Origin of the sequence: Streptomyces broussonetiae (assembly GCF_009796285.1) — a bacterium.
Classification (GTDB): Bacteria; Actinomycetota; Actinomycetes; order Streptomycetales; family Streptomycetaceae; genus Streptomyces; species Streptomyces broussonetiae.
This window is the reverse complement of record NZ_CP047020.1, coordinates 1,989,940-2,103,409: the sequence shown is the minus strand read 5'-3', so window position 1 is coordinate 2,103,409 and position 113,470 is coordinate 1,989,940. Positions and strand designations below refer to the sequence as shown.

Sequence of the window (113,470 nt, the reverse complement as noted above, 5' to 3'; positions counted from 1 at the left end):
TGCTCCGACCTCTCCGTACACCACCCCGCCCCGGCGCTCCCGGCTGCGCAGGTATCTGCCGCTGGGGGTCGCCGCGTGGCTGGTGCTGGAGATCTGGCTGCTGACCCTGGTCGCGGGCGCGGCCGGCGGCCTCACGGTGTTCCTGCTGCTCGTCGCGGGTTTCGTCGCGGGTTCCGTGGTCATCAAGCGGGCGGGCCGCCGCGCGTTCCAGAGCCTCAATGAGGCCCTGCAGCGGGGCGGTTCCCCGGAGCGGGGTGGTGGCAACGGCCTGATGATGCTGGGCGGCCTGCTGCTGATGATCCCCGGCCTGGTCTCCGACGTGGCAGGTCTGCTCCTGCTGCTCCCGCCGGTCCAGAAGTCCGTGAGCCGGTACGCCGAGAACGCCCTGGACAAGCGCCTGCGCGCGGCGGGCCCGGGCAGTCTGGGCGACGCCTTCCAGCAGGCCCGCATCCGCCGCCCCGACGGCAAGGTGGTGCAGGGCGAGGTCATCCGCGAGGACGCCCGGCCGGAGCCGGGGGAGCAGTGGCCGCCGCTGACGCGCTGAGCGCGTCCCGTACGACATGAAAACCGCGGGCGCCGTACGTGAGATTCACGTACGGCGCCCGCGGTGTACTCGTATGCAGCGCTATGCGGACTTGCGGCTGTCCCGAGGGTGAATCGCGATGTTCATCGCCCCCGAGCGCAGAACCGCCAGGCGCTCCTCGAGGACCTCTTCGAGTTCCTCACGGGTGCGCCGCTCCATCAGCATGTCCCAGTGGGTACGCGCGGGCTTGGCCTTCTTCTCCTCAGGGCCGTCGCCGTCGACGAGGAGTGCCTGGGCCCCGCAGACCTTGCACTCCCACTCCGGCGGGATCTCCGCCTCGACCGAGAAGGGCATCTCGAAACGGTGCCCCTTCTCACATGCGTACTCCACGGCCTGGCGCGGGGCCAGGTCGATACCGCGGTCCGTCTCGTAGCTGGTCACCACGAGGCGCGTACCGCGAAGAGCTCGCTCACTCATGAATCGTGCCTCCCGGGCTTGTCGCCCACAGGACAGGTGTCGCTGTCGTCGTCATCCGGTCAACGTCCGGTCGGCGGTAAAGATTCCCGTTCCGGGTCCCGTTCCGGGTCATGCGTCGCCGTCGTAGCCGCCCCTTGTTGTACCCACCAGCGCCCGGTTTGTCACATCTGCTAGCAGATGTCACCCAGCGTTTCGGCATCTTTGACGCGCAGTAACGGTACGCCTGGCAGGCCAAACGCGTACACTACCGCCCTTTCGCCTTGAGCGCTAAATCCGCGTTAGATCGACTTGGGGACGGGGTTGCCCGCCTCGGCGATCGCCCGGCGCACCGGAACCCGGGCGAGCAGGACAAAGCCGATGACGAAGAAGGCCACCAGCGAGATGATCGCGGAGCGATAGCTCCCGGTCAGCTGGTAGGTCACACCGAACAGCAGCGGCCCGAGCCAGCTCATCCCGCGGTCGCTCAGCTCGTACGCCGAGAAGTACTCGGCCTCCTTGCCCGGCGGCACCAGATGGGAGAACAGCGACCGGGACAGCGCCTGGCTGCCGCCGAGGACCAGGCCGATCCCGCCGGCCAGCACGAAGAAGAACACGGGTGCCTTCGCGGGCAGGAAGTAACCGGCGGCCAGCGTGACCGTCCAGGCCACCAGCGAGCCCAGGATCGTCCGCTGCGCGCCGTACGTCCGTGCCAGCCGGCCCATCGCCAGTGCCCCGGCCACGGCCAGCACCTGCACCAGCAGGACCGCCACGATGAGTGTCGACTGCCCGAGCCCCAGCTCCTGGGAGCCGTAGACCGAGGCCTGGGAGATCACCGTCTGGATGCCGTCGTTGTAGATCAGGTACGCCAGCAGGAACGCCAGCGTCAGCGGATGCCGGCGCATGTCCCGGACCGTCGCGGCGAGCTGGCGCAGCCCGGGTGCCGTCGCGCGCTCCACGCGCGTGTGCCGGTCGCGCAGCCTGCGCAGGGGTACGAGCGTGAAGGCGCCCCACCACAGGCCCGCCGCGGCCAGACAGATCCGCACGGCCTCTGTCTGGGACAGGCCGAAGGATCCGTGCGCCGAGTACAGCACCAGGTTGCCGACGAGGACCGAGGAGCCCGCCGCGTAGCCGAAGGCCCACCCCCGTGAGGAGATCGCGTCGCGCTCCTCGGGCGGGGCGATCTGCGGCAGGTAGGAGTTGTAGAGCATCATCCCGACGGACTGCGCCGCGTTGGCCACGATCAGGAGCACCCCGCCGAGCAGGTACCGGTCGCCGTCGAGGAAGAACATGCCCGTGGTCGCCGCGGCCCCGGTGTACGCGGCCACCGCGAGCAGCGGCTTCTTGCGCCCCGTACGGTCGGCCGCGCTGCCCACGAGCGGCATCAGCACGACGGCCAGGATCACCGAGAGCGACACCGAGTAGGCGAAGAAGGAGCCCGCCCTGACCGGGACGCCCAGCGGATGCACATAGCCGCCCGGGTCCGCGGCGCGCTCGGCGACCGAGGTGAGGTACGGCCCCAGGAAGACCGTCAGGACGCTGGTCGAGTAGACCGAGCAGGCCCAGTCGTAGACGTACCAGCCGTGCTGCTCGCGCCTGAGGTCGGCGCTCTCGCCCGCCGCCGGTGTGCGCACGGTGTCGGTTTCCACCCGTGCCCTCGCTTTCCCCGTTCAACTGCGAAGGCTCGGGCCGCCGCGGGGCCGGTCAGACCCAGACGCCGCGGTCCTCCATGACCTTGCGCAACGTGTCGATGTGATCGGTCATGATGCCATCGACACCTAGGTCCAGGAGCCGGTGCATGCGCTCCGGCTCGTTGATCGTCCACACGTGCACCTGCAGCCCGAGCGCGTGGGCGGCGCGCACGAAACGCTCGTCGACCACCGGCACGCCCGACTGGGCCTCGGGCACCTGGGCCGCGACGGCGGAGCGGCGTACGGCGGCCGGCAGGCCCCAGGAGCGCAGCCGGAGGCTGAGCACCCCCCGTGTGCCGAACGAGGTGGCCAGGCGCGGACCGGCCAGCCGCTGGGCACGCAGCACGCGCGCCTCGGAGAAGGAGCCCACGCAGACCCGGTCCCAGGCGTCCGTGCGCTCGATCAGGTCCAGCAGGGGCCGCAGGGCGGGCTCCGCCTTGACGTCGACGTTCCAGCGGACCTCGGGGAAGGTCTCCAGCAACTCCTCGAACAGCGGCACCGGTTCACGGCCGCCCACCCGTGCGTGCCGGACGTCCTCCCACGGCAGGTCCGCGATCCGGCCCGCGCCGTCGGTGACCCGGTCCAGGGTCGAGTCGTGGAAGGCGACGAGCCGGCTGTCCGCCGTGGCGTGCACATCGGTCTCGATGTACCGGTAGCCCATCTCGACGGCGCGCCGGAACTGCGCCACGGTGTTCTCGATGCCGTCGGCCGCCCCGCCCCGGTGGGCGAAGGCTATGGGGCCCGGGTGGTCGAGGTAGGGGTGGCGCTTGGGCGGTGTCGTGAGGCTCACGGACGCAGTATCACCCCCTGCGGTGTCGCTTCGGCAACGACCGTGCTTCGGGTCGATGCCACAGGGACGTCGAACATCCGCAGGAAGAACTGGGCCAGCGGGCCGATCGACACCGCGTACAGCACGGTGCCCACCCCGATGGTGCCGCCCAGCAGGAACCCGGTGACCACCACGGCCACCTCGATCGACGTCCGGATCAGCCGGATCGAGCGGCCGGTGAGCCGGTGCAGCCCGGTCATCAGGCCGTCGCGGGGCCCGGCGCCGAAGCGCGCGGAGATGTACAGACCGGTGGCCGCACCGTTCAGCACGATCCCCGCGAGCATCATCGGCACGCCGACGGAGAACGAGTGTGCGTCCGGGACCGGTCCGAGCGTGGCGTCCATGGTGAAACCGATGACGAGCACGTTGGAGACCGTGCCGAGACCCGGGCGCTGGCGCAGCGGGATCCACAGCAGCAGCACCGCTGCTCCCACGATGGTCAGCACGACGCCCATGCTCAGCCCGGTCAGCTCCGAGAGCCCCTGGTGCAGCACGTTCCAGGGCTCGAGGCCGAGGCCCGCCCGCACGAGCAGCGCGGAACTCGCGCCGTAGAGCGCCAGCCCGGCGTACAGCTGGAACAACCGTCGTCCGAGACGGTCCGGAGTGGACATGAGATACCCCCCTGGGTGGTGGCGGTGGCCTGACACATGTCACTCTGTGGCTTGGGATGAAGAGCCATCCATGGCCAATTCGGGGAAGGTGGACTGATCTACATGGCACAGTGGACCTCTGCGATGGGTGCCGCACAGCTCGCGCGGCTGCTCACCTCCCAGCAGGAGCGCCCGGCCGGGCCCGGCACCCGCCGGCCTCCGGCCTACCGTGCCCTGGCCGACGGCATCCGGCTGCTGGTGCTCGAAGGGCGCGTGCCGGTCGCCGCCCGCCTCCCCGCGGAACGCGAACTGGCCCTCGCCCTGTCCGTGAGTCGCACCACCGTCGCGGCCGCGTACGAGGCCCTGCGCGGCGAAGGTTTCCTGGAGTCCCGGCGCGGCGCCGGCAGCTGGACCTCGGTACCGGCCGGGAACCCGATTCCGGCCCGTGGCCTCGAGCCCCTGCCCCCGGAGGCGCTGGGATCGGTGATCGACCTGGGCTGCGCCTCGCTCCCGGCCCCGGAGCCCTGGCTCACCCGTGCCGTGCAGGGCGCCCTGGAGGAACTGCCGCCGTACGCCCACACACACGGCGACTACCCGGCCGGGCTGCCCGCCCTGCGCGCCATGATCGCCGAGCGCTACACCGCGCGCGGGATCCCCACCATGCCCGAGCAGATCATGGTCACGACCGGCGCGATGGGCGCCATCGACGCGATCTGCCACCTCTTCGCCGGCCGCGGTGAGCGCATCGCCGTCGAGTCCCCGTCCTACGCCAACATCCTCCAGCTGATGCGCGAGGCGGGTGCCCGGCTGGTCCCCGTGGCGATGGCCGAGGGACTCACCGGCTGGGACCTGGACCGCTGGCGCCAGGTCCTGCGGGAGGCCGCGCCGCGCATCGCCTACGTGGTCGCCGACTTCCACAACCCCACCGGCGCGCTCGCCGACGAGGACCAGCGGCGCCGGCTGGTGGACGCGGCGCGCTCGGCCGGCACGGTGCTCGTCGCCGACGAGACGATGTCCGAGCTGTGGCTGGACGACGACATCAGCGCGGCGGGCATGCCGCGCCCCGTGTGCGGGTTCGACCCGGCCGGCTCCACGGTGATCACGGTCGGCTCGGCCAGCAAGGCGTTCTGGGCCGGCATGCGCATCGGCTGGGTGCGTGCGGCGCCGGACGTGATCCGAAGCCTGGTCGCCGCGCGGGCCTATGCCGATCTCGGTACGCCGGTGCTGGAACAGCTGGCCGTCAACTGGCTCTTCAGTACGGGAGGTTGGGCGCAGGCGGTGGAGCTGCGGCGCGCCCAGGCCCGGGAGAACCGGGATGCGCTGGTGGCGGCGCTCCGCCGCGAGCTGCCCACCTGGGAGTTCGAGGTGCCGCAGGGCGGGCTGACCCTGTGGGTGCGGGCCGGCGGTCTGTCCGGATCCCGGCTCGCCGAAGCGGGCGAACGGACCGGCGTCCGTGTCCCGTCCGGGCCGCGCTTCGGTGTGGACGGCGCGTTCGAGGGCTATCTGCGACTGCCGTTCACCGTCGGGGGAGCGGTGGCGCAGGAGGCGGCGATCCGGTTGGCCGCCGCGGCTCGGCTGGTGGAGACGGGCGCTACGGGGACGGCGGAGGCGCCGCGGACGTTCGTGGCCTGACGCCTGCCGGACCGGAGCGCCGTGAGCCGGCGTCCGCGCGGCGCGTGGCGGGCCGACCATGCGGTTCCCCGCGCCCCGGCGGGACGCTGAACACGGGGTCCCTCACCCGCTCTCCACCCCCACGGCCTCCGCGGTCACCGTCGGCTCGGCCAGGCCCGTCGGCTCTGCCTGCGCGGCACCGGCCCGTGGGGGCAGCAGGTCCAGCACCGCTGCCCGGTCGGCGTCGCTCGTGGCGTCGTCGTACGGGTCGGGCGTCCGCGGTACCTGGAGCCTCAGCACCGGGCCGGAGCCCAGCCGTGCGTACCCGCGTCCCGGCGGCATGTGTCCCAGTGGTGTCGTGTGCGGCGGAGCGCCCAGCACCGCCTCCACCTGCCGGGGCGTCGCGGAGCCGAGCACGACCCGCGCGCGCGTGTGCTGCCGTACCGGGTCGCTCAGTGCCTCCGCGCCGTCGAACTGCTCGGCCACGACGACGGTCACGTTCGCCGCACGGCCGTGCCGCAGCGGAACCTGGAGGAGTTCCTGCGGATCCTTGCGGCCGTCGGAAGCGGCGAGGTGGGCGAAGACCGCCGGGCGGTCCAGCAGGATCCACAGCGCACGCCGGGTGTCCGCAGGGGGCGGGTCGCCCGCCTGCCGGGCCATGTTGATGGCGATGAGCCGCCGTTCGGTCTCCTGTGCGACCCATTCCAGGCTCGCCAGGGCGCCGGGCAGGGCGCACTCCACGGCCAGTACGCCGTCCCGGCCGGTCAGGCACGCGTACTCGCCGGTGCCGCCGCCGTCGACGATGAGGACGTCGCCGTGCCGCAGGGCCTGCAGGGCCACGGAGCGCAGCAGGGTCGACGCGCCGCTGCCGGGATGTCCCATGGCCAGCAGGTGCGGCTCGGTGGAGCGCACACCGGTACGCCAGACGACCGGCGGGACGTCGATCTGCTCCTCGCCGTAGGCGAGGGGGAGCGTGCGCTGCACCTCGCTCGGGTCGGTGAAGCCGAGCACGGTCTCGCCGGGCGTGGTGACGAAGTGCTGGGCGGCGATGTCGGTGGGCAGCGGGGCGAGGACGGTGACGGTGAGCCGGTTGCCCTCCTCGTCCCATGCGAAGCGGTACTCGCGGCCCCGTCCGGCCTTCGCGGTGAGCAGCTGCTCGATCCGCGCGCGGGCCTCGGGCTCGCCGTCGGGGAAGTAGGCGGGGTAGCGGATCAGGAGATGGCCGACGCGTCCGTCGTCGTCGAATTCGTGCGTTGCGAAGGCCTTTTCCCACTCCCCGCCGTGCGCGTACAGCGGCGCCGGGTCCTCGGGGCTGGAGAAGTACGGCACCAGGGCCTCATAGAGGGTCCGGAGCCGTTCGACCTGCGACTCGTCCGGTCCCTCGGGCGTCGGTTCGGTGCGGTCACGGCCGTGCCAGGCCGCCGCCGCCATCAGGCTCATGACGGCGAGCAGCGGGCCGTACGGCAGCAGTGCCACGGCCAGGACCAGGGAGGCCACCAGGAAGAGCAGTGGCCCGCGCTTGTCCTTGGGCGTGTCCTCCCACTTGCGCCGCCCGGCCGAGGCCAGCCGGCGCAGCCCGCGCGTGACGGTGATCAGCGGGTGGAGGACGTCCGTGGCACTGTCGGCCGCCGTCCGCGCCAGCTCCCGGCTCCGGGCGATCTGCGTCCGGGCGATCTGGGCGCTGTCTTTGCTCAGAATGCGGGGGAGAGGGCGCCGGGCCACTGCTGTCTCCTGACGGTGCGTGCGGGCGGGGCGGGCCGGGTCAGAACTTGATCCCGCCGAGGAGGCTCGCCAGGCTCTCGCCGCCGGCCTTGATGCTCGGGGCGATGCCGGTGCTGGCGAGGTAGAAGCCGAACAGGGCCGTCACCGTGGCGTGTGTGCCCTTGAGCCCGTCCTTGCGGAAGAACAGGAAGACGATGACGCCGAGAATCATGACGCCGGACATGGAGAGGATCATTTGAGACCTCCTGGTGTCGAGGGGGGACAGTCACCATGAGTTCTTCCAGGATCACAGGATGTATCCATACGATAAAAGGTGCAAACGGGTGAAATCCGACTTATTTCGCCCGGCTGGCGTAGCGGTTCGGGCCAGGCTGACAAGGGCCGATGGCGCCGGCGCACGCTGTGGGTGATCTTTACCTCGGGCACATCGGGTCATGTGCCGCGCGAGCCAGTACGCTGGCGATTCACTCGTACGGCTGTGTTCCGCTCGCTGCCGTACGCTCCGTGCAGTCCCCAAGTTTCCAGGAGAGGCGGTCCGGCCGATGAGCGAAGCCCCCGACCCAGAGGTCGTGGAGCTGGCGACCAAGATCTTCGATCTGGCCCGGAAGGGGCAGACCGAGGCGCTCGTGGCATACGTCGACGCAGGCGTTCCGGCCAACCTCACCAACGACCGCGGTGACTCCCTGGTGATGCTCGCCGCCTACCACGGCCACGCAGACTCGGTGCGTGCGCTGCTCGCCCGCGGCGCGGCGGCGGACCGGGTCAACGACCGAGGCCAGACCCCGCTCGCGGGTGCTGTCTTCAAGGGCGAGACCGAGGTCATCAAGGCGCTCCTGGAGGGTGGGGCCGATCCCGCCGCCGGAACGCCCTCGGCGGTCGACACCGCCCGGATGTTCGGCAAGACGGATCTCCTGGAACTGTTCGGCGCGCACTGATGCACATGTCCTGACCAGGTACGACACGAATAACGGGGGAGGCGGTACGGGGCCGCCGGAAATACGGTCGCGGCAGCACACACCGCGGGTCATCATGACGACGTGATTCACGGACACGATGGCTGGGCAGGTGTTGCCGCACCGCGTGGGCCGTGATGCGGTCCGCATGGGCCACCGACGAGAGGCAGAGAGAAATGGTCTACAGCAAGCAAGAGACGGCGGGCGCTCCGACGTTGTGTCACGCGGCCAGGTAGTACGTGTTCCCCGGTTGCGTCGACGCTTGATGTGAGGCTGTTTCCCATGTTCGATCCGTTCATAGCGCCGAGCGGTACGCTGCTCGGCCTGCTGCAGCGGGGCCGCGGCGATGGCACGCTGCACGCGCTCACCGCCCCGCGTGCGGAAGCGCTTGCGGCGCTGAACCAGTGCGTGCTGCGCGACCCCCGCGAGGACTGGCAGGTGGAGAACCGCTCGCTCTACTACGCGCGCCTGTACCTCGACCTGCACGGTGAGCTGGACACGATCGCGGCCCACCTCTTCGGCCCCGAGGACGTTCTCGACACCGACGAGTCCCGCACCGGCCTCGCGCTCGCCGTGCTCGGCCACCTCGCCGCCTACGGCAGGCTGGACGCGCTCGAACTGCTGCGCAGGTACGCCGCCACGGGCTCCAACTGGGCCTGGGCCCTGGACGAGCTGGCCCTGCGGGACGACGACGCGGGCCTGCGCGCCCTCGCCGCCCCCGTGCTGGCCCGTTTCGCCGCCGATGCCGAGGGCGATGCCGAGCTGGCCGCCGCCGTGCGGGACGCCTTCGAGCCCCGGCCCTGGCGACTGTGGGCGGAGGATGCGCGCGAATCGATTGCCACGCGCGTGCGTGCCGCTCAGGAGGCCGGCTGTTTCGACCGCTGGCAGCGGCAGATGCAGCCCACCGGTCCCCGGCCCGGATGGAGTGTGCGCGCCGTTTTCGAGTGGGCCCAGCAGGGCATGGACCGTGGCGCCGCCCTCCATGTGCCGGCGGCCCGCTGTCTGGTCGCCGTGGCCGGCCCCGAGGACCGCCCGGAGATCCTCCAGGCCGCCCGCGCCGGCATGGACGGCGCCCGCTGTACCGCACTGCGCTATCTCGCCGACAGCAACGATCCCGACACCCTGGACCTGATCGAGGCCGCGGTCGCCGACGGCACATCGGTCGTCGTGGAGGCGGCCGTCGACGCCTTCGAACGGATGCGCAGTGTCGCCGCCGTCGACCGGGCCCGCCGCTGGGCCCAGCGCCCCGACGCGCTCGGTGCCGCCGCCGGCCGCATGCTCGCCTGCCGCGGCGGGGCGCGCGACAAGGACCTGGTCCTCGACGCCCTGCGCGAGACCGTGCGCGGAGAGGGCCCCGACGCGGCCACCCTGTGGACCCTTGTCGACGGCGCCGGACGCCTCGGCATCGCCTGCGCGGCCCCCGTCCTGCGGCACATCTACCGCGAGACGGCCTCCTCCCACCTGCGCGGCAGCGCCGCTCGTGCCCTGGCCGCCACCGACCCCTCGTTCGCCACCGGCTTCGCCGTCGAATGCCTGTGGGACTGCGAGGAGACCACCCGCGAAGTCGCCGCCCGGCACGCCGAGACGGGCGACGCCCGGGTCGTGGAGCGCCTGCGCCGCCTGGCCGCCGATCCGGCCGAGGAGGCCGAGGTGCAGACGGCGGTGCGCAGCCGCTTCGGCCCCGACGCCGCCGCCGACTGACCCCCTGTGCACAGCCACGGCTCAGGCGGACGACCGCCCGCTGTGTGAACATCGGGTGACCCGTGGGTCAGGTGGCCATGACGGCCGTCTGACCCGCTCGGGTGTGCAGCCCAACGCTCATGGGACGTTCCCCGAGCGGAAAGATCGACGTTGACGCGGCCACGTTCAGCGCGGCGACAACACCCGTATGCGTGTCGTCATCGTGACCGAATCCTTTCCCCCCGATGTGAACGGCGTGGCTCACTGCGCGCTTCAGACCGCCCGGCACCTCGTAGATCGCGGTCACTCCCCGCTCGTCGTCGCGCCGGCCCCAGCACCCGGCAGCGCACCGGACGCGGACGCTCCGTGCCCGGTGGTCCGTGTCCCCTCGCTCCCCCTTCCCGGCTACCCCCAGGTCCGCGTCGCCCTCCCCAGCCGACGCCTCGCCGCGGCCCTTCTCGATCACCGCGCTGACCTGGTTCATCTCGCCAGCCCCTTCGTCCTCGGCGTCCGCGGCATGGCCGCCGCCGCCCGGCTCGGCATCCCCGCCGTCGCCGTCTACCAGACCGATCTCGCCGGGTACGCGCGTACGTACATGGGCGCCGGAGAGGCGGCGGCCTGGCGGCGGATCCGCTCCGTGCACGCCGCCGCCGACCGCACCCTGGCTCCCTCCAGCGCCGCCCTCACCGACCTCGAGGCCCATGGTGTGCCCCGGGTCCGGCTCTGGCCGCGCGGGGTGGACACCATACGTTTCCGGCCAGAACACCGGGACGCGGCACTGCGCCGCGAACTCGCCCCGAACGGCGAGCTGCTCGTCGGCTACGTCGGCCGGCTCGCCCCCGAGAAGCACGTCGAACTGCTCGCCGGCGTCTGCGCACTGGAGGGCGTCAAGGTCGTGGTCGTCGGTGACGGGCCGAGCCACGCCCACCTCACCGAGGCGCTGCCCGGCGCCGTCTTCCTCGGCCGCCGCACCGGCGGCGACCTCGCCCGGATATTCGCCTCGCTGGACGTGTTCGCGCACACCGGCCCCTTCGAGACGTTCTGCCAGACCGTCCAGGAGGCCATGGCCAGCGGCGTCCCGGTCGTCGCGCCCGCCGCCGGCGGTCCGCTGGACCTGGTCGCCCACGAGCGCACCGGACTGCTCGTCCCGCCGCGCGATGCCGCGGCCGTCACGCAGGCCGTACGCAGCCTGGCCGCCGACCCCGAACGCCGGGCCGCGTACGGCCTCGCCGCCCGCACGATGGTCGAGGGCCGCACCTGGGCCGCCGTCGGCGACCAGCTGATCGGTCACTACGGCGACGTCCTCGCGGCCCGCCGGACGGCGGTGGCGGCATGACCGGCTCGTCCCTGCGCATCGTCCGGCTCGCCAACTTCGTCGCCCCCGCCTCCGGCGGTCTGCGCACCGCCCTGCGGGAACTGGGCAAGGGCTTCCAGGCGGCCGGCCATGAGTCCGTGCTGATCGTGCCCGGTGAGCGGCACACCGACCAGGACACCGAGCAGGGCCGGGTCATCACCCTGCCCGGCCCGCTGCTGCCCGGCACGGGCGGATATCGCGTGCTCACCGACAAGCGGCGCGTCGCCGCGCTCCTGGAGGAGCTGGGCCCGGACCGGCTGGAGGTCTCCGACCGGACGACCCTGCGCTGGACCGGCCGCTGGGCCCGCCGCGCGCGCGTGCCCGCCGTGATGGTCTCGCACGAGACCGCCGACGGCGTGCTGCGCACCTGGGGCCTGTCCGAGAACCTCTCCCGCAAGGCCGCCGACGCGCTCAACACCCGCACCGCGCACGTCTACTCGCGGGTGGTGTGCACGACGGAATTCGCCGAGCGCGAGTTCGTACGCATCGGTGCGCGCAACGTCGTACGCGCCCCTCTGGGCGTCGACCTGATGGAGCGCCACCCCGCGCTGCGCGACCCCGGCCTGCGAGCCCGCCACGTGCGCGGTGACGAGGCGCTGCTCGTCATGTGCTCGCGGCTGTCCGTCGAGAAGCGGCCCGGCACCGCCCTGGACGCCCTGGAGGCGCTGGTGCGGCGCGGCCGGCGGGCGGTGCTCGTCGTCGCCGGGGACGGACCGCTCAAGGCCCGGCTGGAGCTGCGCGCGAGCGAGCGGGGGCTGCCGGTGACGTTCCTGGGGCACGTCGCCGACCGGGCCCTGCTCGGGGCGCTCCAGGCGTCCGCCGACGTCGCCCTCGCCCCGGGGCCCGCCGAAACGTTCGGGCTCGCCGCCCTGGAGGCCATGGCGTGCGGCACGCCCGTCGTGGCCAGTGCATCCTCCGCGCTGCCCGAGGTGATCGGGTCCGCGGGCGCGACCGCGGCCGACCGCGGCGAGGCCTTCGCCGACGCCGTGGAACACCTCCTGGACCGGGGCGAGCCCGAGCGCCGCGAGGCCGCACGCGCGCGTGCGGAGTGCTTCGGCTGGGGTACGGCGGTGGAGGCGTTCCTCGCCGCGCACGACGCCCCGGTGACTGTGCCCCGGCCCGGTACCGTCCGGGAGGGCGTGGCATGAGACGCGTGCGTTTCGTCGCCCTCGGTGACTCGCTGACCCAGGGCGTGGGCGACCCCGTCGCGACCGGATGGCGGGGCTGGGCAGCGCTGCTGGCGCCCTCGCTCGCCGAGGAGGTGGAGTTCACCAACCTCTCCGTCAGCGGGGCGCAGACCCAGGACGTGCTCGAGCGGCAGGCCCCGGCCGCCCTCGAACTGCGCCCGGACGTGGTGTCCGTGGTCATCGGCGTCAACGACACCCTGCGCCACACCTTCGACATCCGCGCGGTGGCCGCCCGCCTGGACGAGGTCTACGCCGCCCTCGCCCGGCAGGGCGCCACCGTGCTCACCGCCTGCCTGCCCGACCCCGGCGCGATATTGGGTCTGCCGACCGCCCTCGCCCGCCCGCTGGCCCGCCGGCAGCGGGCCGTCAACACCGTCGTCCACGCGCTGTCCGAGCGGTACGGAGCCGTCCATCTGCACGCGGCGGAGGGTGCCTGGATCACCGACCGGTCCCTGTGGAGCGCGGACCGGCTGCACCCCGGCGAGCGCGGGCACCGGCAGTTCGCCGTCCGCTTCCACGCCCTGCTCACCGAGGCGGGCCGGGCGACCGGCCAACCTCCTTCGCCCGATCCGGAGTTCCCCGCACCGACCCGTACGGCGAGCCTGCTGTGGCTGGCCACGGCGGGCACCGGCTGGGTGGTCCGGCGGTGCAAGGACCTGCTGCCCCAGCTGCTGCGCCTCGCCGCCGACGAACTGCGCCACCGGGCCCGGGGGACCAGCTCCCGCCTCGACCTGAGCGCATCTGCGGCGGTGTCCGCGGCCCTGGCCGCGCTGTCGGAGGGCGCCGTCGAGGGCACCGGGACGCAGCTGCGCCGAACCGTCACCGTCACGCAGCGCACCGCGGCGCCCGAGGGAGCTGCCCACCGCGAGGAGGCGGAGGTGGTGGCCAACGGTGTCGGGTAGTGGATCGTTCAACGATCCGGCAATACCCGTGTTGTCTCGTTCCGGTTGTCTGCGATTGAATTCCCGGCATGGCAGAGCAGCTGGCGGGACTGGCCGGAGACCGGGCGCTCCTGGGGCGTACGAGCACGGCGGAGCGGGTCTCGGACATCCTCCGCAGCCGTATCGCCGACGGGTACTTCCCGCCCGGCACCCGGCTGTCGGAGGACGGCATCGGCGGGGCGCTCGGGGTCTCCCGCAACACCCTGCGCGAGGCCTTCCGGCTGCTCACGCACGAACGTCTGCTGGTGCACGAGCTGAACCGGGGCGTGTTCGTCCGGGTACTGACCGTCGAGGACGTCGAGGACATCTACCGCGCACGCACCCTGGTCGAGTGCGCCGTCGTGCGCGGGCTCGGCGAGCCGCCGTACCCGCTGGACGGGCTCGCCGTGGCGGTCGCCGAGGGAGAGAAGGCCACCGCAGGCAGCGACTGGAAGGCGCTGGGCACGGCCAACATCCACTTCCACCGGGAACTGGTCGCCCTTGCCGGCAGCGAACGCACCGACGAACTGATGCGCAGCGTCTTCGCCGAACTGCGGCTCGCCTTCCACGTCGTGGACGACCCGCGCCGGCTGCACGAGCCGTACCTCGCCCGCAACCGCCAGATCCTCGAGACGCTCCAGGCCGGTGACCGGCGCGCGGCGGAAGAGCTGCTGGAGACCTACCTCGCCGACTCGCTGGAGCGGGTGGTGGAGGTCTACCGGCGCAGGGTCGGTGAGGAGAGCGCCGGGCCCGCTTGAGCCACTGTGACGCCCGTCGCTTCTGCGTCGTTTGGGTTGATGTCAGACCGAGGACCTAGTCTGTGCACCGTGACTTTGCCTGCATCGACGGACGGTGTTCCGCCCCAGTTCAGCGCGGGGCCGCGCCCGGCTCCGGGTCCGGCCGCCGACGAGGGGCTGGCGCGGCGGCTGCGCGCGCTCGCCTGCACCGCGCCGCTGCACGACCTCGACGCGCGCAAGGCCAACCTGGCCGGTGAGTACTCGGTCTACGGCATGGCCGAGGTGGCCCTGGCCGCCATCGACCTCGTCACGCTCAACATGGACTTCGACACCGGCGCCGACCACGAGCAGATCGTGGCCCGGCTCGTCCCGCGCATCGCGGCCCAGGCCCCGCACCGGCCCACCGCCGAGCACGAGCGCGTGGCCCGCTGGGTCCTGGAGAACCTGATCAACGTCGGCAGCGTGGACCGCGGCTTCCGCGCGGTCTACGGCACCTTCGCACCGGACGGCACCTACGTCCGCCGCGACTACGACTTCAAGCTGATCGAAGAGGTCCCCGGACCCGGCGGCACGGTCTATCTGCGCACCACGGACGAGGCGGTCAACGTCCTGGTCGGCGCCCTGGACACCGACGTCACCAGCGCCCAGATCGCCGCCGAGGTCAAGCTCGAGGTGCTGATCAGCAGGGGCCGCCTCGCCGACGCCCAGCTCGCCGCCGAACAGGCCCGCTACCGCACGGTGCAGTACTCCGAGACCCTGCGCCGCGCCCTGGAGGCCACGCGGCGCAACGTCCGCGCGGTCGACTGGCTGAACGCCGTGCCCGACATGATCACCGAGGCACTGGACCACGTCGCCGACCGCTACCGCCACGAGAACGCGATCCTCACCAACATCCGCAAGGCCCGCGACGAGACGGAGGAGCCCGAGCACAAGCGCCGGGCCGCCGAGCTGGTCGACATCGTCAAGGACTGCATCCGGCGCCACACCCAGCTCCAGTCGCGCCTGCTGGAGGCGGGCCCGCTGTTCCGCGCCGAGCAGGACCGGCAGGCCTTCGCCACGCCCACGACGACGTCCGGGACGGACCTGTACGGCCATCTCCTCGCCCCCGTCCTGCCACTGCCCCTGGAGCAGGCGATCCGGGTCACCGACGCCTTCTTCACCCAGGGCACCGGGCTGCGCACACCGGTCTCCGTGCGCGTGGTGGACCTGGTCGACATACTGCTGACGCCGCCCGTCGAACGGGAACACCTGGGCGCGGAGATGCCCGAGCCCGACCTGATCGCCACGCCGGACGACAGCCGGTTCAGCGAGGAGCAGCTGGCCACCGCCATGGAGCTGCTGGACCTTCCGGCCGACGCACCGCGGAGGCTGTCGGGGCTGCTGGCCGAGGCCCGGCGGACCGGGGATCCCGATCTGGCCTATCTGGTGGCCCTGTTGTCCGTCCACGCGGCCAGCCCCGCCGTCGGCACGGCCTACCGCCAGGGCGAGGAGAAGCTGCTGTTCGCCGTGGACGACGGCACCGAGCTGGACGATCCCGAGTTCGGCGGCGCGGACCTGATCGTGGGGACCGCGCTGCTGGACGCCGCGGGGATGGCCGCGGACCGGACGGAAGCAGCATGAGCAAGCAAGAACGCGACAAGGAGCCGAAGCCGTGACCGAGCACGTCGACCGGAGTGAGCCCGAGCCCGCCGCCGCGCCGGCCGGTTCCGTCGTCACCCCCGCCGACGCCGCCGACGCGGCGCGGCTCGTCGCCTTCGGGCTGCAGCCCAGACTGCAGCCCGCGCGCGACCAGGAGTACACCGAGCTGCTGCGCCGCCACCGCGAGGATCCGGCGTTCGCGCGGCTCGCCGACGCCGTGGCCGCCGGCCTGGGCCTGGTCGTGCTGGAAGTGTCCCCGCGAGCGGGGATGGCCGTGACCGCCGCCGAGGACTCGGTGTTCGCCGTCCGTATGGGCGACTACGCGCGTCGCGCCACCGCCGACTCCGGCGACCGCTTCCTGCACGGGCTCGCCCATCTCGCCGCCGCCGCGCTGGCGTTCCCGCGCCCGGAAGACCTGGCCGACGACTCCTACATCGGCCGCGTCACGGTCAACGGCGTCGACGCCTTCGTACGGCAGGCCTGCCGACGTCTGGAGGAGCGGGCCGAGGAACAGGGCGAGAACACCGACCCGGCGACCGACGCGCCCGGTCTGGAGGCCGCCTGGCGGATCTGGGCCAGACGCAGCGCCACCGGAGCCACCAAGGACGCCCGCCGGCCGGCCGCCTCCACCACCGGCATCGTCGCCAAGGCCCTGGCCTTCCTGACCGATTCGGGTTTCCTGCAGCGCACCGGCGACGACGGCGGCGGCACGTACCGCACCGCGGCCCGCTACCAGCTCCAGGTCCGCGACATGGCCGGCAGCGCGGCGATGGCGGAACTGCTCGAGCTGGGCGTCGTCCCGGTGACCGACGGCACGGCCAGCCTGCTGCCCGCCGAGGCCACCGAGGACCTGGAACTGGTGGCCGACGCCGGGCTGCCCTTCCACTCCTGACGCTCCTCGACCACCGCGTTTTTCCGAACACTTACGAAGACTTACGACGAGAGTCCGCCATGTACGAGCTGTCCCGGGTCCGCCTCTACTCCATCGGGCCCGCCGGTGCGCGCTATGCCGACACCGTGCTTGACCTGCGGGGCGTGGGTGAGCCCGTGCCCGACCCGGCGCCCACGCAGGCGGAGTTCTTCGAGGAGGAGCCATCCGGCCCGCCGCGCCGCCCCGCGCCCGCGGGCGTGCTGTTCCTGGAGAACGGCGGCGGCAAGTCCGTGCTGCTCAAGCTGATCTTCTCGGTGATGCTGCCGGGCCACCGCAACACCCTCGGCGGCGCCAGCTCCGGCGTGCTGCGCAAGTTCCTGCTCGCCGACGACTGCGGACACGTGGCCCTGGAGTGGCAGCATGTGCAGACCGGCGAGTGCGTCGTCGTCGGTAAGGCGAGCGAGTGGCGCGGACGCCAAGTGTCCAACGACCCACGCAAGTTCGCCGAGGCCTGGTACTCGTTCCGGCCCGGCCCCGGCCTGAGCCTGGACAACCTGCCGGTCGCCGAGTCCACGGCCGTACGGCCACCTGTCGAGGGCAGCTCGGGTGCCCAGGGCCGACGCCGCACCATGAAGGGTTTCCGCGACGCCCTCATGGAGGCCGGCAAGGCCTACCCGCATCTGGAGGTGCACTGGGAGGAGACCCACGACCGCTGGATCGAGCACCTCGGCGACCTCGGCCTCGACCCCGAACTCTTCCGCTACCAGCGGGAGATGAACGCCGACGAGGGCGAGGCGGCAGGCCTCTTCGCGGTCAAGAAGGACTCCGACTTCACCGACCTGCTGCTGCGCGCGGTCACCGACACCCGGGACACCGACGGCCTCGCCGACCTCGTCAGCGGTTTCGGCAACAAGCTCGGCCGGCGCGCCGAGCTGATCGCCGAACGCGACTTCACCGCCGGGTCGGTCGACCTGCTCGGGCGGATCGTCGAGGCCGCCGAGGCGCGTTCACGCGCGCGTGACGTCCACGCCGGCGCCGAGCGCCGTACCCGAAGCCTCGCCCGGCGGCTGTCCGCCCGGGCGGTGCAGGAGCGGGTACGCGCCGCCGACCTCGCCCAGCGCGTCACGGCCGCCGCCTACTCCGTCACGCACTCCGAGGGCGCCCGGGAACGCAGCGCCCTGATCGCCGCCGAACTCGCCTACCGGCACGCCTCCCTGGCGCTCGCCGCCGCCGAGAAGTCCGCCGCCGCGCAGAAACGCGAGCTGGCCGACGCCCGCACCCTGCACTCCGCCTGGCAGGCCGCCGAGGCCGTGCTGCGGCACCGCGCCGCCTCCGACCGCGTCGCGCGCGTGTCCGCCGCCATCCAGGAGGCCGAGCGGGATGCCGCGCCCGCGCTCGCCGCCCGAGCCAAGGCCGCCGTGGACCTCGTACGAGCCCTGCACGCGGCCGCCGAGGGCGCCGAGGCCCTCGCCAACGAGGAGGAGGAGCGCTCCGCCGCCCTCCAGGAGGTCGGGGACTGCGCCTACCGCGACTCCACCACCGCCGCGACCGAGGCGCAGCGCGCCCGCAGCGAGGCCGGGCATCTGCGCCAGCGCCTGACCGAGGTCGAGCAGGAGACCGCCGAGGCGGTCCGGGCGGGCTGGCTCGACGACAGCGCCCCGGACGCCGATCCGGCCCGGGCCGCGCTCGCCGCCAGCGATGCGGAGAAGACCGCCGTGGCCGCCTGGGACGCGGCCCGCGAGGCCGCCCGCAAGGTCACCGAGCACGCGCGTGAGGCGGCCACCGCCGAGTCCCGCGCGGAGCTGACCGCGGCCCGCGCGGCGGACGCCGCGACGGCGGCCGAGCGTGCCCACGAGGCCGAGCGGCGCCTCGCCGAGTCCCTGGCCGCCGAGGAGCGGCTCGCGGGACTGTTGAGCCTGCCGGGCGCGCCGAGCCGGGTACGTGTGCCGGGCCCGCGCACGGACGCGGACGACGACACGCGCACGGCACCCGTCCCGGAGACCGGAGCCGAGGGCTCACTTCTGCCCGAGGAACTCGACCGGTTCGCCGACGAGCTGCGCGAACTCCTCGACGCCGCCGTGGCCACCGCCGAACGGCACCTCTTCGACCTGCGCACCGCCGCCGCCGACGACGCCCGAATCCTGGGCGCGCTCGGCGACGGCGGGCTGCTGCCGCCCGGCCCGGACGTGCTGGCCACGGTGGAGTTCCTCGGCGAGCACGGCATCCCCGCGCTGCCGGGCTGGCGCTACCTCGCGCAGTCCGTCGACCCCGCCGACCACGCGCGCGTGCTCGCCGCCCGGCCGGAACTGGTCGACGGCGTGATCATCACCGACCCGGACACGCACGCGCGTGCCCGCGAGACCCTCGGCGACGCAGCCCTGCTGCCCCGCTCCGCCGTGGCCGTCGGCACGGCCGCCGCCCTGCTCGCCCCGCCCCCCGCCACCGACGCCGCCTCCGGTGACGTCTTCCTCGTGCCGCCCAACCCGGCCATGCACGACGAGCACGCCGCCGACGAGGAGCGGCACGCGCTGCGCGCGCGGGCCACCGGGCGCGACGAGGAGATCCGCACCCTGGCCGCCCGGCTCGGCAAGGACCGCGAGCTGGCTGCCCGGCTCGCGTCCTGGCGCACCGGCTGCCCCGCCGGACGCCTCACCGAACTCGCAGAGGCCGCTCAGGAGGCCCGCGCGTTCGCCGAGGAGGCGGAGGCGGAACTGGCCGAGGCACGCACCGCGCGCGGGGAGGCCGACGAGACCGCCGCCGAGGCCGTACAGGTGCGCGACGAGCGGCAGGAGGCCGCGCAGAAGGCCCGCCGGGCCGCCGACGCCCTGGCCGGTCTCGCCTTCCGCCTTCGAGAGCGGGCCGGCTGGCAGGTGAAGCTGCGCGAACTCGCCGACGAGGCCGCCGAGTCCGAGGCTCGCGCGCAGGCGTGCCTGGAACGCGCCCGTGCCGCCGACGAGGACCGGCGCGCCGCCCAGCGCGCTGCCGACGACGCCCGCCGCACCGCGCGCGCCCTGCGTGCCGAACGCTCCGAGATCGCCGGCGCCCCCGACGACGTACCGGTCGAGGACACGGACGCTCCCAAGGTGTCCCTGCCCGCCCTCCGGGAGGCCTACCGGGCCGCCTCCCAGGTGTACGAGAAGGTCGGCGTCGGCGCGGACCTGCGCGCCGAGCAGGCCCGCGCGGAGAGCGACGAGAGCGCCGCCCGGGCCGAACTGGACCGGCTCAGCAACAAGGTCCGCACCCGTGCCGAGCAGCTGCTCCAGTCGCCCGACGGTTCCGACGGACCCTCGCGGCAGGCCGCCGCCGCGCGGGCGGAGGAGCTGGTGCAGCTCCTGGAGACCCGGATGTCCACCGCGAGCGAGCAGCTCGGCCGGCTGCGCGGCGAGGCAGAGCGGCACGCCCCCGAGGACGGCGAGGCCCACACCGAACTGCCCGAGAAACTCGTCCCGCGCGACGCCGAGCATGCCCAGGCCCTGCTGCGCACCGCCACGACCGAACTCGCCGCCCGCGCCGAGGCGCTGGCCGAGGCCCGCGAGGCGCACGCGGAACTGCTGGACGCGCACCGGGCCGCCGAGGACGCCGTCGGCGGCTTCGACGAGATCGCCGCCATGCTCCGCGACCTGCTGCGCGAACACACCCCGGAAGAGGAGCAGGAGAAGCCGGAGCCGTATCCCGGCAGCCTGGAGGAGGCTCGGCACTCCGCCGCCGAGGCCCGCCGCTCGCTGCGCGGCTGCGCCGCCGACCTGTCCGCCGCCGAGGCGGCCGTGCGTGAGGCCGGCGACGTCCTCGTCCGGCACGCCAACTCCACGCGCTACGAGCAGGTCCGCACCCCCGCCCGGCAGCAGATCCGCGAGCTGCCGGCCGCCGCGCTCCCCGAGCACGCCCAGAGGTGGGCCGATGCCTTCGCGCCCCGATTGCGCGTCCTGACGGACGAGCTGGCGCAGCTGGAGCGCAACCGCGACTCGATCGTGGACCGGCTGCGCGGGCTGGTCGAGTCCGCCCTCGCCACACTGCGCTCCGCCCAGCGGCTCTCCCGGCTGCCCGAGGGGCTCGGTGAGTGGTCCGGCCAGGAGTTCCTGCGTATCCGCTTCGAGGAACCCGACCAGGCCACGCTCACCGAACGCCTCGGCGAGGTCATCGACGAGGCCACCCGCGCGGCCGTGAAGAAGAACTCCGACCTGCGCCGCGACGGCATGTCCCTGTTGCTGCGGGGCGTCGCGGCAGCCCTTCAGCCCAAGGGTGTGGCCGTCGAGATCCTCAAGCCCGATGCCGTGCTGCGCGCGGAGCGCGTCCCCGTCGGACAGATGGGCGACGTGTTCTCGGGCGGTCAGTTGCTCACCGCCGCCATCGCGTTGTACTGCACGATGGCCGCCCTGCGCTCGAACGACCGGGGCCGCGAGAAGCACCGGCACGCCGGCACGCTGTTCCTGGACAACCCGATCGGCCGCGCCAACGCGACGTACCTGCTGGAACTCCAGCGGGCCGTGTCGGACGCGCTGGGCGTGCAGCTGCTGTACACCACGGGCCTGTTCGACACGACCGCGCTCGCCGAGTTCCCGCTGGTGATCCGCCTGCGCAACGACGCCGACCTCAGGGCGGGCCTGAAGTACATCAGTGTGGAGGAGCACCTGCGGCCCGGTCTGCCCCAGCAACCCCAGGCCGGAGAAGCGGTGCACAGCGAGATCACGGCGACTCGCATGTTCAAGAAACCGGCGTGACCGTCGGACCCGGCGCAGCATCGGACAGTGGCCGGGGCTGCGCCGGCCCGGGTCAGGGGTGGGACAGCTGACCGGCGCCGCCCCGCCTGTGTATGCGCTCCTGTTCACGAAGGGCCGCCCGCTCCCGGCGCCGACGGGTCCGCCGCTCCCGGCGCAGGGTCCGGGCCGTGCTGCTCGGCTCGGAGATCACGCCGTACCGCTGGTTCCACACCTGGCGGGTGACCCACACGTCGACCACCGCCCAGGTGGCCACCACCGTGCTCACCACGCTGCTGATCACCATGGGGAAGGCCAGCCAGGAGTCGGCCATCGTGCACAGGAAGGCCACCATGGCCTGGATCAGTGTCACCGCGATGATCAGGACTGCCCGCACCGCCGCCGTACGCACCGGATCGGGCATCGGGTGCCGCCGGGCCGGCTCCTCGATCCACAACTGTCGGTACCCCGCCTGTCGTTCACCGGCGGCGAACCCCTCGACCCGCCCATGAGCCGGAATGTCGCGATCCGGCCGCCCGTGCCCGTGCATCGTCGTCGAACGCCTCGTCCCGCGCTCCTCGGGCGCCTCGCGCCGCTCCGCCGTCCCCGTCACCGTGTCCCTCCCCACTGCCGGCCGACCGTTCGCCCCGGTGTCCCAAGACCCCGGCTCCCCAGTGGCTGCCCGGCTTGCGCAGTTTTACGCCGCCAAGGTTCGGGATGCGGCACCTCTGGCCCATTCCGCCCCCCTTTCCCGTAGGCAAGGACGAACGAGATCGCGTAAAGATTCCCCACGGGCGTAAAAATCCAGCCAACCACCCGGCCAACTCGTCGTGATCGGGCCGGGAGTGGCCATCTGATCGCGGTGGCAATCTCCCCCAATGCCCGGAAAACTCGCCATGTCTCGGCGCCGGAGTGGAAGTTCGCCCTCCGGACAAGTCTTCGAGTTAACTGTGGGGCGGTAGTAGGCTCGCGCCGTTTGTTGACGCACATGTGCACCCCCGGCCGGCGGGGGTCGAGCTGGGGGAGGCCATGCGCTTTCGCGGGAAGTCGATCCGCCGGAAGATCGTGGCGCTGCTTCTCGTGCCGCTGGTGTCCCTGACCGCCGTCTGGGGCTTCGCCACGGTGCTCACGGGACGCGAGGTCGCCCAGCTCTTCCAGGCGAACGACGTGACGAAGGACGTCGGTTACCCCACCGAGGACACCGCCCGCGCACTCCAGCAGGAGCGCCGGCAGACCCTCGTCTACCTGGCCGACCCGCGGGCCGCCGACGCGGTCTCCGCGCTGGAGCGCACCCGCACCGTCACCGACGGGGCGGTCGCCAAGATCCGCAAGAACGCCAAGGACCACAAGGTCCGCGACGGCATGGACGCGGCCGACTACGAACGCCTCACCGCCGTCCTGGACGCCTTCGACGGCCTGGACTCCCTGCGCCGCAGCGTCGAGCAGGGAACGGTCGACCGCGCCCAGGCGCTCGACCTCTACAACCGTCTCGTCGACCCCTGTTACACGCTGCTCGACGCCCTCGACGGCGTCGACGACGTCGAGTTGGACAAGCAGGCCCGCGCGCTGGTCAACATCACCCGCGCGCGCGAGCTGCTCTCCCGCGAGGATGCGCTGCTCGGCTCCTCCCTCGTCGTCGGCCGGCTCACCCGCGAAGAGACTCGGGACATCTCCTCCCTCGTCGCGCAGCGCAATCTCCTGTACGACATCAGCCTGCCGCTGCTGCCCGCCGCCGAGCGCGACCGTTACGAGCGCTTCTGGAAGGACGCCACCACCAACCCGCTGCGTACGGCCGAACAGTCCGTCATCGGATCGGACTCCGGCATGCCCGGCGACGTCACCGCCAAGAGCTGGGACTCCGCCGCGGCGAGTGCGCTGGACGGGCTGGGCAACCTGGACGACCAGGCGGGCGACCGCTTCCAGAGCCGCACCCGCCCCGTGGCCATGAGCGTCATCCTCCAGGCGGCCGTCGCCGGCCTGCTCGGCCTGGTCGCCCTCCTGTTCTCCCTCGTCCTGTCCGTGCGGGTCGGCCGCAGCCTCATCCGCGACCTGCGCCAGTTGCGTCTGGAGGCGCACGAGGCCTCCGGTGTCCGGCTGCCGAGCGTGATGCGGCGCCTGTCCGCCGGTGAACAGGTCGACGTCGAGACCGAGGTGCCGCGCCTGGAGTACGACAAGAACGAGGTCGGTGAGGTCGGCCACGCCCTCAACACCCTCCAGCGCGCCGCCGTCGAAGCCGCCGTCAAGCAGGCCGAACTGCGCTCCGGTGTCTCCGAGGTGTTCGTCAACCTCGCCCGCCGCAGCCAGGTGCTGCTGCACAAGCAGCTCACCCTGCTCGACACGATGGAACGCCGCACCGAGGACACCGACGAACTCGCCGACCTCTTCCGCCTGGACCACCTCACCACCCGCATGCGCCGGCACGCCGAGGGCCTGGTGATCCTCTCCGGCGCCGCGCCGTCCCGGCAGTGGCGCCGCCCGGTCCAGCTGATGGACGTCGTGCGGGCCGCCGTCGCCGAGGTCGAGGACTACGAGCGCGTCGAGGTCCGCCGCCTCCCACGCGTCGCCGTCACCGGCCCGGCCGTCGCCGACCTCACGCACCTCGTGGCCGAACTCCTCGAGAACGCCACGGTCTTCTCGCCCCCGCACACCGCCGTCCAGGTCCTCGGCGAGCGCGTCGCCAACGGCTTCACGCTGGAGATCCACGACCGGGGCCTCGGCATGACGGCAGAGACACTCCTGGACGCCAACCTGCGTCTTGCCGAGACCCCCGAGTTCGAACTCTCCGACACCGACCGGCTCGGCCTCTTCGTGGTCAGCCGCCTGGCCCAGCGGCAGAACGTCCGTGTCTCCCTCCAGCCCTCGCCCTACGGCGGCACCACCGCCGTCGTGTTCCTCCCCGACGCGCTGCTGACCGACGACGTACCGGACACCAACGGAATCGGCTTCCGCCTGGACCGGGACCGTTCGGCGCGGGAGACCGGGCAGACGGCGAGCCGGAGCATGGGCCGTGCCCCGGCGGCGGCCCAGCTGCCCAGCCTGCCGACGTCCCTGATGGACGGTCCCGTCGAGCTGGAGGCCCCCGTCGATCTCGACGCCCTCGAGGACTTCCCCGGCGCACTGGCGGACGAGGACAGCGAGCGTGGCGGACTGTTCCGGCACCGTCGCTCACGCGCCCACGACGACGAGCGGACGGCCGCCCCGACCGCCGACCGCCCACCCCGTGACACGGCCGGTGACCGTGGCCCCGTACCGCTGCCGCGGCGCCAGACACCCAAACTGGTCAGCTCGCACGGCAAGCCCGTCACCGACCAGCGTTCCCGCCGTGACGAACCCGACCGGCAGCCCTCCGCCGGGCCCCGCACCTCCGATCCGGGCACACTGGCCCCGCTGCCCTCCAGACGGCGCGGCACGGCCGCCCGGCACGGCGGCGAGCGCACGGACCGGGCGGAGGAAGGCGCTCCGGCCCCCACCACCGGCGCCACCGAGCCGACCGGGGCCCCGGCACTACCCCGCCGCACCCGCCGCGAGACACCCACCACCGACGCCCCCGGCCGTACCGCCCGGTCCGGCGAACCGACCCGGCCGGGCAGCGGCGAGGCCTTGCCGCCCGGCGATGCCGGCCGGTCCGCCGCCGATGCGACTGGGCAGGCCGCGCACGCGGCTTCGCCTGCCGACGGCGTGGCTTGGCCCGCTGAGGGCGCGAACTGGCCCACGGACGATGCGGCCACGCCCACCGGGGACGTTGAAACGCCCACCGGGGACGTTGCCTCGCCCAGCGGGAACATGGCGTCGCCCACCGGCGACACGGCCCGTGCCGGTGACGTGCTCCCGTCCGCCGGTGACGCTGCCGACCCCGGGGACGCGCTCCGGGCGACCGCCGCCGACCGGTCCCGCGCCGGTGACGCCCTTCCGCCCGGCGGTGCTGCCACCGACCGAGGCGATGAGCTTGGCCCGGCCGTCGGTGCGCCTGGCTCTGGCGCCACGGCCTGGCCACCCGCCGACGCTGCCCACCCCGGTGACGTGCTCCCGTCCGCCGGGCAGGGGCTCCGTCCCGGCGATGCGCCGCTGTCGTCCGCCGGGCAGGGGATCCGCCCCGGCGATGCGCCGCTCCCGCCCGCCGAGCAGGCGTCGGTGGCGAGCGGTGCCGCCGATGTCACCCGTCCCGGCGCGTCCGTGTCGGACGGGACCGCAGACTTCACCACCGGTGAGACGGCCGCCCGGCCGTCCGTGTCACCGGGCGGTACCGGGCCGCTGCCCCGGCGGGTGCGTCAGGCCAGCCTGGCTCCCCAGCTCAGGCAGGACACCGCACGACGCGCCGAACGAGCGGGGCAGCCCGCCGACCGGGACGCGGAGGAGGTCCGCAGCCGGATGGCCTCGCTCCAGCGCGGCTGGCAGCGCGGCCGGGCGGAGAACGCCGCGGGCGACGAGTCCGGGAACGGCACAGCACCAGGAACGACAGAGGGGGACGGTCGATGACCGCACCGAGGGCCACCGGCCACACCGCGACCGACAAGGGGGAGCTGAACTGGCTCCTGGACGACCTGGTCGACCGGGTCGCCAGCATCCGCAAGGCCGTCATCCTGTCCGGCGACGGACTGCCCATGGGCGTGTCCAAGGACCTGACCAGGGAGGACGGCGAGCATCTGGCCGCCGTGGCGTCCGGCTTCCACAGCCTCGCCAAGGGCGTCGGCCGCCACTTCGACGCGGGCAGCGTCCGCCAGACGGTGGTCGAGCTGGACGACGCCTTCCTGTTCGTCACCGCCGCCGGGGACGGCAGCTGCCTCGCCGTCCTCTCGGACGCCGAGTCCGACGTCGGCCAGGTCGCCTACGAGATGACGCTTCTGGTCAAGCGGGTCGGCGTGCATCTAGGTACCTCCCCGCGCACCGATCTGCCCGCAGGCGGGTAGTGGGATGGCATGAACGGAGACGGTCAGGGAAGAAGCCACTGGTTCGACGACGAGGCCGGACCGGTCGTCCGTCCCTACGCCATGACACGCGGCCGGACCACGAGTCCGGCCCAGCACCGCCTCGACCTGATCGCGGTGGTCGTCACGGAGCCCGAAGCGGCCGACCCGGAAGCGGACCCGACGCTGTCGCCCGAACACGTGGCGATCGTCGGGCTGTGCCGGGACTCTCCGCAGTCGGTCGCCGAACTCGCCGCGGAGATCGATCTGCCGATCGGCGTGGTCCGGGTCCTCATCGGCGATCTCGTGCACGCCGAACTCGTCCATGTCACCCGACCGGTGCCCCCGGCCGAGCTGCCCGACGAGAGCATTCTGCGTGACGTGATCAACGGCCTCCGGGCGCTGTGACCGTCCCCCGAACCCATCAAGCAGGAGAAGAGACCGATGATCTTCGGGCGTTCTGAGCGCGGCAAGCCCCCGGTCGAGCCCGTCACGCTCAAGATCCTGGTGGCCGGCGGTTTCGGCGTGGGCAAGACGACCCTCGTCGGCGCGGTCAGCGAGATCAGGCCGCTGCGCACCGAGGAAGTACTCACGGAGGCCGGGCGTCCGGTCGACGACACCAGCGGTGTGGAGAGCAAGCACACCACCACCGTGGCGATGGACTTCGGCCGCATCACCCTCCGCGAGGACCTGGTGCTGTACCTCTTCGGCACGCCCGGGCAGGAACGGTTCTGGTTCATGTGGGACGAGTTGTCCGAGGGCGCACTCGGGGCCGTCGTGCTCGCCGACACCCGTCGCCTGGAGGACTGCTTCGCCGGCGTCGACTACTTCGAACGGCGCCGCATCCCCTTCCTCGTCGGCGTCAACTGCTTCGAGGACGCGGACCGTTACCCGGCCGAGACGGTCCGGCAGGCCCTCGACCTGGACGACGACGTCCCCCTCGTCCTGTGCGACGCGCGCGACCGGGAATCGGTCAAGAACGTGCTCATCGGGGTCGTCCAGCACGCCATGCAGTACGCGGCAGACCACCGCCAGCCCGCCATCGGCTGACCACCGCAAGGGCACCGCAGTACCTGCCAAAACGGCACGGCCCGTACCCCCGCCGACCGGGGTACGGGCCGTGGTCCGGTGAGAAGCACGCGCGCGTACGGGGACTTCTGGCCCCGTATGTCTACGCCCCGTCCTCCTCCAGCCAGCCGAAGCTCTTCTCCACGGCCCTGCGCCAGTTGCGGTACTCGCGCTCGCGCACCGACGCCTCCATCACGGGCGTCCACTCCGCGTCCTTCTGCCAGTGCGACTTCAGCTGGTCCAGGTCGTTCCAGACGCCCGTTGCCAGACCGGCCGCGTAGGCGGCACCCAGACAGGTCGTCTCCGACACCCGGGGACGGATCACCGGAACGCCGAGGACGTCCGCCTGGTGCTGCATGAGCAGCTTGTTCTTCGTCATGCCGCCGTCGACCTTCAAGGTGCTGATCCGCACCCCGGAGTCCTGGTACATGGCGTCCACGACCTCCCGCGTCTGCCAGCTCGTCGCCTCCAGCACCGCGCGCGCGAGATGCGCCTTCGTGACGTACCGGGTGAGGCCGGTGACGACCCCGCGCGCGTCGGCACGCCAGTACGGCGCGAACAGACCGGAGAACGCGGGCACGATGTAGGCGCCGCCGTTGTCCTCGACGCTCGCCGCCAGTGTCTCGATCTCGTCGGCGCTCCGGATGATCCCGAGCTGGTCGCGGAACCACTGCACCAGCGCGCCCGTTATCGCTATGGACCCCTCCAGGCAGTACACCGGCGCCTCCCCGCCGATCTTGTAGCCCAGGGTCGTGAGCAGCCCGCTCTTGGACGGCACCGGCCGGTTGCCGGTGTTGAGCAGCAGGAAACTGCCGGTGCCGTACGTGTTCTTGGCGCTGCCCACGTCGTAGCAGGCCTGCCCGAACACGGCGGCCTGCTGGTCGCCCAGCGCGGAGGCCACGGGCACCCCGGCGAGCTGTCCGACCGCCGTGCCGTAGACCTCGGCGGAGGACCGGATCTCCGGCAGCATCACCGCGGGGAGGTTCATCGCGGACAGGATGGACGTGTCCCACTGGAGCGTCTCGAGGTTCATGAGCAGGGTGCGCCCCGCGTTCGTGACGTCGGTGACGTGCCGTCCGCCCTCGGTGCCGCCGGTGAGGTTCCAGATCAGCCAGGAGTCGACGGTCCCGAAGGCGATCTCGCCGCGTTCGGCACGCTCCCGCAGACCGGGCACGTGGTCGAGCAGCCAGGCCGCCTTGGGCCCGGAGAAGTAGCTGGCGAGCGGCAGCCCGGTCTGCTCCCGGAAGCGGTCCTGGCCGTACGCTCCGCCGAGTTCGCCGCACAGGGCTGCGGTGCGGGTGTCCTGCCAGACGATGGCATTGTGGACGGGTTTGCCCGTGGCGCGGTCCCACAGGACCGTCGTCTCGCGCTGGTTGGTGATGCCCAGCGCGCTCAACTGGTCGGCGCGCAGCCCGGCCTTGGCGAGCGCTCCTGCCACCACGGCCTGCACCTTGGCCCAGATCTCCGTCGCGTCGTGCTCCACCCAGCCCGGTTTGGGGAAGATCTGGCGGTGCTCGCGCTGGTCGACGGCGACGATCGCGCCGCTGTGGTCGAAGACGATGCAGCGGCTGGACGTGGTGCCCTGGTCGATGGCGGCGACGTAGGTGTCGGCGGTGTCCGTCATGGCAGTCCCCTGGGTCGCTGGGTCGGGTCGCTGTGCAAAGGGGCGCGTGAGGGGTGGGAAGAAGGCGGCACGCGAGGCCGCGAGGTGGCGTACGGGCGTTCAGAAGGCCGCGTTGTAGAGGGCGCCGGCGAGCGCTCCGCCGATCAGCGGTCCGAGGACCGGTATCCAGGCGTAACTCCAGTCCGACGTGCCCTTGTTGGGGATCGGGAGGAAGGTGTGCACGATGCGCGGGCCGAGGTCGCGGGCCGGGTTGATGGCGTAACCGGTGGGGCCGCCGAGAGAGAGCCCGATGCCGACCACGAGCAGGGAGACGATCAGTGCGGTCGTGCCGGACTCGCCCAGCCCCTTGGTCAGCCCGAAGGCGAGGACGGGCAGTACCAGCGCCATGGTGGCGATGATCTCGGTGATGAGGTTGGCCACCGGGTTCCTGATCTCCGGAATGGTCGAGAAGATGCCCAGGGTCGGCACCGGACCGTCGGCCTCGGTGCTCTCCTGCGTACGGCCGTTGGCCTGGAACTGGGCGAGATACACCAGATAGGCGAGTACGGCGCCGAGCATCGCGCCCACGATCTGGCCCAGCAGATACACCCAGACCTTGCCCCACTTGCCGGTGTCGATGGCGATGCCGAGGGTGACCGCGGGATTGAGCTGGCCACCGGAGAGGGGAGCGGCGGTGTACGCGCCCGCGAGGACACCGAAACCCCAGCCGAACGCGATGACGACCCAGCCAGCGGCCCGCGCCTTGGAGTGTCTGAGGGTGACGGCGGCACAGACACCGGCACCGAACAGGATCAGGATCGCGGTGCCGATGACCTCGCCGACGAAGATGTCTCCGTTGCTCATGGCGGCTCCCTTGGCGCCGGCCCGGGCGATCAGCCCCGGCCCCGGGTGCAGGACGGTTCCCTTGGCGACTTCGGCCGAAGGCAGGGGGTCCCCGCGCCCCGCCCGGCGTCCGTGACGAGCGTGCCGTCGCAGCCGCATCGCCTGGCAGGGACGGGCCGTGGAGCAGGGCAGACCCGTGGCACAGTGCCTGATAACGCCGAGAATGTACGGCGATGTCGGCCGACACCGGGAAGTGTTCACCGGCGTTCCGGGGGCGTCAAGGTTGCCGACGGCTACGGTGACACCGGCGCACCCGCCGGGCGGATATCTCGACGGCCGTATACGACGGGCCGTTCACCGTCCGGGCTCGACCGCCGCGAACCCGGCCTGCGCCGTGGCCGTCCCCGTGCCGCCGCGCCGGACCTCGTGACCGCGGACACCGGCGCGCCCGAGCACCCAGCTCGCGCCGTGCAACGCCTTGGCCGCCTTCTTCAACGGTGCGAGCTGGGCGGCGGCCTGGCGATGGTCGCCCACGCTGCCCGGCGCGCACACGACGGTCGCGAGGGACAGCGTGACCGGCCGGCCCCCCGCCGACCAGCCCGCGTCGAGCACGGTGGCCACCAGCGGATCGAGCGCCTCCTCGTCGGCCAGCAGCAGGAAGTCGTCCCCGCCGATGTGCCCCACGCGCGCGTGCCCCTCGACCGCCTGTTGCAGAGCCTTGCCGACCGACCGGATCAGATCGTCGCCCGCAGCGAATCCCGCACCGTCGTTGACCTGTTTGAAGTGATCGATGTCCAGCCAGCTCAGCGCGAACGTCCGCCCGCCCGCGATGCACCGGTCCACCTCGCTCGTGATCGCGTCCGAACCGGGCAGCCGGGTCAGCGGATTGAGCCCGGCCGCCTCCTCGACCCGGCTCTCGGACAGCGACCGCACCAGGTCCGCGAGCCGAACGACGCCCACGCACCGGCCCCGTACGTCGACCACCGCCACATCGTCGGAGGTCCGGTCCCGGCCACCGATCGCGACCACGTCCAGCACCTCCCAGGCGGTGGCGTCGACGCCGACCGTGCGGGGCGGGTCACCCAGCTTGAAGGCCGGCCGGTCGGCGTACAGGGCGTGCCCGTACCGGGCGGACATCGACAGCAGGAAACGCGAGCGGTGCACCGACCGCACGGGCCGCCCCGCCTGGTCCACCAGCAGCACACCGGAGACGTCCGGCGACCCGGTCAGCAGCGCCCGCACCTGTCCCGCTGAAGCGGTCACCGGCAGGACGGCGGCGGGGCGCACGAACTCCCGCACCGACGGCCCGGACCGGGGCACGGCCACGACACCGGGCGAGCGGGGCGGAACGTATACGTCCACGGCGGGGATCCGGGCCGGTGGCGCGAACAGCTCGCCCTGGGCCAGCTGCGCACCGGCCGACAGGGCCGACGCGTACTGCAGCTCGGTCTCGACCCCCTCCACGGCGACCAGGGCTCCCAACTCCTCGCACAGCGTACGCATCGCCCGCACCGCGGCGGGCCGGGCCAGCAGCGAGGCGTCGAGCTTGACCAGGTCGGGAGCGAGGTCGGTGAGCAGCCGCAGCGGTACGTCGCCGTCCCCGATGCCGTCCGCGCTGATCCGGAACCCCTGCTCGCGCAGTGCCGCCACGGCCTCCAGCAGGGCCCGGTGGGGCACATGCGTGTACGGCGGTACGACGTCCAGCGTCACCTCCCACGGCAGGCGCCCCGCCGCACGCACGGCGTCGTGCAGCGGGGTGAGGCCGCCGAGGTCGGCGAGCGTGGCCGCGAACACATTCAGGTGCAACGGCAGCAGCGTCTCCTTGCGCGTCGCCGCGCGCAGCGCCAACACCGTGAGCCCGGCGTCGAGTTCGGGATCCCGACGGGCCTCGGCGAGGATGTCACCGGTCTCCGGGCGGGCAAGCGTCTCCAGGGCGGCGACCGCGCCCGTCCTCAGGTTGACCACCGGTTGGAAGGCGAAGCGCAGAGTGTCCGTCCAGGAGTGCACGGGAGCATGATGGCGCTGCCTGGGTACGCCCAGGCGCAGTTCATGAGACATTCACGCAGGATTCCGGGACGATCACACAGCGTGGACAACCTCATGGATCACTCGCTTACCACCGGCACCGGGCCGCGCCTTCCCGCGGCACAGGAGGCTCCGGTCACCGCACCGCGACCACCGACGATCCATGCCCGAACAGCCCCTGGTTGGCGGTGATCCCCACGCGCGCCCCGGCGATCTGACGTTCGCCCGCGGTGCCCCTCAACTGCCAGGTCAGTTCGCAGACCTGGGCGATCGCCTGGGCCGGCACCGCCTCCCCGAAGGAGGCGAGGCCGCCGCTGGCGTTGACGGGTATGCGGCCGCCCGGGGCCGTCGCGCCCTCCCGCAGGAGCTTCGCGCCCTCGCCCTCTCCGCACAGCCGCAGATCCTCGTACCACTGCAGCTCCAGCGCGGTGGACAGGTCGTATACCTCCGCCAGGGACAGATCCTCGGGACCGAGGCCCGCCTCCTCGAAGGCGGCCCGGGCGATGGACGCCCGGAACGTCTCGCCCGTGGGCTCCACCGCGACCGCCGAGTCGGTGGCGATGTCCGGCAGGTCCAGCACCGTGTTCGGGAAGTTCGGGGTCACCGTCGACACCGCCCGGATCCGCACCGGCCGGGCCGCACCGAGTCGGCGCGCGAAGTCCATGCTGGACAGGACCAGGGCCGCGGCACCGTCGGAGGTGGCGCAGATGTCGAGCAGCCGCAGCGGATCGGCGACCACTGCGGAGGCGGCGACCTCCTCGGCGGTGACCCGCTTGCGGTACCGGGCGTACGGGTTGAGCGCGCCCATGGCCGCGTTCTTCACCTTGACCAGCGCGAAGTCCTCCGGTGTGTCCCCGTGCACCGCCATCCGCCGGCGCGCGTACAGCCCGAAGTACGTGGGGTTCGTGGCGCCCAGCAGCCGGAAGCGCAGCCAGTCCGGGTCGTCGGGGCGGTCCCCGCCCGCGGGCCGGAAGAACCCCTTGGGCGCGGCGTCGGCCCCGACCACCAGGACGACGTCCGCGAGCCCCGCGAGTATCTGGGCCCGCGCGGCGGCGATCGCCTGCGCTCCGGACGCGCACGCCGCGTACACACTGGCCACCCTGGCCCCCTGCCAGCCCAGGGCCTTGGCGAACGTCGCGCCCGCCACATACCCGGGATACCCGCCACGCACCGTGTCCGCGCCCACGACCGAGCCGATGTCGCTCCAGCCGACACCGGCGTCCGCGAGCGCCGCGCGGGCCGCCACCGTCCCGTACTCCACGAAGGACCGCCCCCACTTGCCCCACGGGTGCATGCCCGCGCCGAGCACCGCCACGTCCTGCGTCACACCGTCACCCCCGTCGGCCGCCAGTGCCAGGTCGTCCAGGCCGTCTCCGCGTCCTCGTCGAGCACTCCCGGGACGACCTCCACCTCCATGCCCACCGTCAGATCGGCGACGGTGATCCCGGGAGCCGTCTGCCCGAGCACCACTATCCGCTCGGCCTCCAGCTCCACCGCGATCAACGCGTACGGCTCCCACGGAAGTTCCGGATTGCTCACATAGGGTGACGGCGGGCGATACCGGCTGTCCGTGTACGACCAGATACGACCGCTTCGTGACAACGGGACTTCTTCCAGAGGGCCGCCCGTGCAGTGCGGGTTGCGGCAGTGGAGGTCCTCGCGCGGGAAGTGCACCGACGCGCAGGCCGAGCACCGCGTGCCCAGCAGCCGGAAGCCGTCCCCCTCCCCGTCGAACCAGCCGGCGACCGCAGGTGTGCGTGTGTGCGGCAAGGCCCCTCCCAACGGCGAATCTGATGCAGCGTCAGAAGTGTGCCACGGGTGACCGGAAAAGGGCAGGGAGCCTGCGTGAACCGAACCGCGGGTGCCGGAAGACGCCCTTCCTCTGATCGGATACAGTCCGCGCGTGTCCGAAACTCAGCAACCACCTGCCAACTCCGCGCCGGACTCCCACTGTTCGAGCTGCGGAGTGCCCTATGGAGAGGGCGTATCCGGCTGGCCGCGGACCTGCCCGTCCTGCGGGGCCGTCGCCTACCGCAACCCGCTGCCCGTCGCGATCGCACTCCAGCCCGTGTACGACACCGAGGGCACGGCCCTGGTCGTCATCACCCGGACCATCGCCCCCGCGCGCGGAGGCACGGCCCTGCCCGGCGGCTACATCGACGACCGGGAGGACTGGAAACAGGCCGTCGTGCGCGAGCTCAAGGAGGAGACCGGGATCGACGCGGCCGCCCGTGACGTGCGGCTCATGGACGCCATGAGCTCGCCCGACGGTCACCTGCTGCTGTTCGGACTCCTCCCGGAACGCCCGCTCGCCCAACTGCCCCCCTCCGGCCCCACGGACGAGACCGAGGGCTGGCACCTGCTGCGCAGGCCCGAAGAACTCGCCTTTCCCCTGCACACCGTCGCCGTACGGGCCTGGTTCGAGGGGCGGTACGTCTGACCCGCCCGGCTCAGCCGAGCCCCCGCACCCGCACCGGGTAGGGCGGCTCACCCGAACCGTTCTCCCGTTCCCGGGTGACCACCACTCGCCGACCGTGCCGGCGGGCGACGTAGCGTTCCGTCTCCGGTTCGTCCCACCCGTCGCCCGCGTCCGGCACGACCAGGCCCCCTCCGGTCCGGCCCCGCGCGGGCGCCCACACCTCCAGCTCGAGACCTCCGTCGGCGCCCCGCACCGGAAGGACCGCACCCGCGCGCGCGAGCACCGGTATCCGCGACAGCGGCGCGTCCAGGAGCACCTGACCCGGCCCCTCGTACACCTGCTCCGTCACGGTGTCGTACCAGCGGCCCCGCGGCAGCTGCACCGCACGCCGGTCCGCACCCGGCTCCAGCACCGGCGCCACCAGCAGACCGTCCCCGAGCAGAAACGTGTCCTCACAGTCACGCAGCGCCCGGTCCTCCGGAGACCCCCACCACACGGGCCGCACATAGGGCGCTCCGGTCCGCCGGGCCAGATGCGCCAGCGTCACCAGGTACGGCAGCAGCCGCTGCCGTGCCAGCAGCGCCACGCGCGCGTGCTCCAGCACCTCGGCCCCGAACTCCCAGGGCTCCCTGCGCCCCGCCCGCAGACCCGCGTGAGTGCGGAACAGCGGCAGATACGCACCGAGCTGGAACCACCGCAGATACAGCTCCGGCGACGGACTGCCGTCGAAACCCCCCACGTCCGGACCCGAGTACGGCACCCCGCACAGCCCGAGCCCCAGCACCAGCGACAACGACGCCCGCAGCCCCGGCCAGCCGGTCGCCACGTCCCCCGACCAGGTGCCGCCGTAGCGCTGCATCCCCGCCCAGCCCGAGCGCGAGAACAGAAACGGCCGCTCCTCGGGCGCCAGCCTGCGCAGGCCCTCGTAACCCGCGCGGGCCATGCACAGTGCGTACACGTTGTGCGCCTCCCGATGATCGCCGCCACGGCCCTCCAGAGCATGCCGGGCCGACCGTGGCAGGGTCGGTTCCCCGAAGGCGTTGAACGACGTCGGCTCGTTCATGTCGTGCCAGAACCCCGCGAAACCCTGTCCCAGCCGTTCCTCGTAGAGCCCGCCCCACCACGCACGCACACGCGCGTGCGTGAAGTCCGGAAACACCGACTCCCCGGCCCACACCACACCCCGCACCGTTCGCCCGGAGGCGTCCCGCACGAACGCGTCCACCGCCTCGCCGCCGTCGTACACGGCGTTGCCCGGCGCCGCCTTCACGGCCGGATCGACGACCGACACCAGCCGGATCCCGTCCCGGCGCAGCTCCTTCGCCAGCACCGGCAGCTTGGAGAACCGTTCCTGGTCGACGGTGAACACTTGGTGGTCGTCGTAGTGGTCGATGTCCAGGTGCACCGCGTCCAGCGGCAGACCGCGCTCCTGGTAGCCCGCCACGATCCGGCGCACCTCCTGCTCGCTGCCGAAACCCCAGCGCGCGTGATGGTGGCCCAGCGCCCACGCCGGCGGCAGCGCCGGTGCCCCAGTCAGCGAGGCCCACGTGTGCAGCACGCGCGCGGGAGTACCCACCATCACCCAGCAGCGCAGCGGACCGCCGTCCATCCGCACCTCGCAGCGCCCCGCCCGGTCGTGCCCGGACCCCGCGCCCTCCTCGCCCTCCCGCAGCACCACCGTGCCGTCCCAGGTGGTGTCGTGGAACACCAGATGCGTACCGGCGTCGGCCACCACGAGCTGCACCGGCATGGTCAGATACAACGGATCGGTGCCGGGCCCGAACGCCCGGCCAGGATCGGTGTTCCACAGCCGGTACACCCCCTCCCGCAGCCGGGGCCCGGACGCCCGCCCGCCCAGACCGAAGAACCGGGCGTCCGCCGCCACCTCAGAGCGCTGCATCCACCGCGCCGTACCCCCGCCGACCGGCTCCCACCAGCGCGGCGGCAGATCATGCCGCAGCGTCACCCCGCCCGGCGTGCACACGTGCACCGCACCGTGCCGGGAGACGACGACCGTGACGCGCTCGGCGACCACCCGCCAGCCACCGTCCTTGTCCGGCTCCAGCACCGCCCGCGGATCCGGCTCCGGACAGCTCCCCGCAAGCGCGTACGACGGCTCCGGACCCGCCCCGTCCCAGCCCAGGAACACCGCCCCGTTGACCGCGACCGTGATGCGCAGCTCCGACCGGCCGAACCGGATCACACCGCCCCCGGCGCCCGGCTCCACGCCCTCCACCTGACCCGGGACCCGAGCCCGCTCGGCCCCCCGCCGCGGCAGCCCGGCGGCGTCGATCCGCCTCCTGCGCCACGCGGCACGTACGGTACGCCACCCTCGAGCCGCCCTCCCCGCACCGACCGCACTCACCGAACGCACCAGGTCACGACCGTCCATGCTGCTCACCCTGCCACTGTGCGCCCCACACATGCGTGTCGTTCAACTGCCGTTCACCCGTGCTCAGAGCACATCTTCACGACACGGACTATGTGGAGCGAGCCCTGGTGTAGAAGTCGATCACATGGCATCGTCCCTGTCAGCCGCGTCACGCGCACACCCCAGCACGTGCGCGGACAGACGCCCACGACGCGCACAGCCCGGGAGCCGCCCCATGTCGACCGCGAACCCCCAGCCGCTCTGGCAGCCCGATCCCGAACGGATCGCCCAGGCCCGCATCACCGAGTTCCAGGCATGGGCCGCCGAGCACCACGGCGCCCCGGCCGAGGGCGGCTACCCCGCCCTCCACCAGTGGTCCGTCGGCCAGCTCGACACCTTCTGGAAGGCCGTCGCCGAGTGGTTCGGCGTACGGTTCTCGACCCCCTGCACGCGCGTGCTGGGCGACCGCTCGATGCCCGGCGCCCAGTGGTTCCCGGGAGCCAGCCTCAACTACGCCGAACACGCCCTGCGCGCCGCGGCCGACCGCCCCGAAGAACCCGCCCTGATCCACGTCGACGAGACCCACGAACCGCGCCCGGTGACCTGGTCCGCACTGCGCCGCCAGGTCGGCTCCCTCGCCGCCGAACTCCGCACCCTCGGCGTCCGCCCCGGCGACCGGATCAGCGGCTACCTGCCCAACATCCCCGAGGCGGTCGTCGCCCTCCTCGCCACGGCCGCCGTCGGCGCCGTCTGGACCTCCTGCGCCCCCGACTTCGGCGCCCGCAGCGTCCTCGACCGCTTCCAGCAGGTCGAACCCGTCGTCCTGATCACCGTCGACGGCTACCGCTACGGCGGCAAGGAACACGACCGCCGCGAGACCGTCGCCGAACTGCGCCGCGAACTGCCCACCTTGCGCGCCGTCGTCCACATCCCGCTCCTCGGCACCGAGACACCCGAGGGCGCCCTGGACTGGTCGGCGCTCACCGCGGCGGACACCGAGCCGGTCTTCGAGCAGGTGTCCTTCGACCACCCCCTGTGGGTGCTCTACTCCTCCGGCACGACCGGCCTGCCCAAGGCCATCGTCCAGTCCCAGGGCGGCATCCTCGTCGAACACCTCAAGCAGCTCGGCCTGCACTGCGACCTCGGCCCCGAGGACCGTTTCTTCTGGTACACCTCGACCGGCTGGATGATGTGGAACTTCCTCGTCTCCGGCCTCCTCACGGGCACGACGATCGTCCTGTACGACGGCAGCCCCGGCTACCCCGACACCGGCGCCCAGTGGCGCATCGCCGAACGCACCCGGGCCACCCTCTACGGCACCTCCGCCGCCTACGTCATGGCCTGTCGCAAGGCCGGCGTACACCCCGCGCGCGACTACGACCTGGCCACCGTGAAGTGCGTCGCCACCACCGGCTCGCCCCTGCCGCCCGACGGCTTCCGCTGGCTGCACGACGAGTTCGCAGACAGCGGGGCGGCCCTGTGGATCGCCTCCGTCAGCGGCGGCACCGACGTCTGCTCCTGCTTCGCCGGCGCCGTCCCGACCCTCCCCGTGTACACCGGCGAACTCCAGGCCCCCGGCCTCGGCACCGACCTGCAGGCCTGGGACCCGAGCGGCAAGCCCGTCATCGACGAGGTGGGCGAACTGGTCGTCACCAACCCCATGCCCTCCATGCCGATCCGCTTCTGGAACGACCCCGACGGCAGCCGCTACCACGACAGCTACTTCGACACCTACCCCGGCGTCTGGCGCCACGGCGACTGGATCACCGTGACCTCCCGCGGCACCGTGATCATCCACGGACGCTCCGACTCCACCCTCAACCGGCAGGGCGTGCGCATGGGCTCGGCCGACATCTACGAGGTGGTCGAGCGCCTGCCCGAGATCAGGGAGTCCCTCGTCATCGGCGTCGAGCAGCCCGACGGCGGCTACTGGATGCCACTCTTCGTCCACCTCGCACCCGGCGCCGCCCTGGACGAGGCACTCCTGAACCGCATCAAGCAGGCCATCCGCGAACAGCTCTCCCCCCGCCACGTACCCGACGAGATCATCGAGGTGCCCGGCGTCCCGCACACCCTCACCGGCAAGCGCATCGAAGTCCCGGTCAAGCGCCTCCTGCAAGGCACCCCCCTGGAAAAGGCAGTCAACCCGGGATCCATCGACAACCTCGCCCTGCTCGGCTTCTACGAGGAACTCGCCCGCAAACGCGCCTGACCCGACCCCGAGACCACCGGCGCGGACGACCCACCACCCCAGACCCCCGCCCCCCGGCGGCACTCCATTGTCAGTGCCGCCGGTTACGGTGAGTGAGCATTGATCGACCGCGCACTTTGGGGGAAACATGGCGCACACCGACCACCGGACCATGCGACGCGTCCTGCGCCGCGAGATCGCCGGCACCATCGGTCTGCTCACCGACGAACACGACTTCCGCGCCATGCGGCGCTACCGCAGCTTCACCTTCGACGACCACACGGCCTACCTCCAGCAGGTCGAGACCGTCCTCAAGACCCGCGCGGCCCAGGGCAGCCACACCACAATCGCCCTGTTCGACCCCGAGGACTACGCCGCCTACTGCACGGACACCGGCCTCGACCCGGAAGCGGCGACGAGCCGTACCAGGTTCACCGCCGAACTCGCGGCCTCAGGCCCCACCATCCCCTACGACGGCCGGCCTCTCACCGCCCTCGTACCGGCCCTCGTGGACGAAGCCGTACGCCAGGCCACGTGGGAGTACGCCACCACCCTCCTGTCCCGCATCGGCCCCTGCCCCACCTGCGGCGAGGACATCGGCAGGGCCGCCTTCACCCGTGCCTCCGGCCTCCTGGCCCGCATCCTCGACACCGCGCCGCCCGGCGACCGGCACCTCGTGACCAGCGTCTCCGGACCACCGGAGACGCTCGTCTCCGTCCTGCACGCCGACCAGGACGGCCACGGCGACACCCGCCTCGACGAGGCCGAGGCCCTGGAATTCACCAGCGTCCTCGCGCTCGGTCTCGCGACCCGCAGCCCCGGTGGACTCGTCATGCGCACCAGCCGCCCGGAAACCGCGGACCGCATCTACGGCTGGCGACTGCGCGCCGGCGCCCTCGAACCCCTCACCGCCTCCGAAGTGTTCGACGCCTACTGCACCGACGCCGAATCCGGCGACCTCATCTCCCCGGAGTCCGGCGTCGACTACTGCGAGCCCCCCGCCCTCGGAGAGGAGAGCACACCCCCGGGCCACCGGCACTGACCGTCTCCGCCCGCGGGCCGAACGCTCCAGGGGCGCCCCACCCAAGGCGGGACGCCCCTGAACCCGGCACCCCGGGATGCGCCGTCGGTACGGCTACTCGCCGGACAGCACCGCCTGAGCAGCGCTGCGCGCCTCCTCGGCGCTGTCCGCGGCACGCGCGGCCGCCGCGGCCCGCTCGCACTGCGCCAGCGTGTACTTCGCCAGCGTCGCCCGGACGTAAGGAATCGACGCCGCACCCATGGACAGGGAGGTGACGCCCAGACCGGTCAGCACACAGGCCAGCAGCGGATCGGACGCGGCCTCACCACACACACCGCAGCTCTTGCCCTCGGCCTTGGCCGCATCGGCGGACAGCGCGACCAGATCGAGCAGCGCCGGCTGCCACGGGTCCTGCAGACGGGACACTGCGCCCACCTGTCGGTCGGCCGCAAAGGTGTACTGCGCGAGGTCATTGGTCCCCAGCGACAGGAACTCGACCTCCTGCAGGATCGAACGCGCCCGCAGCGCCGCCGACGGGATCTCGACCATCGCGCCGAACTTCGCCCGCAGCCCCGCCTCACGGCAGGCGTCCGCGAACGCCTTCGCGTCCGTGCGGTCCGCCACCATGGGCGCCATGACCTCGAGGTAGACGGGCAACCCCTCGGCGGCCTTCGCCAGCGCGGTCAGCTGCGTACGCAGGACGTCCGGGTGGTCCAGCAGCGTCCGCAGACCCCGCACACCCAGCGCCGGGTTCGGCTCGTCGGAAGGAGTCAGGAAGTCCAGCGGCTTGTCCGCACCCGCGTCCAGCACCCGCACGACCACACGGCCCTCGGGGAACGCCTCCAGCACCTGCCGGTAGGCCTCCAGCTGCTTCTGCTCGGAAGGAGCGTTCTTGCTGTCGTCCAGGAACAGGAACTCGGTACGGAACAGACCGACACCCTCGGCCCCGGCCTCCACCGCCGCCGGTACGTCCGCCGGCCCGCCCACGTTGGCCAGTAGCGGCACCTTGTGACCGTCGGCCGTCGCCCCCGGCCCGGTCGACGCGGCCAGCGCGGCCTTGCGCGCGGCGGCCGCAGCCTCCAGCTCCGCCTTCTTCGCCTCGCCCGGGTTCACGAAGATGTCGCCGGTGCTGCCGTCCACGGCGATCACCGTTCCCTCGGCCAGCTCACCGGCGCCCGGCAGAGCCACGACCGCCGGCACGCCCAGCGCCCGCGCCAGGATCGCGCTGTGGCTGGTCGGCCCGCCCTCCTCGGTCACGAAGCCGAGCACGAGAGAAGGATCCAGCAGCGCGGTGTCGGCCGGGGCAAGGTCCCGCGCCACGAGCACATACGGCTGGTCACTGTCCGGGACACCCGGCATCGGAACGCCCAGCAGGCGGGCGACGATACGGTTCCGCACGTCATCGAGGTCGGCCACGCGACCGGCGAGGTACTCACCGGCACCGGCCAGCAGCTCCCGATACGCCGCGAACGCGTCGTACACGGCACGCTCGGCCGTGCTGCCGACGGCGATCCGACGGTCGACGTCGGCCATCAGCTCGGGGTCCTGGGCCATCATCGCCTGGGCCTCGAGCACGGCCTGGGCCTCGCCCCCCGCCAGATTGCCGCGCGCCATCAGATCGGCGGCGACGGCGTCCACGGCCTGGCGGGCGCGCCCCTGCTCCCGCTCCGCCTCTTCCGCGGGGATCGACTTGACCGGCGGCTCCAGCACCGCCGTGCCCATGTGCCGAACCTCGCCGATGGCCACGCCATGGCTCACGCCCACGCCTTGCAGCGTTGTCTCCATCTCACCCGTCTCCGGTAGTGCGGCGGGTCCCGCCGCCGCGGTGGTTGTCGTGAACGCCGCCCTGGGACGGCACTGCCGTCAGTTCCAGGCGAAGAGGCTGTCGCCGGCCTTCACGTCACCGCTGTCGCGGAGTTCGGAGAGGGACTCGGCCGTGGCTTCGAGCGCGACGACGGGGCAGACGGGGGACTTGCCGGCCGCCTCGACGACCGAGGGGTTCCAGCGCACGACAGCCTGCCCCCGCTGCACGGTGTCGCCCTTGTTGACCAGCAGCTCGAAGCCCTCGCCGTTGAGCTGCACGGTGTCGATGCCCAGGTGGGTGAGAACGCCGTGCCCCTCCGCGTCGACCACGACGAAGGCGTGCGGGTGCAGGGAAACAATGACGCCGTCGACGGGCGACACGGCCTCGGAGGGCTCGCGCACGGGGTCGATGGCGGTACCCGGGCCGACCATGGCCCCGGAGAAAACCGGATCCGGCACATTGGCCAGTCCGATGGCGCGTCCGGCAAGAGGGGACGACACGGTGGTCATGGGAAGCCTCCCAGGAGTGGAGCTGCTTACGGGCCGTCACTACCTGTCCCGGACGGCACTGAGCAGCAGGGTATGTCATAGGAAGTTGGGGTTCCGTATGGAAGCTATCAGCTAGTGGTCTAGACCACCAACCCGGCGGATTTGCACGGCTCTCAAGGCTCCGTGTACAGTCGTACTCCTGCTTGGGGCGGAGCGACGCGAAAGTGTCCCCACTCAGCAGCACCCAAACTCGTCAGATCCTATCTCGGGGTCTCCTTCTGCATGCCTGCAGGGGGTGGTCAGGGAGACGGAAAAACCCTGATAGAGTTTGAAACACCGAAGGGAAGCCCGGAGGAAAGCCCGAGAGGGTGAGTACAAAGGAAGCGACCGTTCCTTGAGAACTCAACAGCGTGCCAAAAGTCAACGCCAGATATGTTGATACCCCGTCCGTCGGAACATTCCGATGGTCGAGGTTCCTTTGAAAAAACACAGCGAGGACGCTGTGAACCATCGGATTATTCCTCCGGTGGTTCCGCTCTCGTGGTGTTGCACCGGCTGAATTAATTTTCCGGCCGAGTAAACATTCACGGAGAGTTTGATCCTGGCTCAGGACGAACGCTGGCGGCGTGCTTAACACATGCAAGTCGAACGATGAAGCCCTTCGGGGTGGATTAGTGGCGAACGGGTGAGTAACACGTGGGCAATCTGCCCTTCACTCTGGGACAAGCCCTGGAAACGGGGTCTAATACCGGATACGAGCCTCCAAGGCATCTTGGAGGTTGGAAAGCTCCGGCGGTGAAGGATGAGCCCGCGGCCTATCAGCTTGTTGGTGAGGTAATGGCTCACCAAGGCGACGACGGGTAGCCGGCCTGAGAGGGCGACCGGCCACACTGGGACTGAGACACGGCCCAGACTCCTACGGGAGGCAGCAGTGGGGAATATTGCACAATGGGCGAAAGCCTGATGCAGCGACGCCGCGTGAGGGATGACGGCCTTCGGGTTGTAAACCTCTTTCAGCAGGGAAGAAGCGAGAGTGACGGTACCTGCAGAAGAAGCGCCGGCTAACTACGTGCCAGCAGCCGCGGTAATACGTAGGGCGCAAGCGTTGTCCGGAATTATTGGGCGTAAAGAGCTCGTAGGCGGCTTGTCACGTCGATTGTGAAAGCTCGGGGCTTAACCCCGAGTCTGCAGTCGATACGGGCTAGCTAGAGTGTGGTAGGGGAGATCGGAATTCCTGGTGTAGCGGTGAAATGCGCAGATATCAGGAGGAACACCGGTGGCGAAGGCGGATCTCTGGGCCATTACTGACGCTGAGGAGCGAAAGCGTGGGGAGCGAACAGGATTAGATACCCTGGTAGTCCACGCCGTAAACGGTGGGAACTAGGTGTTGGCGACATTCCACGTCGTCGGTGCCGCAGCTAACGCATTAAGTTCCCCGCCTGGGGAGTACGGCCGCAAGGCTAAAACTCAAAGGAATTGACGGGGGCCCGCACAAGCGGCGGAGCATGTGGCTTAATTCGACGCAACGCGAAGAACCTTACCAAGGCTTGACATACACCGGAAAGCATTAGAGATAGTGCCCCCCTTGTGGTCGGTGTACAGGTGGTGCATGGCTGTCGTCAGCTCGTGTCGTGAGATGTTGGGTTAAGTCCCGCAACGAGCGCAACCCTTGTTCTGTGTTGCCAGCATGCCCTTCGGGGTGATGGGGACTCACAGGAGACCGCCGGGGTCAACTCGGAGGAAGGTGGGGACGACGTCAAGTCATCATGCCCCTTATGTCTTGGGCTGCACACGTGCTACAATGGCCGGTACAATGAGCTGCGATACCGTGAGGTGGAGCGAATCTCAAAAAGCCGGTCTCAGTTCGGATTGGGGTCTGCAACTCGACCCCATGAAGTCGGAGTCGCTAGTAATCGCAGATCAGCATTGCTGCGGTGAATACGTTCCCGGGCCTTGTACACACCGCCCGTCACGTCACGAAAGTCGGTAACACCCGAAGCCGGTGGCCCAACCCCTTGTGGGAGGGAGCTGTCGAAGGTGGGACTGGCGATTGGGACGAAGTCGTAACAAGGTAGCCGTACCGGAAGGTGCGGCTGGATCACCTCCTTTCTAAGGAGCACTTCTTACCAACTCCGGTTGGTCAGAGGCCAGTACATCGGCGGATGTCCGATGCTGGTTGCTCATGGGTGGAACGTTGACTATTCGGTCCAGACCTCGGGTCGGGGGCTGCTAGTACTGCTCGTCAGAGCGTGGAACGCATGATCTCCGGACGGGAGTGGGCCGGGCACGCTGTTGGGTGTCTGAGGGCACGGCCGTATGGTCTGTCTCTCGGTCGCCGGCCCCAGTGAACTCACCGGTTTGTCTGGTGGGGTGATGGGTGGCTGGTCGTTGTTTGAGAACTGCACAGTGGACGCGAGCATCTGTGGCCAAGTTTTTAAGGGCGCACGGTGGATGCCTTGGCACCAGGAACCGATGAAGGACGTGGGAGGCCACGATAGTCCCCGGGGAGTCGTCAACCAGGCTTTGATCCGGGGGTTTCCGAATGGGGAAACCCGGCAGTCGTCATGGGCTGTCACCCGCTGCTGAACACATAGGCAGTGTGGAGGGAACGAGGGGAAGTGAAACATCTCAGTACCCTCAGGAAGAGAAAACAACCGTGATTCCGGGAGTAGTGGCGAGCGAAACCGGATGAGGCCAAACCGTATGCGTGTGAGACCCGGCAGGGGTTGCGTATACGGGGTTGTGGGATCTCTCTTCTGTTGTCTGCCGGCGACAGGACGAGTCAGAAACCGTTGATGTAGGCGAAGGACATGCGAAAGGTCCGGCGTAGAGGGTAAGACCCCCGTAGTCGAAACATCAGCGGCTCGTTTGAGAGACACCCAAGTAGCACGGGGCCCGAGAAATCCCGTGTGAATCTGGCGGGACCACCCGCTAAGCCTAAATATTCCCTGGTGACCGATAGCGGATAGTACCGTGAGGGAATGGTGAAAAGTACCCCGGGAGGGGAGTGAAATAGTACCTGAAACCGTGTGCCTACAAGCCGTGGGAGCACTTCGGTGTGACTGCGTGCCTTTTGAAGAATGAGCCTGCGAGTTTGCGGTGTGTTGCGAGGTTAACCCGTGTGGGGAAGCCGTAGCGAAAGCGAGTCCGAATAGGGCGTTGGAGTAGCACGCTCAAGACCCGAAGCGGAGTGATCTAGCCATGGGCAGGTTGAAGCGGAGGTAAGACTTCGTGGAGGACCGAACCCACCAGGGTTGAAAACCTGGGGGATGACCTGTGGTTAGGGGTGAAAGGCCAATCAAACTCCGTGATAGCTGGTTCTCCCCGAAATGCATTTAGGTGCAGCGTCGTGTGTTTCTTGCCGGAGGTAGAGCACTGGATAGGCGATGGGCCCTACCGGGTTACTGACCTTAGCCAAACTCCGAATGCCGGTAAGTGAGAGCGCGGCAGTGAGACTGTGGGGGATAAGCTCCATGGTCGAGAGGGAAACAGCCCAGAGCATCGACTAAGGCCCCTAAGCGTACGCTAAGTGGGAAAGGATGTGGAGTCGCACAGACAACCAGGAGGTTGGCTTAGAAGCAGCCACCCTTGAAAGAGTGCGTAATAGCTCACTGGTCTAGTGATTCCGCGCCGACAATGTAGCGGGGCTCAAGCGTACCGCCGAAGTCGTGTCATTGACATATATAGCCCCAACGGGTGTGTTGATGGGTAGGGGAGCGTCGTCTGCCGGGTGAAGCGGCACTGGAAGGTAGTCGTGGACGGTTGACGAGTGAGAATGCAGGCATGAGTAGCGATTCACACGTGAGAAACGTGTGCGCCGATTGACTAAGGGTTCCTGGGTCAAGCTGATCTGCCCAGGGTAAGTCGGGACCTAAGGCGAGGCCGACAGGCGTAGTCGATGGATAACCGGTTGATATTCCGGTACCCGCTGTGAAGCGTCAAACATCGAGCATCGTGATGCTAAGGCCGTGAAGCCGCCCTGATCTCTTCGGAGTTGAGGGGAGTGGTGGAGCCGCCGGACCAAGCGGTTAGTAGGTGAGTGATGGGGTGACGCAGGAAGGTAGTCCATCCCGGGCGGTGGTTGTCCCGGGGTAAGGGTGTAGGCCGGTGTGTAGGCAAATCCGCACACCTTGTGGCTGAGACCTGATGCCGAGCCGATTGTGGTGAAGTGGATGATCCTATGCTGTCGAGAAAAGCCTCTAGCGAGTTTTATGGCGGCCCGTACCCTAAACCGACTCAGGTGGTCAGGTAGAGAATACCGAGGCGTTCGGGTGAACTATGGTTAAGGAACTCGGCAAAATGCCCCCGTAACTTCGGGAGAAGGGGGGCCACGCCTGGTGAGAACACTTGCTGTTCGAGCTGGGGGTGGCCGCAGAGACCAGCGAGAAGCGACTGTTTACTAAAAACACAGGTCCGTGCGAAGCCGTAAGGCGATGTATACGGACTGACGCCTGCCCGGTGCTGGAACGTTAAGGGGACCGGTTAGCTTGGATTCGTCCAGGCGAAGCTGAGAACTTAAGCGCCAGTAAACGGCGGTGGTAACTATAACCATCCTAAGGTAGCGAAATTCCTTGTCGGGTAAGTTCCGACCTGCACGAATGGCGTAACGACTTCTCGACTGTCTCAACCATAGGCCCGGTGAAATTGCACTACGAGTAAAGATGCTCGTTTCGCGCAGCAGGACGGAAAGACCCCGGGACCTTTACTACAGTTTGATATTGGTGTTCGGTTCGGCTTGTGTAGGATAGCTGGGAGACTTTGAAGCAGGCACGCCAGTGTTTGTGGAGTCGTCGTTGAAATACCAGTCTGGTCGTGCTGGATGTCTAACCTGGGTCCGTGATCCGGATCAGGGACAGTGTCTGATGGGTAGTTTAACTGGGGCGGTTGCCTCCTAAAGAGTAACGGAGGCGCCCAAAGGTTCCCTCAGCCTGGTTGGCAATCAGGTGTTGAGTGTAAGTGCACAAGGGAGCTTGACTGTGAGACCGACGGGTCGAGCAGGGACGAAAGTCGGGACTAGTGATCCGGCGGTGGCTTGTGGAAGCGCCGTCGCTCAACGGATAAAAGGTACCCCGGGGATAACAGGCTGATCTTCCCCAAGAGTCCATATCGACGGGATGGTTTGGCACCTCGATGTCGGCTCGTCGCATCCTGGGGCTGGAGTCGGTCCCAAGGGTTGGGCTGTTCGCCCATTAAAGCGGTACGCGAGCTGGGTTTAGAACGTCGTGAGACAGTTCGGTCCCTATCCGCTGTGCGCGTAGGAGTCTTGAGAAGGGCTGTCCCTAGTACGAGAGGACCGGGACGGACGAACCTCTGGTGTGCCAGTTGTTCTGCCAAGGGCATGGCTGGTTGGCTACGTTCGGGAGGGATAACCGCTGAAAGCATCTAAGCGGGAAGCCTGCTTCGAGATGAGGACTCCCACCCACTTGATGGGGTAAGGCTCCCAGTAGACGACTGGGTTGATAGGCCGGATCTGGAAGCCAGGTAACTGGTGGAGGTGACCGGTACTAATAGGCCGAGGGCTTGTCCTCAGTTGCTCGCGTCCACTGTGTTGGTTCTGAAACCACGAACAGCCCCACGTTTCACAGAGCGTGGTGTGGCATGGTTCGACAGTTTCATAGTGTTTCGGTGGTCATAGCGTGAGGGAAACGCCCGGTTACATTCCGAACCCGGAAGCTAAGCCTCACAGCGCCGATGGTACTGCAGGGGGGACCCTGTGGGAGAGTAGGACGCCGCCGAACTCCTTTTAAAGCTCCGGCTCTTGGGCACTGCCCAGGGGCCGGAGCTTTTTTGCGTTGAGGTAGGGTCAGGGGGCATCGTTGGCTCATTTTATTCAGGAGGCCCCCGGGTGGAGGTCCAGGAGACCCGTGTCCAGACGGACCGGGTCCTCACCATCCCCAACATCCTCAGTATGGCGCGGCTCGTCGGCGTACCCCTCTTCCTGTGGCTGATCCTCAGGCCTGAGTTCGGGGGTCCCAAGAGCGATGGCTGGGCTCTCCTCGTGCTGGCCTTCAGCGGGGTCAGTGACTATCTCGACGGCAAGCTCGCCCGGCGCTGGAATCAGATCAGCAGCCTCGGCCGGCTTCTCGACCCCGCTGCCGACCGGCTCTATGTGCTTTCCACACTGGCCGGTCTCACCTGGCGGGACATCCTGCCGATCTGGCTGACCGCTCTGCTGCTGGCGAGGGAACTGGTTCTCCTGGTGATGGTGGGCATCCTCCGCCGGCACGGGTATCCGCCGCCGCAGGTGAACTTCCTCGGGAAGGCGGCTACCTTCAACCTGATGTACGCCTTCCCGCTGCTGCTCCTCAGTGACGGAACTGGTTGGATCGCGTCACTCGCTGCTATTTTCGGATGGGCGTTCGCCGGATGGGGTACAACGCTCTACTGGTGGGCAGGAGTGCTCTACGTGGTACAGGTCCGCCGTTTGGTGCGAGCGGACGCCACGGCCGATTGAGCTCGACGGTTGTTCTGACGTCATGCCTCGATGGCCCGCTGTCGAAAAGTGCGGGACAATCAGGACGGGTGAAGTCGGCTGGACCGTCGTCTCTTGGAGGAGGACGCTTCCGACATGAAGGCCGTCGTGATGGCCGGAGGCGAAGGCACACGCCTACGCCCCATGACCTCTAGCATGCCCAAGCCGCTCCTGCCCGTGGCCAATCGCCCGATCATGGAGCACGTGCTACGGCTGCTCAAAAGGCACGGGCTCACCGAGACCGTAGTCACCGTGCAGTTCCTGGCATCGCTCGTCAAGAACTACTTCGGCGACGGCGAAGAGCTCGGAATGGAACTCACCTATGCCAATGAGGAGAAGCCACTCGGTACCGCCGGAAGCGTCAAGAACGCCGAAGAGGCGTTGAAGGACGATGCCTTCCTCGTCATCTCCGGTGATGCCCTGACCGACTTCGACCTCACCGAGCTGATCAATTTCCACAAGGAGAAGGGCGCGCTGGTCACGGTCTGTCTGACCCGGGTGCCCAATCCGCTGGAGTTCGGCATCACCATCGTCGACGAAGAAGGCAAGGTCGAACGCTTCCTGGAGAAGCCGACCTGGGGTCAGGTCTTCTCCGACACGGTCAACACGGGCATCTATGTCATGGAGCCCGAGGTTTTCGGCTACGTCGAGCCCGATGTTCCGGTCGACTGGTCCGGGGACGTCTTTCCGCAGCTGATGAAGGAAGGCAAGCCGATCTACGGCTATGTCGCCGAAGGCTACTGGGAGGACGTCGGCACGCACGAGAGTTATGTGAAGGCCCAGGCCGACGTGCTCGAAGGCAAGGTGAACGTCGACATCGACGGTTTCGAGATCTCGCCAGGTGTCTGGGTGGCGGAAGGCGCCGAGGTGCATCCCGACGCCGTACTGCGCGGGCCGTTGTACATCGGCGACTACGCGAAGGTGGAGGCCGGCGCGGAGATCCGTGAGCACACCGTCATCGGATCGAATGTCGTCGTCAAGAGCGGCGCCTTTCTGCACAAGGCCGTCGTGCACGACAACGTATATGTCGGCCAGCACAGCAATCTGCGTGGCTGCGTCGTCGGGAAGAACACCGACATCATGCGCGCCGCCCGTATCGAGGACGGCGCGGTCATCGGCGACGAGTGCCTGATCGGTGAGGAATCGATTGTTCAGGGCAATGTCCGCGTCTATCCGTTCAAGACCATCGAGGCCGGTGCCTTCGTCAACACCTCGGTCATCTGGGAGTCCAGAGGCCAGGCCCAGTTGTTCGGCGCCCGTGGCGTGTCCGGCATCCTGAACGTCGAGATCACGCCCGAGCTGGCAGTACGGCTCGCCGGAGCCTATGCGACCACCCTGAAGAAGGGCTCCACCGTCACCACCGCCCGCGACCACTCCCGGGGCGCCCGTGCGCTCAAGCGGGCGGTCATCTCCGCGTTGCAGGCCAGCGCCATCGACGTACGCGACCTGGAGAACGTGCCACTGCCCGTGGCCCGCCAGCAGACCGCGCGCGGCAGCGCCGGAGGCATCATGATCCGGACCTCGCCGGGCGTGCCGGACTCGGTCGACATCATGTTCTTCGACGGGCAGGGCGCCGACCTCTCGCAGGGCGGGCAGCGCAAGCTGGACCGGGTGTTCGCGCGGCAGGAGTACCGGCGGGCGTTCCCCGGCGAGATCGGGGACCTGTACTTCCCGTCCAGCGTCTTCGACTCGTACACCGGATCGCTGCTGCGGAACGTCGACACCACCGGGATCGCAGAGTCGGGCCTGAAGGTCGTCGTCGACGCCTCCAACGGCAGCGCCGGGCTGGTGCTGCCCAGCCTGCTGGGCAAGCTCGGCGTGGACTCGCTGACCATCAACCCCGGTCTGGACGAGTCACGGCCCACGGAGACGGCCGAGATGCGGCGCAACGGCCTGGTCCGGCTGGGCGAGATAGTGGCTTCCTCCGGTGCTGCCTTCGGCGTGCGGTTCGACCCGGTCGGCGAGCGTCTCTCGCTCGTGGACGAGAAGGGCCGGATCATCGAGGACGACCGGGCCCTGCTCGTGATGCTCGACCTGGTGGCCGCGGAACGGCGCAGCGGGCGAGTGGCGCTGCCCGTGACCACGACCCGGATCGCCGAGCAGGTGGCCGCGTATCACGGCACCCAGGTCGAGTGGACGACCACCTCGCCGGACGACCTCACGCGCGTGGGGCGTGAGGAAGGGACCATCTTCGGTGGCGACGGCAAGGGCGGGTTCATCGTCCCCGAGTTCAGTGGCGTCTACGACGGTACAGCGGCCTTCGTACGGCTGATCGGGCTCGTGGCCAGGACGCAGCTCACGCTCAGCCAGATCGACGCACGGATCCCACGGGCGCACGTCCTGAAGCGGGACCTGGCCACACCATGGGCCGTCAAGGGCCTGGTCATGCGGCGGGTGGTCGAGGCGGCTGGAGATCGCTTTGTCGACACGACGGACGGTGTGCGGGTCGTGGAGACGGACGGGCGCTGGGTGATGGTGCTGCCCGACCCGGCCGAGGCGGTCACCCATCTGTGGGCCGAGGGGCCCGACGACGCCTCCGCGCAGGCCCTGCTGGACGAGTGGTCGGCCGTGGTGGACAGCGCTGGACGGTGACGGGCCGCACAGCGACCACCGGGTGAACCCACGCACACGTGCGTGCCGGACAAGTGTCCCCAAGGGGGCCTGTCCGGCACGTCGGTGGGGCCATTCGGAGGTATGGCCCGCGACATGCGACGATGTGCGGCATGCCGCAGCAACCCCCCGTTCGGACCAGCCCTACGCGGGCGCAGCGCCCGGACGCCTCCATGTCGTTGATCACCAACGTCATGGATCACAGCCTCGACGACGGGTACGCCGAGGCCGCCGCCCGGAAGAAGTCCCAGGGCGAGGGTGGGTTGCCCAAGACGCTGAGGGCGAAGCTGGGCCTGGCGGGCGGCCTTGTCCTCGCGGCCCTGGTCGTGACCCTGGGCGCGGCACAGGCGCGGGTGGCGGCGCCCGTGGTGGCCAAGGAGCGTCAGGAGCTGATCGACCGGGTCGACAGCGAGACGGCGAGCGCGGACAAGCTGGAAGGCACCGTCGACAAGCTGCGCGACGACGTCAGTGCGCGCCAGCGGGCGGCGCTGAAGTCGAGCGGCGGCAGCGACCAGGCGGATCTGGTGGGCATCCTGGCAGGTGCCACCGATGTGCACGGCCCGGGCGTCAAGCTCGTCGTGAACGACGCCAAAGAGGCCAGCTCCGGCGGTGACGGGACCAATCCGCGGGAGACCTCGGGCTTCTCCGACAACGGCCGGGTGCGCGACCGCGACATGCAACGCGTGGTGAACGGGCTGTGGGCCTCCGGGGCCGAGGCCGTGTCGATCAACGGCCAGCGGCTGACGGCGCTGTCCGCGATCAGGGCCGCGGGAGACGCGATACTGGTCGACAACAGGCCGCTGGTGCCGCCGTACACGGTGCTGGCGGTGGGGGACGGGCAGAAACTGAGCACCGGGTTCCAGAACGGCGCCGACGGGCTGTATCTGCACGCCCTGGAGGAGAACTTCGGCATCCGCGCCACCATTTCGACCGAGGGCGACGTACGGTTGCCCGCCGCACCGAGTGTGATCGTCCGTACCGCACAGCCGAGTACCGAGAAGACTGAGAAGGGCACATCGTGATCGCCGTACTGGGCCTCGTCGTGGGAGTCGTGGCCGGCCTGTTGGTCCGGCCCGAGGTTCCGGCGGTGGTGGAGCCTTATCTGCCGATCGCCGTCGTCGCGGCGCTGGACGCCGTCTTCGGCGGTGTGCGGGCCATGCTCGACGGGATCTTCGACGACAAGGTCTTCGTGGTGTCGTTCCTGTCGAACGTGGTCGTCGCCGCCCTGATCGTGTTCCTGGGCGACAAGCTGGGTGTGGGTGCTCAGCTGTCCACGGGTGTCGTGGTGGTCCTGGGTATCCGGATCTTCTCCAACGCCGCGGCGATCCGGCGTCACGTGTTCCGGGCGTGACACCCATGAGCGAACAGAACGAGCAGCCGGAGAACAGGCTGCGCAGGGAGCTGCCGGCCGAGGTGCCGCCCGTGGGCCCCGAGCCCGGGGAGACGTCCGGTGAGAAGCCCGGAGAACCGCTGACCGGCCGGCAGCGGTTGGTCAAGGGCCTGTGGCCGCCGCGGTTCACCCGGGCCCAACTCATCGTGGCGGTACTGCTGTTCGGCCTCGGATTCGGTCTGGCCGTGCAGGTGGCCTCCAACAGTGACACCGACAGCGCGTTGCGCGGCGCGCGGCAAGAAGATCTTGTGCGCATCCTCGATGAACTGGATTCGCGTACTCAGCGTCTTGAGGACGAGAAGCAGGGACTCGAGAAGCAGCGGTCGGAACTGCAGAGCAGCTCCGACCAGGCCGCGGAGGCCCGCAAGCAGACGGCCGAGAAGGAGAGGCAACTCGGCATTCTGGCGGGCACCGTGGCGGCGCAGGGTCCCGGCATCACGATGACGGTCGCGGACACGAAGGGGACGGTCAAGGCGGACATGCTGCTCGACGCGGTCCAGGAGTTGCGTGCGGCCGGCGCCGAGGCGATCCAGCTCAACGGGGTGCGGGTGGTCGCGAACACCTACTTCTCGGATTCAGGCAACGGTGTGAGCGTCGACGGGAACAAGATCAATGCTCCGTACCGTTTCCAGGTCATCGGCAAGCCGGAGGATCTGGAGCCGGCGCTGAACATTCCGGGAGGAGTGGTGCAGACCCTGGAGAAGGAGCAGGCCACGGTGACGGTCGAGCGCTCGGGCAAGATCGTCGTGGATGCCTTGCGACAGGCGAAGCAGCCTGACTACGCTCGGTCGTCCTCCCAGTGAACCGGCGGTGCATGGCGGACGTCCGGCGAGGGCATGAGGTTGCGGGGGGTCGACGCACCGAAGAGGTGGTGCGTGGTGGAAACTGTTTGGTGGATACGGACGTTGTGAGAATGTCCGGCTCGGCCGGTGTAGGCAATCAGGGTTCGTCCTGCCCCACGGGCGGGTCTGTTTCGGTCAAGGGGAATCGCCCGTGAAGTTGTTTGCGAAGTTGTTCGGCAAGAGCGCGCGCGAGGGCAGCGGCAACGCGACCGCTCGCCATCGCGCCCAGCCCGACGCGGAGGGTCAGCGCCCGCTGTTCCGGGACCAGGTCGGTGGTCCGGGCGGTGACATTTCCGGAGGTCAGGGCGGGGCGTCGGTTGACCCTGCCCAGTCCGGCGGCATAGGTTTCGGCCAACCGTCGACCTCAGGTGCGGGTGGAGGTTTTGCCTCCGGTCCGTACGCGTCCAACGCCCCCGCGGGGCAGCCGCGGCAGGAGGATCCGTCCATGTCGGTCCTGGTGTGTACGAGGTGCGGTAACCGCAACGCGGAAAACGCCCGCTTCTGTTCCAACTGCGGTGCGCCGTTGCGCCCCGGAGTGGCGCCGGAGCGTGCCTCCGAGACGACGTCCACGATCTCCATCTCCGGTATCGAGGCCTACGACGCCGAGGTGACCGGTCAGACGCAGATGCCGATGCTGTCGCCCGAGGCTCAGGCCGCGGTGGACGCGCTGCCGCTGGGCTCGGCCCTGCTGGTGGTGCGCCGCGGACCGAATTCGGGCAGCCGCTTCCTGCTGGACGGCGACCTGACGACGGCCGGCCGGCATCCGCAGAGCGACATCTTCCTCGACGACGTGACGGTCTCGCGTCGGCACGTGGAGTTCCGCCGCTCCCCGGACGGCTCGTTCACCGTGGCCGACGTGGGCAGCCTGAACGGCACGTACGTCAACCGGGAGCCGATCGACCAGGTCGCGCTGCAGAACGGCGACGAGGTGCAGATCGGCAAGTACCGGCTGGTGTTCTACGCGAGCCGGCAGCAGGGCATCTGACCCACCCCCGGACCGTTGTCCGGGGGGACCCCAGGGAAGGTCCATGCTTCAAACACCGAGCGGCGGTGCCGGAAGCGGTACCGCCGCCAGGGACAGTGGGCTGATGAGCATCGGCGCGGTGCTGAACGCGCTGCGCGACGAGTTCCCCGAAGTCACCATCTCCAAGATCCGCTTCCTGGAGTCGGAGGGGCTGATCGAGCCGCAGCGGACCCCTTCGGGGTACCGCAAGTTCAGCGCCGGGGACGTCGAGCGCCTGGCGCACGTGCTGAGGATGCAGCGGGACCACTATCTGCCGCTCAAGGTGATCCGTGAGCACCTGGACGCCATGGAGCGGGGAGAAGCCGTCCAGCTGCCCGTCGTCGGCCGTCAGCGCACCCATGAGGATCTTCGGGAGCCGCCGTCGGCGCCCACGGTCGCCAGGGTCGGCAGGGCCGAGCTGCTGGCGGCGGCGGACGTCGACGAGGGCGAGCTGAAGGAGTGGGAGTCGTACGGGCTCATCGCTCCCCTGGCGGACGGGGCGTATGAAGCCGAGGCGGTCACCGTGGCCGCGCTGATCGCCGAACTGGGGCGGTTCGGGATCGAGCCACGCCACCTTCGGGTGATGAAGGCAGCCGCCGACCGCGAGGCCGGACTGGTCGACCAGGTGGTGGCCCCGCTAAAGCGCCACCGCAACCCGCAGACCAGGGCGCTTGCCGAGGCCCGTACGAAGGAGCTGGCGGCGCTCACCGTGAAGCTGCACGCGGCTCTCGTGAAGACGGCTCTCGGGGTGCGGCTGCCCTGAAAGCCGGGGTCCGCGGGGGTCCGGATCGGGCACCTGTTCCCGGCCCGACTACCCAAACGTCCCGGGCACGGCCTAGGGTTGCTGTGTGAACGAGCTCGATGTCGTAGGTGTCCGGGTCGAAATGCCCTCCAACCAACCGATCGTGCTCCTGCGCGAAGTGGGGGGCGACCGTTACCTCCCCATCTGGATCGGGCCGGGGGAGGCGACGGCGATCGCCTTCGCCCAGCAGGGTATGGCCCCCGCCCGGCCGCTGACGCACGACCTGTTCAAGGACGTGCTGGAGGCCGTCGGCCAGGAGCTGACCGAAGTACGCATCACCGACCTGCGGGAAGGTGTCTTCTACGCGGAGCTGGTGTTCGCCAGCGGGGTCGAGGTCAGTGCCCGCCCCTCCGACGCCATAGCGCTGGCCCTGCGCACCGGAACGCCGATCTACGGCAGCGACACGGTGCTGGACGACGCGGGGATCGCGATTCCGGACGAGCAGGAGGACGAGGTGGAGAAGTTCCGCGAGTTCCTCGACCAGATCTCGCCCGAGGACTTCGGCACCAGCAGCCAGTGAGCGCGACCGGCCGGTGACCGCACACGGCCGGTGAGCGGGGGGCGGTCACGGGCTCGTGCGGGCGGTGGGGCCGGGCATGTGCCACCGGCCAATGAGAGCGTCCTACGGCTCCCCGCGAGCGCATTCGGCTAGCCTTTCCCCGCGGTGGGCACACGAAACCACTCCTAGGGTGATTATCACTCGGCGTGCCGAGTGTGGCGATCGTTGACGCACCCCTGGTGACTGCCTACCGTCGAGAAGGCAGGTCAAGGACGGAGGTCGGCGTGAGAACGAGCGGCGACGGTACGGCTGGGGGTGCCCCCGGACGCGGTTTCGGGGAGAGCGGTCCGTACCCTCCCCCTGGCTCTCAGCTGCGTTCGAGCGGGGGGTACCCCCCACCGAGCAGAGCGGTCGATCACGCTCCGCAGCGGCCGACGGTGGTGCCGAACGGCGGAGGGGCGGCGTCCATGACGTCCGAACAGATCGGCTACCGAGGTCCCACGGCCTGTGCGGCCGCGGGCATCACCTACCGGCAGCTCGACTACTGGGCGCGCACCGGTCTGGTCGAGCCGAGCGTGCGGCCCGCCCACGGGTCGGGCACCCAGCGGCTGTACAGCTTCCGGGACGTGGTCGTCCTGAAGATCGTGAAGCGGTTCCTGGACACCGGTGTCTCGTTGCAGAACATCCGCACGACCGTCCAGCACCTCAGAGAACGCGGTTTCCGCGACCTGGAGCGGATGACCCTCATGAGCGACGGTGCCACGGTCTACGAGTGCACCTCCCCGGACGAGGTCCACGCCCTGCTCCAGGGCGGTCAGGGTGTCTTCGGCATCGCCGTCGGCGTGGTGTGGCGGGACGTGGAAAGCGCCCTCTCCCAGCTGCACGGCGAACGCATCGACACGGGCGAGACCCTCGTCGGGCACAACCCCTCGGACGAGCTGGCCCGCCGCCGCAACCGGGCGGTCTGACCGCCGGCCGCTCTCTGGCACCACGGCATTGTCAGTGCCGTGGTGCAGCATCGGAGTTGTGAGACACGCGCCGACCATCCTCCATCTCGACATGGATGCCTTCTACGCCTCGGTGGAGCAGGCATCCAAGCCGAGCCTGCGTGGCAAGGCGGTCGTCGTGGGCGGGCTCGGGCCGCGCGGGGTGGTGGCCACCGCGTCGTACGAGGCACGGGTCTTCGGGGTGCACTCGGCGATGCCCATGGGCCAGGCTCGCCGGCTGGCTCCCAACGCCGCGTATCTGGTGCCGCGCTTCGGGCTGTACCGGGCCATCAGCGAGCAGGTGATGGCCCTGCTGCGGGAGCTGTCGCCGCTGGTGGAGCCGCTCAGCCTGGACGAGGCGTTCGTGGACCTGGAGGCCGGCGGCACGGCCTGGGACGAGGAGTCGGCGCACCAGGCCGGGATCAGGCTGCGGGCGGACATCCTGGCGGTCACCGGGCTCACCGGGTCGGTGGGGCTCGCCGCCTCCAAGATGCTCGCGAAGATCGCCTCCGAGCGCGCCAAGCCCGACGGCCTGGTGATCATCGAACCGGGGACCGAGCGGGCGCTGCTGGGGCCGTTGACGGTGCGGACCCTGCCCGGGGTCGGCCCGGCCACTGGGGACCACCTGCGCAGGGCCGGGATCACCACGGTCGAGGAGCTGGCCGAGGCAGGTGAGGACGAGCTGGTGCGGCTGCTCGGCAAGGCGCACGGGCACGCGCTCTACGCCATGGCGCTGGCCCGGGACGAGCGGCCCGTGGTGGCTGAGCGCGAGGCGAAGTCGGTGTCGGTCGAGGACACCTACGACGTGGACATCCACGACCGGCTGCGGATCGGCCTGGAGGTGCAGCGGCTCGCCGACCGGTGTGTACGGCGGCTGCGCGACGCAGGGCTGTCCGGGCGGACCATCGTGCTGAAGGTGCGCCGGTACGACTTCTCGACACTGACCCGTTCCGAGACGCTCAGGGGGCCCACGGACGACCCGGCGGTCGTGCGGGAGGCCGCCGCGCGGCTGCTGGAGTCCGTGGACACCACGGGTGGGGTACGGCTGCTCGGGGTGGGTGTCTCGGGGCTCGCCGACTACACCCAGGAGGACCTGTTCGCGCAGGCGCTGCCCTCGCGTGAGGCGGAAACGCCTCAGGAGTCCATGGCCGAGGCCGTCGTGGAGCGGCCGGATCCGGTCGAACGCCACTGGCGCGCAGGGCAGGACGTCAGACACGCGGAGCACGGGCACGGGTGGGTGCAGGGGAGCGGGCTGGGACGCGTCACCGTGCGGTTCGAGACACCGCAGTCCCCTCCCGGGCGCGTGCGGACGTTCTCCGTCGAGGATCCCGCGCTGGAGCCCGCGGATCCGTTGCCACTGGTTTCGGCCCCTTCCCGCCGGCCCGCCCGGAGCCAGGTGGGGGACCGACCGGATCAGGCCTCCTCCGACCCGGCCAGCTTGCCGAAGTCGTGGTCCGGCACCGACGGGGGCGAGGCCGTGTCGAGGCCGTAGTGGTGGTAGAGCTGGAGTTCCTGTTCGGGGGAGAGATGGCGGCCCACACCGAAGTCCGGGGCGTCCTTGATGAGGGCGCGGTCGAAGGGGACGTGGAGGGTGCCCTCGACGAGTTCGCTCGGCTCCAGCGGGACGAACGCGTCGCGCGAGAACAGGCCGGTGCGTATGGCCGCCCACTCGGGTATGCCGGTCGCGTCGTCCAGGTACACCTCGTCGACTGTGCCGATCTTGGTGCCGTTGCGGTCGAACGCCTTGCGGCCGATCAGGTTGCGCGGATCGATGTCGGTCTGCACGGTCCCTCTCCCTCCACGTGGTCGCAACTCATCCGTAAGCACTACAAAAGAGCAGATTCCCGGAGGCGGCCACTCGAGGGCTCAGGCGTTGACCTCGCTGGTAACCTGATTTCGGCTGCTGAACCCGTGCGGGAGAGTCCTCCGACGACCTCGGAGGCGCCGAAGGAGCAAATCCTCCCCGGAATCTCTCAGGCTCACGTACCGCACGGACGAGGTCACTCTGGAAAGCAGGGCGGGTGTCTACGGTGTCCGCCCTCACCGACGGTGAAAGCCGGGGCGTGTCCCGGTGAAGCTCTCAGGTTGAGATGACAGAGGGGGAGGCCGTCGGGGTACCCGCGCCGTGGGTGCCCCTCGAAGGTCGCGTCAGACCAGGAGGCCTCCGCAATGACCGCCCAACGCATTCCGCTCTCCGACCTCGAGGCGGGCATCCCGTTCGAGCAGCGCCATATCGGACCCGACCAGGAGGCGCGGGCCAAGATGCTCGCGCAGGTCGGCTACGGCTCGCTGGACGAGCTGACCGCCGCCGCGGTCCCGGACGTGATCAAGAACGCGGACGCCCTCGATCTGCCGGGCGCCCGCACCGAGGCCGAGGTGCTCGCCGAGCTGCGCTCGCTCGCCGACCGCAACCAGGTTCTCGGCTCGATGATCGGGCTGGGGTACTACGGGACGTTCACGCCGCCGGTCATCCTGCGCAACGTGATGGAGAACCCGGCCTGGTACACGGCGTACACGCCGTACCAGCCGGAGATCTCTCAAGGCCGGCTCGAGGCCCTGCTGAACTTCCAGACGACGGTTGCCGAACTGACGGGCCTGCCCACCTCGGGTGCCTCCCTGCTCGACGAGGGCACCGCCGCCGCCGAGGCGATGGCGCTGTCCCGGCGCATGGGCAGGAACAAGAAGGGCCTGTTCCTGGTCGACGCGGACGCGCTGCCGCAGACCGTCGCGGTCATCGAGACGCGCGCCGAGCCGACCGGGGCCGAGGTCGTCGTCGCCGACCTCAGCGAGGGCATCCCGGCGGACATAGCCGCACGCGAGATCAACGGCGTGCTGATCCAGTACCCGGGCGCCTCCGGTGCCGTACGCGACATCAAGCCGGTCATCGACCAGGCGCACGAGCTGGGTGCCCTGGTCACCGTCGCCGCCGACCTGCTCGCGCTGACCCTGCTGACCTCGCCGGGCGAGCTGGGCGCGGACATCGCCGTCGGCACCACCCAGCGTTTCGGCGTCCCCATGGGCTTCGGCGGCCCGCACGCCGGCTACATGGCCGTGCACGAGAAGTTCGCCCGCAGCCTGCCCGGCCGGCTCGTCGGGGTCTCCGTCGACGCCGACGGGCACAAGGCCTACCGGCTCGCGCTGCAGACCCGTGAGCAGCACATCCGCCGGGAGAAGGCCACCAGCAACATCTGTACCGCGCAGGTGCTGCTCGCCGTGATGGCCGGCATGTACGCCGTCTACCACGGGCCGGAGGGGCTCCAGGTCATCGCCCGGCGCACGCACCGCTACGCCACGATCCTCGCCGAGGGTCTGCGGGCGGGCGGCGTGGAGATCGTCCACGGGGCCTTCTTCGACACCGTCACCGCGCGCGTGCCCGGCAAGGCCGCCGAGGTCGTCGCCGCCGCGCGGGACAACGGCGTCAACCTGTACCCCGTCGACGCCGACCACGTCTCGATCGCCTGTGACGAGACCACCAACCGGGCCCAGCTGGGCGCGGTCTTCGCCGCCTTCGGCGTGACGGGCGACATGGAGGCGCTGGACGCGAGCGCTGTGGACGCCCTGCCCGAGGCCCTGCTGCGCACCGACGCCTACCTCACGCACCCGGTCTTCCACCAGCACCGCTCCGAGACCGCGATGCTGCGCTACCTGCGCAAGCTGGCCGACCGCGACTACGCGCTCGACCGCGGCATGATCCCGCTGGGCTCCTGCACCATGAAGCTCAACGCGACCACCGAGATGGAGCCCGTCACCTGGCCCGAGTTCGGCCAGCTGCACCCCTTCGTCCCGGCCGAGCAGGCGCAGGGCTACCTCACGCTCATCCGCGAGCTGGAGGAGCGTCTCGCCGAGGTCACCGGCTACGACAAGGTCTCCCTCCAGCCCAACGCCGGTTCCCAGGGCGAGCTGGCCGGTCTGCTCGCCGTACGCGGCTACCACAGGGCCAACGGCGACGACCAGCGCACCGTCTGCCTGATCCCGTCCTCCGCGCACGGCACCAACGCGGCCAGCGCCGTGATGGCCGGCATGAAGGTGGTCGTCGTCAGGACCGCCGAGGACGGCGAGATCGACGTCGAGGACCTGCGGGCGAAGATCGAGCAGTACCGCGACGAGCTGGCGGTGCTGATGATCACCTACCCGTCGACGCACGGTGTGTTCGAGGAGCACGTCGCCGACATCTGCGCCCGGGTGCACGAGGCGGGCGGCCAGGTGTACGTCGACGGCGCCAACCTCAACGCGCTGGTCGGACTCGCCAAGCCGGGCCACTTCGGCGGCGACGTCTCGCACCTGAACCTGCACAAGACCTTCTGCATCCCGCACGGCGGCGGCGGTCCCGGCGTCGGTCCGGTCGCGGTCCGTGCGCACCTCGCGCCGTACCTGCCGAACCACCCGCTGCAGCCCGCGGCGGGCCCGGAGACGGGCGTGGGCCCGATCTCGGCCGCTCCCTGGGGCTCCGCGGGCATCCTGCCCATCTCCTGGGCGTACGTCCGCCTGATGGGCGGCGAGGGCCTCAAGCGGGCCACGCAGGTGGCCGTGCTCTCGGCGAACTACATCGCCAAGCGCCTGGAGCCGCACTATCCCGTGCTCTACACGGGTCCGGGCGGCCTGGTCGCGCACGAGTGCATCATCGACCTGCGTCCGCTGACCAAGGCGACCGGCGTGAGCGTGGACGACGTGGCCAAGCGCCTGATCGACTACGGCTTCCACGCGCCGACCATGTCCTTCCCGGTGGCCGGCACGCTGATGATCGAGCCGACCGAGTCGGAGGACATCACCGAGCTGGACCGGTTCTGCGACGCGATGATCGCCATCCGCGCGGAGATCGAGAAGGTCGGCTCGGGCGAGTGGCCCGCGGAGGACAACCCGCTGCGGGGCGCCCCGCACACCGCCGCCGCGCTCGGCGGTGAGTGGACGCACGCGTACAGCCGCGAGCAGGCCGTCTTCCCGGCCGGTGTCTCGGCCGCCGACAAGTACTGGCCGCCGGTGCGCCGTATCGACCAGGCCTTCGGCGACCGCAACCTGGTGTGCTCCTGCCCGCCGCTGGACGCGTACGAGGACTGAGCGAACGGTGACGTCGAGGGCTCCGTCCGGATCTGCGGGCGGGGCCCTCGACGTCGTACGGTCTCAGGCCGTCGCCAGCGACACCTCGGTCGCCTTGATCAGGGCGACCACGTCGGACCCCACGAAGAGGCCGAGGTCGGCGACCGCGTCCTTGGTGATGGCCGCGGTCAGTTCGGCGCCGTCGACGGTGATCTTCACGGAGGCCATGACGGCGCCGGTCCTGAGGCCGGTGACCGCGCCCGGAAGCTGGTTGCGGATCGACAGGCCCTTGATCCGGCTGGTGGCGAGGGAGACCTCGGTCGACTTCACCAGGGCGCGGACGGCCGAGCCGGGGGCGAGGGCCAGGTCCTCGGCGGACTCCTTGGTGATGGCCGCCATGAGGTGCTGACCGCCGTCCAGCCGGACCTTGACCGTGGCCATGGCCTCGCCGGACCGGACCGGACCTCGGTGACCGTGCCGGGCAGCTGATTGCGGATGCTCAGAGTCATGGGCAACCACGCTAGGGTGCCCGTCCGATCATGCCGGGTATGCGTGGGTCTGCGTCGCCTTGACCGTCGCCCAGACAGCTGCGCCCGGGTGCAGGTCCAGCTCGGCGGCGGCCACCGTGGTGAGGTCGGCGGCGAGCGGGAGTTCGCCGGTCAGGACGGCACGGATCTGGTCGCCGTGCGTCTCCAGGCCCTCGACCTCGCAGCGCCACAGGTTCCGGGCGCTGGCGCCGGTCGGCCGGTCCCGGAACAGGGTGACGGCGGCGGGCGGGAAGGCCACGAAGACCGGTCCGGACAGGTCCTCCGTGGTGGTGATGGAGGGCCCGGCGTCGAGCCGTACCGTGTGCCCGTCCGCCTGCCCCCGGTAGAGGTTGAGGCCGACGAGCTGGGCGATGTAGTCGGTGCGGGGGTGGCGGGCGATGTCGGAGGGGGCGCCCTCCTGCACGACCCGGCCGTGCTCCACGACCACCAGCCGGTCCGCGAGCACCATGGCGTCCAGCGGGTCGTGCGTGACGAGGACGGCGACCGCCTCGAACTCCGCGAGATGGCGGCGGAGCTGGGCCCGGACCTCCAGGCGGGTACGGGCGTCCAGGGCGGCCAGCGGTTCGTCCAGGAGCAGCAGCCGGGGACGGGTCGCCAGGGCCCGGGCGAGGGCCACCCGCTGCGCCTGCCCGCCGGACAGCCGACGCGGCTTGGCGTGGGCGTGGTCGGCCAGGCCCATGCGGTCCAGCCACGCCGCGGCCCGCTCCCGGGCCTCGGCCCTGGACGCGCCCTGGCAGCGCGGCCCGAAGGCCACGTTGTCGAGGGCGGACAGGTGCGGGAAGAGCAGGTAGTCCTGGAAGACCACACCGACCGGGCGGGACTCCGGGGCAGTGCGCTCCAGTGAGGCGCCGTCCAGGCGCAGGTGGCCGTCGGTGAGCGGGACCAGACCGGCGAGCGCGCGCAGGGCGGTGGTCTTGCCTGCGCCGTTGGGACCGAGCAGCGCGACGACGTCTCCGGGGGCCGCCGTCAGGCTCACGTCCAGCCGGAAGGGGCCGCGGTCGACGACGAGCCGGGCGTCGAGTCCCTCGTCGCCCGCTCTCTTCACGTCGGCTTCGGGGGCGTCGATGTCGGTCATGGGTCCGTACGTTCGCACACGCTCCGGGGTGGCTGCCACGGTCAGGCTCCCGTCATCCAGCGGTCCCGCAGCCCCGCCAGCACCGCGATCGACACGGCGAGCAGGACCAGGCTGAGGGAGATCGCGGCATCGGGATCGTTCTGCAGGGCGAGGTAGACCGCGAGGGGCATGGTCTGGGTGCGGCCGGGGAAGTTGCCCGCGAAGGTGATCGTGGCGCCGAACTCGCCGAGCGCGCGGGCCCAGGCGAGGACCGAGCCCGCGGCGATACCGGGTGCGATCAGCGGCAGGGTGACCCGGCGGAACGCGGTGAAGCGGGACGCGCCGAGCGTGGCCGCCGCCTCCTCGAAGCGCGGGTCGGCCGCGCGCAGCGTGCCCTCGACGCTGATGACCAGGAACGGCATCGCGACGAACGCCTCCGCGATCACGACACCGGTGGTCGTGAACGGCAGCGTGATCCCGAACCAGGCGTCCAGCCACTTGCCGACGACCCCGTTGCGGCCGAGGGCCAGCAGCAGGGCCACACCGCCGACCACCGGCGGCAGTACCAGGGGCAGCGTCACCAGGGCCCGCAGGAACCTTCGCCCGGGGAAGTCCGTACGGGCCAGTAGCCAGGCCAGCGGCACGCCCAGGACGAGGCTCACGGCCGTCGCCGCGGTCGCGCTGACCAGCGACAACTGGAGCGCCTGCCACACCTCGGTGCTGGACAGCTGGTCCGGCAGGCTGCGCCAGGGCGCCCGGACGATCAGTGCGAGCAGCGGCAGCAGCAGGAACACCAGCGCCACCAGGGCGGGCAGCAGCAGCGGCACGGGTGGCACCCCGTGCCGGCCCCCCGTGCCGACGCGGCGACGCCGCGGCCGGTCCGTGCGGGGACCGGCCGCGGCGCCGGGCTTGTCGAGCGAGGTCACGGCTTGAGGAACCCGGCCTGGCTCAGCACCTTCTGGCCCTCGGCGGACTGCACGAGAGCGATGAACGCCTTGGCGCCCGCGGCGTTCGGCGCGTTCTTCAGCAGGACGATCGGGTAGTCGTTGATCGCCTGGGCGGACTCGGGGAACTCCACGCCCTGCACCTTGCTGCCGGCGGCGTGCACGTCGGTCTTGTAGACCACCGAGGCGTCGGCCTCCTTCAGCTCCACCTTGTTCAGCGCGGACTTGACGTCCTGCTCGTAGGAGACCGGGGTGAGCTTGAGGTGGCTCGCGTCCAGGGCCTTCTGCGCGGCGGCGCCGCACGGCACGGTCCTGTCGCACAGCACGACCTTCAGGCCGGACTTGGTGAGGTCCTTCAACGAGGAGACCTTGCCGGGGTTGCCCGGCAGGGTGGCGATCTCCAGCTGGTTGCGGACGAAGGTGGCCGGGGTGCCGACGGCGTCCTTCTTGCCCGTCACGATCGCCATGGTCTTGGGGCTGGCGGCGGCGAACACGTCCGCCGGGGCACCACCGGTGATGCTCGCGGCGAGGGTGTCGCTGCCGCCGAAGTTGAAGTTGACCTTGGTGCCCGGGTGCTGCTGCTCGAACTCCTTGCCCAGGGTCTGGAAGCTCTCCTTCAGGGAGGCCGCCGCGAACACCGTGATGTTGCCGGAGATCTTGGGGGAGGCGGAGCTGGAGGTGTCCGGCTTGTCCGACGAGTCCGACGACTTCGACGAGGAGGAGCAGGCGCTCAGGGCCAGCAGGGCGGCGGCTCCCGCGCCGGCCACCTGCAGCATCCGCCGGGTCCGGCGCACGGAACGGGTCATCACTGTTTCTACTCCTCGCGTTCTGCGGAACGAGTGTCGCGCCCTGCCACGGCCCGGGGAATCGGCCGTGCGGCGATGATACTGCCGCATCTGCCAGGTCTAAGTCTCCTGTCGCATCGCATGAGCTGTGAAGTTGTGAGTTGTGGCTCGCATGTGCGTTTGTACGGTGAGGTCGTGCGGGTACCGTCCTGCGGGAGGTGGTCGCAGATGACGCTCGCGCAACTCACCCTGACCGGCGATGTGGCCCGGCCCGCCCGGCTGACCGTCCCGGAGCTGCTTCGCTGGCCGCAGCACCGGGCGCACGTCAGTTTCGAGTGCGCGACCAGCGGCATCCAGCAGCACCGCTTCGCCGGACCGCGCCTGTACGACGTCCTCGCCGACGCCGGACCCGGCTTCGACCCGGTGCGGCGCAAGGACCGGCTGCGCTTCCTCATCGCCGTCGCCGGCGCCGACGGCCACCACGCGGTGCTGTCCTGGGCCGAGATCGACCCGGACTTCGCCGACGCCCCCGTCCTGCTGGGCGTGAGCATCGACGACACCCCGCTGGACGCGGCCGGGCCCCAGCTGGTCCTTCCGCAGGACCGCTGCGGGGCCCGGCACATCAGCGGGATCACCGCGATCCGGGTCGACGGCGGTTACCCCTGTGGCACTCAAGCTCCCGCCGCACCCGGTCACGCGGCAGCGGCACCCCGGTGAACCGCTCGCCCGTCGCGACCCGCAGGGCGTAGGCCAAGGCCGGGAGACCTGGCTGACGAACCTCCCGCTCGCCGGCTAGGCGCCGAGCGGGCCGATCCCGTCCGAGGCCTGTATGAAGTGCACCCCGGTGCGCGGCACGTCGGCCTACTGCGGGAGCCGGCAGCGTCGGAAGGCGGCCCTGTCGGGCGCGCGGTTGTGCCGTGCCGTGCCGGGGCGCAGGGGCGCGGGCGGTGTCGTGCCGACGGCCGTCGGGCGGTTGCCGGACGGTTTGCCTTCACGGTGGTGTCCGGCGCACAGGACGGCTGGGCGGACGAGGTGTGGCCGACCGGCCCCCGGCAGCGCGCCAGTGGTCGTGCCGCACGGTGGCACCGGCGCACCCGTGGCGGAGCCCGGAGGACTCGTCGGCGCGCTGGAGATCTTGCTCGCCGTCGGCGACGGCTCCTGGGTGTGTACGGCGCAGGCGCTGCATCTGAACGTCCACACCGTGCACCGCCCGGTGCTCGGCTCAGGTCAGACGCGGTCGATGTGCACGTTGGTGGATTTCACGCGCGCGGTGGCCTCCATGCCGACCTCCAGGCCCAGTTCCTCGACGGCTTCCCGCGTCAGCAGCGAGACCAGCCGGTGCGGGCCCGCCTGGATCTCCACCTGGGCGGCGACGTCCCCGAGCTTGATCCCCGTGACGATGCCGGGAAAGGCGTTGCGGACCGAGGTGTAGGAGGCGTCCTCCTCCCCGTCGGCCGTCTTGGCCAGTTCGACCGAGAACGCGGCGAGGTCCCGCCCGTCGATGAGCCGCCGCCCGGCCTCGTCGCGATGGGTGGCCATCCGGCCCGCGTCGGCCCAGCGGCGGGCGGTGTCCGGGCTCACGCCGAGCAGCCGTGCCGCCTGGCCGATCGTGTAGGACTGCATGCCGGTCACGATAGGGCCAGTTCCCGGGAACCGTGGACGGGGGGTTGGCCGTTGGGTATAACGCGATATAGCGTTTGTTCTCGAGGGTGGATCCCTGCGAGGACGTTCCGAAACTGGTTGAAACGGGGTGAGGGGATGGCGGCCGAGATGGTGGAGTCGGACATGCCGTCGGGTCAGCGTGCCTCGCACGCGGACCGGGACCGGGTGGTGGAGGTGCTGGCCGCCGCCGCGGGCGACGGGCGGCTGACCGCGCAGGAGCTGGACGAGCGGGTGGCGGCCGCGCTGTCCGCCCGTACCCACGGGCAACTGGCGGTGCTCACGGCCGACCTGCCCGACGAGCCCGGTGCGGCGCCGGTGTCGGTGGCCAAGGGCGTCGTCCGGATCGAGCAGCAGTACGCCTCGACCACCCGCGAGGGCCGCTGGGTCGTACCGCGCCGGCTGGAGATCGAGTGCGCCTGGGGGAACCTGACCCTGGACTTCTCCGACGCCGTGATCACTCACGACACACTCGACATCGACCTGGACATGTGCGGTGGCGTTCTGCGCCTGATCACCCGGCCCGGCATGACCGTCGACGCCGGCTCCCTGTCGCTGGGGCACAGCGCGACCAGGATCCGTCCGGCCCGTGGGCCCGAGGCGCCGGTCGTGCTCCGGGCCGAGATACGGGGGCAGCTCAGCATGGGGAAGCTGGACGTACGGCCGCCGAGGCGGTGGTTCGGGAGGTAGGGCGCGTGGCGCCCTGTCCCACCCGGCTCGTCCCCGGTCCTCAGCCCGTGTGCACGCGCGGTCGGCGTTCCCGGTTCGGCTCCGCCTCGCGCAGTACCTCTCGGGTGACCGGGGCGACCTCGCCCTGCCCGAAGAGGAAGAAGCGCAGGAAGTTGGCGAAGGGATTGCCCTCGGTCCACTCGAAGTAGATGTGCGGGGTGCAGCCCGTCATGTCGCGGGCGTTGAGCAGCAGTGCGGCCAGGGCGTTCGGGATGGACGCGGACTCCAGGGTGAGCACCCTGTAGCGGCCGTGCAGTACCTCGCCGCGCACGGTCAGGCCGGCCTCGAACTCGGAGGGGTCGGTGACGGTGACCTCGACGAAGACGAAGTCCTCCTGCTCGGGCATGTCGTTGTCGGCGCGGATCTGCTCGATCTTGTCGCGGTACTCGGCCTTGTCGCGGTGGCCGGGCTCGTTGGCGATGAACCGGATCTTGCGGCTGGCCATGTCCCGGATGAATCGTTCCGCCAGCGGATCGAACGTCACGCTGGTGACGCGCAGCTCGAAGGCGCGGGCCAGTCGGGAGAGCAGCGAGACCAGGATGATGCCGACGATGAAGCAGGCACCGATCTTCACACCGTCGGGCCGCTCGATGACGTTCACGACGGTCGTGTACACGAACACCGCCGCGATCACGCCGAACCCGATGCTCCACTTGCGCTGCCCGGCCTTGCGTGCCGCGATGGTGACCGCGATCGCCGCGGAGGTGATGAGCACCAGCACACCGGTGGCGTAGGCGCCGCCCTGCGCGTCGACGTTGGCATCGAAGAGCCAGGTGACCAGGAAGGCGATGAGCGTGAAGACTATGACCATCGGGCGCACCGCGCGGGCCCAGTGCGGGGCCATGCCGTAGCGGGGCAGATAGCGCGGCATCAGGTTGAGCAGACCGGCCATGGCGGAGGCGCCGGCGAACCACAGGATCGCGATGGTCGAGACGTCGTAGACCGTGCCGAAGGCGTTGCCGAGGTACTCGTGGGCGAGGTAGGCGAGCGCGCGTCCGTTGGCCGGACCGCCGGTCTTGAACGCCTTCTCCGGGATGAGCAGCGTGGTGATGAAGCTGGAGGTGATCAGGAAACCGCTCATGATCAGCGCGGCCGTGGTCAGCAGCTTCTTGGTGTCGCGGATCCGGCCGGTCGGCTTCTCCTCGGTGTCGTCCGGGTCACCCTCGACGTGCGGCATGACGGCGACGCCGGTCTCGAAGCCGGAGAGGCCCAGCGCGAGTTTGGGGAAGACGATCAGCGCCAGGCCGATCATGACGAAGATGTTGCCGTGCTGCGCGGTCAGCGCGCTCGACCAGTCGGTGATGACATGGCCCGCGGTGATCACGTGGTAGAGGCCGACGATCACGACGACGACGTTCAGCGCGAGGTAGACACCGACCAGCGCGGTCGCGACACCGATCGCCTCGAGGAAGCCCTTGAGGAACACCGCGCCCAGCAGTGCCACCAGGATCAGGGTGATCACCATCTGCTTGCCCTGCAGGAAGTCGCTCAGATGCGGGTTCTCCACCAGGTGGGTGGAGGCATCGGCGGCCGAGAGGGTGATGGTGATCAGGAAGTCGGTGGCGGCGAAGCCCAGCAGCGTGAGCACGAAGAGCTTGCCCTGCCAGAAGGACAGCAGCCGCTCCAGCATGGCGATCGAACCTTCGCCGTGCGGGCTCTCCTCGGCGACCCGGCGGTACACCGGAAGTGCGCCGGCCAGGGTGACGATGACGAGGACGATGGTCGCGATCGGCCCCAGCAGTCCGGCGGCGAGAGCGGCGATGCCCGGCTGGTAGCCGAGGGTGGAGAAGTAGTCGACACCGGTCAGGCACATCACGCGCCACCAGCGCTGGCCCTTGTGCGCAGGCTCCGGTTCGGCTTCGGAGGCCGCCTGACCGCCGTGCTTGCCCATGTCGGACAGCCCCTCCAGCATCCAGGCGCGCAATCGACTGGAAGGAGGGTGTTCGGTTGTCGCCATCGGCGTGCTCCTGTGTGCGGCTCAGCTCTTTATCCGGCCATCACGCGGACGGCCGCACCAGCGTATGCGGAGAGTGACGTCGGGGCCCATGGATCCGGGCTCGGAGGGCGTCAAGCTTGCGTTAAGAATGGCCTGCGGGTAGGCGCGTCGCATCAAGAGGCGGACCAGGTGCTGTGACCTGGAGCACTGCGGACCGGACGATGTGTCGAGCCGGACCGTACCGCAACCGAGTGTCATCGCGACACGGCGTACTGACGGCCATGTGGCGCTTCCTTGACGCGCCCACAGCGGGCGACGGCGGTCTGCGACCTCGGCGCGCGAACACCGTGCGTGACCGCGACGGCCTCGGCCCGGGCTCCCTCGGGCAGGTGTACCCGACGTCGTCGGGCCACCGCTCTCGCGGGCACCGCAGGTCGTGCCGTCGTCATGGGCGCGCGACGGGAAGCGGTTCCCGCGGGCGCTCGCCGACCGGCCCGCTGTCACAGGCGCCGGAGGTCCATGCGCAGATGCCATGTGTTCCGCCGGTGGACGGACAGCAGTTCGGACTCGAGCGGGGACGGGGGCACGGCGAGGACCGGGCAGACCGCGTGGGCCATGCAGTGCCGGCAGACCCGGCCGGAGAAGGCGCGGTGCAGTCCGCGCCGTCCCGCGCCCACGACCAGCACGTCGTTCTCGCGGTCGGCGGTGGCCACGAGCGCGGGGCCCGGGGCGCCGCGGACGACGACGGCGTGTACCGGTATGCCGGGGCTGTACCCGTCGAAGATCTCGTCGAGGAGGGCTGTCAGCCGCTGTCCGGCCAGCCGCTGCCACTGCTCGACCGGCACGCCGGCGTCGGGGGAGCGGCGCGCGGCCAGGTCACCGCCCGGCGGCTCCCAGGCCAGCACCGCCCACAGCTCGGTCCCCAGACGGCGGGCCAGTGAGGTGGCCCGCCGCAGGGCCGTGACGCTGCCCAGGGAGCCGCTCACACCGACCACCACCCGAGCCACCGCCGAGGTGTCGTAACCGGACATCGCTCCACCGTTCCTCGCGTCCTGGCGGGCGACGCCGGGGTGACGCGCGGGGACGTGCCCGCCTGCAAGGCCCTTGCTTCCTTCCATCCCACCCCCGCGCGGGCGATTCGACCAGCCGGGCGGGCTGTGTCCTCCCGGCGGCCGACCGCTGTGCCGTTCGCCTTCCCGTGTACCCGGGGTGATCGGCTTGGCGCAGCCGGGCCGATCTGCTCGTCCGCCCTGAGGATGCGGCGCCGGATTCGAAACTTTCGATCCGGGTGCTCTTCCGGAGCCGTGACCTGGTGCATGGGCGTCGGATCGGCAACGTCCTCGACCGGTCGGGCCGGTTGACGCCGCCGGACGCCGTACCGGCCCCCGGGCGGGAGCTGCGCGCTGTGCACCGGATCGGCGACGGGCGCTGCCTCCTGCTCGCCAGGGACGGGACCGCGCCGGGCCACGGCGGCCGGCCGCCCGGGCCCGCTCACCGCGCGGCCCCAGGCTCTCCGGCAAGGGGATCGGCGTGAACCTCGGCTCCTTCCCGTTCCCCGGGGTCGAGGGCGGCGCCGGGAAGATCACCGAGGTGTTCGGCGGGGGCGGCGGACACGCCCTGCGCAAGGGCGCCCCGCAGGCGGCCGTGGACTTCCTCGAGTTCTTCGCCGGCGAGACCACCGACCGGGAACTGGTGCAGAAGACCGGTGTGCTGCCGGTCGTCCCGGGGGCCGAGAGCGTCCTGACCGACACCGACCTCAAGGCCGTACAGGCCAGGGGGATCCCGTGTTCCTCCTGGCGGCTGGTCGGCAACAGCACGTTGATCGCGGTCGGTACGACCGTCATCGTCGTCGCGGCCTCCGCGCTCGCCGCGTTCTCCTTCGCGCGGTTCGCCTTCCGCGGCCGGGAGCTGCTGTTCACGCTGTTCATCACGGGGCTGATGTTCCCGAGAAGCCGCGCAGGATGATGATGGTCATCGGCAGCCCGAACGCGGCCTGCGGCAGGATCACGCCCAGCGGGTTGTCCAGCAGTCCCGTCGAACGCAGCAGCAGGAACAGCGGCAGCGCGGCCACCGCGAATGTTCACCGACAACACCTGGTGGACGATTCCCGATCGGCGTGCAGCAGTTCCAGGGGCAGTACTCCCGCGGACACGGCCCGCATCTTCGCCCACCTCGTGCTCGCGATGGTCCTCGCCCCAGCCTTCTGCTCCGGCGCCGAACGCCGGCTCGTCGGCGGGCTCACCGCCGGTGCCACCAAGGGCTGAGCGCACCACCCCGAGACCGGGGCCCGCCCGGCCGTGCGCCGGTGTGCAGGCGGCACGCCCGGAGGCGCTGCGCCGCCGCCCGGCTACGCCCTGTAGCCACCCCTCGGCACGCATCGGGGCCGGTGCGCACAGGACATGTGCGTACCGGCCCCTCGGGCCGTTCGCGCGCTCCGCTCAGGCCGCGGTCACCACATGCTCCGCACCCAGCGGGCGGTGCGGAGCGATGACCCGGCCGTCGGGCAGCAGCTCACCGGTGTCCTCGAAGAGCAGGACGCCGTTGCACAGCAGACTCCAGCCCTGCTCCGGGTGGTGCGCCACAAGACGGGCGGACTCCCGGTCGGCGGACTCGGCTGGCGGACACGGCGGCTGGTGCTGGCACATGGGAGGGATCTTTCGCTCTGTCGTGGTCATGGCCGTCCCCCGTGGTGATAAGTCGGTCGGAACCCAGTGTTGCCCTCTCGGCGTCATTCCGCAGGGATTTCGCAGCACCGCTTCTCACAGGTTCATGACGCATCACCCGGCTGGACGGTTCAGTCCAAGTGCACTGTCCCTTTGGGTGGTTCGCAGTGGCCGGATGGGGCTAGTCCATGCAGGCCAGGCCCTCTGACGTGGGTGTGCCCCGCCACCCTCGAGGGCGGCGGGGCACGCGGGTGGTTCGGTCAGGCGGGTGAGCGGAGCACCGGGGGGCCGAGCAGCGGCAGCGGGGTCGCCCGATGGGTCAGCACCGGCAGCAGCTCGGCGACCCGGAACGGTCGGTGCGTGGGTATGCCGGGCGGCGCCGGGGCCAGCGGCACGAGCAGGTCGGTGCCGGCCGGATGCCCCTCGGCGCCGTCGGCCGTGGTGTCGCCGTGCAGCCACAGCGTGAGCATGTACAGCCCGGGCACGGACAACAGCCGTGCCTGGTACGGCTGTTGCAGGGCCTCGGCCTGGTCCAGGGCGCGCTCGGTGGAGGGGACGTACGGGCCCTCGAAGAAGTGCGAGAAGGCCCAGCCGTCCGGGGTGAGCATGGTGTCGGCCGCGGCCACCGCCTTCTCGCCACAACGGATCAGAAAGCGCCAGCCGGCCAGCCGGGTCGCGGACAGGCCCTGCGGGGTGATCCGCTCCAGCACATGGACGGGCAGCGGGAGTTCGGGTGTTGCCGGGCCCTGCGCGGCGCGCAGGGAGGGAGTGCGGGCCTCGCGGACCGCGGTGGGGGAACCGAGGGCGGCGAGGACGGAGCGCAGGGCGGGCGCGGGGGCAGGGGGCAACTGCAGCGGCATGTGGGTCGCCTCTCTCATTCGACAGGCGCGGCGGCGCGGGGAGGGTGGGGCGGACGGCGCTGTCTGCTCACGGAAAGGCCGGAAGGGTGGTGGCCCGGGTCGGTGAACATGGGTGCGGCTCGGTCTGCCTCCCGTGACCGCGACGGCAGGAACATGGCAGGAACCACGACCGAGGGCGTCAACCTTCTGCCTTGTGGGCGAAGTTTATACGACGCCTGTTCGGCCGTTGTTTCGTCTATCCCATTTCGATGACTCGCGCAAGACGTCAATGCGCCGTCGATTTGCGGGACTTCTCCCGATTCCCGTACCGGTGCCGTACTGCTGACCTCGGAATACGCACCGGTAGCGGTCGGCCGAATGTCGTCGGCGTTTTTCACGAGATGTGCCGGGTACCCGGACGTACGGGTTGCCGCATGCCCAGTGAAAATGCCTCTGGGAACAATCCGACAGAGTAGCGTGCACCGGGTCCGCGCGGGGCGTTATCGATCGCTTCCGCTGGGCATCATCCCCCCTGCACCCGGGAGCCCGGCGGCCGTCACGTCGGTCCGCCCAGCCGAGGAGGGACACTTCGATGGGGGAGAAGGTCGTGGCGGGGCAGTTCGACCTGTCCGATCGCCAGCGCTATCGCGAAAAGCTCCAGAAGTGCCTGACGGGACTGGAGCGGCTGCTGGTCGAGAAGAGATTCGACCGTCCCAAGAACCTCATGGGGGTCGAGATCGAATTGAATCTCGCCGGTCGTGACGGTATGCCGAAAATGTTGAACGGACAGGTACTGGAGCGCATCGCGAGTCGTGATTTCCAAACAGAACTCGCCATGTTCAACCTGGAAGTGAACATTGCCCCACACCGCTTGGGCGGCCGGGTATTCGACCGGCTCGCCGAGGAACTGCGCACCTCGCTCGCGTACGCCGACCGCAAAGCGCGAGAGGTGGACGCCGGCATCGTCATGATCGGCATCCTGCCCACGCTCGGCCCGGACGACCTGGTCTCCGCCAACCTCTCCGAGGTCGACCGCTACACCCTGCTCAACGACCAGATCGTGGCCGCACGCGGGGAGGACTTCCGGCTCGACATCAAGGGCGTGGAGCACCTCGTACGGACCGCCAAGTCGATCGTCCCCGAGGCCGCCTGCACCTCCGTACAGCTGCATCTCCAGGTCACTCCGGCCCGCTTCGCCGACGTCTGGAACGCGGCGCAGGTGGCGTGCGCCGCGCAGATCGCCGTCGGCGCCAACTCGCCCTTCCTGTTCGGGCACGAGCTGTGGCGTGAGTCCCGGCCGCCGCTGTTCCTGCAGTCCACCGACACCCGCCCGCCCGAACTCCAGGCGCAGGGCGTACGGCCGCGCACCTGGTTCGGCGAGCGGTGGATCGGCTCCGCCCACGACCTGTTCGCCGAGAACCTGCGCTTCTTCCCGGCCCTGCTGCCGATCTGCGACGACGAGGAGCCGCTGGCGGTCCTCGACGCCGGAGGCACGCCCACACTCGCCGAACTCGTGCTGCACAACGGCACGATCTACCGCTGGAACCGGCCGGTGTACGGCATCGCGGACGGCGTACCGCACCTCAGGGTGGAGAACCGGGTGCTGCCGGCCGGGCCGACCGTCACCGACGTGATCGCCAACGCGGCCTTCTACTACGGCGTGGTCCGCGCCCTCGCGGAGGAGTCCCGGCCGGTGTGGACCCGGCTGCCGTTCGCCGCGGCCGAGGCCAACTTCGACGCCGCGTGCCGGTTCGGCATCGACGCGCGCTTCGCATGGCCCCGCCGGGGACGCCACGGCGGCACGGGCGAGGTGGACGCGGTCACCCTGGTACGCGACGAACTGCTGCCGCTCGCCTCGGCCGGCCTGGACGCGTGGGGCGTGGAGGCCGCCGACCGGGACCTCTACCTGGGTGTCATCGAGGAGCGCTGCCGACGCCGGGTGAACGGGGCGTCCTGGCAGGCGGCCACCTTCCACCGGGCCCTCGAGCAGGGGCTGGGCCGCGAGGCCGCTCTCGCCTCGACCACGCGCCGCTACGCCGAGCTGATGCACGCGGGGGAGCCGGTGCACATGTGGCCGGTGGGGCTGCCGGAGCCGGTGCCGCTGGGGTGAGGGGCGGGTAGTACAGGTCTCACATCTGCTTCTGCGATCCTTGCCAGGCGACAGGTGGGCCGGGTGGGCCCGTGAGCCGGCGGGAGGCAGGGGTGCAGGTGGAGGCTGATTCGGTGGCCGAGTCCGGGGCGCGGCAGCGCGACCCGAGGCGGATCCTGCGGGACGAGACGCTGCTCGTCCTCGGGCTCTCGCTGGGAGCGAGCGGTGTCTCCGCGCTGATCAGCTTTGTCGGCTCGGTGACCAAGCCGGGCGGCCTGAAGGACCAGGCGGCCACCATGAACGCCTCGGCCGCCCCGGGCCGCCCCTGGCTGGACCTCGCCTGGCAGCTCTTCGGTATCGCGTCCGCCCTGGTCCCCGTGGCCCTGGTCGCCCACCTCCTGCTGCGCGAGGGCGGGAGCCTGCGCACGCTGGGCTTCGACCGCACCAGGCCGTGGCCCGACCTGGCCCGGGGCGCCGGGATCGCGGCGGTGATCGGCAGCACCGGCATCGCCTTCTACCTGGCCGCCCGCGGCCTCGGCTTCAATCTCACGGTCGTCCCCGAGGCGCTGCCGGGCGTGTGGTGGAAGTACCCCGTGCTGATCCTCTCCGCCGTGCAGAACGCCGTACTCGAAGAGGTCATCGTCGTCGGCTATCTGCTGCGCAGGCTGGGCCAGTTGGGCTGGACGCCGGGGACCGCACTGGTGGCCAGCGCGGTCCTGCGCGGTTCGTACCACCTCTACCAGGGCGTCGGCGGCTTCCTCGGCAACATGGTGATGGGCGTGGTGTTCGTGTACCTGTACCGCCGCTGGGGCCGGGTCGGCCCCCTGGTCGTCGCGCACTCGCTGCTCGACATCGGCGCGTTCGTCGGCTACGCCCTCCTCGCGGGCAAGGTGGGCTGGCTGCCGACGGCCTGACCGCGCCGTCAGGCGTGCAGCTCACCCTCGATGACCGTGACCGCGCGGCCGGTGAGCAGCGTACGGTCGCCGCGCAGACCGGTGCGGACCAGGCCGGTGCGGCGCGAGGCCTGGAGCCCGGTGAGGTCGTCGCGGCCGAGCCGGGCGGACCAGTGCGGGGCGAGCGCGGTGTGGGCGGAGCCGGTGACCGGGTCCTCGTCGATACCGACGTTCGGGAAGAAGCAGCGGGAGACGAAGTCGTAGCCGCGGGCGGGGTCCTCGGCGCGGGCGGTGGCGATGATGCCCCGCGAGGAGTGGACACCCAGGGACCTGTGGTCCGGGGCGAGGCCGAGGACGGTCTTCTCGTCGGCCATTTCCACCAGCAGGTCACCTACGTTCGCGCCGGTGTCGAAGGCGGCGACGGGTTCGGCGCCCAGCGCCTCGCCGACCCCGGCCGGGACCTCGACCCGGGTCAGCGGGGCGGTGGGGAAGCCGAGGGTGATCGAGCCGTCCACGGCGGGTGTGGCGAGGAGCACCCCGCTGCGGGTGGCGAACCGCACCGGGCCCTCGTGGGCGCCGGTGGTGTGCAGGACGTGGGCCGTGGCGAGCGTGGCGTGCCCGCACATGGCGACCTCGGTGACGGGCGTGAACCAGCGCAGCGCCCAGTCCGCCTCGCCGCCCTCGGGCAGCCGGTGCGCGAACGCGGTCTCGGCGTGGTTGACCTCCATCGCGACGTTCTGGAGCCAGTCGTCGTCAGGGAAGGCGTCGTCCAGCAGCAGTACTCCGGCCGGGTTGCCGGCGAAGGGGCGGTCGGTGAAGGCGTCCACGATTCGAATACGCATGGCCCGACGTTAGCGACCGCACCGGTCACCGGCCCAAGGCCAATTCACCAACCCTGGCCCGATTCCCGTACGCCCCGGCCCGCCTCGCCCACGGCGGCGGCCCTTGCCCGCGCCCACGGGGCGAGCTGGGCGACGCCGAACGACACCTCCAGCACCAGGAACGGCCACAGCACCCCCGGCCCGCCGTGTGCCAGCGCGTACGCCTGCCACAGCGCGAACAGCACGCGGGCGACACCGTCGAGGAGACCGTGCAGCGGCAGTGGCCGTACGACCCGCAGCACGGACCAGACCACCACGACCGAGCCCATCAGGTTGGCGTACAGCGTCTGTATCGGGGTGAGCGCGGGCATGGCGCCGAGCCCGGCCGCCTCGCCTCCGGCCGACAGCAGCCGGTGCACCAGCGCATACGTCCACGGGGTCGCGAAGCCGGCCGTGACGATCAGGTCGTACCAGCCGCTTGCGCGGACGAGGCGCAGATAGGCGGGGTGGGAGGGGGCGACAGGGGGCATCCGGGGACTCCTCGGCAGGGCTCGTTCGGGCGCCGCCCACGCTAAACAGCGGAGTACGCTCCAAGGTCAAGCCGACCTAGGGCAGGGGGAGTCGTGCGCATCGGAGAACTGGCCGCGCGAACAGGAGTGTCCAAGGACACCCTGCGCTTCTACGAGAAGATCGGCCTGCTCGAGGGCGACCGGCTGCCCAACGGCTACCGCGACTTCCCGCCGGAGACGGTGACCTGGCTGCACTACGTCCGCACCGCGCAGGCGCTCGGCTTCACCCTGGCCGAGATCGGCCGGCACTTCGAGGAACTGCGGGACGCGCCGGACAGCGCCGAGGCGCTGTCCGCCCTGTTCGAGGAGAAGATCCGGGTCATCGACGCACGCATGGACGAACTGGCCGCAATCCGCTCGGACCTCGCCGCCCGCGTCGGCACCGGCTGCCCCTTGCGGGTGGCGAACAAGGCCGGCCTGACCAACGCCGGTGCGTGAGGGCGCAGGCCGCTCGGTTCGCCGGGGGGGCCACGCCCGCGGCGCGGGCAGTGCTACGGTTCCGACAGGCGAAGTGCGGCGTCGGAACGCTTCGCCAGTCACTGCGGTGGCCCTGTGGCGCGAGTACCGGAACGCATCCGGTCGAGGTTGAGCGCCCTGTGGCACCGCGTTGCACATCAGCCGGGCTGTGACCGGCTCCTGGCCGTCTCGCGGATCGCCGACGTGCCTGTGCTCACCCTCGCCGGGGCTGATCTTGCGAGAGGAAGCACATCATGACCATTTTGGTCATCGGAGCCCGAGGCGGCGTCGGCCGCCACGTCGTCGAGCAACTGCTCGCTGTCGGCGAACCGGTTCGTGCCTCGGTGCGCGACCCGCGGGCTCGAGCCGACCTGCCGGCCGCGGCCGACGTCGTGACCGCCGACCTCACCCGTCCCGACACGCTGCGCCGAGCACTCGACGGCGTGCGCAGGGTATTTCTCTACGCCCCGTCGGCCGGCGCCGAGGGCTTTGCCGCGGTGGCCGCCGAGGCGGGTCTCGAACGCGTCGTGCTGCTCTCCTCCGGCAGTGTTCTGCTGCCGGGCATGGAGCGCAACGCGATCGCTCAGGAGCATCGTGCGGTCGAGGACGTGCTGTCAGCCGCCGGCCTGCCCTGGGTGCCGGTGCGGCCCCTGGTCCTGGCAAGCAACAGCCTGCGCTGGGCGGAGTCGATCAGGTCGAGCGGCACGGTGCGGCTGGTCCACTGCGACGCCGTCACGGCGCCGGTCCACGAACGCGACGTCGCCGCCGTCGCGGTCACGGCACTGGGCGTCGGCGCCGAGGACGCGGTGGCGCCCGATCCGTCGAGCGCGGCCGTGCTGACGGGACCCGAACTGATCTCGCAGCGCCGCCAGGTGGAACAGATCGGGCAGGCGATCGGCAGGACTCTGCGTATCGAGGAACTCTCCCCGGACCAGGCCCGTGAGCACTACGGTCGCTTTTCCGACCCGGCCACCGTGGAGGCGATCCTGCAGTTCCTCGCCCTGGCCGCGACCGGCGGGTCGCCGTGTACGCCGACCGTACGGCGTGTGCTGGGCAGGCCCGGCCACACCTTCGAGCAGTGGGCCCGCGACCACGCAGCGGACTTCGGCTGAGGATCCACGGCGGTGCTCGGCCCGGTGGCCCTGCGCCGGGTGCGGTGCAGCGGTCGACTTCGCTGTCACCAACCGGCTCGCCAGGGCCGGGCCCGCGAAAAACGGGGCCGCCCGGGCCGACTGTACGTCGGTCCGGGCGGCCCGCCGGGCTTCACGGGTTCAGGGGGCACGGGTTCAGGGGTTCACCACGCTCCAGCGCTCGGCCAGGATGCCGTTGCACGGGGCGAGGCCGACGCTGCCGTGGTCGGCGTCGGGGGCCAGGAGACAGAGGTGCTTGGCCTCGTTGCGGTAGCGGATGGTGCCGTCCGCGTAAGTCTCGGCAAGCCAGCGCTGGCCGGCGGCGTCGACGCCGCGCGCGTCGTCACACGTCCGCAGCATGGCGGAAGTCCGGCGGCGCGGGCGGCCCGGAGCCGGCCTCCTGCAGCGCCACCACCGGGGCCTGCCTGGCCAGCCGCGCGATCTCCGAGCGCCACCGAGAGCCGTTGTCGGAGCCGCGCATGTTGTAGGTGGCGAACGGCGAACTGCCGTCACCGCTCGCGGCGTGCGCGGGCGCGGCGGTCAACGGAACGGTCAGCAGGGCCGCCACCGCGCTCAGGACGGCGAGCATGGCGGTGATCCACCGCCGCGACCGTAATCGCGTCCTCGCGGTCCGCAAGGTCCCGAGGGTCCGTGGACGGTTGTCTCCACTCAACGATCAAGCCTCTCCCGTCGGTCCTCCCGCCCGGCGGCGCGGGGGGACTGCCAAGGCCGCCGACTCCTCGTGGTGGCACCGTGCTGCCGTACCGGCAGCGCGGCGGGACCGGGGCCGCCCCCGATCCGCCGTCCAGCGGGTGGTGCACGGAGCGTCGAACGAGCGGTCGCCGGCCGGCGGTCACAGGAGACGGAAGATCGCGCTCACGTGGTCAGGGCCCCACCGATATCCGGCCCCTCCCCCCGCACCCCGCGTCCCGTGCCGGCTCTCGGGCCACTGGCCAGTGCGCATGGAATCGTGAAGTTCGAACATGCGCTCGTCAGTGCGACCCGGAGCCGCGACCCCGGATCGTCCCGGGGAAGGGGGCAAGGGGGGCGGTGTGGCGGCGGCCTTCCCGGGTACGAGGGCGGGTCCGCTCGGAAAGGGGATTGTCATGCGATCGGTTCCGATATATCGTTGAGGCATCGCGAACGATACGCGATGCAGACGTGACAGATCATCGATGGAATGGAGTGATGGAGATGCGCAGCCACGGATACGAGCATGGACACCGCCACGAGGGCCACGGTCGCCCCGGCATGGGCGGCTTCGAGGGCCGTCGGGCCGCCTTCGGCCCCTTCGGTCCGGGTGGCCCGGGCTTCGGCCCGGGCGGGCCCGGCTTCGGCCCCGGTCCCTGGGGTCCCCGGGGGCGTGGCGGCCCGAGGGGCCGGGCCCGGCGCGGTGACGTACGGGCCTCGATCCTGGCCCTGCTCAAGGACCGGCCCATGCACGGCTACGAGATGATCCAGGAGATCGCCGAACGCAGCGGCGGCGCGTGGAAGCCCAGCCCCGGCTCGGTCTACCCCACGCTCCAGCTGCTGGAGGACGAGGGCCTGATCACCAGTGAGAGTGAGGGCGGCAAGAAGCTGTTCAACCTCACCGAGAGTGGGCGGGCCGCCGCCGACGGGGGCCCGGACGCCCCCTGGGAGGAGGCCTCGCGCGGGGTCGACTGGGAGGCTCTCGGCGAGATCCGCCAGGCCGGCTTCGGGCTGATGGAGGCCTTCGGGCAGGTCTGGAAGACCGGCAGCAAGGAGCAGCGCGAGAAGGCTCTGGCCGTCATCAACGACGCCCGCAAGAAGCTGTACCTGATCCTCGCCGACGAGCACTGACGAGGACCGGTGGGGCCTCCCCGCCGTGCGCAAGGCGCCCCGTGGACCGTCCACGGGGCGCCTTGCGCGTGTCCGTCCGTCAGGTCACCAGCCCGGCCAGCCTGCGCAGCGACTCGCTCAGCGCGGCCGTCGCCGAGTCCTTGAGCTTGCCCGCCATGATGGAGACGGCGGCACCCGTGAACTCGCCGTCGATGCGGACCGTGGTGGCATCGCCCTCCGGGGTGAGGGTGTAGCGCGTGGCGACGTTCACGGCCATGGGTCCCTTGCCGCGAATCGCGAACGCCCGGGCGGGCTCCAGTTCCTCGATGGTCCACTCGACCTCCGCCGGAAAGCCCATCAGCTTCATGTTCTCCTGAAAGGTCCCGCCCACCGCCAGGGTCTCCGGGCCGCCCTTGGGGAAGCTGGTGTGGGTCGCGTTCCACTCCCCGTACGCCGACCAGTCGGTGAGTTTCGCCCATACCTTCTCGGCCGGTGCCTGGATCCGTGCCTCGGCGCTGACTTCGGCCATGCGACCACCCCTTCGTGTCGGGCTACGGTGTCGCGGAACGTAGCTGCAGGGGCCGTAATGTTCAATACTGATGAACAGTCAGGAATGCTTCGGCCCGCCGCACGTGCGCGGTCGCGCCGTGGTTGCGTTCAGGGCGCACGGTGGGGCGACGCGCGCCCCTCGGTTCGGGGGGCGGGATCTGCGCCCTGTCGGCCGGATCTCCTCCGTAAGGATGAGATTCCGATCGGCGATGTCCACTCTGTGTGGGACGCGAAGATGGTTCCGCTCGCGGATGACTCGTGTCGGTGGGGCTGATGGGGTAGGGGCTGTGCAACCCCGTACTACCCGCGGCACCTCCCATGGCGAGGCGGTTCCGCACATGGATGACGATGCCGCGCTCGGCGCCGAGCTGGCAGCGATGGTCGCCGGTGCCCGCCGGAGGGCTGTGCGGGACGGGGACCGGCAGATCGACACCGCCCATCTGCTGCACTCGCTCCTGGAGCACGACCCGGAGTCCCGGGCCGCCGTCGGCGATCCCCAGCGGCTCGCCCGGCTGCTCGGCTACCTCGTGCAGCGCAGCATCGGCTACGGACTGCGCTGGCAGGGCAGCGTGGAGGACTCCGGCGCGATCGCCCTCGTACCCGCCCCGGCCGGTCCTGCCGGGCCGGACACCAGGGACGCCCCCGGCTGGTCGCCCGCCGCGGCCACTGCCATGGCCGGGGCCCGCGAGTACGCCCGGCGACGGGGCGGGCCCCGTGTCGTCGGCACCGACCTGCTCGCCGCCCTCACCGCGGATCCGGGCTCCCGGGCCGTGGAGGTCCTGGAACGCGCCGGCATCCCCGCCCGCGGCCTCAACTCCCGCATCCTCGACGCGCGTACGGAGACCGGCGCCGAGGAGTACGCCGGCGGCAGCGGGGCGAGCTGCTGACGGCCCGCCCGTCCATCCGCTGAGACAGGTGCCAAAGGGCGTGACGGTCATGTCGCCGCCTGTCATCATGTGCCGGTGCATATGTCTGAGAGCAGCCAAGGCAGTCGCGGCAAGGGCGCCGGACTTGGTCTCGCGCTCGCGTCGGCGCTCGCCTTCGGCGGGTCCGGAGTGGCCGCGAAACCGCTGATCGAGGCGGGACTCGACCCGCTGCACGTGGTGTGGCTGCGGGCGACCGGCGCCGCTGTGGTCATGCTGCCGCTAGCCGTACGGCACCGGTACCTGCTGCGTCGCCGTCCGGCACTGCTCGCCGGGTTCGGGCTGCTCGGGGTCGCCGGTGTCCAGGCCTGCTATTTCGCTGCCCTCTCCCGCATCCCGGTGGGCGTGGCCCTGCTGATCGAGTACCTGGCTCCGGCCCTGGTGCTGGGCTGGGTGCGGTTCGTACAGCGGCGGCCGGTCTCCCGCGCCGCCGCGCTCGGCGTGGTCCTCGCGGCCGGCGGCCTCTCCTGTGTCGTCGAGGTCTGGTCGGGGCTCAGCTTCGACGTCCTCGGCCTGCTGCTCGCCCTGTGCGCCGCCTGCTGCCAGGTCGGCTACTTCGTCCTCGCCGACCAGGGCAGCGACGCGGGCGAAGAGGCACCGGATCCCCTCGGAGTCATCGCCTACGGCCTGATCGTCGGCTCCGCCGTCCTGACCGTGGTGGCCCGCCCCTGGAACCTGCACTGGTCGGTGCTGACCGGCTCCGCGCATCTGAACGGCGCCACCGTGCCCGCCGTAGTCCTGCTGGCCTGGATCGTGCTGATCGCCACGGTCGTCGCGTACGTCACCGGCGTGCTCTCGGTGCGGCGGCTGTCTCCGCAGGTCGCCGGTGTCGTCGCCTGCCTGGAGGCGGTCGTCGCGACCGTGCTGGCCTGGGTGCTGCTCGGCGAGCACCTGTCGGCACCGCAGATCGCCGGCGGCGCGATCGTCCTGGTCGGCGCGTTCATCGCCCAGTCCGCAACCCCCGCCAAGGGCTCCGCCGAGCCGGTGGCCTCGGGCGGTCCGGAACGGCAGTTGTCCGTACCCGGGACCTCCGCCTAAGGTGCTGGTCATGCCGTCCACGCTCGTTCTTCCGCCCCCGGCCGCCTGAGGCGGGCCTCCGGGACACCCGCCCGGCGCGACTGCGCCGGGCCGGACGGTGCTGCCCGCAGATGAAGTCCGCGCGCCCCGCTCCCGCGGGTCGCTCTCGAACTTCCGCACCCATCGGTGCGTTTCTGCGGAGATTCTCTTGTCGAACGCTGTTTCTGGCCTGCCCGTCGGGCGCGGCCTGCTCTATCTGATCGTCACCGGTGCCACCTGGGGTACCGCGGGCGCCGCCGCCTCCCTGGTCTACCGGGCCAGCGACATGGGCGCCCTCAGCCTCTCCTTCTGGCGCTGTGCGGTGGGGCTCGTCCTGCTGCTGGCCGGCCGCGGGCTGCGCCCACGCCCGCGCCGGGCCGCGACGGAACCGCTGCCGCGCCGTGCGGCACGGGCCCTCGCCACCGGCCTGGGGCTGGCCGTGTTCCAGACCGCCTACTTCGGGGCCGTGGAGTCGACCGGGCTTGCCGTGGCCACGGTCATCACCCTCGGCGCGGGCCCTGTCCTGATCGCGCTCGGCGCACGGCTGCTGCTCCGGGAGCGGCTCGGCGCCGGCGGTTTCCTGTCGGTTGCGGGGGCGCTCGCCGGGCTGGCCGTGCTGACCTTCGGCGGCTCGGCCGCCACCGTCCGTCCCGCGGGCGTGCTGCTGGCACTGCTGTCGGCCGCCGGCTACGGAGTCATGACCCTGCTGACCCGCTGGTGGGGGAGGAGCGGCGGTGCCGACGCCTCCGACACCACCGTCTGGGCCTTCGCGGTGACCAGCCTGTGCCTGCTGCCCTTCGCCCTGCACGAGGGGCTGCTGCCGCACACCGCCCACCCGGCCCGGCTGCTGTGGCTCCTGCTCTACATCGCCGCCGTGCCCACGGCTCTCGCCTACGCCCTGTATTTCGCGGGAGCGGCCGTCGTACGGTCGGCCACCGTCTCCGTGATCATGCTGTTGGAGCCGGTGACCGCGGCCGTGCTCGCCGTCGTGCTGCTCGGCGAACGGCTCACGGCGGCCACCACGGCCGGCACCCTGCTGATGCTCGTCGCGGTCGCGGGCCTGGCGGTGAGCGAGGCCCGCGGAGCCGGCCGCGAGGCACCGGTCCCGGTGTGACCGACCGACCGCGGTGGCGCGGTGCCGGACCGCCCTACGACTTCGTGAGGTAGTCCGGCAGCTCGATGCCGGGGGCCAGGTCGGCGTTGCGGACCGGGGTGTCGTAGCCCTTGCGGAGCGGAACGACCCCGGCCCAGTGCGGCAGGGACAGGTCCTCGGGCTCGTCGTTCGCGCCGCCGGTGCGGAGCTTGGCCGAGACCTCGTCCAGGTCCAGGCGGATCACCGCCGTGGCGGCCAGCTCCTTCTTGTTCGCGGGCCGGGAGTCGGCGGCGCGGCCCGGTACGACGTGGTCCACCAGCGCGTCGAGGGCCAGCCGCCGCTCCTCGGGGTCGGTGACCTCGTGCGCGACGCCGTGCACCACGACCGATCGGTAGTTGATGGAGTGGTGGAAGGCGGAGCGGGCCAGCACCAGCCCGTCCACATGGGTGACCGTCAGACACACCGGCAGGCCCGGGTCGGCCTTGCCGGTCATCCGCAGCGGACGCGAACCGGTGGACCCGTGGACGTAGAGCCGCTCGCCGACCCGGCCGTACAGCGTCGGCAGCACCACCGGGGCGCCGTCGCGCACGAAGCCGAGGTGGCAGACGTACCCCTCGTCGAGTATCGCGTGCACCAGCTCCTTGTCGTACGACGCCCGGTCGGCGGAGCGGGTGGGCACGGTGCGGTCGGTCGGGGTGTAGGCGGCGGCCTGGGATCCCTCGGTCGTCCCCTGCATGACGGTCCCTCCATGGCGAGCAATGACTTGCAATGACCAGCAACAGTGAGCCGTGTCGCGAGGGTGCATTGCACTAGTGCATAATGTCTTTTGTGCTAGGAGAGTATCCCATCGAAGGGCGCGGTGCAGCAGAGATCGCGGCCAGCGTCGAGCGCGCGGTCGGCGCGGGTGAGCTGCAGCCGGGGCAATCCCTGCCCCCCATGCGGGAGTTGGCGGTCCGGCTGGGGGTGAACCCCAACACGGTCGCGGCTGCCTATCGCACCCTGCGCGAGCGCGGGGTGATCGAGACGGCCGGCCGCCGGGGCAGCCGTGTCCGGTCCAAGCCGGCGACCACCGCGCGTGAGGAACTGCGCGTGGAGATCCCGGTGGGAGGCCGCGACCTGGCGACCGGCAACCCCGATCCGGCCCTGCTGCCCCCGCTCGCGCCGGTCCTCGCCGCGGCGGCGGAGGAGGGCGAGCGGCGGCCCGTCCGCTACGGCGACGACCCCGTCGACGCGGACCTTGTCCGCCTGGCCCGCGCCGACCTCGACGCCGACGGCGTCCCCGCGGGCCCGCTGGCCGTGACGTCCGGCTCCCTCGACGCCATCGAGCGCGTCCTCACCGCACATCTCAGGCCGGGCGACGCCGTGGCCGTCGAGGACCCCGGCTGGGGCAGCGTGCTCGACCTGGTCCCCGCGCTGGGCCTGCGCACGCTCCCGGTGGGCGTGGACGACGACGGGCCACACGTGGACGGCCTGCGCCGCGCCCTGGAGGCCGGGGCCCGGGCCCTGATCGTCACCGACCGCGCCCAGAACCCGACCGGGGCCTCGGTGAGCGCGACGCGCGCGCGTGCCCTGCGCGCGGTCCTGCGCGACCATCCCGGGACCCTGCTGATCGAGGACGACCACGGCCACGGCATCGTCGACCTCCCGCTGCATCCCCTGGCGGGGGTCACGCACCACTGGGCCGTGGTCCGCTCCGTCTCCAAGGCCTACGGCCCCGACCTGCGCGTGGCCGTCCTCACCGGCGACCCGGTCACCGTCGACCGGGTGCGCGGCCGGCAGAGTCTGGGGCCGGGCTGGGTGAGCCTGTTGCTGCAACGGACTGTGGCGGGGCTGTGGCGGGAGGGCGCGGTGGACCGGGCGGCGGTGGCGCGGTCGTACGGGGCGCGCCGGGACGCGCTGCTCGAGGCTCTGGCGGAGCGCGGGGTCGTCGGCCATGGCCGCAGCGGTATGAATGTCTGGATCCCGGTCCCCGACGAGACGGGCGCGGTGGCCCGCCTCGTCCAGTCGGGCTGGGCGGTCGCCCCGGGCGCCCGTTTCCGCCTGAACAGCCCCCCGGCGATCCGCATCACGGTCTCCCTGCTCACCGAGCAGGACGTCGGCCCCCTGGCCGAGGCGGTGGCGGCGGCAGTGCGGCCGTCACCGGCTCGCGTCTATGGCTGAGAGCCACCGTCGAGCAGTGCGGGATTGCATCGATGCACGGTGCCGCCGCGGCCGCCGCGCGGCCGTCCCCTTCACCTGCGTGAGGCCGGGTGAGGGCGACGGGGCCATGCGCTGCCCTTGCGTGCGCGTCGGGTGGGTGCCGCGGGGTCATGGGCCGTGCCTTGCCGGCGCGAGGTGAGTACCGTGCGGCCCTTCCGCTGCACCCGGGGCGGCGCCGCGTGAGCGCTACGCGGCCTTGCGTCGCGCCTGTGTCAGTGCGGCTCCGGCCAGCACGATCACTGCTCCCACCGGTGTGGTCCAGCGCAGCGACTCCCCGAGGATCGCCACGCCGGCGGCGGTGGCGATGACCGGGATGAAGTACGTGACCATCTGTGCGGTCGTCGGACCGACCTCCGCGACCAGCCCGTACTGGATCAGCACCGCGAGCCCGGTCCCCAGTGCCCCGAGCGCGGCGATCGCCAGCAGCGGCACCGGCGAGAAATGGGAAGGGAACCCGGCGAACAGCGGTGTCACAACGGCCAGTTGCAGCGACGCCAGCAGCAACTGTGCCCCGGTCATCGACAGATGGGAGTTGCCCGACCCGGCGAGCGTGCGGCGGACGTAGATCCACCCCACCGGATAGCTCAGCGAAGCCAGCAGCGCCATCGCCGTACCCGTGGCGTCCAGCCCGTGGAAGCCCTGCCACACGCCCAGCACGGTCAGCACCCCGAGGAAGCCGAGGCCGAGTCCGGCCACGCGGACCCTGGTCGGCCGGTCCTCGGACAGGGCGACCAGCGACAGGGCCATGCCCCACAGAGGAGAGGTGGCGTTGCAGATGCCGGCCAGCGTGGACGGGATCGTCAGCTCGGAGTAGGCGAAGAGCGAGAACGGCAGGGCGTTCAGGAAGAACGCGGCGACGGCCATGTGCCCCCACAGCCGGGCCCCGCGCGGCAGCCGCTCCCGTTTGACCGCCATCGCGGCGGCCAGTACCGCCGTACCGAACACCAGGCGCCCGAGGGTGACCTGGAAGGGCGCGTATCCGTCCGTGCCCACCTTGATCAACAGGAAGCTGAAGCCCCAGATCAGCGACAGTGCGCCGAAGCGGAGCCGCCAGTCGAGGCGGGCCCGGGGGCGGGCGGGGGCGGGGGCGGGGGTGGGGGACTGGGTCCGGGGAGTGGCGACCGTGCTCATGACCTCAACGATGCTGAAAACAATGTCGTAGGACAATCGAGTTTTCTCGCATGGTACCTCGTAGAATTGCTTACATGTTGAACCTGGAGCGCCTGCGCACCCTGGACGCCCTCGCCCGGCACGGCTCGGTCAGCGGCGCCGCGGACGCGCTGCATGTGACCACGTCCGCCGTCTCCCAGCAGCTGGGCAAGCTCGAGCGGGAGATCGGCCAGCAACTCCTCGCCAAGAACGGCCGGGGCGTACGGCTGACGGACGCCGGCCGGCTGTTGTCGGAGCACGCGGCGCGGATCCTCTCCCAGGTCGAACTCGCCGAGTCCGACCTGGAGGCGCACCGCGGGCAGGTCGTGGGCGAACTGCGGCTGGCGGCCTTCCCGACCGCCGCCCGCGGGCTCTTCCCGGCCGCGCTCGGCGCGCTGCGCGGCCGGCACCCGGGGCTGCGCGTGCGCTCCAGCGAGCTGGAGCCGGAGCAGGGCATCGCCGGGGTCGTCCGCGGCGACCTCGATCTCGCGGTGGTCCTGGACTGGTACAACAAGCCGATGCCGGTGCCCGACGGCCTGGTCAAGGCACCCCTGCTGGACGACCCGGCCGATGTCGCCCTGCCCGCCGGGCACCGGCTGGCCGACCGGGACGAGGTGGACCTCACCGAGTTCGCCGAGGACGAGTGGATCACCTGGGGCGAGGGCGAGTTCTGCCACGAGTGGCTCATGTTCACGCTGCGGTCCAAGGGCATCGAGCCGATCGTCGGCCACCGCGCCAGCGAGACCCACACCCAACTCGGCCTGGTCGCCTCCGGGTTGGGTGTGTGCATCGCCCCGCTGCTGGGCCGCCACCCGGTGCCCGAGGGCGTGGTCATGATCCCGCTCAGCCAGCGCGCCCGCCGTCATGTGTACGTCGTCTGGCGGGCGGACGCCGACCGCAGGCCCTCGATCCGCGCGGCCGTCGAGGCCCTGCGCACGGCGGCACGGTCGCTGGACTGAGCCCTACGCGCCGCCCAGCTTGCGGAAGTCCCAGGACACGGTCTTCTCCGGGGTGAGCCGTGCCCAGGCGTGCCGGCCGTCGTGGGGCATCTCGTCCAGGCCGAAGTTCTTCCGTGCGAACAGCGTCTCGGCCGTGTCGAGTTCGGCGCACAGCTCACCGGTGCGCGGTACCTCGCCCACGAACTCCACCCGGCCGGACAGCTCGACCCCGCACAACTGGTCGTACTCCTCGCCCGAGTCGACCACGACCGCCACCCGCGGATCGCGGCGCAGCTGCGCCCAACGCCTGCTGCGCACCACCGAGTACAGCCACAGCGAGGTGCCGTCCCAGGCGAACCACAGCGCGCTGACGTGTGGTGCGCCGTCCGCCGAGACGGTCGCCACCCGGCAGGTGCGCTGCGTGGTCAGGAACGCGTCCAGCTCACCGGGCGTCATCATGATCTTTCTGCCCCGGCGCTGCTCGGTCACGGTCATGCGGCCCCCTCTTCTCCCACGTGGTGTCGGCGAACTATCGTGTCCCGTGATCCTCTGACATCTCGTCAGAAAAGGAAATGGGTATGCCGTCGCATGCACAGCTCAGCGAACTCCTCGACCCCGCGAGCACCGTCCTGCTCACCGTGGAGTGCCAGCAGGGGGTCGTCGGCCCGGACAGCGCGCTGCCCGAACTCGCCCGCGCGGCCCGCTCCTCCGGTGCCCTGCGCAATGTCGCCCGGCTGGTCTGCGCCGCACACGGGAGCGGGGTCCAGGTGATCCACGCGATCGCCGAGCGCCGTCCGGACGGCCGGGGCGCGAGCCGCAACGCCCGCCTGTTCCGGGCCGCCGAACGGCTCCCGGTACGGCAGCTGGCCGGCAGCACCGCCGTCCGCGTCGCCCCGCCGATCGAGGTCGCCGAGGAGGACCTCGTGGTACGGCGGCTGCACGGGCTGTCCCCGATCCACGGCACCGGCGTCGACGCCCTGCTGCGCAATCTGGGCTGCCGCACGCTGATCGTCACCGGGGTCTCCGCCAACGTGGCGATACCCAACGCGGTGTTCGACGCCGTCAACCTCGGCTACACCGCCGTGGTCCCGGCCGACGCCATCGCGGGGGTGCCCGCCGACTACACCCCCGCGATGATCCGCCACACCCTCGCGCTGGTCGCCACGGTCGCGACCACCGACGAGGTGCTCGGCTGCCTCACGCGTCCGCGCGGGCGCGACTGAGGCGGCTCAGGCCAGTGCGATGTCCTCACCGGAGACGGTGATCTTCTCGGCGGCCAGCGGCTGGGTCGCGGGACCCTGCTTCACACTGCCGTCCACGACGGAGAAGTGGCTGTTGTGACACGGGCAGACGATCACGCCGCCCGACACGCTGCCCACCGCGCACCCCTGGTGGGTGCACTTGGCCGAGAACGCCTTGAACTGCCCTGCCGTCGGCTGTGTCACGACCACGCCCTGGTCCTTGAAGATCTTGCCGCCGCCCTCGGGGATGTCGGAGGTCTTGGCGAGCGCGGCGCCGCCCCCGTTCTGCGATGCTCCGTTCGACGCGGTGGCGCCGCCGGAGCCACCGGACCCGGTGGTACCCGTCGAGCCGGAGGAACCGGAGGCACCGGAGCCGGAGTTGACGGTGTCGGACGCGTTGTTGTCACCCGAACCGCAGGCGGTCAGCGCGGCGGCTAGACCCGCCGCTCCGGCCGCCGTCACGACGGTACGGCGGGCCGGTCCCGTGCCTCCTGGCTCGCGCGCAGCCGAGAGAGAGGGGGAGGGCCGGTGCGATGCGCTGCTCATGGGGGGCTTCCCTTCCGCGGAGCTTCTCGTGATCCGTCCAGGGGTACGGCGCTCGGGCACCGCCCGTTCAGACGGGCACCCAGATCCTTGCCGCCGCGGCATGAGACGGCTGTAAGCCAGAGCTGTCGGACTCCTGTCGGCCCATCCCGCAAGGCACCGGCCCCACCCCAGTAACCTGGGGCGATGCTCAAGGAAGTCACCGCGACCCGCTACATCACGCCGCTGCGTGAGGGCGGCTCGCTGCCGGGGCTCGTCGAGGCCGACGACTTCGGGACGTATGTCATGAAGTTCACCGGCGCCGGACAGGGCCGCAAGACCCTGGTCGCCGAGGTGGTGTGCGGCGAACTCGCCCGGCGCCTGGGATTCCGGATGCCCCGGCTGGCCACCCTCCGCCTCGACCCGGTCCTCGGACTCGGCGAGCCCGAGCAGCAGGTGCAGGAGCTGCTCAGGTCCAGCGGCGGCACCAACCTCGGCATGGACTTCCTCTCCGGCGCGCTCGGCTACGACCCGCTCGCCTTCCCGGTGAGCCCCGAGGAGGCCGGCCGGATCGTCTGGTTCGACGCGCTGATCAACAACGTGGACCGCTCCTGGCGCAATCCGAACCTTCTGGTGCACCGCGGCGAGCTGTGGCTCATCGACCACGGCGCGACCATGATCTGGCACCACAACTGGCCCTCCGTCGAGGCGTCCGCGGCCCGCCCCTACGACGCCTCGGACCACGCCCTCGCCCGTTTCGCCCCGGACGTCACCGCCGCCGCGGCCGACCTCGCGCCCCGGGTCACCGAGGACCTGCTGGCCGAGGTCACCGCCGAGGTCCCCGAAGCCTGGCTCGCCGACGAGCCCGGCTTCGCCACCCCGGACGAACTGCGCCGGGCCTACGCGCGGCCCCTGCTCGCGCGGGCCGCCGTCGTCGCCGAGCGCATCACCGGCATCGGCACCGGCTCGAAGGAGGGCAAGTGAGCGAGACCCACATCCACATGGCCGGACATGTCGTCGAGCGGCACATCACCCGGGCCGGCCAGGGCGGCGACCGGGACGTGTTCGAGTACGCGCTGCTGCGGGTCGTCCCCCGCGTGGAGCGCGGCGAGTGCATCAACGCGGGCGTGCTCGTCTACAGCCGCGCCCATGCCTACGTCGGTGCCCGCACCCACCTGGACGAGACCCGGCTGCTGGCCCTGGATCCGGAGGCCGACGTGGTCGGGATCCGGGCCGCGCTCGAGGCGATCGAGCGCCACTGCGCGGGTGGCGAGGAGGCCGGGCAGGCGGCCCGTGACGACGCAGGGCGCCGCTTCCGCTGGCTGATCGCGCCCCGTTCCACCGTCGTCCAGCCCGGTCCCGTGCACACCGGTCTGACCACCGATCCGGCGGCTGAGACGGAGCGCTTGCTCGACCTCCTGGTGAGGTAATGGATCACACCGGCCGGGTGTGCCGTTGACACCGGGTGCCAGGGCTTCTAGCGTCACGTGTGCTGAAGGTACTAAGCGGTCGCTCACCGCATGAGGGGCTCTCCCGGCGAGAGCCCCGCCAGGTTCTCTCAAGGGCGAGGAGAAGCAATGTCCACCACTGAACAGCGGGTCGCGGTCGTCACCGGCGCGGCGCGCGGCATCGGCGCAGCCACCGCCGTACGGCTGGCCGCCGAGGGCCGCGCGGTCGCCGTGATCGACCTCGACGAGGCCGCCTGCAAGGACACGGTCGAGAAGATCACCGCCGCGGGCGGCAAGGCGATCGCGGTCGGCGCGGACGTCTCCGACGAGGCGCAGGTCGAGGCGGCCGTCGCCCGGATCGTCGCGGAGCTGGGCGCCCCGACGATCCTGGTCAACAACGCGGGCGTGCTCCGGGACAACCTGCTGTTCAAGATGAGCGTCTCCGACTGGGACACCGTCATGAACGTGCACCTGCGCGGCTCCTTCCTGATGACCAAGGCCGTCCAGCAGCACATGGTCGAGGCGGGCTTCGGCCGCGTGGTCAACCTCTCCTCGTCCTCGGCGCTCGGCAACCGCGGCCAGGTCAACTACTCCGCCGCCAAGGCCGGCCTGCAGGGCTTCACCAAGACCCTCGCGATCGAGCTGGGCAAGTTCGGCATCACCGCCAACGCCGTCGCCCCCGGCTTCATCGCCACCGAGATGACCAAGGCCACCGCCGACCGCGTCAAGATGGACTTCGACGACTTCAAGAAGGCCGCCGCGACCGCGATCCCGGTGCAGCGCGTCGGCGAGCCCGAGGACATCGCCAACGCCATCGCCTTCTTCACCGGCGAGGCCGCCGGCTTTGTCTCCGGCCAGGTGCTGTACGTCGCCGGCGGACCGCTCGACTAGGGATTCTGGGGAACACCGACATGACTGAACTCCCGGAGCTGTCCGGCAGGGTCGCCCTCGTCACCGGCGCGAGCCGCGGCATCGGCTACGGCGTCGCCGAGGCGCTGGTCGCCCGCGGCGACCGCGTGTGCATCACCGGCCGGGGCGAGGACGCCCTCAAGGAGGCCGTCGAGAAGCTCGGCGCCGAGCGGGTCATCGGCGTCGCCGGCAAGGCCCACGACCTCGGCCACCAGACCGAGGCCGTCGAGCGCACCATGGAGGCCTTCGGCCGCCTCGACCACCTGATCAACAACGCGGGCACCAACCCGGTGTTCGGGCCCATCGCGGACCTCGACCTGAACGTCGCCCGCAAGGTCTTCGAGACCAACGTGGTCTCCGCGCTCGGCTTCGCCCAGAAGACCTGGCACGCCTGGCAGAAGGACAACGGCGGCGCGATCGTCAACATCGCCTCGGTCGCGGGCCTCGCGCCCTCGCCGTTCATCGGCGCCTACGGCGTCAGCAAGGCCGCGATGATCAACCTGACCCAGCAGCTCGCGCACGAGTTCGCGCCGAAGGTGCGGGTCAACGCCATCGCCCCGGCCGTGGTCAAGACCAAGTTCGCGCAGGCCCTGTACGAGGGCCGGGAGGAGGAGGCGGCCGCCGCCTACCCGCTCGCACGACTCGGCGTGCCCTCCGACATCGGAGGGGCCGCGGCCTTCCTCACCTCCGCGCAGTCCGACTGGATCACCGGCCAGACGCTCGTCGTGGACGGCGGCATCTTCCTCAACGCCGGCGTGAGTTGAGCCACCGTTCCGGGCGCCGATTTTCGGACACTGCGGCGCCCGGAACACCGGATGAAATCCGCACAGCGAACTGACAACGTCGTCATGGCGCCGACGATCAAGAACCCCTGTTCCAGGGGTGGTTCAGAGGAACGAACGCTGCGGTATGGTCTGCCGACCCTTGGTACGGCGGATCGAGGAGCGTGCGCGTGTTCAACCGGAACCGATTCCTGCGGTCAGTCGCGGCGATCGCGTCCCTGTCCCTGGCGGCCGGATGCGGTCTGCTGTCCGACGGCAGTGGCGGCGGCAAGCGGCCGATCGTCGTCGGGACCACCAGCGCGCCCAGCACGCTCGACCCGGCCGGCGCCTGGGACGGCTCCTGGGAGCTGTACCGGAACATCTTCCAGACGCTCCTGGCCTATCCCAACGGCGCCACCACTCCGCAGCCCGACGCCGCCGAGAGCTGCTCCTTCACCGACTCCACCAGCCGCACCTACCGCTGCGAGCTGCGCTCGGGCCTGAAGTTCGCCGACGGCGACCCGCTGACCGCGAGCGTCGTCAAGTACTCCATCGACCGCATCCGCACGATCGACGCCCCGGGCGGTCCCGCAGGGCTGCTCGGCAGCCTCGAGCGGGTGCAGGTGCTCGGCGACCGCACGGTCGTCTTCCACCTCGGCCAGCCCGACGCCACCTTCCCGTTCGTGCTCGCCACCCCCGCCATGTCGATCGTCGACCCGAACGACTACCCGGCGCGCTCCCTGCGCAAGGACGGCGAGGTCCACGGCTCCGGGCCGTACCAGCTCCGGTCCTACGAGGAGGGCAGGCAGGCCGTCCTCGTCGGCAACGGGAACTACCACGGCTTCGCCCAGCGGCAGAACGACGCGGTGACCATCCGCTACTTCCAGGACTCGGCCGGCATGGTCAAGGCGCTGCGTGCCAAGCAGATCGACGTCACCTACCGCGGCCTCGCCGCCGACGACATCCTCGCCCTCCAGCAGCACGGCGACAGCAACCTGCAACTCGTCGACGGCGCGGGCACCGACATCAGCTACCTGGTGTTCAACCCCAAGGACCCCTGGGCCAAGGAGCCCGCCGTACGCAAGGCCGTCGCCCAGATCGTCGACCGGGGTGCCATCGCCCACAAGGTCTACAAGGACACCGTCGACCCGCTGTACTCGATGGTCCCCAAGGGCCTGACCGGCCACACCACCGGCTTCTTCGACGACTTCGGCGACCCCAGCGTCCCCAGGGCCCGCAAGATCCTCTCCGACGCGGGCATCCACCAGCGCATCCCGCTCACCCTCTGGTACACCACCGACCGCTACGGCTCCGAGACGGCCCTGATGTTCCAGGAGCTCAAGCGGCAGCTGGAGGACTCCGGGCTGTTCACCATCACGCTCCAGGGCCGCCCCTGGAAGACCTTCGTGGTCGGCTACCAGAAGGGTGAGTACCCGGTGTTCGGGCGCGGCTGGTTCCCGGACTTCCCCGACGCGGACAACTTCATCGCGCCGTTCGTCGGCGAGCACAACGCCCTCGGTACGCCCTACCCGGCCAAGGAGATCACCGACCAGCTGCTGCCGCACTCGCGCGCGGAGGGCGACCGCGCCCAGACGGTCAAGGACATGGAGCAGGCCCAGCAGATCCTGGTGAACGACGCCCGGCTGATCCCGCTGTGGCAGGGCCGGCAGTACGTCGCCGCCAGCGAGGACGTCTCCGGCGGCGAGCAGGCCCTCGACCCGTCGACGATCATGATGATGTGGACGCTGCACCGCAAGACCAGCTGGTGAACCGGTCTTCGTGCGCCCGTTGTCAGTGGTCGCCTGTAGGTTCTGAAGCCTGGAAGTGACCGCACCACGTGGTTGATCGACATCGTGAGGACGTTGACGTGACCGACATCGCCATGCTGCCCGAGTCCTGGCGCGGGGTTCTGGGCGACGAGCTGCAGCAGCCCTACTTCAAGGAGCTGACCGAGTTCGTCGAGGAGGAGCGGGCGAAGGGTCCCGTCTATCCGCCGCGCGAGGAGGTCTTCGCCGCGCTGGACGCCACACCGTACGACAGGGTCAAGGTCCTCATCCTCGGCCAGGACCCGTACCACGGCGAGGGCCAGGGCCACGGCCTGTGCTTCTCGGTCCGTCCGGGGGTGAAGACCCCGCCCTCGCTGCGGAACATCTACAAGGAGATGCAGGCGGAGCTGGGCCTGCCCATCCCGGACAACGGCTATCTGATGCCGTGGGCCGAGCAGGGCGTGCTGTTGCTCAACGCGGTCCTCACCGTCCGGCCCGGCGAGCCCAATTCGCACAAGGGCAAGGGCTGGGAGAAGTTCACGGACGCGGTCATCCGCGCGGTCAACGACCGCCCCGACCCGGCAGTCTTCGTCCTGTGGGGCAACTACGCGCAGAAGAAGCTGCCGCTGATCGACGAGACCCGGCACGTGGTGGTCAAGGGCGCGCACCCCTCGCCGCTGTCCGCGAAGAAGTTCTTCGGCTCCCGCCCGTTCACGCAGATCAACGAGGCGATCGCGAGCCAGGGCCACAAGTTCATCGACTGGACCCTCCCGAACCTGGGCTGACCTGGCACGCAGGCGGCCCCGTTTGGTACGGGGCCGCCTGACCGGGTTTGTCCCTGTGGCCGGTTAGCGTCGGGAGCGGACAGTCGACGAGTACCCGGAGGACGCGGTGGCGGAGCGGCAGGAGCAGGCGGCACCGGATGACGTGCTGACGCGGATCGGGCAGGTCGTCATGCTGCACCACGGCGGCGACCGCGAGGAGGCCCGCAGCCGCCTGCTCGGCCTGTGGGCGGAGATCGGCGAGGACGGCGACCCGTTCCACCGCTGCACCCTGGCCCACTATCTCGCCGACACCCAGGACGATCCGGGGGACGAACTCGCCTGGGACCTCAGGGCGTTGTCGGCGGCCGAGGAGCTTGTCGACGGGCCCGGTGGCTTCCTTCCGTCCCTGCACCTCAATCTGGCCGCCGACTATGTGAAGCTCGGCCGTGAGGAGGCCGCGCGCAGCCATGTACGGCATGCGCGCAGGGCCGCGGTGGCCCTGCCCGACGACCGTTACGGCGACGGGGTCCGTGCCGCCATCATGCGACTGGAGCTGCGGTTGGGGGAGTAGGGCCGGGGGTGCTGAGCCATGGCCGGCCCGAGGGCCTGTCGCGTGCCCTCGGCAGGGCTGCGGTGGCGCACGCGGCCTGGTGCGGGGTACGCCGGATGATCACCTGGGCGGGGCAGGGGCCCGGCGGTCCCGGATGCGGCAGCCGTCGGCCGGTCGGCCGGCGCCGTTCCGGAACCGCCCCGGTGGGCCCGGCGTTGCCCTTCGGGCCCGGCGAGCGGCAGGTGGCGGCCGTCGCGGACCGGATCGAGCGGCGCGCGATCGGGTGGAGTGCGTAGCGGCCGGTGAGGAACGAGTGCGGCAGCCGGTGCCGGGCCCGCCGTGCCCCACCGGCCCGCCTCGTCCGCCACCGGCGGGCCCCGACCCGGGTCGTCGCCGTGCGGACGGTTCCGGCGGCCGACCGCCACCGCCACCGCTGCCACGTTCAAGGGGACGAGCAGGGCAACGGACCGCCGCCCGGCTGCGTGCCGCGACAGCGCGCCACTGGCCGGCCCCGGACGGCGTCGACACCGGATCCGTACCCGGCCGTGGCTGACGGTCCAGCCGACCGACCTCGCCGTCACCGGCCGGGTACCGGCCCGAGTTCTCGACCCGCCTGAACGGGTCCTCAGTGGCCGTAGGTCTGTTCGCAGATCTCCGACTCCGGGCTGTCTCCCCGCCAGCCGCCGTATTTCCTGCCCAGGGCGCACACGTCCGTCGCCGGCGGGACCGGGGGCGACTCGTCCGGGCTGTCGGTGTGCGGGTGCCGGGGCCGGGGCTCGGTGCGGTGATGCGCGGGCGCGGGCGCCTCCGGCCGTGGGCCGGGTGCGGTCGGCGGGGTCTCGCTGCGGTGGTGTGAGGGGGACGGCGCCGGATGCCGGAGCTGCCCGGGTCGCGAGGGCGCGCCGGCCCTCTCCAGGGCCTCCTGGGCCGGGGCCTGGACCACCCGGGGTTCCACGCTGCCGTCCGGGCGGGGGGCCGAAGGCAGCGCGGTGGCCGTGTCCTGCGGCGGCGCGGGTGCCGCCGGGCGCTGCACGGTCACACAGCCGGAGAGGGCCGAGACGGCCACGGTGACCAGGAGCGCTGCGGTGGTCGTCGTTCGATGCACCCGGGCAACTCTGCTGGACTGACAGCCGAGTTGGCACCAGGGAGCGAACATTGATGCCCCCGCACGGGTGATCTCGTGCCCCGTGCGGAGGGTTTCGGGGGAGCGGGGGTGACGGTCAGTCGCCGGCGGAGCCGTCGATCCGCTCGCGGATCAGGTCGGCGTGGCCGTTGTGCCGGGCGTACTCCTCGATCATGTGGGTGTAGATCCAGCGCAGGTTGAACGGCGTGCTCGTGAACCTGCTCTTCCCCCGGGACATGTCGTCGAGCCCCAAGCCGGCCGCGTTCTGCCGCGCGATCCCGATCTCCGCCTGCCAGGCCGCGTACGCCTCGTCCCAGGTGTCGGCCTCGGTGAGATGGAACTCGCCGTCCGGATCCTCGTCGGTGCAGTAGATCGGACCGGGGTCCTCGCCCACCAACACCTTGCGGAACCAGCTCCGTTCCACCTCCGCCATGTGCCGCACCAGCCCCATGAGGGACAGCTCCGAGGGCGGCACCGACGCGGTGCGCAGCTGCTCGTCGGTCAGGCCCTCGCACTTCCAGGCGAGTGTGCGGCGGTGATAGTCCAGCCAGCCTTCCAGCATGGCGCGCTCACCCGCGGTCTGGGCGGGCTCTCGGCGTTCCGTTGTCATGTCCGTATCTTCGTCGAAGAGCATCCGCCCCACCAGGGGTTTTACCGGCCCAGCAGCCCCGTGAGCAGTTCCCGCAGGCCCGCGCGGATGTCCTCCAGGCCCGGCACCTCGGCGCTGAACGAACCCGCCGCGCACGAGAACATCAGCCCGTCCGCCCAGGCGACCAGGGACAGCACGTGCCGGGCCGGGTCGGGCGAACCCGCGTCGGTGAGCATGGCGGCCAGCTGCTCCTTGAAGACGGCACCGGTCCGGTCGTAGAAGGCCCGCAGCTCGGGGCGGCGGGTGGCCTCCAGGGCGAGTTCGTAGCGTGCGATCAGCAGCTCGCGGCCCTGGGTCAGGCAGCGGTGCACGGCGAGGGCCAGCCCGTCGGCGAGCGCGTCGGGGCCGGCGCCCGGACCCGGCACCTCCGTCAGCTCCAGCAGTTGTGCCTCACGTTCGGCATGCCGCCGTACCGCGAGTTCGAGCAGCGCCTGCCGGGTGCGGGCCACGTTCGAGGTCGAGCCGGGCGGGAGCCCGGCCGCCTCGTCCACGGCGCGGTGTGTCAGCCCGCGCATCCCGCGCTCGGCGAGCAGTGCGAGGGCGGTGTCGGCGACGCGATCGGCACGGGAGGCGCTGGGGGTGCGTACGGACATGAGGTGACCCTACCCGTCGCACTACGGCTGTAGTAAACGCACTACGGGCGTAGTACAGTCAGGTTCACTACAGATGTAGTTCAAGTGGATCCGGGAGGGGTCGTGGTCATGGCACAGTCGGCGCGCGCGATCGTCATCGGCGGTGGAATCGGAGGCCTGGCCGCGGCGGCGGCCCTGCACGCCAAGGGCTGGAACGTAACCGTGCTGGAGCGGGCCCGCTCTCTGGAGCCCGTCGGCGCGGCCATTTCCCTCGCCCCCAACGCGCTGCGCGCCCTCGACGTGCTCGGCATCGGCGAGGAGATCCGCGACCTTGCCGCCTGGCAGGGGGACGGTGGGCTGCGCACCCCGCGCGGGCGCTGGCTGTCCCGCTCCAGCGCCGAGGCGGCTGCCGCCCGCTTCGGCGGCCCGCTGGTCCTGCTCGCCCGCGCCACCCTGGTCGACCGGCTCGCCGCCCTGCTCCCGCCCGGCGCCGTCCGCATCGCGACCGCCGGGACCCTCACCGACCCCGGTGACAGCCGGCGGCCCGCCCGGGTCAGCGTCGGCGGACAGGAGCTGGAGGCGGAGTTGGTGGTCGGTGCGGACGGCATCAACTCCCGCGTCCGTGCAGCCCTGTTCCCGCTGCACCCGGGGCCGGTCTACTCGGGGTTCACCACCTGGCGGGTGCTGATCCCGGTGCCCGGTACGGAGTTCGCCTCGCACGAGACCTGGGGCCGGGGCCGCATCTGGGGCACGCACCCGCTCAAGGACGGCCGCGTCTACGCGTATGCGGCCGCCACGACCCCGGCGGGCGAGCGGGCGCCGGACGACGAGAAGGCCGAACTCCTGCGCCGGTTCGGCGACTGGCACGAGCCCGTTCCCGCCGTCCTCGCCGCCGCCCGCCCCAAGGATGTGCTCCGGCACGACGTCCACCACATCGCCGAGCCTCTGCCCGCCTATCACGCAGGCCGCGTCGCCCTGCTCGGGGATGCCGCCCACGCCATGCCGCCGACCCTCGGCCAGGGCGGCAACCAGGCCGTCGAGGACGCCGTCGTGCTCGCCCACCACGGCGACGACCTGGCCGCCTACACCGCGGCCCGCCTGCCGCGCACGACGGTGATCACCCGTCAGGCGGTCAGGGTGGCCCGTTTGAACATGACCGGCAGCCGCGCCGCCATCGCCGTGCGCGACCTCGCGATCGCCGCCCTGTCGAAGGCCGGACCCGCGCTCTTCCTGCGCGGATTCGACGGCATCGCCGACTGGCGGCCCCCGTATGCTGCCCAGGAGACACCGACGGTCAAGCGGTAGGGGAGAGCACGTGAAGGTCGGCTGCATCGGACTCGGTGACATCGCGCAGAAGGCGTATCTGCCGGTGCTGGGCACACGACCGGGGATCGACCTCCACCTGCAGACCCGGACGCCCACCACGCTCGACCGCGTCGCCGACACCCTGCACCTGCCGGCCGACCGGCGGCACACCTCGCTCGACTCGCTGCTCGCCGCCGGCCTCGACGCGGCCTTCGTGCACGCGCCGACCGCCGTCCACCCCGAGATCGTGACCCGGCTGCTCCGGGCGGGTGTACCGACGTACGTCGACAAGCCGCTCGCCTACGAACTCGCCGACTCCGCACGGCTGGTGGACCTCGCCGAGGAGCGCGGGGTCTCCCTCTTCGTGGGCTTCAACCGGCGGTACGCCCCCGGCTACGCACAGTGCCTGGAGCACCCGCGCGAGCTGATCCTCATGCAGAAGAACCGCGTCGGGCTGCCCGAGGAACCGCGCTCGATGATCCTGGACGACTTCATCCACGTCGTCGACACCCTGCGGTTCCTGGTGCCGGGCCCGGTCGACGACGTGACCGTGCGCGCCCGCACCGAGGGCGGGCTGCTGCACCACGTGGTGCTCCAGCTCGCCGGGGACGGCTTCACCGCGCTCGGAGTGATGAACCGGCTCAGCGGCTCCACCGAGGAGGTCCTGGAGGTCTCCGGGCAGGACACCAAACGCCAGGTGCTCAACCTCGCCGAGGTGATCGACCACAAGGGTCAGCCGACCGTGCGCCGGCGCGGCGACTGGGTGCCGGTGGCCCGCCAGCGCGGCATCGAGCAGGCGGTCCTCGCCTTCCTCGACGCCGTGCGGGCCGGAAAGGTGCTCAGCGCCCGGGACGCGCTGGTGACTCATGAACTGTGCGAGCGGGTGGTGCGAGCGGTACGGGACCGCTCCGGCGCAGCCTGAGCGCCTTGGCGCCCTCGGCCGCGCACAGCATGGCCAGCACCAGCAGGGCGCCGTGCACCGGCCAGTCGCCATAGCGGACGTACGGTGTGATGCCGTGCGCGAGCGGTACGTCGTACACGCGGGCCGCACTCGCGTCCGTGCCGAGCCAGGGGCCGAGCCGCTGCCCGTCCGGGCCGTACACGGCGGAGACGCCGGTGAGGGTCGCGTGCACCATCGGGCGGCCGGTCTCGGCGGCTCGCAGCGCACCCAGCGAGGCGTGCTGCTCCGGGGCCCAGCTGCCCTGGAAGGTGGAGGTGGAGGACTGGCCGAGCAGCACGTCGGCGCCGTCCTGGGCCAGATGCCGGCTCATGTCGGGGAACGCGGTCTCGAAGCAGATCAGCGGGCCGATCCTCAGCCCGTGCCCGACGTTCATCACGACCTGCTCGGTGCCGCGGCTGCGGTCCTCGCCGGCCGCCTTGCCGACCGAGGTGGCCCAGCCGAGCAGCGAGCGGACCGGTATGTACTCGCCGAAGGGTACGAGCCGCATCTTGTCGTACCGGTCGCCCGTCAGGCCGTCCGGACCCACCAGCACGGAACTCTTGTAGATGCCGGGCCGGTCGGAGCGGCGGGCGTCCACGTTGACCAGCACGTCGGCGCCGACCGTCCGGGACAGTGCGGCGATGCGCAGGGTGAGGTCGGCCCGGTCGCCCAGGTCGAAGCCGACACTGGACTCACCCCACACGACCAGGTCGACCCGCTGCCCGGCCAGCTGCCGGGTCAGCTGCTCCTCACGGTCGAACCGCTTCTCGGCACTGGCCTTCCCGTCCACGATCCCCGGCTGTACGACGGCGATCCGCACTCGCCCGTCCACCGCCGGGCGCGGCGCCCAGGCCCAGGCGGCCGAGGTCGCGGCGGCCGTGGCGACCAGCGAGGCCACCGCCGGCATGCGCGACTCGCGCACCGATATCAGCACGGACGCCGCCACGTTCACGGCTACGATCAGGAAGCTGAGCAGCCACACCCCGCCGACCGAAGCCAGCCGCAGCGCGGGGGAGACCTGCCACTGGCTGGCGCCCAGCATGCCCCACGGCCCGCCGAGCCCCTGCCAGGACCGCGCCAGCTCCACCACCAGCCAGGCCGACGGCAGCACCAGCAGCGCGGCGGCGCCCCGGCCCGGCGTCGGCCGCCCGCCGAGGAAGCGGTGCACCAGCCAGCCCCAGGGTGCCCAGAGCGCACCCAGCAGGACGGCGATCAGGAAGATGAACACGTGCAGGCTCGGCAGCAGCCAGTGGTGCACGGCCACCAGGAAACCGAAGCCCCCGCTCCAGCCGTCGTACGCCGCCCGCCGTCCGGTCGGTGCCGAGCGGGCCAGCAGGATCCAGGGGACCAGGGCGACGTAGGCGAACCACCACAGGGAGGGCGCGGGAAAGGTCAGGATCGGCAGGGCACCGGCGAGGGCGGCGACGGCCGAGCGGCGCCAGGGGGAGGTGAGCCAGTGGTCGATCGTCCTCATGTGGACCCTCCCTATCCAGCACCGGCTTCCAGTGTGCGCTTCGGGAGCGATCTAGAACAGGGCGCGCTGGTGCCCGTGCTCCTAGGGGGTTGCCGTCACCCTGGCCGGAAGACTGCGCCATTTCTCGTCCACGGCCACCTCGTGCAGCCGCCAGCCCTCCGCGGTCCTCAGCAGCGCGAAGTCGTAGCGGCCACCGCACACCAGGTCCGGTGCCGTGGGGGTGCTCCCGGTCGCGAAGCGCATCGGGTTGAGGTAGTCGGCCTGTACCCGGGCGGTGTCCCCCGTGTCGTGGTCCAGGAGACCGAAGTGGATCCGGCGGTTGACGATCAGGTGCTGGCGCATGGTGAACAGGGCCAGGTTCTCGGCGAGCCACGCGGCGATCGCGGTCGCGTCGCCCTCGATGCCGCCGGCCGAGCGGTAGTCGGCGCGGCCGTCCGCCGTGAACAGCCGTCGGTACGCCGTCCAGTCCCCGTCGTCCACCGCCACGGCGTACGCGGTGATCACCTCGTCCACGGCCAGCCGGTCGATCACGGTCGCAAGCTCCGCACGCTGCGTCATCGGCACAGTGTTGAGCATGGCGGGTGAAGAGCCAAGAGGGCGTGCCGGGTTGTTCGGGGCGCGGTTGTCGCACACGGCCCCAGGTTCCCACGGTGGGGCCTCGTCGGCGGGCCGTCATGGCATCTCCGTTCCGTGCCACGTACGCCTCGACGCTCATCGGCTACTCCACCGCGATGCCGTAGTCCTCGAGAAGTTCCTCCAGACCGCCCGCGTAGCCCTTGCCGCCGAGCACGAAGTCCCAGTCCCCGTTGGACCTGCGGCGAAAGGAGCCGAGTACCAGGGCGGTCTCGCGGGGCCGGCCCTCGGAGACCTCAAGCCGTCCCAGCTCGGTCGTCCCGGGCCCGAGAAGGCGGATGCACGCGTCCGTGAAGCCGGAAAGATCGGCGTCCGGGTTCACCTCCGGGTCGACGGCGGCCACGAGTACGAACCGGTCGGCCTCGTCCGGCAACCCGTCGAAGGAGACGCGGATCGCGGCCTTGTCGGGCGCGGTGGCGGGGAGAGTGCGCACGGAGCCGTCCGGCGTCTGCGGGTTGTTGAAGAAGACGAAGTGGTCGTCGCTGAGGACCCGGTTGCCACGGCAGACGAGAGCGCACACGTCCAAGGCGACACGTCCGGTCCACGACACGCCCAGGACGTTGTGGTCGTCGGGCAGCCGAGCGTCCGCAACCGTCGGCGTCGGCTGTGCTGCCGGTCGACGGGCACTGCCGCCGAGGCGCCCGCGCAGCCCGTGACGGTGCAGCAGGTCGACGAGTTCGGTGCCCGGCACCAGTTCCAGCGGCTTGCCGTGGGCGAAGGTGTGCGAGCCGGGGCCGAACTTCGACGTCGTCACGAGGACGCCCTTGTTGGCGCCGGCGTCCTGCACGGTCCCGTACAGGTCACGCACCGCGGTGGGCGGCACCGTGTTCCGGTAGCGCTTCACCTGCACGACGATCTTGCCGCCGCGGATCGGCGCCGGATCCAGTGCGTCGACGTCCACCCCGCCGTCGTTGGAGCGCTGCGTGGTGACCGCCTGCATCCCCATGGCGCGGAACAGGTCGGCGACGAGATTTTCGAAGGCGATCGGATCCATCTCGTACAGGTCGGGTTCCTCGTCGCTGCCATGCGTGACGACGCGGTTGCCGACCTCCTGCGGCCGGCGGCTCGGCCGCACCGACGCGAGCTGGTCGGGGCGGGCCGAGAGCTGGCCGTGCAGCGCGTCGGCAAAGCAGCTGCCGGCGTCCACCTGCGCCAGGTGCAGGTCGCGGAAGGCCGAGCCCGGAGCCATGACGGTTGCCAGGTAGATGCGGCCCGGGCGGCCCGTCGTCGGGTCATGCCCGTCCACGAAGCCGTTCAGGGTCACGGACTCGAGCGCGCCCGGTTCGTCCGCCGCGAAGAGTTGGTGCAGCACCAGCAGCATGCACTGCGCCAGGACCGCCCGGTACAGGGCTCGCCGCTGGCCCACCGGCCGAGGGGTCTCCTTGTCCTGGTCCGCACCGGCCAGGTAGCGAACGGACTTGGCCTCGGGGACGACGCTGTAGGCGGGCAGTTCCCAATCCAGAACCAGCTGTCCGGCTGCCGCGTCGTAGGCAGCTGCCACCTGGCGTGGAAAACCCTCGGGCCATGCGCTCGAGGCGTAGAGAGCGGCGGAGAAGTACTCGACCACGGCATCGGGATCGCGGCGCCCGACTCCTTCGGTCAGTTCGACGACGCCGGCGTTGTGCCGCCGCACTTCGGCCAGCTGGGCATGGGCCCACTCCTGGTGGTCGCGCTGGTACGACGCCAGCTGCTGTTGCCGCTGTCTCTCCGCCGCCTGGGCCGCGTGCCAGTCCCGTTCGAAGCGCTCCCGGGCCTCGGCCTGTGCCTGGGCGCGGCGCGTGGCAGTCCATCCGCCGTGCGGCTGGTATTGGTCGAATTTCGGCATGGGTACGGGCTGTGCCCATGGCCCCGGAGCGAAGGGTTCGATGTCTTCGGGGCGTATGAGGGAGGAAGCCCTGAAGGCCGGAGCCCGGCAACCCGAGGCGAGAAGGCCCTGCAGCGCCGTGACCTGTGCGTCCAGTTCCTCGGTGCGACGCCGCGCCTCTGCCTGCCGGTGCTCGCGATGGTTCTGGGCGGCCTGCCGTTGATATGCACGTGCCTGCCGCGCTTGTTGTCTCTCTCGTCCGGCTTCGGCCTCTCTCTGGCGCTGCTGCTGCCTCTGCATCTCGGCCCAGACGCCGACCAGGCCATGAGAGCGACGACTCATGTGGTGCAGGCCCTCCCCAAAGGCGTTCTGGTTGTCCCCACAACCAGGTGTAGCGGACCGACTCTATCCACGATGGCCGTCTCGCACATCTGCCCGGCAGGGCCGGCCTGCTCAGTCGCCAGCGCAGGTCGCCATGGTCGAAGGGGAACCGCGGCCGTGCCGGGGCGCGGTGCCCGAACTGTCGTATGCCGTTGCGGAGTTCGCGGGGTTCTCAGGCCGCCTCGACGACCTCTCCGCGGATCGCCGCGGCCCACTCGACCACCAACAGCTCGTACTCGGCGCGCTCCTGGGTCGACAGGGTGCCGCCCGCGCGCAGCCAGAGTGCCCGGATCTGCTCGTTCACTTCGGCGGCAGACCGCACGGAACCAGAGGTCGGGAATTCGGGGGACATACGGACAGCCTAGGGGCAAGCACTGACAGTGCGCTACCGCCCGGCTACGCAGAACGTATGGGGTTGGTCACCGCGACCGTGAGCCGTGGTGGCCGTGGCTCAACTCGCCGACTCCGCCGCGTGCGGGCTCAGTACACCGGCCGTGACCAGGGCGATGATGACGATGCCGAGGGCCACGCGGTACCAGACGAACGGCATGAAGCTCTTGTGGGAGATCCACTTCATGAACCATGCGATCACCGCGTATCCCGACGCGAACGCGATCAGTGTCGCGAGCAGCGTCGGACCCCAGGCCACCTGGCTCCCGCGCAGCGAGTCCTTCACCTCGAACGCGCCCGAGGCGAGCACCGCCGGGATGGCGAGCAGGAACGAGTAGCGGGCTGCGGCCTCGCGCCTGTAACCCATGAACAGGCCGCCGCTGATGGTTGCGCCGGAGCGGGAGACGCCGGGGATCAGGGCGCACGCCTGGCACAGGCCGAAGATCAGTCCGTCCTTGACGCCCAGATTCTCAAGGGACTTGCGCTGCTTGGGCGCCCGGTGCCGGCCACCGCTCTCGTCGCGGGCCGCCAGGCGGTCGGCGATGCCGATGACCAGGCCGACGGCGATCAGCATCGTCGCCGTGACGCGCAGATCGCGGAACGGGCCCTCGATCTGGTCCTTCAGTGTCACGCCCAGCACCCCGATCGGGATCGAGCCGACGATCACCAGCCAGCCCATCTGCGCGTCGTGGTCCCGGCGCATCGCCTTGCTGAACAGTGACCGGCACCAGGCCGAGACGATCCGGCCGATGTCCTTGCGGAAGTAGAGGAGCACCGCGGTCTCCGTGCCGATCTGCGTGATCGCCGTGAAGGCCGCGCCGGGGTCCTCCCAGCCGGAGAACGCCGCGGTCAGCCGCAGGTGGGCGCTGGAGGAGACCGGCAGGAACTCGGTCAGCCCCTGGACGAGCCCGAGGACGAGGGATTCAAACCAAGACATGAAGGTAATGCGTCCAGTGCTGTCGAGTAAAGAACTGACCAAGTGACGAGGGCAGCGTAGCGGGCCCGGGTGACAGCGCAGAAGGGGGGTTGGACCTACGCCCGCCCCGTACTCGCCGTACTCGCCGTACTCGCCGTGGGCGGGACGGGGTGCGGGGTGGGGCGGGGCGTGTTGCCTGTGGGTGTTACGCCGCCGTGGGGCCCGTGATCGTCCAGCCCGGGGACTGGGGGTGGGCCGTCAGGTCCTCGTGGCGCACCTTGTCGCCGCACGCCTGGCAGGTGACGACCGGAACCAGTTCGTTCCCGCAGCTGTGCTCCACGGCCATGGGCAGGTCGACGCCCTTGCGGAGGTGGCGGTCGCCCCATTCCTTGAGTGTCATCAGGACCGGCTCCAGCTCCAGCCCGGCCGGCGTGGCCCGGTACTCGAAGCGCTGCGGGCGCTCGCTGTAGACGCGCTTGGTCAGGATCCCGGCGTCCACCAGTCGGCGCAGCCGGGTGGCCAGGATGTCGCGCGGTGCGCCGATGTTGCGCACGAGCTGGTCGAAACGGCCGTTGCCCAGGCAGACCTCCCGCAGGACGAGCAGGGAGTACTTCTCGCCGACCAGCGCGAGGGCGTCGGCGATGGAGCAGGGGCGCGGGTCCTTCGTGGCGGCCATGATGGCCAGTCTAGATGAGGGTTTGATTTTCCAACTCTGCGCGTTATCTTGAGTTTGGATTTCCTACTCACTGGTAGCTGTCCGCAGCCGAGCTGCGGACAGCCAGGCGGCCAAGGAGGCCCGCGCCATGCGCGACGCAGTGATCGTCGAAGCGGTACGCACTCCCATCGGCAAGGGCAAGCCGAACGGCTCCCTGGCCCACGTCCACCCCGTGCAGCTCCTCGCCCACACCCTGCGAACCCTGGTCGAGCGCTCCGGCGTCGACCCGGCGCTCATCGACGACGTCATCGGCGGCACCGTCGACCAGGTCGGCGAGCAGGCCATGAACACCACCCGGTACGCCGTCCTCGCGGCCGGGTTCCCCGAGTCGGTGCCCGCGACCACCGTGGACCGCCAGTGCGGCTCCTCCCAGCAGGCCGTGCACTTCGCCGCGCAGGGCGTCATCTCCGGCGCCTACGACCTCGTGGTCGCCTGCGGGGTGGAGTCGATGAGCAGGGTGCCGATGTGGTCCAACGTGCCCGCAGGGAAGGACCCGTTCGGCCCCGGCGTCGCCGAGCGCTACCCCGAGGGCCTGGTCCCGCAGGGCATCAGCGCCGAGCTGATCGCCGCCAAGTGGTCCCTCACACGCGCGCGGATGGACGAGTTCGCGGTCTCCTCGCACCACAAGGCGGCGCAGGCGTGGGCGAACGGACTCTTCGACGCCGAGGTCGCCCCGCTCGAGGGCGTCACCGGCGACGAGTGCGTACGCCCCGGCAGCACCCCGGAGATCCTCGGCGGCCTCAAGCCCGCCTACTACGACCCCGGCTTCGCCGAACGCTTCCCGCAGATCGAGTGGAGCGTCACCGCCGGCAACGCGAGCCCGATCAACGACGGCGCCTCCGCCGTGCTGATCACCTCCAGCGAGACAGCGGCCCGCCTCGGCCTGCGCCCGCTCGCGCGCCTGCACAGCTTCGCCGTCACCGGCTCCGACCCGCTGCTGATGCTCACCGGGGTCGTGCCGGCCACCGAGAACGTGCTGCGCAGGGCGGGACTGGGCATCGACGACATCGACCTCTTCGAGGTCAACGAGGCCTTCTCCAGCGTGGTGCTGGCCTGGCAGCAGGAGACCGGCGCCGACCTGGCCCGGGTCAACGTGCACGGCGGCGCGATCGCCCTCGGCCACCCGCTCGGCGCCAGCGGCACCCGGCTGACCACCACGCTGGTCCACGCGATGCGCGAACGCGGCGCCCGCTACGCCCTGCAGACCATGTGCGAGGCGGGCGGACTCGCCAACGCGATGATCCTCGAAGGAGTCTGACCCCTACCCGAGTGATCAGTGTCCGCGCAGGTGGTGGCGCCCCCGCCAGGCCACCACCGTGCCCAGCAGGGCCGGCACGGCGATGCAGGCCATGGCGATCAGGAAGGCGGGGGAGGTCGGCGCGGAGGCGCGGGCGCCGGCGACCGCGTAGGCGGCGGTGTTCGGGATCGACCCGATGGCGGTGGCCAGCACAAACGGCCACCAGCCCATGCGGGAGACGGCCGCGCAGTAGTTCGCCGCCCAGAACGGCACCCCCGGGAACAGCCGCGCCGCCAGCATCGACCTGAACCCGTGCCGGCTCAGCTGCCCGTCGGCCGCCCTCAGCCAGCGGCCCCGCAGCAGCGGACGCAGCGCGTCCTGCCCCAGAGCCCGGCCCAGTCCGAAGGCCACGCCCGCCCCGAGCACCGTGCCTGCCAGCGCCGCCGCCAGCCCCAGCTGGGAGCCGAACAGGGCGCCCGCCGCCAGGTTCAGCAACGGTCGCGGTACGAACGCCACGGTGCACAGCCCGTACGCCGTCCCGAACACCGCGGCCGCCGCGGCCCCGCCGAGCTGGGGCGGCCACCCGTGCGTCAGCAGCCGCTGCGGCTCGAAGACCAGGACTCCCGCACCGGCCCCCGCGAGCAGGACGAGCAGGAACGACAGCCGGGCATACGGGGACAGCACCGCGCGCGTGCAGCGGTCGGCGAGTCCCGGGGAGGTCATGGCGGTGCCAGAGCGGTTGGCATCGAGCATCCGGTGACAGTAACCGACGCACGGGTGTGATCGCCGTCAAGGGTGGGTGCGCACATCGAGTGCCCGGACCGTCCCATGGGCTCACGCGGTCGGCGCGTGACCGGGGTGGAGCACCACCTTGGGGCAGCCCTCGATCCGCTGGTCGAACTTCTCGTACGCCAGGCTCCGATCTACGCCGCCTTGGCGAGTGGACGGCGACGCTCTCACCCGGGGGCACCTGGGCCGGCTCGCACCCGTGGCAGCCGGTCGGGAAGATGCCGGCGAGCAGGACGAAATCGGTCTCGAACTCCTCGCCCGCAGTCAGTAGGAGGTCTTCCCGGCGAGACAGTTCTTGCAGAATCCGCAGGCGACGTTGAAGGGCTCTTCGTGGACGACGGCTGTCGTCCGGGTGTCACCTCCGCGTCGAGCGCTGGACCACGGCGGCGAGCGAGGAAGGCGCTGCCGGGAGGGCGCATACGAAGGCGCGGGCCCTTGGACCACCGTGGCCCCGTGCGCCCCTCCACCGCCGGTACCTCCAGGTACCGCCCGTACGAAACGGGGTGCAACCCCCGTATCGTTCGTCCCATGACCCTCACTGGTGCGGTCCGGCCGAAGGTGCCGCACAGCGCTCTCGCCGACACCGTGCTGGCACGGCTCACGTCCGCCTACGCGACCGCCGGCGACCCCCGGCGGGCCGTCTCCATGCGCGCCTACATGAAGGACGCGGCCCCCTTCCTCGGCATCCCCACCCCCGCCCGCCGCGCGCTGTCCCGCACCGTCCTCGCGGGCCTGCCACGCCCCGACGAGGCCGACTGCACCGCGATCGCCCTGCGCTGCTGGGCGCTGCCCGAGCGTGAGTACCACTACTTCGCCGTGGACCATCTGCGCCGGTACGCGGCCCGCTGCTCCTCCGGCTTCCTCCCGGTGACCCGGTATCTCCTGACGACCGTCCCCTGGTGGGACACCGTCGATCTGCTCGCCGCGCACGTCGTCGGCTCGCTGGTCGCCGCCGACCCCAAGCTCACCGCCGACATGGACGCCTGGATCACCGACGGCGACCTGTGGCTCGTACGGACGGCCCTGCTCCACCAGCTGACCTGGAAGGAACGCACCGACGCCGACCGGCTGTTCGGCTACTGCCTGCTCCAGTGCGGGCACCCCGACTTCTTCGTCCGCAAGGCGATCGGCTGGGCCCTGCGCGAGTACGCCAAGACCGACCCCGAGGCCGTACGGGCGTTCCTGGCGGCGGAGCGTGGCCGGTTCGCCCCGCTGACCGTGCGGGAGGCGCTCAAGAACATCGGCGACTGAACGCGCCGGCCCGGAACGTGTCCCGGCCCTGAAGCCGCCTGCACGGAAGCCGTTTGCACGGAAGCCGTTTGCACGGAACCGGCCTGCACGGAAAACCATTCGACGCCGGACACACCGTCGGCGATGATCGACGCCATGTTCCGGTACGCCTTCCTCCTCGCAGCATCCGCCGTCGCGGATGCGCCGAAGGCTGCCGTCCCGCTCCTCGTGGCCGCCGTCGACGGCGCCCGAAGCTGACCCTCTCCGGAACGTCCGGCGGACCCCGCAGGGGGAGGGTCGGCCGGTCCTCGGGGTCCCGCATTTCTCCTTACGGCTGAGAGGCTTCGAGGTACAGCCATGTCCAAAACGGCCTACGTGCGCACCAAGCCGCACCTGAACATCGGCACCATGGGTCATGTCGACCACGGCAAGACCACTCTGACCGCCGCCATCACCAAGGTCCTCGCCGAGCGCGGTACCGGCACGTTCGTTCCGTTCGACCGCATCGACCGGGCCCCGGAGGAGGCCGCGCGCGGCATCACCATCAACATCGCGCACGTCGAGTACGAGACCGACACCCGGCACTACGCCCACGTGGACATGCCGGGCCACGCCGACTACATCAAGAACATGGTCACCGGCGCCGCGCAGCTCGACGGGGCGATCCTCGTCGTCTCCGCACTCGACGGGATCATGCCGCAGACCGCCGAGCACGTGCTGCTCGCCCGGCAGGTGGGCGTCGACCACATCGTCGTCGCGCTGAACAAGGCGGACGGCGCCGAGGACGAGGAGCTGATCGACCTGGTCGAGCTGGAGGTGCGCGACCTGCTCACCACACAGGGCTACCCGGGGGACTCCGTACCGGTCGTACGGGTCTCCGGGCTCCGGGCGCTGGAGGGCGACCCGCGCTGGACCGCGTCGATCGAGGCGCTGCTCGACGCGGTGGACACCTACGTGCCCATGCCCGAACGGTACCTGGACGCGCCGTTCCTGCTCCCGGTGGAGAACGTGCTCACGATCACCGGCCGGGGCACGGTCGTCACGGGCGCGGTGGAGCGGGGGTCGCTCCGTGTGGGGGACCGGGTGTCCGTGCTCGGCGCCGACATCGAGACCGTCGTCACCGGGCTGGAGACCTTCGGCAAGCCGATGGTGGAGGCCCAGGCCGGGGACAACGTGGCGGTGCTGCTGCGCGGGGTGCCCCGGGACGCCGTCCGGCGCGGGCATGTCGTGGCGGCTCCGGGGAGTGTGGCGCCGGCCCGGCGGTTCTCGGCGCGGGTGTACCTGCTGTCGGGCCGCGAGGGCGGTCGTACGACTCCGGTCGCCACCGGGTACCGGCCGCAGTTCTACATCCGTACGGCGGACGTGGTCGGCGACGTCGACCTCGGTCCGGTGGGCGCGGCCCGGCCCGGCGAGACGGTGGAGATGACCGTCGAGCTGGGGCGGGCGGTGCCCTTGGAGCCCGGTCTCGGGTTCGCCGTCCGCGAGGGTGGCAGGACCGTCGGCGCGGGGACCGTGACCACTGTCCACAATGGATGAGTGAACGAATCGATACCCGTCACCCGCACCACCGACCACGGCACCGCCAAGCTCATGCCCGATGTCGACCGGGCACGGGCCTGGCTGCTCACGGTCGACGGGGCGCCGCAGTCGTACGTCGATCTCGACGAGCCGGAGCATCTGGAGTTCGAGTACGCGCGGCGGCTCGGACATGTGCTGGACGTCGTGGCCGAGGCCGGGCGGGCGCTGGACGTGGTGCACCTCGGCGGAGGCGCGCTGACGCTGCCCCGCTATGTGGCGGCCACCCGGCCCGGCTCACGGCAGGACGTCGTCGAGGCCGACGCGGGGTTGCTCGAGCTGGTCGTCGAGCATCTGCCGCTGCCGGCGGGCTCGGGCATCGCACTGCATCCGGCCGATGCCCGGGCCTGGCTGGAGGCCGCTCCGGACGATCACACCGATGTGCTGATCGCGGACGTCTTCGGCGGCGCCCGGGTACCGGCGCACCTGACCACGCTGGCCTACGCCCGCGAGGCCGAGCGGGTGCTGCGGCCGCACGGCGTGTACCTCGCCAACCTCGCCGACCAGGCGCCGTTTCCCTTCCTGCGCTCCCAACTGGCCACGTTCGCCGAGCTGTTCGCGGAGCTGGTGCTGATCGCCGAGCCGGGTGTGCTGCGCGGACGCCGGTTCGGCAACGCGGTCCTGGTCGCCTCGCACCGGCCTGTCGACATCGCCGCCCTGGCCCGTCGCGCCGCCGCCGACGTCTTCCCGGCACGGGTCGAACACGGGGCGGCGGTAAGGGAGTTCACCGGTGCCGCGCGGCCGGTCGCAGACACGGAGGCCGTGCCCTCACCCGAGCCCCCCGACGGGGCGTTCGGCATCGGCTGACACGGGCCGGGGGCCGGCGACCGGCCGGGCACGGCGGGTCAGGATGCGCACGTCCGGGACCAGTCCCGCGTCCCCCTGTCGTCGTCGCACGCGTCCTGCACGGCGAACGCGGAGGCGATGAGTGAACCGTTCGCACCGAGGTCGGTCACGACGGCCGCCGCTGTCAGCCGCGAGTAGTTAGGGCCCGCCCAGTGGGTGACTATCGCTCGCCCCCACTGGCAATCGATTTCTGCCAGAACGCCATATGGACCAACTCGCCGTGCATTGCGCCTCCTTGACTGCGCTGATTCATTCCCTCAAGGGTAATTCGGTCATGTCC

Annotated in this window: 100 protein-coding genes, 3 rRNA genes, 4 pseudogenes and 1 riboswitch (1 of these 108 cut by a window edge); of the genes and pseudogenes, 61 read left to right on the top strand and 46 right to left on the bottom strand. The window is 71.1% G+C overall.

The features are described from left to right. Positions 1–544, top strand: the 3' portion of a protein-coding gene (gene fxsA / locus GQF42_RS09660; RefSeq protein WP_158919229.1) for an FxsA family membrane protein. It extends 11 nt beyond the left edge of the window; 544 of the gene's 555 nt are visible here — the last part of the coding sequence; the start codon falls outside the window, past its left edge; its stop codon occupies positions 542–544. An 81-nt stretch (positions 545–625) separates the two neighbouring features. Here fxsA and GQF42_RS09655 read toward each other — a convergent pair whose 3' ends face one another. The 4 genes from GQF42_RS09655 to yczE all read right to left on the bottom strand — a co-directional run bounded on the left by GQF42_RS09655 (position 626) and on the right by yczE (position 4,107). Then, entirely contained in the window at positions 626–1,000 is a 375-nt protein-coding gene (locus GQF42_RS09655) for an RNA polymerase-binding protein RbpA (protein WP_010046329.1), read from the bottom strand. 278 nt (positions 1,001–1,278) lie between these two features. After that, positions 1,279–2,625: an MFS transporter gene (locus GQF42_RS09650; RefSeq protein ID WP_158919228.1), complete on the bottom strand. Its 1,347-nt coding sequence runs from the start codon at positions 2,623–2,625 to the stop codon at positions 1,279–1,281. A 55-nt stretch (positions 2,626–2,680) separates the two neighbouring features. Next, the gene (locus tag GQF42_RS09645; protein WP_158919227.1) at positions 2,681–3,457 is read right to left on the bottom strand and encodes a glycerophosphodiester phosphodiesterase; all 777 of its coding nucleotides are present in this window, start codon (positions 3,455–3,457) and stop codon (positions 2,681–2,683) included. Continuing rightward, complete coding sequence (gene yczE, locus GQF42_RS09640; protein WP_158919226.1) at positions 3,454–4,107, bottom strand: membrane protein YczE; 654 nt, start codon at positions 4,105–4,107, stop codon at positions 3,454–3,456. The genes GQF42_RS09645 and yczE overlap by 4 nt, the downstream gene beginning before the upstream one ends. A gap of 102 nt (positions 4,108–4,209) precedes the next feature. Here yczE and GQF42_RS09635 point away from each other — a divergent pair, with 102 nt between their 5' ends. Next, the gene (locus GQF42_RS09635; protein ID WP_158919225.1) at positions 4,210–5,718 is read left to right on the top strand and encodes an SCO1417 family PLP biosynthesis transcription factor; all 1,509 of its coding nucleotides are present in this window, start codon (positions 4,210–4,212) and stop codon (positions 5,716–5,718) included. A 102-nt stretch (positions 5,719–5,820) separates the two neighbouring features. Here GQF42_RS09635 and GQF42_RS09630 read toward each other — a convergent pair whose 3' ends face one another. Together GQF42_RS09630 and GQF42_RS09625 are read right to left on the bottom strand one after the other, a co-directional pair. Then, positions 5,821–7,419 carry a hypothetical protein gene (locus GQF42_RS09630; protein ID WP_158919224.1) on the bottom strand — a complete coding sequence of 533 codons (1,599 nt, stop codon included), beginning with the start codon at positions 7,417–7,419 and terminating at the stop codon, positions 5,821–5,823. Positions 7,420–7,459: 40 nt separating this feature from the next. Further along, a complete protein-coding gene (locus GQF42_RS09625) occupies positions 7,460–7,654 on the bottom strand; it encodes a hypothetical protein (RefSeq protein WP_053661702.1) in 195 nt (64 codons plus the stop codon). Between the two features lie 307 nt (positions 7,655–7,961). Here GQF42_RS09625 and GQF42_RS09615 point away from each other — a divergent pair, with 307 nt between their 5' ends. Beyond that, the gene (locus GQF42_RS09615) at positions 7,962–8,354 is read left to right on the top strand and encodes an ankyrin repeat domain-containing protein (RefSeq protein WP_158919222.1); all 393 of its coding nucleotides are present in this window, start codon (positions 7,962–7,964) and stop codon (positions 8,352–8,354) included. 300 nt (positions 8,355–8,654) lie between these two features. Beyond that, the gene (locus tag GQF42_RS09610) at positions 8,655–10,073 is read left to right on the top strand and encodes a HEAT repeat domain-containing protein (protein WP_158919221.1); all 1,419 of its coding nucleotides are present in this window, start codon (positions 8,655–8,657) and stop codon (positions 10,071–10,073) included. Between the two features lie 67 nt (positions 10,074–10,140). Here the strand turns inward: GQF42_RS09610 and GQF42_RS44880 are convergent, their stop codons facing one another. After that, complete coding sequence (locus GQF42_RS44880) at positions 10,141–10,359, bottom strand: hypothetical protein (RefSeq protein WP_199273172.1); 219 nt, start codon at positions 10,357–10,359, stop codon at positions 10,141–10,143. Between GQF42_RS44880 and GQF42_RS09605 the strand changes: the two genes are divergently transcribed. From GQF42_RS09605 to GQF42_RS09575, 7 genes are all read left to right on the top strand, one after another. Continuing rightward, positions 10,261–11,388 carry a glycosyltransferase family 4 protein gene (locus GQF42_RS09605; protein ID WP_158919220.1) on the top strand — a complete coding sequence of 376 codons (1,128 nt, stop codon included), beginning with the start codon at positions 10,261–10,263 and terminating at the stop codon, positions 11,386–11,388. The genes GQF42_RS44880 and GQF42_RS09605 overlap by 99 nt on opposite strands. Further along, positions 11,385–12,554 (top strand): glycosyltransferase, encoded by a 1,170-nt coding sequence (locus GQF42_RS09600; protein WP_158919219.1) that lies wholly within the window; start codon positions 11,385–11,387, stop codon positions 12,552–12,554. Before GQF42_RS09605 ends, GQF42_RS09600 begins: the two co-directional genes overlap by 4 nt. After that, on the top strand, positions 12,551–13,495 hold the full coding sequence (locus GQF42_RS09595; protein ID WP_158919218.1) for an SGNH/GDSL hydrolase family protein: 945 nt from the start codon (positions 12,551–12,553) through the stop codon (positions 13,493–13,495). The genes GQF42_RS09600 and GQF42_RS09595 overlap by 4 nt, the downstream gene beginning before the upstream one ends. Positions 13,496–13,563: 68 nt before the next feature. Then, on the top strand, positions 13,564–14,271 hold the full coding sequence (locus GQF42_RS09590; RefSeq protein WP_158919217.1) for a GntR family transcriptional regulator: 708 nt from the start codon (positions 13,564–13,566) through the stop codon (positions 14,269–14,271). Between the two features lie 69 nt (positions 14,272–14,340). Further along, positions 14,341–15,870: a hypothetical protein gene (locus GQF42_RS09585; RefSeq protein ID WP_158919216.1), complete on the top strand. Its 1,530-nt coding sequence runs from the start codon at positions 14,341–14,343 to the stop codon at positions 15,868–15,870. 31 nt (positions 15,871–15,901) lie between these two features. Next, the gene (locus GQF42_RS09580; protein ID WP_158919215.1) at positions 15,902–16,780 is read left to right on the top strand and encodes a hypothetical protein; all 879 of its coding nucleotides are present in this window, start codon (positions 15,902–15,904) and stop codon (positions 16,778–16,780) included. Between the two features lie 59 nt (positions 16,781–16,839). Next, the gene (locus tag GQF42_RS09575; RefSeq protein WP_158919214.1) at positions 16,840–21,477 is read left to right on the top strand and encodes a hypothetical protein; all 4,638 of its coding nucleotides are present in this window, start codon (positions 16,840–16,842) and stop codon (positions 21,475–21,477) included. Between the two features lie 52 nt (positions 21,478–21,529). On the opposite strand, the gene GQF42_RS09570 is transcribed toward GQF42_RS09575, so the two are convergent. After that, positions 21,530–22,081 (bottom strand): hypothetical protein, encoded by a 552-nt coding sequence (locus GQF42_RS09570; RefSeq protein WP_158919213.1) that lies wholly within the window; start codon positions 22,079–22,081, stop codon positions 21,530–21,532. A gap of 401 nt (positions 22,082–22,482) precedes the next feature. Between GQF42_RS09570 and GQF42_RS09565 the strand changes: the two genes are divergently transcribed. Genes GQF42_RS09565 through GQF42_RS09545 form a run of 4 tightly spaced genes read left to right on the top strand, consistent with a single transcriptional unit; the run spans position 22,483 to position 27,407 of the window. Further along, a complete protein-coding gene (locus tag GQF42_RS09565) occupies positions 22,483–25,929 on the top strand; it encodes a sensor histidine kinase (RefSeq protein WP_233273310.1) in 3,447 nt (1,148 codons plus the stop codon). Continuing rightward, positions 25,926–26,360 (top strand): roadblock/LC7 domain-containing protein, encoded by a 435-nt coding sequence (locus tag GQF42_RS09555; RefSeq protein ID WP_158919212.1) that lies wholly within the window; start codon positions 25,926–25,928, stop codon positions 26,358–26,360. The genes GQF42_RS09565 and GQF42_RS09555 overlap by 4 nt, the downstream gene beginning before the upstream one ends. Before the next feature lie 9 nt (positions 26,361–26,369). Beyond that, positions 26,370–26,765, top strand: coding sequence for a DUF742 domain-containing protein (locus GQF42_RS09550; protein WP_158919211.1), 396 nt, complete (start codon positions 26,370–26,372; stop codon positions 26,763–26,765). A gap of 36 nt (positions 26,766–26,801) precedes the next feature. Beyond that, positions 26,802–27,407, top strand: coding sequence for a GTP-binding protein (locus GQF42_RS09545; RefSeq protein ID WP_158919210.1), 606 nt, complete (start codon positions 26,802–26,804; stop codon positions 27,405–27,407). 121 nt (positions 27,408–27,528) lie between these two features. Here GQF42_RS09545 and glpK read toward each other — a convergent pair whose 3' ends face one another. From glpK to GQF42_RS09520, 5 genes are all read right to left on the bottom strand, one after another. Then, positions 27,529–29,049 carry a glycerol kinase GlpK gene (gene glpK, locus GQF42_RS09540; RefSeq protein ID WP_158919209.1) on the bottom strand — a complete coding sequence of 507 codons (1,521 nt, stop codon included), beginning with the start codon at positions 29,047–29,049 and terminating at the stop codon, positions 27,529–27,531. A gap of 99 nt (positions 29,050–29,148) precedes the next feature. Next, complete coding sequence (locus GQF42_RS09535; protein WP_158919208.1) at positions 29,149–29,892, bottom strand: MIP/aquaporin family protein; 744 nt, start codon at positions 29,890–29,892, stop codon at positions 29,149–29,151. Between the two features lie 333 nt (positions 29,893–30,225). Next, a complete protein-coding gene (locus tag GQF42_RS09530; RefSeq protein ID WP_158919207.1) occupies positions 30,226–31,878 on the bottom strand; it encodes a GGDEF domain-containing protein in 1,653 nt (550 codons plus the stop codon). Between the two features lie 154 nt (positions 31,879–32,032). Then, complete coding sequence (locus tag GQF42_RS09525; protein ID WP_158919206.1) at positions 32,033–33,223, bottom strand: lipid-transfer protein; 1,191 nt, start codon at positions 33,221–33,223, stop codon at positions 32,033–32,035. Continuing rightward, positions 33,220–33,666 carry a Zn-ribbon domain-containing OB-fold protein gene (locus tag GQF42_RS09520; RefSeq protein ID WP_158919205.1) on the bottom strand — a complete coding sequence of 149 codons (447 nt, stop codon included), beginning with the start codon at positions 33,664–33,666 and terminating at the stop codon, positions 33,220–33,222. Before GQF42_RS09520 ends, GQF42_RS09525 begins: the two co-directional genes overlap by 4 nt. A 133-nt stretch (positions 33,667–33,799) precedes the next feature. On the opposite strand from GQF42_RS09520, the gene GQF42_RS09515 reads away from it, so the two are divergent. After that, positions 33,800–34,336 carry an NUDIX domain-containing protein gene (locus GQF42_RS09515; RefSeq protein WP_158919204.1) on the top strand — a complete coding sequence of 179 codons (537 nt, stop codon included), beginning with the start codon at positions 33,800–33,802 and terminating at the stop codon, positions 34,334–34,336. Positions 34,337–34,346: 10 nt separating this feature from the next. Here GQF42_RS09515 and GQF42_RS09510 read toward each other — a convergent pair whose 3' ends face one another. Next, positions 34,347–36,707 carry a glycoside hydrolase family 31 protein gene (locus tag GQF42_RS09510; RefSeq protein WP_199273041.1) on the bottom strand — a complete coding sequence of 787 codons (2,361 nt, stop codon included), beginning with the start codon at positions 36,705–36,707 and terminating at the stop codon, positions 34,347–34,349. A 214-nt stretch (positions 36,708–36,921) separates the two neighbouring features. On the opposite strand from GQF42_RS09510, the gene GQF42_RS09505 reads away from it, so the two are divergent. Both GQF42_RS09505 and GQF42_RS09500 read left to right on the top strand, forming a co-directional pair. After that, positions 36,922–38,898: an acetoacetate--CoA ligase gene (locus GQF42_RS09505; protein ID WP_158919203.1), complete on the top strand. Its 1,977-nt coding sequence runs from the start codon at positions 36,922–36,924 to the stop codon at positions 38,896–38,898. Positions 38,899–39,025: 127 nt separating this feature from the next. Then, positions 39,026–39,919 carry a hypothetical protein gene (locus tag GQF42_RS09500; protein ID WP_158919202.1) on the top strand — a complete coding sequence of 298 codons (894 nt, stop codon included), beginning with the start codon at positions 39,026–39,028 and terminating at the stop codon, positions 39,917–39,919. Between the two features lie 93 nt (positions 39,920–40,012). Here GQF42_RS09500 and ptsP read toward each other — a convergent pair whose 3' ends face one another. Next, positions 40,013–41,683: a phosphoenolpyruvate--protein phosphotransferase gene (ptsP, locus tag GQF42_RS09495; RefSeq protein WP_158919201.1), complete on the bottom strand. Its 1,671-nt coding sequence runs from the start codon at positions 41,681–41,683 to the stop codon at positions 40,013–40,015. 78 nt (positions 41,684–41,761) lie between these two features. Then, positions 41,762–42,211, bottom strand: a complete 450-nt coding sequence (locus GQF42_RS09490; protein ID WP_158919200.1) for a PTS sugar transporter subunit IIA — start codon at positions 42,209–42,211, stop codon at positions 41,762–41,764. A 562-nt stretch (positions 42,212–42,773) separates the two neighbouring features. On the opposite strand from GQF42_RS09490, the gene GQF42_RS09485 reads away from it, so the two are divergent. The 13 genes from GQF42_RS09485 to GQF42_RS09425 all read left to right on the top strand — a co-directional run bounded on the left by GQF42_RS09485 (position 42,774) and on the right by GQF42_RS09425 (position 58,286). Continuing rightward, positions 42,774–44,299 (top strand): 16S ribosomal RNA (locus tag GQF42_RS09485). 315 nt (positions 44,300–44,614) lie between these two features. Continuing rightward, positions 44,615–47,718, top strand: a 23S ribosomal RNA gene (locus GQF42_RS09480). A 93-nt stretch (positions 47,719–47,811) separates the two neighbouring features. After that, positions 47,812–47,928, top strand: a 5S ribosomal RNA gene (gene rrf / locus GQF42_RS09475). The 16S, 23S and 5S rRNA genes sit together here, the layout of an rRNA operon. A gap of 107 nt (positions 47,929–48,035) precedes the next feature. Then, a complete protein-coding gene (locus GQF42_RS09470; RefSeq protein ID WP_158919199.1) occupies positions 48,036–48,644 on the top strand; it encodes a CDP-alcohol phosphatidyltransferase family protein in 609 nt (202 codons plus the stop codon). 114 nt (positions 48,645–48,758) lie between these two features. After that, entirely contained in the window at positions 48,759–51,254 is a 2,496-nt protein-coding gene (locus GQF42_RS09465; RefSeq protein ID WP_158919198.1) for a mannose-1-phosphate guanyltransferase, read from the top strand. Positions 51,255–51,385: 131 nt separating this feature from the next. Next, a complete protein-coding gene (locus tag GQF42_RS09460; protein WP_233273309.1) occupies positions 51,386–52,294 on the top strand; it encodes a DUF881 domain-containing protein in 909 nt (302 codons plus the stop codon). Then, positions 52,291–52,623, top strand: a complete 333-nt coding sequence (locus tag GQF42_RS09455) for a small basic family protein (RefSeq protein WP_031174261.1) — start codon at positions 52,291–52,293, stop codon at positions 52,621–52,623. Before GQF42_RS09460 ends, GQF42_RS09455 begins: the two co-directional genes overlap by 4 nt. A gap of 5 nt (positions 52,624–52,628) precedes the next feature. Then, positions 52,629–53,465: a DUF881 domain-containing protein gene (locus GQF42_RS09450; protein WP_158919196.1), complete on the top strand. Its 837-nt coding sequence runs from the start codon at positions 52,629–52,631 to the stop codon at positions 53,463–53,465. 190 nt (positions 53,466–53,655) lie between these two features. After that, positions 53,656–54,489 carry an FHA domain-containing protein gene (locus tag GQF42_RS09445; protein WP_199272625.1) on the top strand — a complete coding sequence of 278 codons (834 nt, stop codon included), beginning with the start codon at positions 53,656–53,658 and terminating at the stop codon, positions 54,487–54,489. 43 nt (positions 54,490–54,532) lie between these two features. After that, on the top strand, positions 54,533–55,270 hold the full coding sequence (ftsR, locus tag GQF42_RS09440; protein WP_158919195.1) for a transcriptional regulator FtsR: 738 nt from the start codon (positions 54,533–54,535) through the stop codon (positions 55,268–55,270). Between the two features lie 85 nt (positions 55,271–55,355). Next, complete coding sequence (locus tag GQF42_RS09435) at positions 55,356–55,829, top strand: bifunctional nuclease family protein (RefSeq protein WP_026253112.1); 474 nt, start codon at positions 55,356–55,358, stop codon at positions 55,827–55,829. A gap of 263 nt (positions 55,830–56,092) precedes the next feature. Further along, positions 56,093–56,776, top strand: a complete 684-nt coding sequence (locus tag GQF42_RS09430) for a MerR family transcriptional regulator (protein WP_158919194.1) — start codon at positions 56,093–56,095, stop codon at positions 56,774–56,776. Between the two features lie 58 nt (positions 56,777–56,834). Next, entirely contained in the window at positions 56,835–58,286 is a 1,452-nt protein-coding gene (locus GQF42_RS09425; RefSeq protein WP_158919193.1) for a DNA polymerase IV, read from the top strand. Here the strand turns inward: GQF42_RS09425 and GQF42_RS09420 are convergent. Further along, positions 58,208–58,579 (bottom strand): PRC-barrel domain-containing protein, encoded by a 372-nt coding sequence (locus GQF42_RS09420; RefSeq protein WP_199272624.1) that lies wholly within the window; start codon positions 58,577–58,579, stop codon positions 58,208–58,210. The two genes, GQF42_RS09425 and GQF42_RS09420, sit on opposite strands and share 79 nt — an antisense overlap. 119 nt (positions 58,580–58,698) lie before the next feature. Then, a riboswitch (glycine riboswitch) is annotated at positions 58,699–58,793 on the top strand. Positions 58,794–58,963: 170 nt separating this feature from the next. Here GQF42_RS09420 and gcvP point away from each other — a divergent pair. Beyond that, the gene (gene gcvP, locus GQF42_RS09415; protein ID WP_158919192.1) at positions 58,964–61,849 is read left to right on the top strand and encodes an aminomethyl-transferring glycine dehydrogenase; all 2,886 of its coding nucleotides are present in this window, start codon (positions 58,964–58,966) and stop codon (positions 61,847–61,849) included. Between the two features lie 63 nt (positions 61,850–61,912). On the opposite strand, the pseudogene GQF42_RS09410 reads toward gcvP, so the two are convergent. The 4 genes and pseudogenes from GQF42_RS09410 to modA all read right to left on the bottom strand — a co-directional run bounded on the left by GQF42_RS09410 (position 61,913) and on the right by modA (position 65,180). Continuing rightward, positions 61,913–62,337 (bottom strand): annotated as a pseudogene (locus GQF42_RS09410) (TOBE domain-containing protein). A 28-nt stretch (positions 62,338–62,365) separates the two neighbouring features. After that, positions 62,366–63,451 carry an ABC transporter ATP-binding protein gene (locus GQF42_RS09405; protein WP_158919191.1) on the bottom strand — a complete coding sequence of 362 codons (1,086 nt, stop codon included), beginning with the start codon at positions 63,449–63,451 and terminating at the stop codon, positions 62,366–62,368. 41 nt (positions 63,452–63,492) lie between these two features. Beyond that, the gene (modB, locus tag GQF42_RS09400; protein WP_158919190.1) at positions 63,493–64,356 is read right to left on the bottom strand and encodes a molybdate ABC transporter permease subunit; all 864 of its coding nucleotides are present in this window, start codon (positions 64,354–64,356) and stop codon (positions 63,493–63,495) included. After that, positions 64,353–65,180 (bottom strand): molybdate ABC transporter substrate-binding protein, encoded by an 828-nt coding sequence (gene modA, locus GQF42_RS09395; RefSeq protein ID WP_158919189.1) that lies wholly within the window; start codon positions 65,178–65,180, stop codon positions 64,353–64,355. Before modA ends, modB begins: the two co-directional genes overlap by 4 nt. 207 nt (positions 65,181–65,387) lie before the next feature. On the opposite strand from modA, the gene GQF42_RS09390 reads away from it, so the two are divergent. Then, a complete protein-coding gene (locus tag GQF42_RS09390; RefSeq protein WP_158919188.1) occupies positions 65,388–65,876 on the top strand; it encodes a molybdopterin-dependent oxidoreductase in 489 nt (162 codons plus the stop codon). 510 nt (positions 65,877–66,386) lie between these two features. Here the strand turns inward: GQF42_RS09390 and GQF42_RS09385 are convergent. Then, a complete protein-coding gene (locus GQF42_RS09385) occupies positions 66,387–66,782 on the bottom strand; it encodes a TOBE domain-containing protein (RefSeq protein WP_158919187.1) in 396 nt (131 codons plus the stop codon). A gap of 135 nt (positions 66,783–66,917) precedes the next feature. On the opposite strand from GQF42_RS09385, the gene GQF42_RS09380 reads away from it, so the two are divergent. Next, positions 66,918–67,508, top strand: coding sequence for a DUF1707 SHOCT-like domain-containing protein (locus GQF42_RS09380; RefSeq protein WP_158919186.1), 591 nt, complete (start codon positions 66,918–66,920; stop codon positions 67,506–67,508). A 40-nt stretch (positions 67,509–67,548) separates the two neighbouring features. Here the strand turns inward: GQF42_RS09380 and GQF42_RS09375 are convergent, their stop codons facing one another. After that, on the bottom strand, positions 67,549–69,504 hold the full coding sequence (locus GQF42_RS09375) for an APC family permease (RefSeq protein ID WP_158919185.1): 1,956 nt from the start codon (positions 69,502–69,504) through the stop codon (positions 67,549–67,551). Positions 69,505–69,983: 479 nt separating this feature from the next. After that, positions 69,984–70,514 (bottom strand): universal stress protein, encoded by a 531-nt coding sequence (locus tag GQF42_RS09370; protein WP_158919184.1) that lies wholly within the window; start codon positions 70,512–70,514, stop codon positions 69,984–69,986. 481 nt (positions 70,515–70,995) lie between these two features. Between GQF42_RS09370 and GQF42_RS44875 the strand changes: the two are divergent. Together GQF42_RS44875 and GQF42_RS47660 are read left to right on the top strand one after the other, a co-directional pair. Then, positions 70,996–71,259, top strand: a pseudogene (locus tag GQF42_RS44875) (ABC transporter substrate-binding protein); the annotation flags it as partial. An 18-nt stretch (positions 71,260–71,277) separates the two neighbouring features. Beyond that, positions 71,278–71,747, top strand: a pseudogene (locus GQF42_RS47660) (carbohydrate ABC transporter permease); the annotation flags it as partial. Positions 71,748–71,921: 174 nt separating this feature from the next. On the opposite strand, the gene GQF42_RS09360 reads toward GQF42_RS47660, so the two are convergent. After that, positions 71,922–72,128 (bottom strand): DUF5999 family protein, encoded by a 207-nt coding sequence (locus GQF42_RS09360; RefSeq protein ID WP_158919183.1) that lies wholly within the window; start codon positions 72,126–72,128, stop codon positions 71,922–71,924. A gap of 278 nt (positions 72,129–72,406) precedes the next feature. Next, positions 72,407–73,006 carry a hypothetical protein gene (locus GQF42_RS09355; RefSeq protein WP_158919182.1) on the bottom strand — a complete coding sequence of 200 codons (600 nt, stop codon included), beginning with the start codon at positions 73,004–73,006 and terminating at the stop codon, positions 72,407–72,409. 571 nt (positions 73,007–73,577) lie between these two features. On the opposite strand from GQF42_RS09355, the gene GQF42_RS09350 reads away from it, so the two are divergent. Beyond that, positions 73,578–75,095, top strand: a complete 1,518-nt coding sequence (locus tag GQF42_RS09350; RefSeq protein ID WP_158919181.1) for a glutamate--cysteine ligase — start codon at positions 73,578–73,580, stop codon at positions 75,093–75,095. Positions 75,096–75,187: 92 nt separating this feature from the next. Next, complete coding sequence (locus GQF42_RS09345; protein ID WP_158929964.1) at positions 75,188–75,988, top strand: CPBP family intramembrane glutamic endopeptidase; 801 nt, start codon at positions 75,188–75,190, stop codon at positions 75,986–75,988. A gap of 8 nt (positions 75,989–75,996) precedes the next feature. Here GQF42_RS09345 and GQF42_RS09340 read toward each other — a convergent pair whose 3' ends face one another. Both GQF42_RS09340 and GQF42_RS09335 read right to left on the bottom strand, forming a co-directional pair. Further along, on the bottom strand, positions 75,997–76,809 hold the full coding sequence (locus GQF42_RS09340; RefSeq protein WP_158919180.1) for a PhzF family phenazine biosynthesis protein: 813 nt from the start codon (positions 76,807–76,809) through the stop codon (positions 75,997–75,999). A 44-nt stretch (positions 76,810–76,853) separates the two neighbouring features. Continuing rightward, positions 76,854–77,318, bottom strand: a complete 465-nt coding sequence (locus GQF42_RS09335) for a hypothetical protein (RefSeq protein ID WP_158919179.1) — start codon at positions 77,316–77,318, stop codon at positions 76,854–76,856. A gap of 93 nt (positions 77,319–77,411) precedes the next feature. Between GQF42_RS09335 and GQF42_RS09330 the strand changes: the two genes are divergently transcribed. Together GQF42_RS09330 and GQF42_RS09325 are read left to right on the top strand one after the other, a co-directional pair. Then, positions 77,412–77,795 carry a MerR family transcriptional regulator gene (locus GQF42_RS09330; protein WP_158919178.1) on the top strand — a complete coding sequence of 128 codons (384 nt, stop codon included), beginning with the start codon at positions 77,412–77,414 and terminating at the stop codon, positions 77,793–77,795. Positions 77,796–78,067: 272 nt separating this feature from the next. Next, positions 78,068–78,925, top strand: coding sequence for an SDR family oxidoreductase (locus GQF42_RS09325; RefSeq protein WP_158919177.1), 858 nt, complete (start codon positions 78,068–78,070; stop codon positions 78,923–78,925). Positions 78,926–79,099: 174 nt separating this feature from the next. Here the strand turns inward: GQF42_RS09325 and GQF42_RS09320 are convergent, their stop codons facing one another. Together GQF42_RS09320 and GQF42_RS44855 are read right to left on the bottom strand one after the other, a co-directional pair. Further along, the gene (locus tag GQF42_RS09320) at positions 79,100–79,303 is read right to left on the bottom strand and encodes a hypothetical protein (protein WP_199272623.1); all 204 of its coding nucleotides are present in this window, start codon (positions 79,301–79,303) and stop codon (positions 79,100–79,102) included. Then, positions 79,287–79,532: a hypothetical protein gene (locus tag GQF42_RS44855; RefSeq protein WP_199272622.1), complete on the bottom strand. Its 246-nt coding sequence runs from the start codon at positions 79,530–79,532 to the stop codon at positions 79,287–79,289. The genes GQF42_RS09320 and GQF42_RS44855 overlap by 17 nt, the downstream gene beginning before the upstream one ends. 605 nt (positions 79,533–80,137) lie before the next feature. On the opposite strand from GQF42_RS44855, the gene GQF42_RS09315 reads away from it, so the two are divergent. Further along, positions 80,138–80,764, top strand: a complete 627-nt coding sequence (locus GQF42_RS09315; protein ID WP_158919176.1) for a PadR family transcriptional regulator — start codon at positions 80,138–80,140, stop codon at positions 80,762–80,764. Between the two features lie 79 nt (positions 80,765–80,843). On the opposite strand, the gene GQF42_RS09310 is transcribed toward GQF42_RS09315, so the two are convergent. Next, positions 80,844–81,272, bottom strand: coding sequence for a type II toxin-antitoxin system Rv0910 family toxin (locus tag GQF42_RS09310; protein ID WP_158919175.1), 429 nt, complete (start codon positions 81,270–81,272; stop codon positions 80,844–80,846). 358 nt (positions 81,273–81,630) lie between these two features. Between GQF42_RS09310 and GQF42_RS09305 the strand changes: the two genes are divergently transcribed. The 3 genes from GQF42_RS09305 (at position 81,631) to GQF42_RS09295 (ending at position 84,385) form a co-directional block, all read left to right on the top strand. After that, positions 81,631–82,179 carry a Clp protease N-terminal domain-containing protein gene (locus GQF42_RS09305; RefSeq protein WP_233273308.1) on the top strand — a complete coding sequence of 183 codons (549 nt, stop codon included), beginning with the start codon at positions 81,631–81,633 and terminating at the stop codon, positions 82,177–82,179. A 69-nt stretch (positions 82,180–82,248) separates the two neighbouring features. Then, complete coding sequence (locus tag GQF42_RS09300) at positions 82,249–83,253, top strand: EamA family transporter (protein WP_158919174.1); 1,005 nt, start codon at positions 82,249–82,251, stop codon at positions 83,251–83,253. 187 nt (positions 83,254–83,440) lie between these two features. Beyond that, a complete protein-coding gene (locus GQF42_RS09295; protein WP_158919173.1) occupies positions 83,441–84,385 on the top strand; it encodes a DMT family transporter in 945 nt (314 codons plus the stop codon). 34 nt (positions 84,386–84,419) lie between these two features. Here the strand turns inward: GQF42_RS09295 and GQF42_RS09290 are convergent, their stop codons facing one another. Next, positions 84,420–85,100 (bottom strand): pyridoxamine 5'-phosphate oxidase family protein, encoded by a 681-nt coding sequence (locus GQF42_RS09290; RefSeq protein ID WP_158919172.1) that lies wholly within the window; start codon positions 85,098–85,100, stop codon positions 84,420–84,422. Between the two features lie 92 nt (positions 85,101–85,192). On the opposite strand from GQF42_RS09290, the gene GQF42_RS09285 reads away from it, so the two are divergent. Further along, complete coding sequence (locus tag GQF42_RS09285; protein ID WP_158919171.1) at positions 85,193–86,524, top strand: aminotransferase class I/II-fold pyridoxal phosphate-dependent enzyme; 1,332 nt, start codon at positions 85,193–85,195, stop codon at positions 86,522–86,524. Between the two features lie 225 nt (positions 86,525–86,749). On the opposite strand, the gene GQF42_RS09280 is transcribed toward GQF42_RS09285, so the two are convergent. Next, positions 86,750–87,694, bottom strand: a complete 945-nt coding sequence (locus GQF42_RS09280; RefSeq protein WP_199272621.1) for a DMT family transporter — start codon at positions 87,692–87,694, stop codon at positions 86,750–86,752. A 74-nt stretch (positions 87,695–87,768) separates the two neighbouring features. Here GQF42_RS09280 and GQF42_RS09275 point away from each other — a divergent pair, with 74 nt between their 5' ends. Continuing rightward, positions 87,769–88,671, top strand: coding sequence for a LysR family transcriptional regulator (locus tag GQF42_RS09275; RefSeq protein WP_158919169.1), 903 nt, complete (start codon positions 87,769–87,771; stop codon positions 88,669–88,671). 3 nt (positions 88,672–88,674) lie between these two features. Here GQF42_RS09275 and GQF42_RS09270 read toward each other — a convergent pair whose 3' ends face one another. Beyond that, positions 88,675–89,145, bottom strand: a complete 471-nt coding sequence (locus tag GQF42_RS09270) for a pyridoxamine 5'-phosphate oxidase family protein (RefSeq protein ID WP_158919168.1) — start codon at positions 89,143–89,145, stop codon at positions 88,675–88,677. Positions 89,146–89,228: 83 nt separating this feature from the next. Between GQF42_RS09270 and GQF42_RS09265 the strand changes: the two genes are divergently transcribed. Beyond that, on the top strand, positions 89,229–89,873 hold the full coding sequence (locus GQF42_RS09265; protein WP_158919167.1) for a cysteine hydrolase: 645 nt from the start codon (positions 89,229–89,231) through the stop codon (positions 89,871–89,873). A 6-nt stretch (positions 89,874–89,879) separates the two neighbouring features. On the opposite strand, the gene GQF42_RS09260 is transcribed toward GQF42_RS09265, so the two are convergent. Then, complete coding sequence (locus GQF42_RS09260; RefSeq protein WP_158919166.1) at positions 89,880–90,437, bottom strand: Rieske (2Fe-2S) protein; 558 nt, start codon at positions 90,435–90,437, stop codon at positions 89,880–89,882. A gap of 183 nt (positions 90,438–90,620) precedes the next feature. On the opposite strand from GQF42_RS09260, the gene GQF42_RS09255 reads away from it, so the two are divergent. The 8 genes from GQF42_RS09255 (at position 90,621) to GQF42_RS09220 (ending at position 96,907) form a co-directional block, all read left to right on the top strand. Continuing rightward, positions 90,621–91,397 (top strand): HipA family kinase, encoded by a 777-nt coding sequence (locus GQF42_RS09255; protein WP_158919165.1) that lies wholly within the window; start codon positions 90,621–90,623, stop codon positions 91,395–91,397. Next, entirely contained in the window at positions 91,394–91,843 is a 450-nt protein-coding gene (locus GQF42_RS09250) for a DUF3037 domain-containing protein (protein ID WP_158919164.1), read from the top strand. The genes GQF42_RS09255 and GQF42_RS09250 overlap by 4 nt, the downstream gene beginning before the upstream one ends. 147 nt (positions 91,844–91,990) lie before the next feature. After that, the gene (gene fabG, locus GQF42_RS09245) at positions 91,991–92,752 is read left to right on the top strand and encodes a 3-oxoacyl-ACP reductase FabG (protein WP_158919163.1); all 762 of its coding nucleotides are present in this window, start codon (positions 91,991–91,993) and stop codon (positions 92,750–92,752) included. Between the two features lie 20 nt (positions 92,753–92,772). Beyond that, positions 92,773–93,534 (top strand): SDR family oxidoreductase, encoded by a 762-nt coding sequence (locus GQF42_RS09240; RefSeq protein ID WP_158919162.1) that lies wholly within the window; start codon positions 92,773–92,775, stop codon positions 93,532–93,534. A gap of 188 nt (positions 93,535–93,722) precedes the next feature. Further along, on the top strand, positions 93,723–95,300 hold the full coding sequence (locus GQF42_RS09235) for an ABC transporter substrate-binding protein (RefSeq protein ID WP_158919161.1): 1,578 nt from the start codon (positions 93,723–93,725) through the stop codon (positions 95,298–95,300). A gap of 98 nt (positions 95,301–95,398) precedes the next feature. After that, the gene (locus tag GQF42_RS09230) at positions 95,399–96,082 is read left to right on the top strand and encodes a uracil-DNA glycosylase (RefSeq protein ID WP_158919160.1); all 684 of its coding nucleotides are present in this window, start codon (positions 95,399–95,401) and stop codon (positions 96,080–96,082) included. A gap of 106 nt (positions 96,083–96,188) precedes the next feature. Next, the gene (locus GQF42_RS09225; RefSeq protein ID WP_158919159.1) at positions 96,189–96,632 is read left to right on the top strand and encodes a hypothetical protein; all 444 of its coding nucleotides are present in this window, start codon (positions 96,189–96,191) and stop codon (positions 96,630–96,632) included. Between the two features lie 8 nt (positions 96,633–96,640). Continuing rightward, positions 96,641–96,907 (top strand): hypothetical protein, encoded by a 267-nt coding sequence (locus GQF42_RS09220; RefSeq protein WP_158919158.1) that lies wholly within the window; start codon positions 96,641–96,643, stop codon positions 96,905–96,907. Positions 96,908–97,236: 329 nt separating this feature from the next. Here GQF42_RS09220 and GQF42_RS09215 read toward each other — a convergent pair whose 3' ends face one another. From GQF42_RS09215 to GQF42_RS09205, 3 genes are all read right to left on the bottom strand, one after another. Then, a complete protein-coding gene (locus GQF42_RS09215; RefSeq protein WP_158919157.1) occupies positions 97,237–97,716 on the bottom strand; it encodes a hypothetical protein in 480 nt (159 codons plus the stop codon). A gap of 115 nt (positions 97,717–97,831) precedes the next feature. Next, a complete protein-coding gene (locus tag GQF42_RS09210; RefSeq protein WP_158919156.1) occupies positions 97,832–98,344 on the bottom strand; it encodes a DinB family protein in 513 nt (170 codons plus the stop codon). A gap of 41 nt (positions 98,345–98,385) precedes the next feature. Further along, positions 98,386–98,976: a TetR/AcrR family transcriptional regulator gene (locus GQF42_RS09205; protein WP_158919155.1), complete on the bottom strand. Its 591-nt coding sequence runs from the start codon at positions 98,974–98,976 to the stop codon at positions 98,386–98,388. A 108-nt stretch (positions 98,977–99,084) separates the two neighbouring features. On the opposite strand from GQF42_RS09205, the gene GQF42_RS09200 reads away from it, so the two are divergent. Beyond that, on the top strand, positions 99,085–100,260 hold the full coding sequence (locus GQF42_RS09200) for an FAD-dependent monooxygenase (RefSeq protein ID WP_158919154.1): 1,176 nt from the start codon (positions 99,085–99,087) through the stop codon (positions 100,258–100,260). Between the two features lie 10 nt (positions 100,261–100,270). Continuing rightward, positions 100,271–101,182: a Gfo/Idh/MocA family protein gene (locus GQF42_RS09195; protein ID WP_158919153.1), complete on the top strand. Its 912-nt coding sequence runs from the start codon at positions 100,271–100,273 to the stop codon at positions 101,180–101,182. On the opposite strand, the gene lnt is transcribed toward GQF42_RS09195, so the two are convergent. The 6 genes from lnt to GQF42_RS09165 all read right to left on the bottom strand — a co-directional run bounded on the left by lnt (position 101,100) and on the right by GQF42_RS09165 (position 107,474). Continuing rightward, complete coding sequence (gene lnt / locus GQF42_RS09190) at positions 101,100–102,674, bottom strand: apolipoprotein N-acyltransferase (protein ID WP_158919152.1); 1,575 nt, start codon at positions 102,672–102,674, stop codon at positions 101,100–101,102. The two genes, GQF42_RS09195 and lnt, sit on opposite strands and share 83 nt — an antisense overlap. Before the next feature lie 81 nt (positions 102,675–102,755). Continuing rightward, a complete protein-coding gene (locus tag GQF42_RS09185) occupies positions 102,756–103,232 on the bottom strand; it encodes a nuclear transport factor 2 family protein (RefSeq protein WP_158919151.1) in 477 nt (158 codons plus the stop codon). Positions 103,233–103,392: 160 nt separating this feature from the next. After that, positions 103,393–105,453 (bottom strand): restriction endonuclease, encoded by a 2,061-nt coding sequence (locus GQF42_RS09180; RefSeq protein ID WP_199272620.1) that lies wholly within the window; start codon positions 105,451–105,453, stop codon positions 103,393–103,395. A gap of 211 nt (positions 105,454–105,664) precedes the next feature. Continuing rightward, positions 105,665–105,844, bottom strand: a complete 180-nt coding sequence (locus tag GQF42_RS09175) for a hypothetical protein (protein ID WP_158919150.1) — start codon at positions 105,842–105,844, stop codon at positions 105,665–105,667. Positions 105,845–105,943: 99 nt separating this feature from the next. Continuing rightward, complete coding sequence (locus GQF42_RS09170) at positions 105,944–106,819, bottom strand: undecaprenyl-diphosphate phosphatase (protein WP_158919149.1); 876 nt, start codon at positions 106,817–106,819, stop codon at positions 105,944–105,946. A 184-nt stretch (positions 106,820–107,003) separates the two neighbouring features. Next, positions 107,004–107,474, bottom strand: a complete 471-nt coding sequence (locus GQF42_RS09165) for a winged helix-turn-helix transcriptional regulator (RefSeq protein WP_158919148.1) — start codon at positions 107,472–107,474, stop codon at positions 107,004–107,006. Positions 107,475–107,601: 127 nt separating this feature from the next. Between GQF42_RS09165 and GQF42_RS09160 the strand changes: the two genes are divergently transcribed. After that, complete coding sequence (locus GQF42_RS09160; RefSeq protein ID WP_158919147.1) at positions 107,602–108,771, top strand: thiolase family protein; 1,170 nt, start codon at positions 107,602–107,604, stop codon at positions 108,769–108,771. A 15-nt stretch (positions 108,772–108,786) separates the two neighbouring features. Here the strand turns inward: GQF42_RS09160 and GQF42_RS09155 are convergent, their stop codons facing one another. Continuing rightward, positions 108,787–109,503, bottom strand: coding sequence for a TVP38/TMEM64 family protein (locus tag GQF42_RS09155; protein WP_158919146.1), 717 nt, complete (start codon positions 109,501–109,503; stop codon positions 108,787–108,789). Between the two features lie 187 nt (positions 109,504–109,690). Further along, a pseudogene (locus GQF42_RS45790) lies at positions 109,691–109,863 on the bottom strand (aldehyde dehydrogenase); the annotation flags it as partial. 204 nt (positions 109,864–110,067) lie between these two features. Between GQF42_RS45790 and GQF42_RS09145 the strand changes: the two are divergent. The 3 genes from GQF42_RS09145 (at position 110,068) to GQF42_RS09135 (ending at position 113,151) form a co-directional block, all read left to right on the top strand. Beyond that, entirely contained in the window at positions 110,068–110,790 is a 723-nt protein-coding gene (locus GQF42_RS09145) for a DNA alkylation repair protein (RefSeq protein WP_158919145.1), read from the top strand. Between the two features lie 336 nt (positions 110,791–111,126). Beyond that, positions 111,127–112,305, top strand: coding sequence for an elongation factor Tu (tuf, locus tag GQF42_RS09140; protein WP_158919144.1), 1,179 nt, complete (start codon positions 111,127–111,129; stop codon positions 112,303–112,305). Then, positions 112,306–113,151 (top strand): spermidine synthase, encoded by an 846-nt coding sequence (locus GQF42_RS09135; protein WP_158919143.1) that lies wholly within the window; start codon positions 112,306–112,308, stop codon positions 113,149–113,151. Positions 113,152–113,470: the final 319 nt, after the last annotated feature.

Coding starts and splice junctions, on each gene's coding strand:
- GQF42_RS09200 (WP_158919154.1), top strand. CDS start 99,085: ATGGCACAGTCGGCGCGCGCGATCGTCATCGGCGGTGGAATCGGAGGC.
- GQF42_RS09465 (WP_158919198.1), top strand. CDS start 48,759: ATGAAGGCCGTCGTGATGGCCGGAGGCGAAGGCACACGCCTACGCCCC.
- gcvP (WP_158919192.1), top strand. CDS start 58,964: ATGACCGCCCAACGCATTCCGCTCTCCGACCTCGAGGCGGGCATCCCG.
- GQF42_RS09165 (WP_158919148.1), bottom strand. CDS start 107,474: ATGGCCGCCACGAAGGACCCGCGCCCCTGCTCCATCGCCGACGCCCTC.
- GQF42_RS09255 (WP_158919165.1), top strand. CDS start 90,621: ATGCTCAAGGAAGTCACCGCGACCCGCTACATCACGCCGCTGCGTGAG.
- GQF42_RS09380 (WP_158919186.1), top strand. CDS start 66,918: ATGGCGGCCGAGATGGTGGAGTCGGACATGCCGTCGGGTCAGCGTGCC.
- GQF42_RS09175 (WP_158919150.1), bottom strand. CDS start 105,844: ATGTCCCCCGAATTCCCGACCTCTGGTTCCGTGCGGTCTGCCGCCGAA.
- GQF42_RS09260 (WP_158919166.1), bottom strand. CDS start 90,437: ATGAGCAGCGCATCGCACCGGCCCTCCCCCTCTCTCTCGGCTGCGCGC.
- GQF42_RS09615 (WP_158919222.1), top strand. CDS start 7,962: ATGAGCGAAGCCCCCGACCCAGAGGTCGTGGAGCTGGCGACCAAGATC.
- GQF42_RS09145 (WP_158919145.1), top strand. CDS start 110,068: ATGACCCTCACTGGTGCGGTCCGGCCGAAGGTGCCGCACAGCGCTCTC.
- ptsP (WP_158919201.1), bottom strand. CDS start 41,683: ATGGAGACAACGCTGCAAGGCGTGGGCGTGAGCCATGGCGTGGCCATC.
- GQF42_RS09605 (WP_158919220.1), top strand. CDS start 10,261: ATGCGTGTCGTCATCGTGACCGAATCCTTTCCCCCCGATGTGAACGGC.
- GQF42_RS09210 (WP_158919156.1), bottom strand. CDS start 98,344: ATGACAACGGAACGCCGAGAGCCCGCCCAGACCGCGGGTGAGCGCGCC.
- GQF42_RS09170 (WP_158919149.1), bottom strand. CDS start 106,819: ATGTCTTGGTTTGAATCCCTCGTCCTCGGGCTCGTCCAGGGGCTGACC.
- modA (WP_158919189.1), bottom strand. CDS start 65,180: ATGACCCGTTCCGTGCGCCGGACCCGGCGGATGCTGCAGGTGGCCGGC.
- GQF42_RS09320 (WP_199272623.1), bottom strand. CDS start 79,303: ATGCTGCGGACGTGTGACGACGCGCGCGGCGTCGACGCCGCCGGCCAG.
- GQF42_RS09590 (WP_158919217.1), top strand. CDS start 13,564: ATGGCAGAGCAGCTGGCGGGACTGGCCGGAGACCGGGCGCTCCTGGGG.
- GQF42_RS09155 (WP_158919146.1), bottom strand. CDS start 109,503: ATGCTCGATGCCAACCGCTCTGGCACCGCCATGACCTCCCCGGGACTC.
- GQF42_RS09240 (WP_158919162.1), top strand. CDS start 92,773: ATGACTGAACTCCCGGAGCTGTCCGGCAGGGTCGCCCTCGTCACCGGC.
- GQF42_RS09185 (WP_158919151.1), bottom strand. CDS start 103,232: ATGACGCAGCGTGCGGAGCTTGCGACCGTGATCGACCGGCTGGCCGTG.
- GQF42_RS09355 (WP_158919182.1), bottom strand. CDS start 73,006: ATGCCGCTGCAGTTGCCCCCTGCCCCCGCGCCCGCCCTGCGCTCCGTC.
- GQF42_RS09635 (WP_158919225.1), top strand. CDS start 4,210: ATGGCACAGTGGACCTCTGCGATGGGTGCCGCACAGCTCGCGCGGCTG.
- GQF42_RS09310 (WP_158919175.1), bottom strand. CDS start 81,272: ATGGCCGAAGTCAGCGCCGAGGCACGGATCCAGGCACCGGCCGAGAAG.
- GQF42_RS09270 (WP_158919168.1), bottom strand. CDS start 89,145: ATGACCGTGACCGAGCAGCGCCGGGGCAGAAAGATCATGATGACGCCC.
- GQF42_RS09305 (WP_233273308.1), top strand. CDS start 81,631: ATGGATGACGATGCCGCGCTCGGCGCCGAGCTGGCAGCGATGGTCGCC.
- GQF42_RS09205 (WP_158919155.1), bottom strand. CDS start 98,976: ATGTCCGTACGCACCCCCAGCGCCTCCCGTGCCGATCGCGTCGCCGAC.
- GQF42_RS09555 (WP_158919212.1), top strand. CDS start 25,926: ATGACCGCACCGAGGGCCACCGGCCACACCGCGACCGACAAGGGGGAG.
- GQF42_RS09450 (WP_158919196.1), top strand. CDS start 52,629: ATGAGCGAACAGAACGAGCAGCCGGAGAACAGGCTGCGCAGGGAGCTG.
- lnt (WP_158919152.1), bottom strand. CDS start 102,674: ATGAGGACGATCGACCACTGGCTCACCTCCCCCTGGCGCCGCTCGGCC.
- GQF42_RS09595 (WP_158919218.1), top strand. CDS start 12,551: ATGAGACGCGTGCGTTTCGTCGCCCTCGGTGACTCGCTGACCCAGGGC.
- GQF42_RS09375 (WP_158919185.1), bottom strand. CDS start 69,504: ATGGCGACAACCGAACACCCTCCTTCCAGTCGATTGCGCGCCTGGATG.
- tuf (WP_158919144.1), top strand. CDS start 111,127: ATGTCCAAAACGGCCTACGTGCGCACCAAGCCGCACCTGAACATCGGC.
- GQF42_RS09500 (WP_158919202.1), top strand. CDS start 39,026: ATGGCGCACACCGACCACCGGACCATGCGACGCGTCCTGCGCCGCGAG.
- yczE (WP_158919226.1), bottom strand. CDS start 4,107: ATGTCCACTCCGGACCGTCTCGGACGACGGTTGTTCCAGCTGTACGCC.
- fabG (WP_158919163.1), top strand. CDS start 91,991: ATGTCCACCACTGAACAGCGGGTCGCGGTCGTCACCGGCGCGGCGCGC.
- GQF42_RS09510 (WP_199273041.1), bottom strand. CDS start 36,707: ATGGACGGTCGTGACCTGGTGCGTTCGGTGAGTGCGGTCGGTGCGGGG.
- GQF42_RS09490 (WP_158919200.1), bottom strand. CDS start 42,211: ATGACCACCGTGTCGTCCCCTCTTGCCGGACGCGCCATCGGACTGGCC.
- GQF42_RS09405 (WP_158919191.1), bottom strand. CDS start 63,451: ATGACCGACATCGACGCCCCCGAAGCCGACGTGAAGAGAGCGGGCGAC.
- glpK (WP_158919209.1), bottom strand. CDS start 29,049: ATGACGGACACCGCCGACACCTACGTCGCCGCCATCGACCAGGGCACC.
- GQF42_RS09315 (WP_158919176.1), top strand. CDS start 80,138: ATGCGCAGCCACGGATACGAGCATGGACACCGCCACGAGGGCCACGGT.
- GQF42_RS09600 (WP_158919219.1), top strand. CDS start 11,385: ATGACCGGCTCGTCCCTGCGCATCGTCCGGCTCGCCAACTTCGTCGCC.
- GQF42_RS09280 (WP_199272621.1), bottom strand. CDS start 87,694: ATGAGCACGGTCGCCACTCCCCGGACCCAGTCCCCCACCCCCGCCCCC.
- GQF42_RS09340 (WP_158919180.1), bottom strand. CDS start 76,809: ATGCGTATTCGAATCGTGGACGCCTTCACCGACCGCCCCTTCGCCGGC.
- ftsR (WP_158919195.1), top strand. CDS start 54,533: ATGCTTCAAACACCGAGCGGCGGTGCCGGAAGCGGTACCGCCGCCAGG.
- GQF42_RS09385 (WP_158919187.1), bottom strand. CDS start 66,782: ATGCAGTCCTACACGATCGGCCAGGCGGCACGGCTGCTCGGCGTGAGC.
- GQF42_RS09535 (WP_158919208.1), bottom strand. CDS start 29,892: ATGAGCAACGGAGACATCTTCGTCGGCGAGGTCATCGGCACCGCGATC.
- GQF42_RS09550 (WP_158919211.1), top strand. CDS start 26,370: ATGAACGGAGACGGTCAGGGAAGAAGCCACTGGTTCGACGACGAGGCC.
- GQF42_RS09265 (WP_158919167.1), top strand. CDS start 89,229: ATGCCGTCGCATGCACAGCTCAGCGAACTCCTCGACCCCGCGAGCACC.
- GQF42_RS09610 (WP_158919221.1), top strand. CDS start 8,655: ATGTTCGATCCGTTCATAGCGCCGAGCGGTACGCTGCTCGGCCTGCTG.
- GQF42_RS09325 (WP_158919177.1), top strand. CDS start 78,068: ATGACCATTTTGGTCATCGGAGCCCGAGGCGGCGTCGGCCGCCACGTC.
- GQF42_RS09160 (WP_158919147.1), top strand. CDS start 107,602: ATGCGCGACGCAGTGATCGTCGAAGCGGTACGCACTCCCATCGGCAAG.
- GQF42_RS44855 (WP_199272622.1), bottom strand. CDS start 79,532: ATGCTCGCCGTCCTGAGCGCGGTGGCGGCCCTGCTGACCGTTCCGTTG.
- GQF42_RS09335 (WP_158919179.1), bottom strand. CDS start 77,318: ATGCCCCCTGTCGCCCCCTCCCACCCCGCCTATCTGCGCCTCGTCCGC.
- GQF42_RS09565 (WP_233273310.1), top strand. CDS start 22,483: ATGCGCTTTCGCGGGAAGTCGATCCGCCGGAAGATCGTGGCGCTGCTT.
- GQF42_RS09180 (WP_199272620.1), bottom strand. CDS start 105,453: ATGAGTCGTCGCTCTCATGGCCTGGTCGGCGTCTGGGCCGAGATGCAG.
- GQF42_RS09360 (WP_158919183.1), bottom strand. CDS start 72,128: ATGTGCCAGCACCAGCCGCCGTGTCCGCCAGCCGAGTCCGCCGACCGG.
- GQF42_RS09370 (WP_158919184.1), bottom strand. CDS start 70,514: ATGTCCGGTTACGACACCTCGGCGGTGGCTCGGGTGGTGGTCGGTGTG.
- GQF42_RS09290 (WP_158919172.1), bottom strand. CDS start 85,100: ATGCAGGGGACGACCGAGGGATCCCAGGCCGCCGCCTACACCCCGACC.
- GQF42_RS09275 (WP_158919169.1), top strand. CDS start 87,769: ATGTTGAACCTGGAGCGCCTGCGCACCCTGGACGCCCTCGCCCGGCAC.
- GQF42_RS09625 (WP_053661702.1), bottom strand. CDS start 7,654: ATGATCCTCTCCATGTCCGGCGTCATGATTCTCGGCGTCATCGTCTTC.
- GQF42_RS09460 (WP_233273309.1), top strand. CDS start 51,386: ATGCCGCAGCAACCCCCCGTTCGGACCAGCCCTACGCGGGCGCAGCGC.
- GQF42_RS09505 (WP_158919203.1), top strand. CDS start 36,922: ATGTCGACCGCGAACCCCCAGCCGCTCTGGCAGCCCGATCCCGAACGG.
- GQF42_RS09390 (WP_158919188.1), top strand. CDS start 65,388: ATGACGCTCGCGCAACTCACCCTGACCGGCGATGTGGCCCGGCCCGCC.
- GQF42_RS09545 (WP_158919210.1), top strand. CDS start 26,802: ATGATCTTCGGGCGTTCTGAGCGCGGCAAGCCCCCGGTCGAGCCCGTC.
- GQF42_RS09575 (WP_158919214.1), top strand. CDS start 16,840: ATGTACGAGCTGTCCCGGGTCCGCCTCTACTCCATCGGGCCCGCCGGT.
- GQF42_RS09350 (WP_158919181.1), top strand. CDS start 73,578: ATGGGGGAGAAGGTCGTGGCGGGGCAGTTCGACCTGTCCGATCGCCAG.
- GQF42_RS09655 (WP_010046329.1), bottom strand. CDS start 1,000: ATGAGTGAGCGAGCTCTTCGCGGTACGCGCCTCGTGGTGACCAGCTAC.